Source organism: Robertkochia flava (assembly GCF_020166515.1).
Classification (GTDB): domain Bacteria; phylum Bacteroidota; class Bacteroidia; order Flavobacteriales; family Flavobacteriaceae; genus Robertkochia; species Robertkochia flava.
In genome coordinates this window covers 344933-460275 of sequence record NZ_JAINZT010000005.1, presented here as the reverse complement: position 1 = coordinate 460275, position 115343 = coordinate 344933, and the positions used below count along the sequence as shown (strand labels likewise).

Genomic DNA, 115343 nt, shown 5'->3' with positions numbered 1-115343 from the left:
CCTCTATGAACCTTCTGTTTTTTGACCGTTTATGGCTGGGGGCCTCCTACCGCTGGAATGATGCTATAGGGGCTATTGCCGATTTCCAGGTTACCAAAGCCGTTCGGATCGGGTATGCTTACGATTTTGCGGTTTCAGAACTAAGACCGTATACAGACGGAAGTCATGAGATCTTTTTACTGGTAGACCTGTCCTTGAAGAACCCTAAGTTCAAATCTCCACGTTACTTTTAAAGCTGTTTGAAGATGAGAAGAATTTTATTATTGACAATCTTAGTGTTAGGGATATCAGGGCCAACCGCATTACAGGCCCAATACGGAATGCAGAAAAAGGCTGATGCCCTTTTTAATAAATTTGCCTTCCTGGAAGCTGCCGACAGCTACAAGACCCTGGTACAAAACGACTACAATACCGATTATGCCATAAGGAAACTGGCCGATTGCTACTTTCTTTTGAGAGATCCTAAACAGGCCTCGGATTATTATGCCCGGGCGGTTCAACAAAAGGGGATAACCCCCGAGTACTACTATAATTACGCATTGGTACTTCGCGCCCTTGGACAATACGACGAGGCTATGGAATGGGCAAAAACATATAAACAAAACGGAGGAGAAGGGCGTCTCTACAGGGACCTTAAAAAAGACGAGGGGGTAGATAACCTTTTTGAGACCGGCAGCCATTTCGAGATCAGTCCGGTTACATTTAATTCATCCTATAGTGACTTTGGAACCTACGAAAGAAACGGAGAACTCTATTTCGTGTCTTCCCGTCCGCATAATTCCCATTCAGATAAGATCTATAAATGGAATGAGCAACCTTACCTGGATATTTTTAAAAGAGATGCCAGGGGTATCGCACAACCCCTTGCCGGGGATATCAATTCAAAATATCATGAAGGCCCGATCGCTATAAGCCCGGATGGGGGCACCATGTACTTCTCAAGAAATAATTACCTCGACAGGAAGGTCGGAAAGGATAAGCAAGGCGTAAACCACCTTAAGATCTACCGTGCAGAATGGGTGGATGGCGCCTGGAAAAGGATCACAGACCTCTCCATAAACGGAGAAAACTACTCCGTTTCCCATCCTGCGCTGAGCCCGGATGGTAAAACACTGTACTTTGCATCTGATATGCCCGGAGGTCAGGGCAAAAGCGACCTTTACAAGGCAGAGATTCATGCCGATGGCAGTTTTGGCAATATTACCAACCTGGGAGATCGAGTTAACACCTCTGAAGATGAGCTGTTTCCATTTATAAATAACGAAAACACCCTGTTCTTCTCTTCAGACGGACATGGCGGGTACGGACTTTTAGACGTATTTGCAACGGTAAAAGATCAGGACGGAACTGTGAGCCAGGTCGTTAATCTCGGGGAACCTATCAACAGCACCAAGGACGATTTCTCTTTCTTTATGTCAGACAATGGGTATGAAGGATATTTTTCTACCAACCGAGACGGATCGCCATTTGATGACGATATTTATTATTTCGAAAAAATTCCACCACTCATGCTGCGCGGCCTGGTGAAGGATTCTGTGAATCACAAACCTATTGCCAATGCCAGGATCAGCCTGCAGGACGAGAATGGCAATGAGATCGCTTACCTGGAAACCGATGCCAACGGGCGCTATGAGATCAATATCGACCGGGAAAAAGAGTACATAGTAGGTGCAAACCACACCAAATACCAGGAAGGTCAGGAGAAATCCTTCACCAGTAAGAACCTGCGTAAAAGAGCAACTGAGGTCATTGTAAACCTTCAGTTGGTTCCTGTGAGAGATATCTCCGTACTTGCTGATCTCAACACCATTTACTTCGATTTTGACAAATACGATATCAGACCGGATGCTGCAAAGGAACTGGATAAGATCGTAAATCTGCTGTTAAATGAATACCCTGATATGGTCATGAGAATAGAGGCGCATACCGACTCCAGGGGTAGCTTCTCCTATAACGATAAATTGTCTCTGGACCGTGCTAATGCGACTGCAGAATACCTCGTTTCCCAGGGGCTTCAAAAAGAGCGGATCATTGCAGCCAAGGGCTATGGCGAAAAGAAACTAACCAACGGCTGTGAAGACGGTGTAAACTGTGAAGAACCACAACACCAGCAAAACAGACGAACCGAATTTATAGTGCAACAAATGCAATAAGAAAAAGACCCGGATATTCCGGGTCTTATTTTTTAATGAACAGATGGGTGTAGAAATAACTCCCATCACTGCCCTTCATTGCACATATGCTGGCATGCGAAAAATCACCTTCGATAATAGACTTGTGAGAAGGACTCTCCAGCCAGGCCTTTACAACCCCTTTGGCCGTACTGAAAGCAAAGGCCACATTCTCGGCCACCTGCTCGGCATCGGCATGAGCAACCAGATAGGCCTCCCGGTCGTAAAAGAAATCATGACTCACCTTGCCACTCGCGATCATATACTCGGTATGCTCCTCTGCTTTAAGATAAGCAAGGTCCAGATTTGTCAGGGGGTTAAGCCCCAGACTGTCGCGATGGGCATTAATCAGTTCAAAAACTTCTGATTGAAGATCTGTTACAACCTCGGCATGAGGAACATATAGCTCCTCCCCGGGGTCGGGACTGCATGAGAAAAGTATGCAGCCCAGCATAGAAAGGAAACACAGACGTACCGTGTCCTTGAAAATGGGGGCATTCATAGGTTAATTTAATAAGATTTGGCCTTACTAAATTAAGAGACGCCTTACATTAGAAATGTTAAAGAAATGTTAATATATGTGTAACCACCCTTTTCTGTGGTGTATCAGGGCGCCAATCGTACCAACCTCCAATTCCAGTCTTTATCCAGGGTATACAACAGGCGGTCATGAAGGCGGTTGGGCCTTCCCTGCCAGAATTCTACAGCTACCGGCCTAACCAGATAGCCTCCCCAATGTTCAGGCCTGGGAATTTCCTTATGTTGGTAACGTTCTTCCAGGACTTTTAATTCGTCCTCCAGAACCGCCCTGGAGGCCACCTCCGAGCTTTGATCTGATACCCATGCCCCGAGCTGGCTCCCACGGGGCCGCGATTCGAAGTAACCGTCCGAGAGATTGGCGGCGAGTTTTTCCGCCACCCCCTTTACGATAACCTGCCGTTCAAGGGCGGGCCAGAAAAATGAAAGACAGACCTTCGGATCGGCTTCAATGGCCTTGCCTTTTTCACTGGTATAGTTACTGTAGAAAACGAAACCTTCTTCATTAAACTTTTTCAACAGCACTACCCGGCTTTTGGGAAATCCATCCAGCCCCTGGGTAGCAACGGTCATGGCGTTCGCTTCATCAACTGCTCCGGATTCTTCTACTTCGAAAAACCAGGTACGGAACAATTGCAACGGATTATCAGGGACCTGAGACTCCAGCAGTTCAGATTTCTCATATACCTTCCTGTAATCACTTAGATCTTTTTCTTTTGTCATAGCATGTGTAATTTAATCGGTGAACACCTTCCCGTCTTCCGCAAGTTCAGTATTTTCAAAAATATCCAATGCTTCTTCCCTGAATTTTTCCAGGTCGTCGTAGCGGGTAGAATAATGGCCAAGGATCAATTTCTTTACCTCCGCCTTCCTGGCTATGGTGGCTGCCTCTTTTGCAGTAGAGTGGCCGGTGGCCCTGGCCAGTTCCTTATGAACATCCTGAAAAGTAGCTTCATGGTATAACCAGTCGGCACCTTTAATCAAGGGGATGATACTTTCATTATACCGGGTATCGCTGCAGAAGGCATAGGAGCGTACCGGGTTGGGATCAAAGCTTAACTCTGCATTCGGAATCACAGTACCATCTTCCAGCGGCACATCCTTGCCGAGTTTTATATTTCGGAAATAGCAGGTATCCACCCCATAGGCTTCGGCAGCCGCAACGTTGAGTTTGCGTTCTCCCGGCTTTTCCCTGAAGAGAAATCCGTTGGTATATATACGATGGTCAAGCGGTACGGTAAACACTTCCACCTTTTCGTCTTCAAAAATGCACTGTGAGGTTTTGGATTCCAGTTCGTGAAAGATCAGCGGATAGTTGGTCCATGAATTCCCCAGTTTAAGCATCAGGGTCATGGCCTCTTTAAGGCCCTTGGGACCGTAGATATGTAATGGGGCTTCCCTGCCAAGGAGGCGGAACGTGGTGATCAGCCCCGGCAAGCCAAAAAAATGGTCTCCGTGCAGATGGGAAATAAAGATATGCTTGATACGCGCAAATTTGACCTTAAGTCTTCGCAATTCGACCTGGGTACCCTCTCCGCAATCGATCAGGAATAAATGATTCTTGATATTCAGAACCTGGGCTGTGGGATTGGTATAAGCTCTGGGCGTGGCACTGTAACAACCCAGTACATATAACTTCATTATAAAGGTTTAAAATGTTAACCGGGAGTTACCTCCCGGTTTTATGGTTCAGGCATCGAGGTCTCTTGCGATCTCGTCCATTTCGATCAGGTCATAGGCTTCCTTTACAGTAGGCACTACAATAAGATCCGTATTCACATCGTCATAATTCACCGAATCGTTCACGATAACGAAGGATTTACCCGTATTCATATGGTCGAGAGCCACCTCGTGCAATTCCATAAGGTCGTTCGCTGTAATACCGGTAAATGCCAGTAAATTCACGATAATATTATCATTTTTGAATTTGTCATACGCCTCCCTGAATCGTTCTCTGAAGGTGGTCAGGGAGATACTCTCCTGGGTGATCAGGGTTGTGCTATCATTTCTGTCAACTATCATAATCCTATTGTTTAATTTTACTTGCTAATAAATAAATAACCGCCATGCGTACCGCCACTCCGTTCTCCACCTGGTTTAAGATGATGGCCTGTCCGGAATCGGCGACGTCACTGGTAATCTCCACTCCTCTGTTAATCGGACCGGGGTGCATCACCACGATCTCCTTATTCAGAGAATCAAGTAAGGTCTTATTCAATTGGAATTGTTGGGCATATTCGCGTGTAGTTGGAAAATAACTGATATCCATGCGTTCATTTTGCACCCGGAGCATATTGGCTACGTCACACCATTCGAGCGCCTTTCTCAGGTTGGTCTCCACCCCTACCCCCAGGGTATGGATATATTTCGGAATCAGGGTCTTCGGTCCGCAAACCTTAACTTCTGCACCCTGGAGCTGCAGTGCAAAAATATTGGAAAGTGCTACCCGGGAGTACAGGATATCTCCTACAATAACCACCTTTTTCCCGGCCACCTCTCCGAGGCGTTCGCGAATGGAATAGGAATCAAGCAACGCCTGGGTAGGATGTTCATGAGCTCCGTCTCCTGCATTAATAATACTGGCGTTGACATGCTGCGAGAGAAAAACTCCCGCTCCAGGGTTGGGGTGTCTCATCACCACCATATCCACTTTCATGGAGAGGATATTATTTACCGTATCAATTAAGGTCTCCCCCTTTTTTACAGAAGACTGGGAGGCCGAAAAATTAATAACATCGGCCGACAAACGCTTCTCGGCAAGTTCAAAAGACAATTTCGTTCGGGTACTGTTCTCAAAAAAAAGATTCGCAATGGTAACATCCCGCAAGGAAGGTACCTTTTTGATGGGCCTGTTAATCACTTCTTTAAAGTGATCTGCAGTTTCAAAGATAAGGTCGATATCTCTTTTCTGAAGATATTTTATACCCAGCAAGTGATCTACACTTAATTCACTCATGCTAACAATCCTATTTATTTACCAAAAATACGGTGTCTTCACCATCCTGTTCCTTCCAGGTTACTTCCACTTTCTCCTCGTTGATGGCATCGACCTGTCTGCCCCTGTAATCAGGTTGGATAGGCAGATGACGGCTAAACCTCCGATCGATCAGGGTAAGAAGTTCGATCTCTGCAGGACGGCCAAAGCTCTGTATGGCCGTGAGCGCTGCCCGGATACTTCTGCCGGTGTACAGCACATCGTCTACAAAGACCACTTTTTTCCCTTCCACCAGAAAATCGATCCTGGTCTTATTGGCTTCCAGGGTCTTATCTCCCCTGCGAAAATCATCGCGAAAGAAGGTAATATCCAGGTAACCCAGCCTGATGCTTTCAATGTGGTATTCCTCTTCCAGGATCTTCTTAAGACGTTCGGCTACCCGCACGCCTCTGGGTTGGATCCCTATGAGAACGGTATCTTTAAAATCGAGATGATTTTCTATGAGTTGACAAGCCAGACGATGTAAAATGATGTTTATTTCCTTGGCCGTAAGCAGTACTTTTTGACTCATATGCTGTGGAGAAAGTGTATCGAATTGTAAAAGTAAACAATTTTACCGACAATACTTCAAGGGATCTGGCTTTAAACTTCACCTCCCGTAAGAAGAAAAAAAACCAATTCCCACATTTTCAGATCCTTCCCGGACAAACCCCCTTCGGGTATTAGTTTAATTCTTATTTTTAGGAGAAAATCAATCTAATTTTTTAAAATATGAAAAACACTAAACCGATCTTACTACTCTTGTTTCTGGGCTTTGCCGGGCATCTTCATGCACAGAAGATCAGTGCCGATAAAAAGGAGCTGATCGCTCATCTTGAAGACCAGCAGGAGGAGATGATCACCCTGTCAGACAGCATCTGGGCAGCTGCCGAGGTTGCTTTTGAAGAATCTACTTCCAGCGAACTCCTGGCCACTTATGCTGAGGCCAATGGATTTAAGGTAGAACGCGGCGTTGCCGGGATGCCCACTGCATTTGTAGCCTCCTACGGTTCAGGGAAACCGGTAATCGGTATCCTCGGGGAGTTTGATGCCCTTCCTGGGATCTCCCAAAAGGCCCAGCCTACCAAGGCTCCTCTCCACGAAGGTGCTGCAGGCCACGGGTGCGGTCACAACCTGTTCGGGACAGCAAGTCTCGGGGCTGCTGTTGCCATAAAAAAAATGATCGAAGAAGGAACGCTGAAAGGAACCATTAAATTTTACGGTACTCCCGCAGAGGAGAAATACTTTGGAAAGATCTGGATGGTCGAAGCCGGGTTATTTGACGACCTGGACGTATGCATGGACTGGCACCCTTCTGCAAGCACCAAGGCCGATGTACAAAGTTCCCTGGCCCTGGTAGACTTCATTGTGGAGTTCAACGGGCAGGCAGCGCACGCTTCCAGCGATCCCTGGAACGGGCGCAGTGCTTCTGATGCCCTGGAGCTGTATACCACCGGGATCAATTATTACAGGGAACACATCAAACCAACTGTGCGTATCCACTACCACATTCAGGATGGCGGGCAGGTGGTAAACGTCGTGCCTGACTATTCCAAATTGTGGGTTCGGGTAAGAGATACCAAACGGGAAGGATAATCCCCGGTCTACGAGCATGTGATGAAAATGGCCGAAGGTGCTGCCATCATGGCAAACGTGGACCATAAAGTATCCCTGGTATCAGGTATTTATGAAATCCTGGTAAACCGTACCGGGGGAGCAGCCATGCAAAAAAACCTGGAACTCCTGGGAGAGATCAGCTACACTGCGGAGGAGGTAGACTTTGCCAAAAAGATCCAGGAATCGGTTAATAAACCTACCGTGGGACTCGACAGTAAGATCAAGCCGCTGGAAGATACCAAGGAACATCCCGGAGGAGGAAGCACAGATGTAGGCGATGTGAGCTGGGTAGTGCCCACCATTAGAATGGGAGCCACGGTAGCTCCAAAAGACACCCCGTGGCACTCCTGGGCTGTTGTAGCCTGTGCCGGGATGTCTATCGGGCACAAAGGCATGATACACGCCTCCAAAGCACTTGGAATGACCATGATCGACCTCTATAAAAACCCGGAGCTGGTAGAAAAGGTGAAGGAAGAATTTAAGGAACGTAAAGGGGACCATACTTACAAACCCATGATCCCGGAAGGCGGACCACCGATCGGCTCCAACTAATCGCTGAATGCATATAAAAAGGCCGCTTCGAGATGAAGCGGCCTTTTTTATTATACGAAAACGGTACGAGGTTAGTCTACCCGGACAATACGCGCTCCAATAGCGCGAAGTCTTCCGTCGATATCCTGGTAACCGCGGTCTATCTGTTCGATATTATGTATGGTCGAAGTTCCTTTGGCAGACAGGGCTGCAATAAGCAGGGATACCCCTGCCCTGATATCGGGTGAGGTCATGGTAGTGGCCTTAAGCTGCGACTCGAAATCATGGCCAATCACTGTAGCCCGGTGTGGATCACAAAGAATGATCTTCGCCCCCATATCGATTAACTTATCGACAAAGAACAAGCGGCTCTCGAACATTTTCTGATGCACCAGCACACTCCCTCTTGCCTGGGTAGCCACTGTGAGCACAATACTCAAAAGGTCCGGGGTAAATCCGGGCCATGGCGCATCTGAAATGGTAAGCACCGAACCATCAATAAAATTCTGGATCTCATAGCCGTCTTTATGTTCCGGGATAAAGATATCATCTCCCCTGCGTTCGATCTTAATTCCCAGCTTTTCAAAAACCATTGGAATCTGACCCAGGTAATCCCACCCAACATTTTTGATGGTGATCTCACTTTTGGTCATGGCTGCCAGTCCGATCCAGGACCCGATTTCGATCATATCCGGAAGCATGGTATGCTCGGTACCACCCAGTTTACTTACCCCCTCTATTTTCAGCATATTGGAACCGATGCCGCTAATTTTAGCTCCCATCCGGTTAAGCATGTTGCACAACTGCTGCAGGTAAGGTTCACAGGCCGCATTATAAATGGTGGTCTCCCCTTCTGCCAGTACCGCCGCCATTACAATGTTAGCGGTTCCCGTTACAGAGGCCTCATCCAGCAACATATATGTCCCGGTAAGCTTTTCGGCTTCCACGCCATAAAAGTACTCTTCCCGGTTGTAGCGGAACTTTGCCCCGAGTTTAATGAACCCATCAAAATGGGTATCCAGTCGCCTGCGTCCGATCTTATCTCCTCCGGGTTTGGGAATATACCCTTTACCGAACCTGGCCAGCAACGGCCCGACCAACATGATCGATCCGCGAAGTCCGCGTCCGTCCTTTTTGAATTCCTCAGACTGAAGGTACTCCAGGTGGAGATCGTCTGCCTTAAAGGTGTAGGAAGCAGGTCCTATTTTCTGGATCTTGACCCCCAGGTTTTCCAGAAGGTCAATAAGCTTATTAACATCAATAATGTTAGGAATGTTATGAATGGTAACCTTTTCGTCGGTCAACAATACTGCACACAGTATCTGGAGCGCTTCATTTTTAGCTCCCTGCGGGGTGATCTCACCTTTCAATCGGTGGCCTCCCTCGATCTTAAATGTTCCCATAGCTGAAATTTGGTGTGATTAGTAACGCTTTTTACGTCCTTTCCCATGGTGCTTTCGCGTACTGCCCCGGGTAGGTTTCGGAGTACTGCGCACCAGATTTTTGCTTTCCGCAAGATCTTCATCCCATTTGGCAAGGTTGATCTTTCCATTACTGAGCTCATAGAGATGCTCAAAGATCACCTCATCTTCTACCGTATCCTTATTCCAGTTCAGGTAGCTTTTCTTCATGTGGTTGGCGATCGTAAATTTCAGGGCATCCTTAAGGTCCCCGTCTTCCCAGGAAACACACTCATCGATCATCCTTTTAATATTATTTCCATAGAAACGATATTTCGGATAATTCTGAGGATAATCCAGGGGTTCCGGACGTTCCGCCAGCATTTCCCTGGTGGGTTTCGGATAGGGTGAATCCACGTCGAGATTAAAATCAGAGATAATAAATAACTGATCCCAAAGTTTATGCTGGAAATCGGGAACATCTCTTAAATGAGGACTCAGATTCCCCATGACGCCAATGATGGCGTTCGCTTCCTTGTTTCGCTCTTCGCGGTCCGCTAAAGAAATAGCATGATCGACCATTTTCTGAATATGGCGTCCATATTCGGGAATGATCAATTTAGGACGTTCGCTGTTGTATTCTAAATTGTCAATCAAAATATAATGTGATTATAAATCTGTAGTATGCTAGCAGAAGTGTATTCTGCTTTCGAAAATAATAAAAATATATGACCCGTGTGGTCTCAGAGCGAAATTACTCCCTTGATCTTACTAACTTCCTTGTATTTTACGATCACCGCCTCGGGACTTTCCATTTGCACCTCTACAGAGACACTTGTATATTTCCCCCCCGAGGAAACCTTTTTACTGATCACTGCACCGGTATTATCAAAGATTTGCTCTATGGCCTGAACCTTGGACTCATCAGACTTTACAATAAACTTATAAAGGTATTTCGAAGGCCAGTCGGTACTATTTTCCAATTCATCCCGCAGCCTTTCGTAAAAGGCCTCTACTTCTTTTGGATCTTTCATCTGTCCTTTTTTGCTTTTTGCAAAGATAGTCCTTACAAATGTATTTTTTATTACCATTTCATTTAGTTATTTTGCCATGTGGGAACAATGAATGGAAGAACGAAGAAAATTGTGGTGACCGGGGGGCCCGGCACCGGAAAGACGACCCTGATCGAATCCTTAAAACAAAAGGAGTATCATTGCCTGCCCGAGATTTCACGGCAAGTAACTCTTGAAGCCCGGGAACAGGGCGTGGAGCAGTTGTTTTTAACAGACCCTATGCTGTTTAGCCGGAAACTGATGGAAGGCAGGGTAAATCAGTATTTACAATCCTTACAGGCATCCAAGGAACTGGTCTTTTTTGACCGCGGCATTCCCGATGTTCTGGCCTATATGGATTATATAGGCGATCCCTATCCAAAGGAGTTTATCAAGGAATGCGAAAAACACCCCTATGACCAGGTCTTTCTGCTCCCTCCCTGGGAAGACATCTATATTTCCGACAATGAACGCTACGAGAATTTTGATCAGGCCAGGCGTATTCACGACCATTTGCAAAGAACCTACGAGAATTTCGGTTATAAATTGCTGGAGGTACCCACAGGCACCCCGGAAATACGCAGAGACTATATCATAAATAACTTACTCCTCTGACATGAATTATAAAGCCCCGGAAGAGGTATTGGAATCCTATTGGGGGTACAAAGCCTTTCGCGAACCCCAGAAGCAGATCATAGACCATCTTCTGCAGGGAAAAGACGCCATGGTCCTGCTGCCTACCGGAGGAGGAAAATCGGTTTGCTATCAGGTACCGGCGATAAGCAAAGACGGTATCTGCCTGGTGATATCCCCTTTGGTCGCTTTAATTGAAGACCAGGTCACCCAGCTTAAACAACGCGGGATAAAAGCGCTGGCCATCACCGGAGGTATCAACCCGACAGAACTGAGTGACCGGCTGGATAATGCCATTTACGGAAATTACAAATTCCTCTACCTCTCCCCCGAGCGACTGCAACAGGAAATGGTCATGGAAAGGATCAGGCAAATGCCGGTGAACCTGATAGCGGTAGACGAGGCCCACTGTATTTCTCAATGGGGTAATGATTTCAGACCCGCTTACCGGAACTGCGGAATTCTCAAAACGCTCCTTCCAGACATCCCTATGGTGGCGCTTACCGCAACAGCCACTCCCGAGGTCACCAAAGATATCAGGGAAAACCTCCAATTAACTACGGCTCCCGTTTTCAGCAGTTCCTTTAAAAGAGACAACCTCAGATACTGGATCCGGGAATGCCATGACAAATACCAGGAATCCGCTAAAATTCTGGGAAAAGTAGAGGGCAGCGCCATCATTTATATAAGGAGCAGGAGAAAAAGTGTTGAATTTTCAAGGGAACTCAATGCCCGGGGGATTCAGGCCACCTATTTTCACGGAGGCCTTACCCGGACAGAGAAAAAAGAAAAACTGGCATCCTGGATGAACGGATCGGTTAGGGTTATGATCGCCACCAATGCCTTTGGAATGGGGATAGATAAACCGGACGTAAGATGTGTGATCCATGCAGACCTTCCGGATTCCCTGGAGAATTATTTTCAGGAGGCAGGTCGGGCCGGCAGAGACGGCAAACAATCCTGGGCCATCCTCCTGCATAATGAAAGTGACCTGGACACCCTGGAGAACCAGTTTATTAAAAACATACCCGACAGAAAATTCATTTCACACCTCTACAGCAAGATCTGCAATTATCTGCAGATCGCATTCGGCGCAGGAAGTGGCGAGACATTTGAGATCAATTTCAATGAATTCTGCAACACCTATCAGCTCAACCATATGCTTACCTATAACGGGCTGCAGCTGCTGGACCGGAATTCGGTGATCAGGCTCAGCGAACAATTCAACAAGAGACAAGAGGTACAGTTCGTGATCAGCAATCACAAACTATTTCAATACATGGATCGCAATCCGTCTGCAGAAACCATCATCCAGCTCATCCTGAGAACCTACGGTGGAATTTTTGACATCGTGACTCCCGTGAACACCCACCTGCTGGCTGCGAGATCCGGCATCGATGAAGAACGCATATCGCTTTACCTGAAAAAATTTGAACAGGATGGGATTATTGAATTGCAGACCTTCAAGGCGGACACATCAATTACCTTTCTTTGCCCCCGGGAAGACCACCACACCATTAACAGTATCGCACGGGATATTGAAGTACAGAGAAAGAACAAGCTCGAACGCATTTCAAAGGTGAAGGAATACCTGCTTACGGGGAGTTGCCTGAGTGTTTTTCTCAGCAATTATTTCGGACAGGAAGACACCCCCTGCGGCAAATGTTCGAATTGCCATAGCAAATCAGACCCAAAGAGAGCACCCGGCTTACCTACTCTGAACCGGGCTATTCTGGATTGTCTGTCTGATGGCCCTTTATCTTCGGGAAGCATCGTTTCAAAAACAGGGTTTGAAGAGGCACCTATTCTGGAGGCCCTGGAGCTGCTGCTCAAAGAAGAAGAAATAAAACTCAATTCCAGAAACGAATTTTACAGAGAAAAGTGATGAACAGGACATTAAGAATTGTATTTATGGGGACCCCGGATTTTGCCGTGGAAACCCTGAAAAGCATACATGAGAAAGGTTATGAAATTGCAGGGGTGATCACCGCTCCCGACCGCCCGGCAGGTCGTGGCCAGAAGCTGCGGATGTCGGCCGTAAAACAATATGCGCTGGATCACGGCCTAAAGGTACTGCAACCCACCAACCTAAAGGACGAAACCTTCCTGGAAGAACTTCGCGCCCTGGAAGCCAACCTGCAGGTCGTGGTAGCCTTCAGAATGCTTCCTGAAGCCGTTTGGAGCATGCCTGCATTCGGCACCTTTAACCTTCACGCCTCCCTGCTTCCCGATTACAGGGGTGCAGCGCCTATTAACTGGGCTGTCATTAACGGGGAAACGGTTACCGGAGCCACCACCTTTTTTATAGATGACAAGATCGATACCGGAGCCATCATATTAAACGAAGAAATACCTATCGGACCGGAGGAAGATGCCGGCAGTCTCCACGACCGGTTAATGGTTATGGGGGCCAACCTGGTGATCAGAACCCTGGAACGCATTGAAAAAGGCGAGGTATCCACTACCCCACAACCCAAGGTGGAGCAGGAAAAGAAAGCCTATAAGCTCAATAAAGAGAACTGCAAGATCCAATGGGACCAACCTGTAGCACTCACCCACAACCTGATCCGCGGCCTGAGTCCATATCCCGGAGCCTGGGCGAACTTCCACCACAACAACAAAAAGGAGCAAGTAAAGATCTTCAGCTCTAAAATTGCCGACAGGTCACAGCCTGCCACCCCCGGAATGCCGGTAAGTGAAGGGGGCTCACTTTATATTGCGTGTAAAGACGGCTGGCTGGAAATCCTGGAGATGCAATTGCCGGGCAAGCGGCGTATGCAGGTCAAAGACATTCTCAACGGACTTCACCTGGAACGGGAAGATAAATTTAGCTAAGCCCCTTTAAACAGTGCTTCACGCGCATATTTCGTAGAAAAATGCTTACTTTATTAACAATATTCCCGAGTTATCAACAAAATTCAAGGATTTCCTTGCTATTACTTGCATGGCAAGGATTTCCGTATAAATTTGTGAGACGATTAGAATAAATGTTTAACCAATCTTTTTGTAAAATCTTTAAATTATGAACAAAACAGAATTAATCGATGCAATGGCTGCAGACGCAGGGATCACCAAAGCAGCTGCTAAAAAAGCTCTGGAATCATTCCTAGGAAACGTGGAAGGAACTCTTAAAAAAGGAGGAAGAGTATCTTTAGTAGGCTTCGGATCTTGGTCTGTTTCTAAGAGATCTGCCAGAGAAGGTAGAAACCCTCAAACAGGTGCTACCATCAAAATCGCTGCTAAAAACGTAGTGAAGTTCAAGGCAGGTGCTGAACTTTCAAATGCAGTAAACTAATCCTGTAGACGATAAAAAAATGAAGCGCCCAATGGGCGCTTTTTTTATACAATATATCTGAAATCGATAATTTTTTTTTACTCCTTATTTCAGATTAATAGAAAGTTATTATATTTAAGTAGTAACTATTCAAAAATCAAGGGCTTATGGTTTCTTTAACTCCGAAGAAAGGCCATTTGCTCATTGCCGAACCTTCAATCATAGGCGATGTAGCTTTTAACAGGTCTGTCGTGCTCTTAGCTGAGCACAATCAGGAAGGGTCCATCGGATTCATTTTAAACAAGCCCCTTGAATTCAGACTCAACGAACTCGTTCCTGACATTAAAAAATCCTTTAAAGTATACAACGGTGGTCCCGTGGAGCAGGACAACCTGTACTTTATTCACAAGGTCCCCCAACTCATCGAAAACAGTATTGAAATTTCCCATGGTATCTACTGGGGTGGAGATTTTGAAACCATCATTGACCTGATCAATAATGGATCCATCAAAGAAGAAGACATCAAGTTCTTCCTGGGCTATTCCGGGTGGGAAAACATGCAACTGGAAAAAGAATTAGGAAGTAATTCCTGGGTGGTAGCCGAAAACCACTACAAAAGCAGTATTATAAAAAAGTCGACCATTCATTTCTGGAAAGAAAAGATGATGGAACTCGGAGGAGATTACATCATCTGGTCAAATGCCCCCGAGAATCCTTCCCTGAACTAACCATACTTTGGCTATTGTTCCGTTAGACGCACGACAGCGTTTAACCTCCCAAGCAACCTTCTGCAAACCTCACTTTCAAAATTTTTCTTTCGGTACTTACTTACAGGTATGATACCCGAAATTACATTGGTAATAAACAACTCATCTGCTTTCTGGAGTTCGAAAGGAGATATACTCTCTTCCCGGAACTCGAGATCTTCGGTTTTCCCGATGATCTCAATGAGCTTTTTTCTCAGAATTCCATTTATACACCCATCCGCAACCGGGGGTGTTTTTATAACGTTCCCCTTAACGAGGAAGAGATTTCCGTTAATGGCTTCAACGACCTTCTTATCGGTATTCAACAAAAGGCAATTATGATAATCGTTCTCACTGGCAAATATTCCTGCAAGAACGTTCAGAGCCCTGTTATTGGTCTTTACGGAACTCAGTAAGCCTGGAGCCATATAATGATCTTTAAACAATTCCACCTCGCAAAGGGCTTCCCTGATCTGGTAAAATGCCTCGGCTACCGGTGCAGCTTCAATAACATATTCTACCCCTCGGTTTTCCGGAGTGTAGCGCCCTCCGCTCTTTCTGAATACCGTAAGTCGCACCCGCGCGGTGGTGCCGGTTAACCCGGTAACCTCCAGGATTTTCCTGATCTGGTCTTCAAGAAATTCCATGGTGAATTCCATGGGTATATCCATACGCATAATACGCATCCCGGCCATAAGCCTGAGGTAGTGTTCTTCCCAGAACAATACCTTCCCTGCATTTACCCGGATGGTCTCGAACACTGCATCTCCATAGCGCAGCCCCCGATTCTCTTGATTGAGAAATTTCTCCTCATGTTCCAGGATAGTACCGTTAAAATTTACCATAAAAAAATGCCTTGAAAAATTCAAGGCACAAATATAAAGGTAATGCTTAAGCTTTCCTAAACCGAACCCAAGACGTGCTTCAGATCAGAGATCTGGTTTTCCCAGAGCATCTTAGCTTCATCTATCTCATCTTCCTCCGTGAAATCGGTAACCATTAGTGAAACATCCTTGGTGATCTCATCCACCACGATCTTCATCTCAAAGAAGCTGTCATCTTCAGATGCAACCCATCGGAATTTGATAAGCTCCCCACTCTTCTTGCGAATCACCTTGGCCTGTTCCTCCGAGTCGTCCCAGATAAAGGTATAAAGCTCACCCCGGGAGTTCACATTATCTGCGAACCATTCTGATAATCCGGAGGGTGTAGATATATATTGATACAGTAATTGTGGGGAGGAATGGATAGGGAACTCCAATTCATATTTAATCTTTTCTTCCATAGGTTGATTAGTTGATTCTTGTGGGTCAATATAATTATTTCTTTATAACCTCAAGATAATTTTAGATGAAAATATTTTTTTGACTTTAGTTTGTACAAGGTGATTTTGTTTATATATTTGCACCCGCTAAGAAAAACAAAGGGTTCAGACCCTGCGGGAATGGCGAGGTAGCTCAGTTGGTTAGAGCGTCGGATTCATAACCCGGAGGCCACGGGTTCAAATCCCGTCCTCGCTACAAGAATGAAAAGGCTTTCGAGAGATCGGAAGCCTTTTTTATTTGGCGGGTACAACATAGGTAAAACATTTTCGACAATAATTACCTAAATGGCAGTTCATCATTTTAATTGAACAGATATGCCTTAATTCTTCTTTTTAACATTCAACAAATCTCTTTATTGTTTGGCTTGTTTATATGGTTTCCTGAAAGGAAGGCATATAAATAGCTCGTTTACCAGGCCTTAAAAAGGGCCAGAAAACGAGCTTGAATTGTATTTAAAAGATTGAATTTGAGAAAGAATATTAATTAAGAATTTAATCCGGTATGTTATCTTCCAAAACTCCAAATTTGCCTTCCTTAAAATCATTGAAGGCTTGCATTAATTCTTCCCGAGTATTCATAACAAAAGGGCCTTGGGCTGCGATTGGCTCATTAATCGGTTCGCCGCTCATCACTAAAACTACCGCATCTTCTTTTGCTTCCAACCTGAAAATCTCACCGTCATTAGCCATTAGGGCCAGATGATCTGTTGGTACTTCCTCCTTACCATTGATCACGATACTTCCCTCCAATACCAGTAATGCCGTATTATAGTTTTGAGGGAAGTTCAATTCAGCTATATTTCCCTCATTCAACTTTATATTAAACATATGTATCGGGGTAAATGTGTTAGCTACACCTTTTATACCCTTATATTCTCCCGCAATGACTTCAACGGACCCTGCATTATGTTCAAACTCATATCGGTTAAGATTGTCACTTTTAATGGCCTGGTATCTTGGGGAACTCATTTTAAATTTCGCGGGCAGGTTAACCCAAAGCTGAACCATTTGAAAATCGCCCCCCTTCTTACTCCATTCTTTTTCATGATACTCTTTATGCAAAACCCCACTTGCAGCGGTCATCCATTGGATATCTCCTTCACCTATAACTCCTCCTCCCCCGCTGCTGTCATGGTGTTGAACCCTTCCCTTATATGCTATAGTTACCGTTTCAAATCCTCTATGAGGATGAACATCCACTCCTTTTGGGGTATCACTCGGCGGAAAATAATACGTTGAATTGTAATCCAAAAGTATAAAAGGACTCATGCGTTGCATATCCATACGAAACCCACTTGGGATAAAATTATGTACCCGGAATCCATCACCCACAAAATGGGGTTCCTTTGGGCTTGCCACTAATTCTAAAGATCTTGTTTTCATATGCTTTTGTTTATGTCTCGAAATTACGCTTCAGTATGATCCTGCACATTGATGTATGGTAAGAAACAATCCTTAAATACTCTTTGTGGATATTGACCTTCTGACACGACTAAGACTTTCAGGGGTTATACCCAGATAGGAGGCAACCATCGCCTGAGGAACTCTTCTCAAGATATCCGGATACATCGCTACAAATTGAAGGTACCTCTCTTCTGCACTGGCACTTAACAGGAGCCTGATCCTGTTTTGTAAATGCCGAATATGATTATGCAGTAACCTGTTGTTAAAATCAGAGAATCCTATCAGCTCCCTTGATAGTACTTGAATTAACTCTTCATTTATCAATGCTACTTCACTATCTTCCAATGCTTGAATGAAGTATGTAGATGGATTGTCAAAGTAGGTGCTTTCCCTGTCAGTAACGAACCAGCTCTCCGGAGCAAAACTTATAATGTGCTCCTTGCCGGAATTATCTAAGTGAAACTGTCTTAATAGCCCAGTTTCCACAAAAAAAGTAGTTTTGCAATATTCCCCAGCCTTTAGAAGAAATTGATTCTTTTTCACCTTCCGAATACTACAAGATTTTAAGATAGAACTCACCTCGTGCTCATCAATACCTGAATTGGAGATCAAAAATCTTTTAAAATTATTATTGTTCAATGATATATTATTTTTCTTTATTCAACAATTTTCCCAAGCTGTAATAAAACAACCTAAGGACATACATTAAAGGTGTCAGGTGTCATACAACAGTAACATTTGGATAATTCTAGATCACGAAATTGTTATGTATTCATCAAGATTGTCCTTTTTAAAAATAATCAATTGACACATTATCCTAAAAACCTTATATTCAACACTTTAAGGATTATCGGTCGTAAAATCCAGTATTGCTTACTTCTGGAAATTAAAAAAATCTAAGACATGAAAATGAATAATTTAATTCTCCCCCTTATACTTCTTATTTTTCATTCAAAAGCAATTGCCCAGGACACTCCTAAACCTATTAAAGAACAAATCCAATATTCTCCCTACCCTGAAGAAAATTTCCCTAATCAGGTGTTTTATGGCGACACGCATTTGCACACCAGCTACTCTACCGATGCAGGAATGATCGGTGCTATTCTGACTCCGGAAGATGCATACAAATTTGCGATGGGTCAGCAAATTACATCCAATACTGGGTTGTCCGTACAGCTTAACAGACCTCTTGATTTTCTTGTAGTTGCTGATCATTCTGAGAATTTAGGCCTCGCTCCCGCCATAGCTTCTTCAGACCCAGTACTGCTTACCAACTCATGGGGTAAAAAGGTTCACGATCTGGTTAAATCCGGATTGGATGGAGCTGCAGCTGCCTATGATGAGTGGATAGCCAAACTTGCAAAACGTGAAAATCCACTGGAAGATCAACCTGAGTTTCAAAAAACCTACTGGAACAAAATCATTGATGCAGCAGAAAAATACAACCAGCCAGGGAGCTTTACCGCCTTTATCGGGTATGAATGGACCTCCAATCCAGATGGGAACAATTTACATCGAAACGTAATTTTTCGTGACGGAGAAGATAAGGCCAGGGAGGTAATTCCCTTTTCCCAATACGACAGTTACGATCCCGAGGATCTTTGGAACTGGATGCAGTCTTATGAAGAAAAAACCGGAGGTCAATTATTAGCCATTCCTCATAATGGAAATCTGTCTAATGGATTAATGTTCGATGTCGAAACATTCAGTGGAGCGCCACTCACTAAAGAATATGCAGAAAAACGTATGAAACGTGAACCTGTTTATGAAATAACACAAATGAAAGGTGATGCAGAGGCCCACCCATCATTGTCGCCGAATGATGAATTTGCAGATTATGAAACCTGGGATTTAGGAAGTTTTGGTCCTGAGCCAAAATCAAAAGATATGCTCCCGCGGGAATATGTACGTGAGGCATGGAAACGAGGGTTAGCCTATAAAAAAGAGTTTGGAGCCAACCCATTTAAATTTGGCGTTATTGGCTCTACGGATTCGCATACCGGACTGGCCTCTACAGAAGAGGATAACTATTTCGGTAAGGTGGTGAGCCTGGAACCCTCTGCCGATCCTATACGTTTTGACGAGGTCATTGCAGGACGCCCGGCCCCAGAAGGTCATCAGATCTATGCCCGTCAAGTTGGTTCTGGTGGGTTGGCAGCAGTATGGGCCCGTGAGAACACGAGAGAAGCGATCTGGGATGCCTTCGCCAGAAAAGAAGTGTTTGCTACTACCGGGACCCGACTGCGAGTAAGAGTATTCGGAGGATTCAATTTTAGCGCTGAGGATTTGCACCTGTCTGATTTTGCCAAATACGGTTATGAAAACGGGGTACCCATGGGAGGTGATCTTGAAAGAGCACCTTCAGGGAAATCCCCGGCTTTTCTAATTCGGGCAGTTAGAGACCCGGATGGCGCAAACCTTGACAGGGTTCAGGTGATTAAAGGATGGATGGATGATGAAGGTATAACGCATGAGCAGATATATGATGTAGCCGTGTCGGGAGATCGTACCATCGATGAAACCGGAAGGGCCAAACAAAAAGTAGGTAATACAGTAAATATTGAGGAGGCTACTTATGACAACTCGATTGGTGCTCCATTCCTGGAAGGATTTTGGATTGACCCTAATTTCGATCCTTTAGAGAGTGCTTTTTATTATGTTCGCGTATTAGAAATCCCCACTCCAAGATGGACTACTATTGACGCCAAGATATTTGGAGTTACATTACCCAAAGATGTCCCTGCAAGTATACAGGAACGTGCTTATACCAGTCCAATTTGGTATAATCCCGGAGAGTAAAGTTATCCGGTATCTTTTTGCTAGCTTATAAATACCTGATGATAATAAACAGACACTATAGGGTAATGCTAAAATCCAATCCTTGAGTCACTGGAAATAAAACTAATAGGCCAGTACCTTTGCCTTTGGTTTTACAATGAGAGTCATCTGAAATTATCAACAATGTTTCATTATAATAAAAGGGAATAGCAAGAGGGCAACGCGCTGAAGCTCGTTGCTTTTATCCATGATTCCCCTTAACCCCTGTTATTACTGATGAACTAGCATGTTGCATGTTAAACATGCGAATTGGCGTTTTTACCACAACTTTATCCCCAAACATTGCATAGATTAGTTATGGAAGATAAGGGGTTGATTTAGTACTGAAAATTGAAATATCCGTGGAATACTCATCCCGCAACATGAAAAGAGAGAAAATGACATAGTCGATTTCAAATATTCAATTCGGATTACTTCTCTTACCAAATCAAAAATTAACCACTTTATCAAGGGCGTCATCAGCCTCCTTTTGCATAAAGCTGGCCTGGTAGGCGATGGTGGTGGTAATAGAAGAATGCCGATACAGTTTCTGTAGCATTTGAATAGGGATTTTATCCCCCGAAATATTCCCGAAACTATGACGCGCAATATGCATGGTTAGTTTTTTATCAATTTCCAGTTTATCAGCAATGGTCTTAAGTCTTCTGTTTATGGTTCTGGTAGAAGTACGAATCCTGGTAAGCCTTGTTCTTGAATGATGAAGGTCTGCCTCCTGAAGATAATCGAATAACAAGGCATTTCGAGAAGACTTTCCTGATCTGTATTTGCCCAGAATCTTTTCGGCCTTTACCGGTATTTTCAAAGACACCAGCTTTTTATTCTTATCCATTCGGTAATACAACCTGCCATCCTTGAAATCAGACCAACGCAATTGCAGGACATCACTGACACGTATCCCTGCAAAATAAAAACTGGTAAGCCAGACATCCAAAGCCCGGACTTGAGCAGGAGTTAATCCTTCTGCAGATTCAAGAATCCGGATCTCATCCATCGTTAATCCGATCTTTTGAGATTCCGGTATTTTTATACTGATCTTACCTTTCCCAAATGGATATAACGCCCTGGAGGCCATACCCATGGTAATGCCCTGATTATAAATTTTTCGTATCAGGATCAAATAGTTAATTGCCGTTCTGGGTTTTCTTCCCTCTGTTACCACCAGGTGACTTTGAAACTTGCGCAACAAGGCTACATCAATATCATCAAAAGAAAGCTTATTTCTGCCGATAAAAGTTAAAAACTTCTCCACCCTACCCTTTTGATTCTCATACTGCCTGAATTTTTCGTCACGCTTCAATTGATCCAGGTGCATCTTAGCTACCTCAAAAAAGCCTAACTTATCTTCGCCCCGAACACTTTTACGAACAGCTCCTGCAGAAACTTTGGCCTTGGCTATTTCGGCCTCCAAGAGTTTATCGTTGATCTCTGCGATCCTTTTAACGATCAGGTGATTTAGTCTCCTGGAATTAGGATGACTTTTTTTAACAACTCCCAGTTCTTCGTCCCAATGCTTTTGTTCAATATATTGTCCGGTATAGATATAAGAAGATTTGCGATCTTTAGTAATCCGGATCGCAACGGGAAATAAGCCCCTGGCGTTTCTCTTTTTTCGCAGTATGGGTTTTATGGAAGACATTCATATAACTTGCTGATACTAAATTTACGAATAAGTCAGGAGATACAGGTACAACATAGGTACAACATTTTATGCATTCACTTGGTTTTAAATCGTGTCAATAAAAATTAAAACCTCTCAAAACCATAGTATTTAAAGGGTTTTATAGAAAATTGAAGAATATCCGATTAATCTTCATAACCCGGAGGCCACGGGTTCAAATCCCGTCCTCGCTACAAAAATGAAAAGGCTTTCGAGAAATCGGAAGCCTTTTTTTATCCCCCACTCCCGGCGGTTCGCTCCCCTATTTTATAGACTAAAATCCCTGGCAAGAAGTAAAAGATACACAGCAGTCTACTAATTCTCCATAAAAATACGGGTATCCGTAAACTTCTATACGGAAAGTGGATTAAATTTGAGTACCCCGATAACGAGCTTCGTTTCATTTCATTCGACACGTATGATAAAGAAGGTACTGATTGCAGAAGATATTGACAGCATCAATGAAGGGCTGGTAAATTTCCTTAGTGATACTTTCAACTTTGAGATCGTACAGGCCAAATATTGTGATGAGGCCTACCTGAAGATCAAGCGAGCGATTTTAGACGAAGAGCCGTTTGACCTCCTCATCACCGACCTGTCTTTCAAACAGGATCACAGGGATGCCAATCTCAAGGATGGCGAAATGCTGATGAATCGTTTACGGGATGAAGCTATAGACATTAAAGCCATCATGTATTCTATCGAAGACCGTCCATTTAGAGTCAGGCAGCTAATTGACAAACTCCGGTTAAGTGCATTTGTCACCAAGGGCCGTAACAGTATCAACGACCTGAAGCAGGTTATCCAGGCCATTTCAAAGGGCGAAGCGATTCCCGTTGCTCCCCAGAGAGACCAGCTCCCGGGAGAGGAGTCGATGAACCTGGATGATTACGACATTGCTTTGCTCTCGAAACTTTCTGAAGGGCTTTCCCAGGAAGAGATCGGACAGCTGTTCAAAGACAACAATATTAAACCTGCCAGTTTGAGCAGTATAGAAAAGCGCATCAATAAACTCAAGATCTACCTCAAGGCCAAAAACACCATCCATCTTATTGCCATCGCCAAGGATATGGGAATAATTTAGAAAAATAGCGCGCTATACGGTTTTCCGTAAGGAAAAAACAATTCGTTAATTGATATTTGTCACTGTGCGTAAAGCACAATTAATAATCTGTTTGACTTAGTAATCAAACAAGGTTTGGGGGAAAGAACCCCTCCGTTTATTCGGAGGGGTTTTTGTTTTACAAAGCTCTTGTATTTTACAACCCCGAATAGCGCTCTCTATGAATTCCGAATAAATCACTCATAATCAATCGATTATCAACCATGTCTTAAAATCTCGCTTTCAACCTGTCATTTACAAGGATTAAACCCTTCTTTTTATAGAAAATAAGTACTATATTCCTCCTCCATTTACGACCCTTTACACCACTATTTTGAAAAAAAACTACATCCGGATCTCCCCCCTTTTCTTACTATTACTTTTTCTCATCCTCCCTGTTCGTTCCCAGGATGTTAACTGGGCCATAACCGGTGGCGGACACCTCGGCGCATCGTCCAGAGCGATAAAAAAAGTACCGGGCGGACTGATTTATTTTACCACCTACGCTCTCGAAAAAAGAAGTTACCAAGGGGAACTGATCTGGAGGTTTGATGCCTTTGACCTGGACATGTTCCAATATTCCACAAGCAAACCCGGACTCGGGGGAATCACCGTTGACGAGAAGGGAAACATATATGCTCAACTCACCTTTCCTGTAAACGGGGATGGCCCCACCACAGTGCAGGGCATCAAGATCCCTCATGGGGATTCTATCATAAAGATCAGTGCTGATGGTCGTCTGCTCTGGGCCCAGCCCCTTGAGAATGCTGTAAGAGTATACCTGGAGTACCACCAGGGTACCGTTTATGTCGTTGGCGAATTTACAGGGACACTAACCGCAGGTAATACCGAAACCCTGACCAGCCAGGTATCTTCCTGTTATTCCGGTTCAGTAAATGCGAAAGACCTTTTCATCCTTCAATACAATACCATAGGCCAGCTTCAGAAAGCTCAAAGGTATGGTGGCGAAGCTGATGACACCTTAAAATCATTTACCCTGGACGACCAGGGCAATGTGTATTTTGCAATCAACTACGGGATAGACACCTGTGCCCCTAATGAAACTCAACTCCATAAATTGAGTAAGGACCTATTACCGGTTTGGCAATCCACAATAGCAAAAGAATTTGAACAAGGTAACGGGTCCTCTGTATTTGACTCGGCCTATATCAAGATTGGCGCTAACCAAAAGGTTTATGTATGGACATACGCGTTTAATACGGTGATCTCCAATAATTTTCGGGTGATCAGCACCTCTTTCGGATATTCTGCCGCCTTACTGGAATACGACTCGCACCGGGGAGACTTTATGAACTACAATACCTTTGACACCTTTGTAAATTACGGTCGGGCTGGCTTTATGGCCGATTACAAGGATCACCTGCTACTGGCCACCTCTTTCTGGGAAGAGCAGGAATTCACGAATGGCTCCTTAAGCACAAATAACCCCGGAACAGAACCGGTTCTTATAAAGGTAAATCTGCATGACCTGAGCATGGAGTATCTGATTCACCTTTCAGGAACGCCTCAACCCTATTTTAACAATGTAGAAGATATTTCAGGCCCTATCGCTGTGGAAGATGATCAGCTCTTTTATTCAGGTGCATATTCTTCAGATACGCTTAACATCAACGAACAAATCTATTTAAAGAACAACGCAGGGAATAACGCAAAGAATGCATTTCTGATCAGCTATGATCTCTCTGCCATCGACTTTTCAACAACCGACACAGACTCCGATCAGGACTCGGTGCCAGACCGCCTTGATCTTTGTCCGGACACCCCTTCCGGCGAAGCTGTTGACACCAGCGGGTGTAGTCTTTCCCAGAAAGACTCTGACCATGATGGGATTTCTGATGAAAACGACCATTGCCCTGATACTGCTTTAGGTGCAGAGGTCAATGCCCAGGGTTGTGCAAGCAATCAGACCGACAATGATGCAGACGGCATACCCGACATAAACGACAAATGCCCCAACACCTCACCCGGAGCTGAGGTCAATGATGAAGGATGTGAGCTGATCTCTCTGCGATCCGATCTTTTTGAGGTAAATGGCACCGGAGAGTCTTGTCCGGACGCGAACAATGGGATCATTACCATTAAGGCAGGAGATAATCGCATGTACAAGGCTATTCTGGACGGGACTGATGCAGAGGTTTTTTCGAATGAACTCATTCTGAAAAACATGGCCCCGGGGTCTTACCAGGTATGTATTACTGCAGCAGAATTGGTCTCGGACACCCTTTGTTATAATGTAGAGATCGCTCCAACAGCCCAGGTTTCTTTCAAAACGCAGATGGACGAAACCTCAGAAAAGCTTCAGGTCGAGCTTCAGGGAGGTGAAATGTATATCATCAACTTTAACGACCGGATCTTTACCACTTCAGAAACGTACCTGGAACTATCGCTGAAAAAAGGAATCAATACCCTGGAAGTCATAACAGATAAAGAATGTCAGGGTAAATTGATGGAAAAAGTTTACCTGGAAGAAGATCTTTATACCTTTCCAAATCCTTTTAATTCAACCTTTGAGATCGCTCATTCAGACCTGTCGGCTTCTGCCGTGGTAACTATTTTTAATCCTCTGGGGCAGCAGGTATACCAGGAAATCCATTCACTTTCGGGGAACACCATCTCTATAGCGCTTCCGGAACTACCCCGGGGGATATATGTATTAGAATACCGTTCGGAGCAACATACCCACTATCAAAAAATCATCAAACAATGAAAAAAGTTCAAATCCTGGCAGTTTTAGGACTATTATTGCTCTCCTGCAGTAAAAAAGATGATACGGAAACAGCCCGAAAAACAACCCCTGTTGCGGTAAATCTGGAGTTCCCCCTGAATAATGCAGTTTGTATTGAAGGACAGGAAACAAGTAACGGTAATCTTCTTGTTTCGTTTGGATGGCGGGACGCAGAACATGATTATTACGAAGTGGAGATCACTAACCTGGAAACAGAACAAACCTTCAAAAGCAGTGTCACTACAAATTCTTTCAAGACAGAATTAAGCAGGAATACCCCCTTTTCCTGGAAGGTCATTTCCCGTGTCAATGACAGGGAAGACAAGGCAGAAAGTGACCTCTGGAAATTTTATACCTCAGGAGAAGGAATTTCAAACTATGCGCCTTTTCCGGCGGAATTAACTGCTCCGGAAGACAGGACTGTTCTGGAGAAAACCCAGTTAACTGTCGATTTCTCCTGGGAGGCCAGTGATATCGATGACAATACCCTTGAATACGATCTCTACCTGGGGAAGAATAATCCTCCCCTTGAAGTTGTAGCTTCCGGCCTGGAATCCCCGGTTTATAGTTTAACACTTTCTGAAGGGAATAATCTATACTGGAGAGTCTTAACCAGGGATGGTGCTGGCAACGAATCCTTTTCCAAAACACGTATGCTGGACCTTCCAAATGGAACTGTTATTTCTTCCTTTACCGTAGCGGTGAACGACTCTGTTTACACAGCCAGTATAGATGATGAGGCAGCAACCATTAACCTGACTCTTGGCAATTTCAGCTACAGTGAGATCGCCCCCACCATCGAAATTCAGGAAGGTGCAAGTATCAATCCTCAAAGCGGCGTTCCTTTAAACTTTCTGGACGACCTGTTCTATGAAGTCACCCTACCGGACGGAACCCTCAAGCGCTATGACCTGGTCCTTACCAGCGGGCAACATGAGGTGGAGTCATTCAGGGTATTTAACGGAACTGACGAATATATAGGGATGATAGATCATGAAGAAGGAACTATCGAGATCGAGCTCGGGAATTTGGACTACTCTTCCATCACCCCGGAGATCGTACTTTCTCCTTCAGCTACGAGCGATCCTGCGCAAACAGAGATCATGGACGTTTCCTCTCCTTATACTTTTACAGTAACCTCAGAGCGGGGAACTACTAAAGCATACGTGGTTAAGGCTCCCATTAAACTTTCCAGAATTTATGGGTATTTCAGGAACCCTGGATTTCAATTTTACGAATCTTCAGTCGGCATCGATCATCGGGTATTCGCAGGAGCCACCCAGTACATTCATGCGTCAAACATACAGGATGTATCCCAGGTTGCACTATACCTGGTTTCCGATGATGGAACACCCTATCAAATGGAGGTATTCCGCAGTTCGTATTCTCATGCCCACAGTTTTGAAAGTTCTAACTCCACCAACCTCCTCACCGTTATTGTTCCGGATGGTATACCTTCAGGGAAATACAGTTTCCTTATAGAAGAAAACAACAGAAGTACTGCATACCCTCATATGATGGAAGTCATTAATGACGATAGTATCATCAGGATCACAGAAATCAACAAAACTGACCTGTCTTTAAGGGATACCCTGGTTATTAAGGGGTTTAACCTTAAAAAACGTCTGGCCATTAAATCTTTCGGAAGCACCTACCTATACAGTGATTACTCCAGTGAACTTTCGGTAAATGCAGAGGGTACAGAAATGCAATTCATCATTTCAGGGGGGGTGTATAACAACCTGAGATGGGGCGGATCGAGTCGTGAAAAACCCCTTGCTATTCAAACTAGCAGATCAGACTATTCGAACACCTTAAATTCTAACATCATCTATTTCAACATTAATTAAAATGGCTCATTGCGCTATGCTCACCCGCAAAAAAATTCTGCTTTTCCTGATCGTATTCATCCATTGCTCGCTTCAGGGCCAAACCTATCTCGCGAATTTCCAGGAAATGGGATCCTTCAGAGAAATGAATGACCTGACCTATTTCTTTGGGAAAACCATTGAAAACTGGGGACTATACAGCTCCGACGGCACCGCAAAAGGAACGTATTTAATAAAAGCTTTTGAGGGTTCCATCCAGCCTTCAAATCTGTTTGTCCACCAGAATATGCTGTATTTCGCAGGAGCAGACTCAGAAAACGGACAGGAATTGTGGAAGTCTGACGGAACAACAGTTGGAACGGTCATGATCAAGGATATTTTCGAGGGCAGACATAGTTCCAGCCCCACTAATTTCACGGTTTACAACGGAGAGGTATACTTTAATGCCCGTGATATATATATAAATATAGATTCGAGATACCTTTATAAAACAGACGGCACGGCAGAAGGCACTGTACTACTGGATTCCATCATGCCGGAAGGTAGAGGCTACATAAGAGGAGTTGCCAACGGCTACCTGTATATTGATGACCTGGTACAGGTTCATCAAACCGACGGGACACCTGAAGGAACAACTTCCGTGGTTATAGACGGATTAAACTATATGAAAGGATTTACCCCTACCAGTAAGGGGCTTTATTTTTACACGCATGATTACAATTACAAACACATCAGGCTATACCTATTAACCAGTACAGCCACAGACGGATTTACCATGTTAAAAGAGTTCGCTTCGTCTACCACTCAGGAATTATATGCCATCAAGGAGGCTGGAGACTATGTGTATTTCGCCGTGGGATCGGGGAGCTCCTACAGTAGTATCAAAGATGCCTTATGGCGCACCGATGGGACAAGTGATGGAACCATTGAATTGATGAGTGCAGGAAACTCCCAATTGTATGAATCCGGAAATTTCAGAGGTTTTACAGAATATAATGGTAAACTTTATTTCAATGCTGGTTCAGGTGGTAATAATGCCATGTGGGTAACTAACGGCACCAAGGAGGGTACCTCCTTGCAAATGGATAATGTAAGTCTTAACAAGCTATCAGAGGTAGTTGAACTGAATGGTAAAATCTACTTTGTTGGAAGTAACTCCTACTTGTATTCATATGATCTCGCTGAAGGTACTGCAACAAGATTTTCCAAACAGCAAAATTACGCCAGAACGACCGGCGATACCTACCGCGTGCATTCCGATGGGGAAAAAGTATATTATCAGGTCTCGAACGATAACGGTATCTACCGTATACATCTCTACAATACCAACTCAAATCCTTTGATGGAGGTTGGAGTGAATTACAGTCAGATAAAACAGCACCTGGATGAAGTGTCCTTTTCATCAAAAAAAGACAGCCTGGTCAAGACCCGTGGCTGGATAAGGAATGTAGGGAATGATCCCCTGATCATTTCCAGGGCTTACGTAAGTGGAGAGGGTTTTTATATAAACGGTAAACACGACAGCAATCAGAACGATTACCTTTCTCAGGTAATTGATCCGGGGGCTACCGGTTATTTTGAAATTGGGTTCACCGCCTCAGAAGCAGGGCCATATAATGGCCATCTTATTCTAAAGACCAATACCACGATTCAGTCAGAATTTCGATTAAAACTCAAAGGAAATATTTCAGATGATATTCCCGCAGGGCAAAGCCCGTACTTCCCAAAGGAAAAAGAGATTTATTTTGACCGGCAGCCAGGTTCCATTATTATTGACAATTCCACTATTTCAGAGTCTGCCCCGGCAAATACAACAGTAGCCAGTCTTGAAGTAGCAACACCCGGAGAAGAGTCTTTTCAATTTGAGTTAACATCCGGTGAGGGGGATAAAAACAACGACCTGTTTACAATATCAGGCAATCAATTGGTTCTTCTTGGCGACCCCGCTTTTAACAATCAAAAAGGTCTTACGATCAGAGTCAGGGCTACCGGCGATGGAGGAACGACAGAGGAAGCGGTCTTCGTATTCGAGGTTGTTGCATCGAATAAAATACCGGACCTCTTAGCATGCACTGTAGAGGGAATTTCACTGAGCAGTTCGCTTCTGGATGTGGAATTTCTGAATGAGACCGATGCCATTGCTGTTGGCCAAAGCGGGGTGATCCTGAAAACCACAGATAAAGGAATTACCTGGCAACACCTTTACAGCATCGATAATTTCGCATTATTAAGCGGAATTTATCCATATAACAGCCGGCTCACCGATGTGCAGTTTGTAAACGAACAGACCGGTTTCGTGACAGGTGAGTCGGTATTACTCAGGACTGATGATGGCGGACTTACCTGGCAACCCCTGAATTTTGAGTTATCCTATTCGACCAGGATAAGTTTAACGGCTCTTAGTGCAGACCACCTTATCCTTCGCAATATAAGCCCCTATTATAACGATCCGAATAAAGGCAAGCTCTATCAAAGTACTGATGGCGGCGTAACCTGGCAGGCTTTCGGTGATCTCACCCACAATTACGACCCCGGACCGGTATATTTCTTCAACAATAATTTTGGGCTGGCACTGAACCGAAGTAAGGCATACCACATCACTAACGATGGAGGTGAGCATTGGATACAATACACTATAGAAGACATACCGGGACTAGATTATGACGAATACTTCTCCACTTTTCATTTTCTTGATGAACAAACCGGATATGCCACAACCACAAAAGGTAAATTCCTGAAATCGACGGATGGCGGCATCACCTGGGAGGTGATCAATGCCGACTACCGGGCATCAATGAATAAGATGTTTTTCTCTGATGAAAACACGGGATATCTCTATAATAACGGATTGTACAAAACCTCAGACGGGGGACTTACCTGGGAACGTATAATCCTGGGTAGCTGTACAGGTATATCTTCCATATCCCTGAATAACAGTGGCGATATTATTGCTGTTGGAGGTGGCTGTTATGAAGAGGGCAGAAATATTCATTATTATTCCGAGAGCGAAAGTAAATGGTATGCTTCGAGCTATTTGAAAGGGCGAAACAATATCTCTTACATTTCTTATTCTTCCGATCAAATCTTTATTTTTTCAGAAAATTCTGCAATCTCCAACGATGGAGGAAATAGCTGGAAACCAATGAACCATCCAACAGACGACAGAATAAGATTCGCAGAAAAGCAGGGACAATCGTTATTTATGAAGGACAGTTGGGGGAAACTATACAAGTCTGCCAACAACGGGGAAACATGGACGGAGATCTTCCAGGGAGATTCGAATGGTGGTTTTGATGCCCTGAGCGAAGACACCTTATTTGTTCAAACGGTCGACGGGAATATTGCAAAGACCACTGATGGGGGAACCACCTGGTCGAACCTATCAGCGGATCCTTATTCCATATTCCGAAACATCGAATTTACCGATGATCTAACAGGCTATATGTCGGGGACCAGCTCACCTTTTTTAAGAACTGTTGATGGGGGCGCTACCTGGGACACTTTAACCATGGGTAGTCCGGAGGCTTTCCTCCTTCATCAGTTTCATTTTGTAAACAGCACTACCGGAATGATCTCCAGCGATACCGGATTTTATAAAACAAACGACGGAGGAGATACCTGGATTAAAATGGACCTGCCTGCAAAGAACAGTACAACTTCGCTTCGGATCGAAGCTAAGAACGCTTCCGAATGGTATATCGCAATAGGAAATCAACTGTATTACTCTCCTGATACCGGAGACACCTGGACTCTCTATCACCAGACGTCTGAAAACATATCGGCCCTCGCATTTCAGGGCGACCTCATTTATCTGAGTCAAGGCAATGGAGCAATACTGAAATTAAAGGACGATGAAAGTACCCTTACCGCATCTGCAATCTCGGGGGACATAACGGTTACCCTGGGATCTGAAGAGGTGTATACGGTTATAAAATACAGCGATGCGCAATACAGCTGGGAAGTAGAAGGTGAAAATGAAGTCGTTTATGAAGGCAATCTTGCAAAAATAAAGTGGTTGCAGGAAGGAACATTTAGCATCGCGGCCACTCCATATAACAGTTGTACTTCCGGAAATTCATCAGCATTGACGGTGCGGGTATTTGCCAGGCCCGACCCACCTGTTATCCAGGGGCCTGAACATGTTACCGAGGAAGATAGCGGTATCATCTATACGACGGCAATAAGAGAAAATGTTAAATATATATGGCATGTCTCCGGTCATATTTCGTACCAGGCGAATGGAAATGAATTATTTGTGGATTGGGGTGAAAGTGGTATCGGACAGGTTGGATTAACCCTCCGTTACCCGGATTCGGGAATCCTGACGTCCAGCGCACTAGATGTAACGGTTCTTCCTAAGGATCCTTTCATTATCACGACCAGGGATGTTTCTTGCCAAGGGAAGACCAATGGGCAGCTTACCGTTTCTTCCAAAATACCATCCACACTTATGTATAATCTGGAGCTGCAGTCTGCCAGCGGAACAGAATCTCAAAGCTTTTATTCCGGAACAACCATTAATGACCTAGCGCCGGGAATTTACAATTTGTGTATTACAGCGAACTTGTATAACACCAGCTTCTGCTACCAATTCGAAATTAAAGAACCCGAACCCCTTCAAGTAAGTTCCAAAACAGAAAGCTCCTCGAAAAAGGTAAGTCTGGATATACAAGGAGGCACCCTCCCCTACACGATCTCCATGAATGGTGTGGTAGTTACAGAAACCTACCGTGGTAAAGTAGATATAAGCGCCTCAAACGGCGACCTGATCGAGGTTTCCTCTGCTGCAGAATGCGAGTTTTCATATAGTATGAAAGTGAGCTTCTACCGGGATGCCGGTATCATTCCCAACCCGGCACAGAATCAATTCAGGATCTACCTGGACCCGGATAGTGATACAGGAATTCAATCTATGCCCGTTACAATATACAATACGGCAGGGATTGCGGTTTACCGAAAGGATATCCCTGTGATTAATTATACCGTAGAAGCTAATATCACTTCCTTTCCTGCAGGAGTATACCTGGTAATTATCGGCACTGAAAAGAAAAGAACCTATAAATTAATTAAGCAATGAGAACGTTTTGGACCATCTTGATCTCGGCAGCGCTTTGCGCTTGTTCCGGAGAAGAAATTGAAGAACAGGAAAAAGGGCCCGACATCATCATCAATAAAGCTCCCGGCACCCCAATCCTCATCTTTCCGGAGAAAGATCAGCTTTGCCTTGATCCGGTAATAGCATTTACATGGCACAGGACAACCGATCCCGATGGCGATCAGGTCTCTTATAATTTACAATTGAGTTCAGATCCTTCCTTTGGGGTACTGATCAGGGACCTCAACACGAGAGACACCACCACAACCATGAACCTGGATCCTGCAGCCGATTATTATTGGCGGGTGGCGGCTTACGATGATTCCGGGGAGAAAGGATCTTTCGCACAATATCAGGCATTTACAGTTGAAGGCAACCCTGAAAGCAATCATGTTCCCAACTCCCCTACCCTGGTAAGCCCTTACCTGAATGCAAGTGTAGCACCGGGAAGCCAAACACTTTCATGGGACGCCGTGGATGCCGATAACGAGGTTTTAACCTTTGACATCTATTTCGGTACTACCAACCCTCCGCAGCTGTACGTCGCTGATCACGGTGCCAACACCCTGGGCGTTACCACCGAGGCCGGGAAAACGTATTTCTGGAAGGTACATGCCAAGGATCAATCATCTTTAAGTATCGGTAATACCTGGACATTCAGTACATCAGAATAAATTTCGGAAAAGAACCGAAAAGCGGAAATACGCGTTCTGTTTATAAAGGAATTATTCTGCAAAAAAACCTTGTGCTCACTTTCTTGGTTAAATCAAAAATTGTCTTATTTTTGCACTCTCCTTTAAGGAAAACCACGGGGTGTAGCGTAGCCCGGTTATCGCGCCTGCTTTGGGAGCAGGAGGCCGCAGGTTCGAATCCTGCCACCCCGACCAGAAAAGCCGAACAACAGATGTTGTCCGGCTTTTTTTATGCCCTGAAGCGTTGCAAGCCCGCTTGCATAAGCGCAAGGGCATAAAAAAACCGGCACAGGGCAACGCCCTGGGCGGCTTTTGTGAGTCACCTCCCCCTAAGGATCACGAGGTTAGCTTTGCTAACCGAGTAATCCTGCTCTCTATTTCCCGGTTTCATCAAACAAGGCATAAAAAAACCGGCACAGGGCATCGCCCTGGGCGGCTTTTGTAAGTCACCTCCCACTAAAGATCACGAACAAGAAAACGGAGTGCGAATAACCCAGCTCCCTTCCGTCAGCGCTTTAGACATAATCCTCCAGGCACCGGCTGGCCGCATCGCTAAAATAGTCTACCCACCTTTTTATCACGCCCGGTTCTTGGCCCACAATACCATCCTTTAGCAGAAATGCAAACCCGGAGTTCAGAATCTTCATAAACATGATAATTTTGAAGGTTTTTTCGCCGATGAAAATCAGATAAAATTGGCATTATTTTAGTCCGGGAACCGCTCGTCTAAAACGCATCGATTTCGGACCATTTAAATTTTGTAATTACCTGATTATGTGTAATTTAGAACACCATATACTTACTCCCCCTAGACTGAATTACTTGTGCTGAATAACGCGCTTATTCCAACCTAAGACTATGAAGAAGATTCAAACGAAGAGAGGTTTCTTTCCATTTCCATTAATTTCCGGCACCGCAATATCTCATGAACACTTTGCCTTTTTAGTTCTCTTGGTGTTTCTAAAATGTGGACTACTATCGGCACAAACCACCTATTATATTGCCAGTGAGGGAGACGATACCGCAGATGGCCTGACCCCTGCCACAGCCTGGGCAACCATCAACAAACTTAACAATGTCAACTTCAAACCGGGAGACAGCATTCTTTTTAAATCCGGGGATATTTTTAACGGGCAGCTAAAACTGGATGAAAACGACGGTGGAGACCCTACAAGAATCATAAGCGTTTCTTCCTTTGGCACAGGGTCCGCTACCATAGCTGCCGGTAACGGCATCGGAATCTGGATCGAAAACGGAGAAGGGATCGCTATCACCCGGCTTCATATCCAGGGAAGCGGGATGGAAACCAATTCCAGGAGCGGAATCCTTTTGCGAAACACCCTGGAGGGAAATTATAAACTATCCAACATCATTTTAAGTAAACTGGAAATAAGCGGATTTGGAGTAGATGGCATAACCATTTCCGGGCTTTCCGGGAATTCCGGATTTGACAAAGTGCTAATTGACCAGGTAAAAGTTTATCAATGCCTTGATGCAGGAATTAAGGCAACCGGAACCTTTTCCCAGGTTAAACAAGGGTATTCTCATTCCAACATTACGGTGAGGAATACGGAAGTTTTTGATATTCCCGGATATGACAGTGAAGTGCATTCCGGAAGCGGAATCGTGATCTCGGATGTACAAAACTCCGTTATTGAGCACAGTACGACCTACAATTGCGGATACAACAATACCCAATGCGGGGGCCCTGTAGGCATCTGGTATTACGATTCGGATCAGGTTACTATTCAATACTGTGAATCCTACAACATTAGTTCCGGAACGGGTTGTGACGGCGGAGGTTTCGATCTTGACGGAGGGGTTACCAACGGGATAATGCAGTACAACTATTCACATGACAACGACGGTTCGGGATTTCTCATCGGCCAGTTCATCGATTCGCGCAGGATGAATAATATTACCGTACGGTATAATATTAGTGAAAATGATGGCCGTACCAATGGCGGGGGGATCTACCTTTTTAACCTCAACCCGGATTTTCCACCCGAAAATATCAGCATCTATCACAACACGGTATATACGGGAAATATGCCCGATAATCCGGAGCATGCCGCAGCAGGAGTTTTAGATCATCTTAGCACCGGAAGCGGAGTATATTTTGCCAACAACATTTTTTACACCATGGGGAACACGCCCTTTATCAGCGTACCCAAAAACTTTCCGGTAAACCTGGTCAATAACCTGTATTATTCCCAAGGGCAATCGCTCTGGAAGTATCACGGTACCACCTACAATACCCTGGAAGCTTTCAGAACCACAGGTAATGAACTTATAGACGGCCTTCCGGCAGGATTGTATACCGACCCTGAATTAAACAATCCCGGGAAGGGAGGTACCGTTGGGTTCGGGAATGATCTTCAATCCCTTGATGCCTATCAACTCTCCCACCGTTCTCCGGCTTTAAATACTGCCATCCCCATTCCTGACAATAACAGTGAAACCGATTTTTTCGGAAATCCAGTCCTGTTGGGACCACTTTCAGATATCGGGGCATTTGAACTGGACGATAAGACCCCTCCGGTAATATACCTGAATGGCGACAATCCATTTGTTTTGGAGGCCGGAGAGAACTTTGAAGATCCCGGGGCCTATACTGACGATGGTTCTGAGGTGATCCTGGATACCAGTCCCCTCCTGGAGGAGGTTGGCACCTACGAGGTGATCTACAGCGCTACGGATCTGTATGGCAATACTGCGGAAGAAATCCGGACCATCGATGTGATCGACACCAGGGCTCCTGAGATCGCCTGTGATGAGATGTTTCTTGAACTGGGGCCCGATGGACAGGCAGTGGCGGATGATGCATTTCTCAGGGCACACATAACCGATCCCAGTGCGTTTGACCTGGAGTTTGAAACTGCAGTTTTCACCTGCGAATCCAAAGGTTCTCAAACCATCATGGTGAAAGCCACCGATATTCACGGGAACAGCAGCAGTTGTATGGCTAATATCCAGGTGGTGGATCTTAAAGCACCTCGTCTGATCACAGAATCCAAGTCTTTACCCCTGCTGCTCTATGTAGCGGAAAAGGAAAAAACCGAAGTTCCAGACCTCAGGCCATTGATCGTTGCAGAGGATAATTGCGCGTTATCTGAGGACCTGATCATCACCCAGTCTCCCCCTGCAGGGAGTATGCTTCGGGAAGGGGAATACGACCTGGAAATAACCATTTCAGACAGTTCAGGAAATACGATCACAGCATTCTTTCCCCTGACCATCCTGGAGGGAATCCCTGATGACGGCCCCTTGTTTATCTACCCTAACCCTGCAAAAAACCGTATTAAATTCAATAAGGAGGTGGTACGCACCACCATTTTTGATCTTAAGGGAACCCGGATTCTGGAGTCCTACGACCCCTCTATAGACCTTTCCTTCCTGCAGGAGGGAATCTACCTCCTGGAGGTCATTACCCCGGAAGGCACCTTTTTCAGAAAGGTTGCCAAACAATAGGTGATGCCCTGGGCAACCTCTGTTACCACCGGAAGGTCAAAGAAATTGCTTCTATGATAAAAGTCATGCCCTTAAAGGTTACTTCCCACTAATTTAGTAGGCAGATCCACCCCAATAATGTTTTTTGAACACAGTATAAATCAAAAACAGATTCGCGATGAAAAAACTATTATTCACCATGTTTTCGCTCCTGGCCTCTTTCGGCTTATATGCCCAGGCAGGACATATCATGCAAGGCGTCGGAGCCAAAAACATGTCAATGGGTGGAGCCGCCACCGGACAAGCCCTGGATATTTCAGGTGCCTTACACTGGAATCCGGCAGCGATAACCACATTTGAAGGTTCACAATTTAAACTGGATATAGGGATCTTTTTTTCTGATCCCGAACTGCGCTCTACCGTACCGGAGATCAATCCGCAAACGGGACAACCTACGGGAAACTTTTTAAGCGGCGTTACCAATGATGATCGGGGCGCCTCCCCCATGCCCGCCCTGGCATTCGTTTGGGGAAAGGAAGGTAGCCGTTCCAAATTCGGGGTTTCTGCATTCGGGATTAGCGGCTTCGGGGTTACGTTCCCGGAAAGCATGACCAACCCCGTTAATGCGCCCCAGGAATTTGGAGGGTTCGGAAGAATAGAATCCGACTACCTGCTCTTTCAACTGGGCTTTACCTGGGCCTACCAGTTAACGGACCGCATCTCCTTTGGGATACAGCCCAATTTCAACTTTGCGGCCCTGGAACTCATTCCCAATCCAACAGCGAACCCGAATGCGTCCGGATATCCCTCCGCAGACCGTGCTTCTGCCTTCGGCTATGGGGCTCAATTTGCAGTGTATTATGAAAGTCCTGTTGGCTTTAAGGCGGGAGTATCCTATAAAACTCCTCAATATTTCAGCGATTTCAATCTCGACAATACGTATCTGGACAACAGCCAGGAAGAGAACTCTTTCAGAATGGATTATCCTTCTATCTTCTCTGTGGGACTTGGGTATTCTTTAGGCAATATCGATCTGGCCCTTGACTACCGACTGGTAAACTATGAAAATACCGAAGGATTTGAGAAAGCCGGATGGACCCAAACGGCTTCGGTACGCGGATTTGGCTGGAAGAACATCAACATCATCTCTGCGGGAATACAGTATAAGGGCATAAATAAATTACCCTTACGGGTGGGATACACCTACTCCTCCAACCCTATAACCTCAGAACTGGCCTTCTTCAATATCCCGGCAACGGCGATTATAAAGAACGCCTATCAACTTGGTTTAAGTTATGAATTTGGAACCCGCTTCATAGTCGATGCTGTGTTTCATTACGGAGACAGCAGCGGCTCAACTTCCGGCCCTGCTTTGAATCCTATGTTTATATCCAATGATAATCCTTACGGAGCTGTTCCCGGTACAGAGGTATCTTATGATATGACCACCTCTATGATCCAGGTTGGGGTCAGCTATCGTTTTAACTAAATTTTCTTAATTAATTGGTTGTTATCCCCCGGATGCTTTCAAAATCTACCGGGGGATATTTTTTTGGTAAAACGGGCTTAAAAAAAGGTCTTGTGAATTTCATGATGACCCTCAGACACTTACAAAAAGTGTCCTTGCAGAGGGGAAGAAAATCTTGAAAAAAGCTATTGTAATTTTGAATAAACGTTTATTTTTGCAATCCACTTTTCACCCATGATGAAGTGGATTTTCGGTTACTGATATGAAGTTAAGTTCACACCGGAAAGTTTAGGTTTAATGATTTTACATAAAACAGCTCCGGCTGTTTTTCGGGATGTGGCGCAGTCTGGTAGCGTACACGCATGGGGTGCGTGGGGTCGCAGGTTCAAATCCTGTCATCCCGACCAAAAAAGCCCGACAGGAAACTGTCGGGTTTTTTTATTCCCTGAAGCGTCAAAAGCCTGACTGTCGTCAGACAGGCTCGCTTTTGTAAGCGTATGGGGATAAAAAAACAGGCCACACGCCAGTGTGGTCAGGGCTTTTTTGAGCAACATCTCTCCGCATGGATCATGAGTAACACGAAGCGTTACGAGTAATCCCCCCCTTCCGTCAGCGCTATTAACGCTGCCACCTTCCCCCGGCTGGGGGAAGGTGCCAATTCTTTTATAAAGCGTATAGAAAAAACCAGGCCACACACCAGTGTGGTCAGGGCTTTTTTGAGCAACATCCCCCTATCTGGATCATGAGTAACGCGAAGCGTTACGAGTAATCCCCCCTTCCGTCAGCGCAATTAACGCTGCCACCTTCCCCCGGCTGGGGGAAGGAGCCAATTCTTTTATAAGGCTTATAGATAAAAATTAGTCCACACGCCAGTGTGGTCAGGGCTTTTTTGAGCAACATTCCCCCTACCTGGATCATGAGTAACGCGAAGCGTTACGAGTAATCCCCCCCTTCCGTCAGCGCAATTAACGCTGCCACCTTCCCCCGGCTGGGGGAAGGAGCCAATTCTTTTATAAGGCGTATAGAAAAACCAGCCCACACGCCAGTGTGGTCAGGGCGTTTTTGAGCAACATCCCCCTACCTGGATCATGAGCCGAAGGCGAATAATCCGGAGGGGGATGTAAGGATGTAGAGATATCACAAGAAAGTTTAAAAAGGGCTTTTCCAGTGTAATAACCACCCCGGCCCTCGACTACCCCTCCTTCAAAAAGAGGGGGTATATTTATTTCCAAAATCAACGGTATTGTATGCCCACACCTGTATCACGGCCCTGACGCAAGAAGGGAAGTAACCCTTGGGTAACAGGTGACAAGTAACAGGTGACAGGTAACACGATAGGCCTGGTAATCCTTAGCCACCTCACCATTAAACATCCTCACTATCGAGTGTAAACGGAAGTTTATAAAATCTTTGGCCGGTTGCCTGATAAAGTGAATTGGCAACAGCAGGAAACACCGGCGGGAAGGTAGGCTCCCCAAGACCCGTAGGATCAATTCCATTATCCATAAAATGTACCTCGATCTCCTTAGGCGCCTCGCTCATGCGGATCATCCGGTAGGTGTCAAAATTGCTTTTAGATGGCACACCATCATCGAAGGTCATCTCCCCAAAAAACGCATTGCCTACTCCATCAACAATACCTCCTTCGGCCATATTCCTTGCCGAGTCCGGATTTATCACGATTCCACAGTCCAGGACACAGGTAACCTTTTCGACAACCGGAATATTATCTTTAACCTTCATATAAAGCACCATAGCGGCATAAGAGTTATGACAAAAGTAAGCTGCCATACCACGGGACAGATCTGAACTCTTTTCAGCCCAATTTGACTTCTCCTTTAGCGTTTTCAGCACCTCAGCATACCGTACCGGATCATAATCATTCTCCTCTCCCACAGGATCGGAAATTGCGCGGCCCAGAAGTTCCAGGCGAAAATCCATAGGATCCTTCCCGGCAAGTTCCGCTACCTCATCCAGGAATGACTGTTCTGCACAGGCCATAAAATTGGAACTGGGAGCACGGAAAGACCCAACAGTGATATTGCTGTCAATGGTCCATTCTTCAGCCAAATAATTCTCTACAGTTCCGGCAGGGAACCGATTCTCCCACAACGGACTTTCAGGAATTCCCCCGGCATTTACGTGGTATGCGATCAGCTTATTATTGGCATCCAACGCCGCTTTGAGCTTTACCAAATAGGAAGGACGATAGATCCCATCGGTCATATCATCTTCCCGGGTATATATCAACTTCACCGGAGCCTTCATTCTTTGTGAGATCAAAGCTGCTTCTACCATCCAGTGTGCATAGGAGCGCCGACCATAACCGCCTCCCAGACGGGTCATTTTAATATCGATATTCTCAAGCGGCATACCAAGTCGCGCAGCTAATGTCTGTTCTGTAAACTCCGGCTTCTGCAGCGGACCTATTAACTCAGCCTTATCCTCTTTCACGTCAGCAAAGAAATTCATCGGTTCCATGCAATTATGAGCCAGGAAGGGTGCCGTGTAGGTTCTTTCTATGGTCTTCTCGGCATTCAGGAAGGCTTTTTCCGGATCACCATCCTTACGCATAACTGCGCCGCCTTTATTCGCCATTTGTTCCATCCGGGCATAATGGTCTGATGTATTTTCTAACCCCGAAGGTGTATGCTGTTCCCATGCCGTTCCGAACCGATCTCTTTTTTCAGTCTTACCCTGAATAGGCTCACAATTGATCTTAAGTGCCTTTTTAGCCTGCATGACCTCCCAGGTGGAACCTCCCACTATGACAACAACTTCGTTAAAGGTACGGGTATCGAAAAACGTTTTCACATAATCCTCATTGTACACTTTAATCTTGAAAATATCCCTTATTCCTGGCATATTTTTCGCAGCAGAATCATCTATGGATCGAATCTTTAATCCAAATGCCGGGGGATGAACGATCATTGCGATCAGCATTCCTTCACGGTAGGTGTCCATACCGAACAAGGGTTCGCCGGTAACTATTTTTAACCCATCTACATTTTTTCTTGAAGTACCAATGATGGTAAACTCTTCTTTTTCCTTTAGTGCCACTTCTTCCGGTACTGATAATCCAGCAGCCATAGATGCTACTTCACCATAGCCTAAAGACCTGTTGCTCGGCTCATGATAAAGCACCCCTTGCTTCGTCGTTATTTCATTTGATGGAACCTACCAAACAGAAGCCGCCCCGTTTATAAGCATTTGCCTCGCAGAAGCACCTGCCAGACGCAAGCCCGGCCACCCCCTTCTGATGGCCTGACTTCCACCTATAAATTGAAAACTAAAAGCATCTGTGTTTAATGGTGCTTGTTCCACAACAACTTTCTGCCAATCAACGTCCAGTTCATCTGCAATGATCATCGGCATGGAGGTTTTTACATTTTGTCCGCCTTCAGGATTGGGCGACACTATGGTGACCACACCATTCTCCCCTATTTTCAAATAGGCATTCATCTCAAACCATTCATCCGGCATATCGTTTACCGCCATGGTTTTGGACTTTTCAGGAGTGCAGGAATTCAGGATACTAAAACCAAGAACAAGACCGCCACCAGCAAGGCTGCTGTTTTTAATAAATGCCCTTCGTCCTATTTTAGTCCTAACATCCTTCATATATCAGTCCTTTATAATTGCTATATCCATTTTAGTTACCCAAGATTTCGCTATAAGGCGCTTATCCCAACAGTTCAGAATGATCTGCATTAAATGGCTGGTGATAATACCTGCGTCCGGTAGCCTTATAGAGTGCATTGGCAAGCGCTCCAAAAACCGGTGGAAATGGGGGCTCTCCCAGTCCTGTGGGGTCGACCTCATTCTGCACGAAATGTACCTCTACCTGCTTCGGCGCCTCCGTATGACGGATCATTCTGTATGTATCAAAATTGGTTTGCTCGGGTTTACCGTCCTTAAAAGAGAGCACACCATACATGGCGTTCCCAACACCGTCTATAATCGCACCCTCTGCCATATTAGCAGCAGCATCAGGATTGATCACAATACCGCAATCAATGGCACAAACCACATTCTGCACTACAGGCCTGTCCCCTTCCATTACTATATCCAATACGTGAGCCGCATAACTGTTATGGCAGAAATAGGCTGAAACCCCACGAGACACTCCCGGTTTGGGCGTATCCCAGTCTGATTTCTCCCGTACTAATTTAAGCACCCCCGCCAGGCGATCAGGATCGTATTCGTTTTCCTCCCCTACAGGGTTGTTCTTTGCTTTCTCGAGTAATTCCAGGCGAAAATCAATGGGATCTTTACCTGCAGCTTCTGCGACCTCATCCAAAAAGGCTTGTTCTGCTCCGGCCATAAAATTGGAGCGGGGTGCCCGGAAGGCTCCAATGGTGATATTCGATTTGATGGCCCATTGTTCCGCAAGGTAATGCTCTACTGTTCCTGCTGGGAATCGATTAGGAAACAACGGACTTTCCGGAACCCCTCCTGCATTCACATGAAAAGCAATTAATTCATTATTTTCATCGAGGGCTGCCCGATAGGTAGCATAATAAGATGGGCGATATATCCCGAAGGTCATATCATCCTCGCGAGTATAAATAAGCTTTACCGGTGCCTTTACTTGTTGAGAGATCAAAGCAGCCTCAACGGCATAGTGGCCATATGCCCGCCTTCCGAATCCTCCACCCATTCGGGTAAGTTCAATTTCTACTTTTTCAACAGGAATTCCCAAACGGGCAGCCACCGTGGTTTCGGTTAATCCCGGTGCTTGAAGTGGTCCGGCAAGGTGTGCTCCTTCGTCCGTAACATTAGCAAAGAAATTCATCGGTTCCATACAATTGTGAGCCAGAAAGGGACAACTGTAAGAACGCTCTATAACATTGTCGGCATTCCTGAAAACCTTTTCGGGATCACCATCCTGTCTCATTACTGTCGATGCTCTGGATGCCATTTCCTTCATCTTAGCATAATGGTCAGTGGTACTTTCTAACCCTCCTGGCACTTCCACCTCTACTTCGGTTCCGAACTGATCCATTAAATACTTAGAATCGGCTATCGGCTCCCACTCTGCTTTCATCGCCTTTTTAGCATTCATTACCTCCCAGGTGTTTTTACCTACGATAACCAGTAGATCAGTGAAGGCATTGGTATCAAAGTATCCGCGCTTAAAGCCGTCTTCCAGGGTCTTAATCTTAAAAACATCAACAATGCCCGACATAGCGCGAACACTTTCATCATTGTAAGATTTTAACTGTAAACCAAAAGCTGGTGGGTGCTCCACCATAGCCACCAATGCCCCTTCGTATTGATAATCCAAACCGAACAATGGCTTTCCGGTTACGATCTTTTTATTTTCAACACTTTTCTTAGAAGTACCGATTATCGTAAAGTCCTTTACATTCTTTAATGGCACTTCTTCAGGAACCTCCATGGTGGCTGCTATGGAGGCCAACTCTCCAAATCCTGCCTTTTTCCCGGTCTGCTCATGAGTCAAAATTCCTTCGGCAACCGAAATTTCAGAGGCGGGAACATTCCAGGTTTTGGCAGCGGCCGCCACTAACATGGCTTTGGCTGTAGCACCTGCCAAGCGAAGGCCTTCCCAACGTCTGCGAATTCCCTGGCTGCCCCCGGTGAATTGCCATCCATAATCTTCCGCATTAAAATTGGCCTGCTCCACGATCACATCCTGCCAATTTACATCCAGCTCATCAGCAACGATCATCGGCATGGCGGTAATAACACCTTGTCCGAACTCAGGATTGGGAGCCATAATGGTTACCAACCCATTATCACCTATTTTTAAATAGGCGTTCATCTCAAACCATTCCTCAGGCATTTCTTTAACAGCCATGGACTTCTCCTTCTCTGTGCTACAGGAATTCAGAATACTGAACCCAAGAATAAGCCCACCACCTGCCAAGCTGGTATTCTTTATAAATGCTCGTCTTCCTATTTTGGTTTTTCTTATTGACATGGTCTTCTGTTTTATGAATTGGTTCAGGAGGTTTTTCCGGCAGCGATCTGCACTGCCTTTTTTATTCTGAGATACGTACCACACCTGCATATATTCCCGTTCATCGCAGACTCGATCTCCTCTTCGGTCGGATTCGGATTTTGCTTGAGTAATGCTGCGGCAGTCATGATCTGACCTGCCTGACAGTATCCACATTGTGGAACATCAACCTCCATCCAGGCCTGTTGTACCGGGTGATCACCATCTGCCGACAATCCTTCTATATTTGTAATTTTACTTTCCGCTACGGAAGAAACCGGTAAAACACAGGAACGAACCGCGGTATCATCAATATGAACAGTACAGGCACCACATTGTGCCATACCACATCCAAACTTGGTACCTACGAGCTTTAAATGATCCCGCAATACCCAGAGTAAAGGTGTCGAAGGATCTACCTCTACTTCAAGCCTCTTACCGTTTATGTTTAAAATATAATTTGCCATGATCTGTTATTTTTCTTCGTTATGGTAATTAAGGTATCTTTAGAAAGTTACGAACTTTAGGGGAATCAGCTCTAACCGTAAGCACCTCCCTTCTCATTTTAGTTTGAGTTGACCTAGCCAGATTTTTATTTCCCTTCTCACTTCCTCCTTCCGTTCACCTTCTATCGCTAAATAAACGCCCTCCTTTTCCAATCCACCTTTTACTGAATAACCCTCCAAAACAGTGCTTCGGGGGCAAAGTGAACGAACGGTATTAAAACCACTACCTACACCGTAACCCCCATGGGTATTAAATGGCACCAGCGTTTTCCCTTCAAAGGCATTATGCTGCAGGAAACTCTTCATAGGGGGTGGCATCTGCATATCCCAGGTAGGAAAGCCTATAAAAATGAGGTTATAGTCGTCAATATCCGGATGATCTTTAAGTGGCGGCAAAAAACCTGTTGTATTTTCTTCTGATACCTGCCTAACCATATCGAGATAATTGTCAGGATAAGGGGTAACCAACTCCAGTTCCATCAGATTGCCCCCAACCTCATTTTGGATCATTTCTGCCAACACTTTCGTATTGTTTGTTCTGGAAACATAGACGATCAACATTTTCCCGGATGAAACCACCTCCTCTTGCGGAAGTCCGGATGCCATTAGCAGTAATATGCAGGTCAAGAACATCTTCATCAGGTGCCGAATAACAATTATTCTGTTGTCAGCAATTTACTGAAGGTCAAATCTCCCAATTTCCATTGCCCCTCCTGTTTCACATATACCTCTGTAACCATAAAAGGGTTGGTTACTTCATTGGTTCCAACGACAGCAACCAAGGTAATTCGATTCCACAGGATGACTGTATCATCCATAACCTCTACCATCACTTCGTGCACATCTGCCTGTTTATAATGAATAAAACCGCTTCGGATGATCTCCAGCTCCCTGTCTTTTCCCCACGTACCACCCATATGCACGAATTTTGATTTATCATGGAAGAGTACTTCCAGACTGTCTGCATTCTTCTCTGCCATCCATTGCCATTTTTTGGAAGACAGTTCGGTAATTGTTTTTTCTAACTCCGAAGTCTGAGATAAAATCGCTTGACTACTGAATAAGGCGAAAAGAAGCGAAAAAAAGATCCTTTTTCTATTCATAAATATCATTCTTAAATTTTAAATCTTATTAATGTTCGATCTCGTGAGTATCCCTAACACTGCTAAAGGTAAGATCGAGTAACTTCCAATCGCCTTCCTGCTTTTGGTAGAACTCGGTTACAGTAAATTCATTGGTAACATCGTTTCCCCTGACGTGGGCAGTTAGCGTTATGCGGTTCCAGAGCACAGCTGTATGGTCTTCAAAGGTTTCCACCGCCACATCATGCACTTCGGCATTTTTGTACCAGATACTACCGGATGAAATAATCTCCAGCTCCCTCTCCTTCTTCCAGGAACCACTCATATGTACAAATTTTGATTTGTCGTGAAATAGATCAGCAAGTTTCTCAACATTCTTATCTGCCATCCATTCCCATTTTGCCGCTGAAAGCGCTTTGATTTCATCTTCAATGGTCGATTCCTGAGCAAAGGATACACTACTAATAGCCACTAAAAGTATCCCAAATAGTAATTTTTTCATTTTAATTGTGTTTTATCGTTTTTGGTTAATAAATGAGTTCGATAACACTATCCACTTCTATAGAAACAGACACTAAGTATCAAACATACCGATATTTACAGGTAAAGTATTGACCATATTTACGGAATCACTAACCATTTTTACAGGTATGGCATAAACAAAACAGATATTGACAAAAACATTACTTATTTTCGGAAAAACAAGACTTCAAATGCCGAACATTAAGAACCTCATAAAGATCGATGACTATTGTACCGGACTTCAATTAGAGACCTTGCATCCACTGGTTAGTATAGTGGATCTCTCTAAAGGGAAATGGCCGGGAACCTCGGATGTAACCTCCGTTCGCTATCACTTCTATGGGGTCTTCCTGAAGCAAGGGGAAAGCTGTGTTTTAAAATATGGCCGACAGAACTACGATTACCAGGATGGTACGCTGGTCTTTATAGGACCGGGACAGGTTGTTAATATCTCAAGAATCGATACCGATTACCAACCTTCCGGGTACGCCTTATTATTTCATCCGGACTTCTTAAGAGGAACCCATCTTGGAAGCATCATGGAAACGTATTCATTCTTTAGCTATGACAACCATGAAGCGCTGCACATTTCCCAAAGGGAGCGTCTGATCGTTCTCGATTGCTTCAATAAGATTCGCATTGAACTTTCACAAGGTATCGACAAGCATAGTAAGGCACTTATCCTATCTAACATAGAGCTATTCCTGAACTACTGTACAAGATTTTACGATCGTCAATTCATCACACGCGATAATGAGAACCTGAGCATTATTCAAAATTTTGAAAATTCCTTAAAGGCCTACCTTAAAACCGGCAAAGCAAAAGAATATGGAATACCCTCGGTTAAATACTTTGCGGATCAGCTTCACCTGTCTGCCAACTACTTCGGAGATCTGGTAAAAAGAGAAACAGGGGTTACTGCCCAGGATTACATCCAGATGAAGATTATTGATGCTGCTAAAGATATGATCTTTGATCCGGATCTATCCATCAGTGAAATTGCATATACGTTAGGGTTTAAATACCCTCAACATTTTTCCCGGCTCTTTAAGAAGAGGGTTGGGCACACACCTCAGGAATACCGGTCGATGAATTAAATATAGAATTGATATACCCCTTTAATTTAGAATAGCTAAGCCGTTTTACGACTTTAACTTAAGGAATATGGCACTCATGGATTCGGGGTCAATGGCTTCCACGTCTATCAGCTCTAATGATTTAACCATTTTTAGAGTAGTTCCCTTGTAATGCTTAAAGTGAGGCGTTTGCAGATGAGATTGGTAAGCTTCCTCACTTTCATAAATTTCCAGTAGCCTGATCAGATTTGGATTATCCTGTTGAAACATGGGATAGATACAAATAACACCGGGCTCTAATCGCACGGAGGCCTCTGATTCTTCTCTGAGAATAGACAAATATTCTTCTCTAAATTCAGGGGCTATTTCAATTTCAGCGATTCGCACTTTTAGTTTTTCAGTATCTAAGGACACATTCACTTGATCCTGATTTTTACAAGATTGTAAAAACGAAGAAATCAGAAGCGATAATGCGATAAATTTATGGAGATAGTTCATTGGTGTATTTTTAGTCCCATAGACCCCTTTAAATATAACACAAATCAAAATGCAGCGAAGCATGGTGAATGGGAGTAGGAATTCCGAAGTTTAACTTTCCTTAGAAATACGTTTAAATTCTTTAAAATGGACAATCGGAAGATTCTAAAGGTAAAAAATAACAGGTAAAAGGTGACGTGTTGCGTGTTACAACTAATATTCTGAACCAACCTGCACCAAAGACCCTTTTAACTTACCTAAAACTTATAGGTAAATCCAAGAAGGTAGTTTCCATCTTCGCTGTTGAAGGTAAGCTGCATATGTTCCTGCTGGTATTCTGTAGTGAACAACAGGTTACTGCACAACCCAATGGCCGCTCCGGCGGTTACATCCAGAAGATCGTGTTTATCAGCCTCCATTCGACTGGCTGCGGTGAATCCGGCAAGCAGGTAGGCCGGAATACTGTATTTAAATCCGTAACGCCTGTGCAGATACCCTGCACTGTGAAATACCACAGAGGTATGACCTGAGGGAAAGGCATGGTTATCACTCATGTCCGGACGTTCTTTATCTATGGCGAGTTTTAAGCCGTATGTAACCGCTCCTGTAAGCACAATACCTTTTGCAAACTGCCAGGCGCCCTTTTTATCCCCAATGATAAAACTACTTCCCAGGGTGGTAACCGGCAGGGCAAATCTTATCACATCACCGACCACCTCTACTGTGCCTGCTTCAGAGGTGTCAGCCCCGGATTCCTGCCCATGTATTACACTTAAATTCACCATAAAGAGCAGAAGCAAAACCCTGAATAGAATAGTACTGACGGTCGTGTGGTGATTTCGCATCTTTATGGTATCTCTTGTGTATAAAATGTCTTTAATATCTATGATGAACTTCGGCACATCACACTCTCGCCCATGGATATTTCGTATAAATTACAAGAAAAATCATTTTATCATTTAAACCTTTTACAGATATCTTCTTAAAAGACAGATGAACTCTGCAAAATGAATCTTTATCTATCAAAATGGAAACTGGTTTGAGCAGAAAGGACTATTAATTTTAAACCAGAAACAGAGCAACCCTATTCAGAAATTCTCAAACTGCCAACTCTATACTGCTAACAAAAAAAGGCCATCCTTTTCAGAACAGCCCTTTCATTAGCAACAATCAAAAATAGTAGGTTAGTTTCCGGGAGAAATGGAAAAAGACCCATCTCCCTTAAAATTATTTAGTACAATCTTTACGGTCCATTCTCCTGGCACCCCGGCCTGGGAAACCCCCGAACGGGAATCTTCCCCCTGTCCGGCTACAATAGTTCTGTCCAGTACAACAGCTCCGTCAGCATCCTGAAGGATCAACTGAAAAGATCCGTTTGATGCAGCCGTAATATCCATATTGTAGTCAACAGTAGCCAACGGATTGTTCCATGTATAGCTTTTATTTAAACTGCCTCCCTGTCCGGTGACATCCCCATCAAAATCGGTATTTTGGGCGGTAATATTCACCTTTGCCATGGGCTCATCATCTTTACTACACCCAATGGTGGCTAAACTGATAAAGGCGATCATTAAAGTTTTAAAAACAAATTTCATAGTATAGGTAAGTAAGTTAATTAGTTAAGATTCCGGGTTAGTCCTCTAACAGTTCGATGTGATTTTTAATGGCTTCCTTAATGGCATCTGCCAGGTCATTGTTCCCATCTTCATCCATAGGGCTGATCTCTACTGTGCCATCTCCGTTGCCATCGGTGGCCGCAGAAAGGTCTATTCCGAAATCCTGGGTAAAGATCCCGAGAAGATCAAAATTGATGGTAACACTTTCGGCACCTTCAGTGATAACGATGTTTTGCTCCACATCTTCAAAATCAACCTCTACCTCATCATTGAAATCGTGCCAGAAAACAAAAGGAGTACCTTCGAAGGTTCCCTCTATTAAAATTGATTTTCCAAATAGAGCACTTTCCGGGTCATCACTTTTTTCAAACTCGAATTCCAGTTCTTCAAAAGGTCCGACAGGTACACTGATATTCATCAATTCCACCTTTCCGGCCAATAGGTCCACTACAAACGGGCCTTCCAGCTCAAATTCATCTTCAGAATCGTAATAGCCATCATCATCCCAGAGATCGTCATCCCCAGAATAATTATCATCATCATAATTTTCATCCTCATAATCGATCTCCAGCTCGAACTCTTCGATATTGATCAGGAAGGTGGAAAGGTCAAGTCCGGGAGCAACTTCCTTGTGAGAAGAACTCTTAGCTCCTGTTTCAACCAAACTGTTAGCCACATTAATACTGAGCTGACCTCTTGTCGCAGGATCATCATTGTCACTGCAGGAGATCATAAGCAAGCCTGAAAAAAACAAGCCGGATACCTTTGATAAAAGTTTAAAATTCATGGTTTTAATTTTAAAGGTTAATTTTTTCCCGATCGGGACTTAAGCTGTTTTGATGCCCGAATCAATTATAAAACAACACAACAGTGAAAAATTACCCTTCGGGAATTAATTTTTTTTTAAAACATCAGAATGCACATACCTGCAATTCATTATTTCCCCTCCTGAAACACTTGCTTACCCTTTTATAGCTTCTATTAAGACACCTCATTCTATTTGAAGCGACCAGGGTTCGAATGGATATCCAGGCATCAGAATATCCATCGCACCTGCATTTTCATAAAATCTGTTATCTTAACCACAACTTTTATTTATCTATGCAAATAGAAATCAAGCCCGGATCTTATGGACATTTGTAAGGAAAAAGTATTTTCCGAGATCTATAATAAATACATACAACAGGTTTCCAACTTCTTATATTATAAGTATGGTGCAGGCAGGGATAACTTCGATATTGCCCAGGAAGCCTTTGTAAAGCTGTGGCAGAATTGTAAGAAGGTACCCCCGGAAAAAGCCAAAGGATACTTATTCACGGTGGCTAACAATACCATGCTTAACGAATTAAAGCATCAAAAAGTGGTGTTGAAGCATCAAAAAGAGGCTGTCAAAGACTATGATCAGGAAGATCCGCAATTCATTCTCGAAGAACAACAATTTCTTAAAAAGTACGAACAGGCCCTTGCCGGACTCAGTGAGAATCAAAGAGTGGTGTTCCTGCTGAACCGTGTGGAAGGGAGGAGCCACCAGGAAATTGCAGAAATATTAGATCTATCAATCAGGGCCGTTCGAAAACGATTGTATATGGCCGTTGAAAACCTGAGAAAACACATTGACGGCATCTGAATTTCAAAGTTTAAACCCTTAAGGGGTAAACATTAATGATAAAGTTGTTTAGCATATAAAAGGAAACCCGATGAAAAAAGAAGACCTCATCTTGAAGTGGCTTGATAACGATCTGACTCCCGAAGAATTCAGGGAGCTGGAAGCCATGGAGGGTTTTGAAACCTACCGGAAGATCATTGAAAAGGGCGGGGACTTTCCCAACCCTAAAACGGTTGATCCCGTCAAGGGATTAGAAGATCTTCAAGCTCGCATGAAGTCTGCCCCCAAGGTCATCTCCTTTAAAGAACGTATCAGATATGTTGCCGGCATCGCAGCCGCCATTGCTGTACTTTTCACCGCGTATCTATTTTACCAACAGCAATCGCAGGTCAATTTCTCAGCAGACCTGGCCGAACATTCGTCCATATCCCTTCCTGATCAATCTCAGGTAACCCTGAATGCTCAGTCTGAGATCAGCTTTAACGAAAAAGAATGGTCAAAAAGACGCAGTTTGAAATTAAAAGGAGAAGCCTGGTTTAAGGTGGAAAAGGGATCTGCCTTTAAAGTGAATACTAAAAGCGGGTGGGTTCAGGTACTTGGCACCCAGTTCAATGTATACAACCGGGAAGGCATTTTTAAGGTTAGTTGTTATGAAGGAGCCGTAAAGGTAGGAGTCGGTGAAGAGGAGTATACGCTGCGTCCCGGACAAGAGCTCCTGTTAGCGGAAGGAAAATTAACCATGCGCTCTATTGGCGATGCGCATCCGTCCTGGATCGATGGCAGCTCTTCTTTTGAGAGTATACCCCTGGCGCATATCTTTAAGGAGATCGAAAGGCAATACGATGTTACAGTAGATTACCGAAAACAGCTTTCCTCTCAACGCTTTACCGGAGTATTCCCTCATGACAACCTGGATCAGGCCCTTAGATCGGTCTGCCAGCCATTCGGGCTCGAATTTAAGATCAGTGATGATGGTAAAAATGTAAAGATCTCTGCCATTGAGAAATAGCATTTTCTTAAAATTTATATTTTCATTCCTCCTTTTTCCCGGAGTTATTTTTCAGGCATCCGCACAGGAAACAGCCCCTCTGAAATCGGTGCTTATCACTCTGGAATCCCGTTATGAATGCAGGTTCTCTTATGCCGATGAGCTGATCGCTGTTTTTGAGGTAATTCCCCCCTCCCCTGTTTCCACCTTACAAGAAGCGATGAACGACCTGGAGCAGCAAACAGGCCTGGTATTTAAGACCCTCGATAATCGTATTATCACTATAGCTCCTTCCATTCCGTATCCTGAAACCTTATGCGGAACGGTTACCGACATGGAAAACGCCCCCCTGGAAGGGGCCGAGATACGAACCCTCAACCAAAGAACATTTACCAATAGTGATGGCTATTTCAGACTTTCACGGGTGGATCAAAGCGACACCCTTCGCATTACCTACCTGGGATATAAGGCATTGGAGCTTCCTGTTTCATCAATAACCAAATCAGACTGTGGCAGCTACCGTATGCAAGGCGAGATCAACCCATTACAGGAGATCACCTTATACAACTTTCTGGCCAGGGGTATTTCCTTAAAAGCAGATGGGAGCCTGGAGGTTGATGCCTCCCAATTCGGGATCCTCCCAGGGTTAACCGAGGCCGACCCTTTACAGACAGTACAGACCCTCCCGGGCATCAACAGCAATGATGAAACCGTTACCAACATCAACATCCGGGGTGGCAGTCACGACCAGAATTATATCACCTGGAACGGCATTCCCATGTATCAATCCGGACACTTTTTCAGTTATATCTCTGCTTTTAACCCTGATCTTGTGAATGAAACCACCCTGGTAAAGAACGGGACTTCGGCAGCTTATACAGGGGGTGTTTCCGGAAGTATCTTGATGAATTCAGGACAACAAACAGACAGTATCTTCTCCGTTAGCGCCGGCCTGAATCTCATTAATGCCCATGCGGCTTTGAATATTCCTATGGGGAAAAAAGCCTCCCTGAAGGTTGCAGGAAGAAGGTCATTTAACGATCTGTTCCGCTCCCGGGCCTACCAGAATTATTTCAACCAGGCCTTCCAGAATACAGAGGTACTTACCAACCGTGAAAACGTTATTGAAGCCAGTGATTCCTTCCGTTTCTTTGACCTGGGTGGCGTACTTAATTACACCCCGGGAAGCAGGGATCATCTTAAAGCCGGATTTTTGATGATGGATAACAGTTTTTCATTTTTAGAAAACGCCTTCGTGAACAACGTGGAGCAATCCAGAGAAAGCAGCAGTACCCAACGAAATAGCGGAGGTTTTTTCAACTATCAACGATCCTGGAACCGCCGTATAAGCAGTACACTAAACACCTACCATGTTCAATATACCCTGGAAGGGCGAAATGCCGATATCTTGCAGGATCAGCTGTTCCTACAAAATAACAAGGTCTCAGAAACCGGGATAAAACTGGAAGGGAAACTGGAAATTTATGCAGATCTTCTGCTAAAGACCGGTTACGAACTCAACCATACCCGGGTTCAAAACACCGACACCCTGCAGGGCGGTACCATCGCTACCGAGATCGATCAGGATATCACAAGACACGCCTTCTATACGGAAGCATTCTGGGTGCCCTGGGTGGGCAGCTCGTTAAGGCCGGGAATACGTCTTAATTATCTGAAACAACCCGATTTGTTCCTTGCTGAACCGCGTTTGAATCTGGTTCAGGCTCTGGGCAATTCCGGTTATTTAGACCTTTCAGCAGAGATAAAAAGCCAGGTGATCACCCAGGAAGTTGACTTACAGACCGATTTCCTTGGAGTGGAAAACAGGCGATGGTTTCTTTCACAAGAACCTGAAAGACCTGTACTAAAAAGCAGGCAGCTCTCTGTGGGATACCGGTACAATACCGGTCCCTGGAAATTCCATTCAGAAGCCTATTTTAAAGCTGTGGAAGGACTGAATGCCCGAAGTCAGGGGTTCACCAACGCCTTTGAAGGAATTAATGCCCTGGGTAATTACACCTCTAAAGGATTAGACCTGGTCATCAACCATCAATCCGATGCCTTTAATGGCTGGATAAGTTATTCGCTGGCTGAAACCACCTATGATTTTGAAGACCTTTACCCTGAGCAATTTCCCAGCAACTTTAATATTAATCATGCGGTTTCTTCCGGGTTGAGTTATTCATGGCGCCGTTTAATATCTTCCATAGGTTTGAATTGGCGTTCGGGATTACCCACCACCCTGCCTGTACAGGGTAATGAGGTAGTAAACGGAGCAATCAATTACGAGGCACCTAACAGCAGAGTCCTGCCTTATTACCAGAGAATAGACGCTTCCATAAATTATACTTTGAGACTCAATGGCAACGGGTATGCGAAGTTAGGGGTAGCGGTTTGGAATCTGTTTGATCAGGAAAATGAGATCAGCCGTTTTTACCGGTTTACAGACATCAATTTTCCACAACGGATATCCCGGTTTGGATTGGAACGCACCATCAATCTATTTGTTAAATTTGAATTTTAAAGCCATTTATAAAATTCCGGTTTACCGTAGAGGCGGTCCGCTGATCGTGTAGGAAATAAAAAAATAACTTTGGAGGGGGTAAAATTCTCCTTCCGGATTGTTTTAGAAACATATGGGTATTCCCATATCAGAAACCCCTGAAAATTTAAAGATAAAAACTGAATATAAAAATTATGAATAGATTACTACCCCTGAAATGGTCTTGCTTATGTGCTATGGTATTTGTTACGATGATACTGGTGGGTTGTTCCCAGGACAACCTCGACGAGATCGGCTCCGGAACCTCCACCCTCGAGATCTCTGCCGGCCTGTTTTCTCCGGTACAGGCGAAATCGGTTAATGCGCAAAACAAATTTTCCGGAAACCTGAATTTCACCTCCGGGTATATTTGGGTTAGTGAGGTGGAGTTTGACGGTACCCTGGAGAGGGGAACCTCTATAAACAGGAGAATTGAACGATCTTCCCGAATTGACCTTATGAGTGGCGAAGGCGTACCACCCATTGATGATGTGATCATACCTTCCGGCACCTACACCTATGTAAACATTGAAGCCGAATTACGGGATGAAGACGCTCAGCCCGCAATTGTAATGGAAGGTACCTATACCCGATCTGACGGCAGCTCGGTTCCCGTGCGATTTGAATTCAATTCCGGGGAGACCTTCGAAGCAGAAACCGAACAGACGGTTACCCTGACGGAGGATGCTACCGTGATCGGTAAGATCATTATTGACCATTACACCTGGTTCAACAACGTTTCTGTAGCCCTTATGGATAATGCAAACATCAATGCCAACGGGGTACTTCTCATCTCTGAAGAGTTTAACGAAGATATCTATGACCTTGTTACAGACGGACTCGATGAAAGCACGGAATCGGAATTCATCCCTTAAGGAGATTGGCCACAGCCCTTTAATAAAACAAAACACCCGGTTGATGATCAACCGGGTGTTTTTATTTTACAACTGTTTCCTTTTTTAGTTATTCGGATCCAGGATCTCGTCTATACGCTCGCGAAGGTCGCGCAGGTGGTACTTGCTCATCGAATCTCCGGTGCGGTTGATCGCATTGTTTACCTGAGTCCTCAGGGCGGTGAGCTCTGCTCTGGAGATGGCTCTGATATCAGACTGGCTGGCATCGATCTCAGTGGCTGTTCTGCGGCTTTGCTCCTGCTCCTCATGCATGAGATATCCAAGTCTTTCCACATAGGCCCTTTGCAGGTTTCTGCGATAGGTATCTATGGCTGCTCCACGTCTCAATTCGCTGAAGAGACCTGCTCTCAATTCACCCATCATATCTTCCAGGGTATAGGCCTCATTTCCGTACAGGGCTTCATTTTCAATGATCCTCCCCATTCTGCCAAAATCCAGCAGGTTGTTCAGGGTGCGGGTCTGAAGGCTTCGGATGCGTTCCACACTACCATCGTGCTCGATCTTACTCACGATCTCCTTATCCAGCATCCACTCAGGTGTTGCAAAAAGCTGACGCTGTAAAAAGTCCATGGCCTTTTCCTGATGTGCTTTCGGAACATGGGTATATACAGGACCTTCCTGGTCATAGGTTTTGTAGTGTTCATACACACCTCCTATATTATTGCTTACATGCCCCATATACCTGTTGAACTGTGAAAGCACCTGACCGTACATCTGATCAAGCTTTTCATAATTCGCTCCCTTCTCATAAGTCCATTCGATCAGGTTAGGCACAATTCGCTTGAGGTTTTCAATACCGTAATCACTTGCTTTTACCGCATCATCTCCAAGGTCTTCCGTCTGTGAACTTGGGTCAACCACAGTCCACTGCTGTCTTCCGAAACGATACAATGGATCTCCGGCATGCTCCATGATCCAGCTGTCAAGAGTCTCTTTCTCCTCCTTCGCAGTTTTTCCTGGAATGGGTCTGTACCCCCATGATATGGCATACTTGTCATACACCCCGATCTCCGGCATAAGGGCCACTCCCTCGTCTCCGGGTTGGGCTACGTAATTGAATCGCGCATAGTCCATAATAGATGGCGCCGTTCCGTATTTCCAGGTAAAACTGGCAGACCTCAGCGAATCTACCGGATACGCCACACTACTTCCCATATTATGGGGTAACCCCAGGGTATGCCCTACTTCATGGGAAGACACAAAACGAATAAGCCGGCCCATTACCTCATCGTCAAACTCCACTTTTTGCGCATCAGGATTGATGGCAGCGGTTTGAACAAAGAACCAGTTTTTTAACAAGGTCATCACATTGTGATACCAGTTGATATCAGATTCCAGGATCTCGCCACTTCGCGGATCACTTACGTGAGGTCCGTTGGCATTAGGAATGGGAGAAGCCAGGTAACGCACTACGGAATAACGCACATCCTCCGGAGACCATTCCGGGTCTTCTTCTTTTGATGGCGGATCTTTGGCGATGATGGCATTTTTAAATCCGGCGGCCTCAAAGGCAGTTTGCCAGTCTTCAATACCCTGTTTGATATACTTTCTCCATTTTACCGGAGTAGCCCGGTCTATGTAATATACGATGGGCTTTTTGGGTTCTACCAACTCTCCCCTCTCAAATTTTTCAAGGTCTTCATCCTTTACCTCAAGTCTCCAGCGATCGAGGTAGCGAATGGTCTTACTCTCCTGCACATCCAGGCCGTAATCTGTTTGTCCCCTGGCAAACCAACCAACACGCTGGTCAAAATACCGCCTTTTCATAGGTTCTTTAGGAAGCAGCACCATGGAATTATTCATTTCTACGGTAATAGATCCCAGGCTTTCGTTAGAAGGAGGATTCTTGGAATTATAGGTCTTTACATGCCTAGCCTCGATATTCAACGGAAAACTTCTCAGGTTTTCAATGTAGGTGCGGTCTCTGTCGATACTGGTTACTTTATACCGCTCCCTGTAATTATCAGGCAGTCCCAGGGCTTTAACATCGTCTTCAAAAAGACTGTTTACCTGGATGACCACCGAGGTAGAATCCTTACCGATGGCTTTGATATCAAAACTGTGTAAAATGGGCTCGAGGTTGGAATTCACCACCGCCTCATGAATAGGCAGGGAATCAGAAGCAAAGATCTCATGAGACACCACCCTTAGAAGCACTTTTTTGGGTTTCCTTTCCCAGCGAAGCACCTGGGTATTGGCTTTCCCTCCGCCGAAACCTATATTGGTAGCGGTTTTAGCAATACGGGTAACCATGAGCATTTCCCTGCCAAAGAGACTGTCGGGGATCTCATAGTACATTTTGTCATCATCGGTATAGACCGTAAATAATCCGGTGTCTTTTTCAGCACCTGAAGGGATCACCTTGTCAAAAGGTTTGATACCGTTTTTGCTCTCTTTCTTCGCTTCAGACGGAGCTTCTTTTCCGGTCTTCTTCTTAAACAGCTGAGACTCAGCTGAACAGGAGGAAAGAAGCATCCCGGCAGACATAAGCAGCGTAATGCCCAATCTTAATTTCATAGGATGTAGTTTAATTTTTTCTCAAAGAACCTGATTATCACTTAAAATTCTTGTTAAACTTTTATTAAGATTCCTGATTTTGAGACTAAAGTGGTGATGTCGGGTCTGATGTATGAGATCGTGAACCGGAAATACCGGAAAGACACGACCAAAACAGCGTACCATCGCCCTAATGCTCCACCATTTTACCTTCATCCTGCCCGGTTACCAACCAATCCATTTTAAAGCTGGTAACATATGGAGTACTCCATTAACGACTGTTATTTCTATGCATGGGGGAGCAATTTATTTCGGACGGCAGGCACATGAGTGGCTGGGGTGAATAATGTTCGCTTTTAAAACTTCAAAACTGACCCTCATCATTCTGTAAGCCAACTTTTTAAATTTCCTTTAGTTAAACGCTAAAAATCATGAAGACCATTTTGTGCGCCATAGATTATTCAGACAACTCCATCGCAGCCCTGCGTTATGCCCTGGCTTTAGGCAAGGCACTTACTTCCAGGGTAGAGGTTTTTCATGTATATGACCAGCCTACTGTTTTTAGCAGCAATCTCAGAGCAGAAGAAAAAAAACTCGGAAACCTGGTAGCTCAGATCCTGCAAAAAAGCGATGGAGAAAGCCGGGTACACTCCAGTCTTATGGAGCACCGCTCTGTAGTTGAAGGCATTGTTGAAAAGATACGTCACGTCGAGGCCGACCTGCTCATCTCGGGGCGTAAGGGAACGAACAAGCTAAAAGAGTTATTCATGGGCCATGTGGCGAGGGAATTGATACAGCAAGCCCCATGTCCATTCCTCATGATACCCGAAGGCACGGAGTTCAAAGGATTGAAAACCCTCGTTTTTGCTACCGATCTGGAACCGCAGGACCTTCCGGCCATTGATCATTTCACCTCTTTTCTGAGATCCTTTCAGGCTAAAACTCATGTGATCCACGTACTGGCAAAACAGGCGCTGGAGGAGGAAAAAAAGCTACTTGCCTTTAAGGAATGTTTCGTGAAAACCTACACCAGTGAAACTACCCGTTTCACCTTATTGCGCGCAGACAGGGTTTTTGACACCCTAACCCATTACCTTGACGAACACAAAGCAGATATCGTGGCTATGACGGCTCGGGAAAGAAGAGGATTATCCCGTTTCTTACTCAACAGGGATACGGTACAGCAAATGCGCCATTACAGTACGATCCCCCTGTGGGTTTATAATTCATGGAGTACGCCCATTCCCGGAATATCATAATATAAGCAGCATCTTAAAAATAAACACCATGTCACTCAATTTCAACAATTACGCTACCGAAGGCAATACCTTTTTAAAGGCTTATGCCCGAGACCTCGATATGCCGGAGAACCGGGATAAAGCAGGCAGGATACTTACCAGTGTTTTACATGCCCTTCGCGAAGTGATATCCGTGCAGGAATCATTTCAGTTCATGGCGCAACTACCCATGTTCTTAAAGGCGGTCTATGTGAACGGGTGGTCTCCCGGAAAGACAAGGCAAAAGGTAAAAAACATAACGGATTTCACCGATCTGGTCAGGCGTATGGATGGTAAGACCTCCATAAACGATTTCGGATCAGATGAAATGGCCGAAAACTATATCCTGAGTACATTTATTGCCCTTCGGAGATATACCTCCCTTGGCGAAATGGAAGATATCCGATCAGAATTACCTAAGGATTTAAAACACATGGTCTACCATCAGCTGCTGTTCTAACAGGATGAAGCAGAAATCCCGCATCTCCTGTTGAGTACCTGTACCGGTTTACTCTGGTCTCTGTAAATGGTTATACCCTTCAGTCCGTATTTCCAGGCAGTCATTAAAATCATATCGATTACATCGGTAGTGGTATGTTTGGGCAGGTTAATGGTTTTGGAAACCGCATTATCGGTAAATCTCTGAAATGCATGTTGGTGCTTCAGATGGTATTCCCATCCGATCTCCATGCTGGTTTGAAATAACAGGCGGACCTCCTCAGGCAGCCAATGGGCTGCGGCAATTCTTCCGGATTCCCAGATCATAGCCTTCAGCCGTTCATCCCAATACCCCATGGCCTCGAGTTTTTTCCTGACAATCGGCATGGTCGCTTCCTGCCTCTTACCATCTAAGATACCACTGCGGATAAACGAAAGCGCATATAAGGGCTCTACAGCATAGGTGGTATTGGCAATAACTGCCAAAGAGCCTGTGGGTGCGATACTGTTACAGGTGGCATTTCTCATTCTCCTGTCCGGATAAAAATGACTCTCCCCCCAGGAGGGAAACACCCCCTTTTCCTGTGCCAGTGCTTCTGAGGTACTATAGCTTACTTTCTGCACAAACTGCATAAGATCTTCAGCCAGGGTTACAGCCTCCGTTGAAGCATACGGGATATCCAACTCCAATAGCAGTTCTGCCCATCCCATCAGACCCAGACCTATTTTCCTGTTGGCCAGGGTAACCCTTCGCACTTCAGGTAGGAGATAATGATTTACGGTGATCACATTATCCAGAAATCGAATTCCGTGTTGAACCGTTATTTTCAACCGTTCCCAATCCACCTCCTTCCCCCCTTTTCCGGGGCGTAGCATCCGCGATAGATTTACCGATCCCAGGTTGCAACTTTCAAAATCCTGAAGCGGAACTTCTCCACAGGGATTGGTACTGTTGATTACCGAGGTTTTGGCCAAAGGATTCTCCCGGTTAATAGCATCCAGAAAGATCAGGCCCGGATCTCCGGTTTGCCAGGCCATCTGTACAATGGTGTCCCACAGTTCCCTTGCCGGGAGTACACGGGTAATCTCCCGGGTCATGGGATTTCTCAGACTCCATTCCAGGTCTTGGATCACCCGGTTCATGAATTCATCTGTGATCCCCACAGAGAGGTTGAAGTTCTGCAAACTTACCCCATCTGCTTTCACCCTGACAAAGGCTTCAATATCCGGATGATCAATATTAAGAATTCCCATATTTGCCCCCCTGCGCTTCCCCCCTTGTTTCACCTGTCGGGTAGCCTCATCGAACACCTTCATGAACCCAACAGGACCAGAGGCCGTTCCTCCGGAGGAATCGATACGACTCCCGCCGGGTCTTAATTTTGAAAAATTATATCCCGTGCCACCCCCGCTCTTATGGATCAGGGATGCCCTGGCCAGGGTTAAAAATATCTGGTCCAGACTATCTTCTACCGGCAGGACAAAACAAGCACTTAACTGCCCTTGAGGAAGCCCTGCATTCATAAGGGTCGGGGAATTGGGTAAAAATAAGCCTTCACTCATCAGGTTAAAGAATACCTCTTCCCAGAACCCGGCATCCTTGCCTTCTGCAGCGGCAACACCCCTGGCAACCCGGTGAAAAAGCGCTTCAGGCTGTTCCGTGATACTGCCTGCCTCGTTTTTTAGAAGATATCGCTCCTCCAGGATCTGTAAAGCGTTTGCCGTTAATGCTTCCATAATACTAAAGACCTATTAATCAGGATCACCGCAGCGGGAGGACCTGACAAAAGTTCCCGGGAGTGCCGGGTTTTCCGCGATAAACCCCGTCGGTATTCCCAAAGATGAAAAGTACTCCAAATCCCGGGTTAACAAACTGATCTTCATCATTCTAAAACAATTATCCCTGCCTTACCTTCCCTCTGTATTAAATCCGTTTTATCATGAAGAAAATTATTAACAATGCCGATCTTCATTTTGAACATGAAACCTGGCAAAAAGAGTTGTTGTTTTGGAAAGATGAGATAAAAAGTTTCCAGAAACGACTTTCTGAAATAGCAAGCAGATGGACCGATGAGCAAGTACTGGCGAGGCTGGAGCAATTTCAGAATCAGTTTTTTATTCACCGGGAAAAGATCAATGATCTCCTCGATGAAACTGAAGGTCATGAACATATTATTGCCATGAACGTAAACGCTGATCATGACGCCATAGATATGAAAGGGTACAGACACCATGAAGAGATCAGGGAACAGATGGAGTCGGAACGTTTAATATACAACGACCTCAAAAAGAGGTTTTTTGGATTTCTTTCCCGGTACATGTAAACGTTTCCGAAAACGGTGCAATTAATTGCTGGCCTGTTGCCGGATATTGCACAAAAAACAGGAAGTTCAAAAGCTAAAATATCGGGTACAAACAGGACACAGCGGGTCGTAAAAAACAGGATTATGTTTCTCAACAGAACACATGCAGGAAGCCTGTTGGCAGAAAGGTTAAAACCCTATAAAGGGACAAATGCCCTGGTACTGGCTGTTCCCAGGGGTGGTTTACCTCTGGGGTCGGTTATTGCAAAAGAACTTGATCTCCCGCTGGGGGTCGTCCTTTCCAAAAAGATCGGGCATCCCGATAATAAAGAATACGCAATTGGGGCAGTAAGTCTTCAGGGAGTGGTACTGGACAAACAGGCTTCGGGCATTTCCAGGGAGTATATCGACCGTGAAATTAAAAACATCAGAACACTTCTAAGGCAAAGACAGCAAATCTATTACAGCGAACAAGCCCGGGAGCCACTGCACGGAAAGATCATTATCCTTACGGATGATGGGGTGGCCACAGGGAATACCCTGCTTTCCACGGTAGCACTGATCCATGGGGAGTCGCCTGAAAAGATCGTACTTGCTATTCCCGTAGCCCCCGAATCGGCATTAAAGAAATTTAGGCGATCTCCCTACATAGATGAAATTATTTGCCTGGAAACCCCTCAATTCTTTAATTCCGTAGGTGCATATTACAGGGATTTCGACCAGGTTTCAGACCAGGAAGCTGCCGCCTTGATAAGGGAAGCAGCAAAGAGAAACAAATCCCGGGATCTATAATATTCTTCCCTAAATCCCCGACACGAACAGGAAACGGAGCACTTTTGATGTCCGATGCATTCAGATCACAAACCGGTAATGCAAGTGTTTATCAACCGATACCGGCAAAAAACATAAAAAAAAAGTAATCATGGGAGAAATAGCCACCTCAGACAGACAGATCACCTTATTCTGTAACCCGGATACGCTAAAAGCAAAGAAAACGAGGGCTTATGCCCTTGCCGAAGGCCTGCCCATCCTGGAAGTCGACATTGTTAAAACACCTCCAACAGGCACTCAGATCGCAGAATTGGCCGCAATGCTGAACATGGAGATCCATGAACTTATTATTGCTGAACACCCTAGCTTGCATTCCTCAGGAGCCCTCCCCTATGACCTGTCGGAAGAAGACTGGATCACCATGATCCGAAGCAACCCGGAAATCCTGAAACAACCCATAGCCATAAGGGGAAAAACCGCTATTCTGGTGGATACACCATCAGATATCATCAGGATTTAAAAAACACCTCCTCCATTCCTGAAAACTGGAATCGATGGATAATGGCTTGACCGGTTACCGGTCAAAACCCACACACCCGTGAGATTAAGCTTGCAATATCACATACCAACAGGTTGAACCCACATGTCTTGTACGAAAAAACGCTTTTTATTTTAGCTTTTTACGAGCATATTTGGAGAGTTTACTATATTTGACCATAGAAATATCCTGGAATTTTAATAGGATTACAGGAATTGCTAATAGTACCTTTCCCCCAGAAATTAACATTTTTCGCCAACCATAAATCTTATTATGATGAGAAGACATCTACATGTTATGGCTTCTGCTCTGTTTATTATCCTGTTTACAGTGCAGGCCCATGCCCAGTATGAAAAACAAGGCTGGTTATTTGGAGGGGGCTTTAATTTTATTGATGATTCGGGCACAAACGGATCTGAACCCTTTAATTTTACAGAGAACTGGAGCAGTGTCGTATTTCCCTCCAGGTTCTCCATGGGCTACGCCCTCACCAATGGAATGTTTTTCCAGGGGTTTGCCAGTTACAACAGGTATCAGAAAGACGTGATCGTTGATGGAAACCCGCAATCAACCGAATGGAACTATTACGCTCTTGACGGAATGATTGGGTATGGATTCAAAAATATGATCGACCCCAGAGGCTGGTTTGATCCGTTTATCAATACAGGAATGGGAGTAAATCGCCTGGCTGGAAATAACAGCCTGACCTACAACCTCGGGGCAGGATTTAACTTCTGGTTTAACGACCGTTTTGCAGTAAACCTGAGCACCCTGGGCAAGTGGCAGTTGGGCGATGGTTCAGGAGATAATCATATTCAACACGGGATAGGAGTGGTATTCAAACCGGACCTTGGAAAACTTTTTGCCGGAAAACAGGAGACAGAAGAAAACAACACCCTGGTGGTGAACGATTCCATAAATAAACAGCCGGAGATCGACAGATCCCTGGTGGCCTCAACCGAGAACACCCCTTTAGAGAAAGAAGAAGAAACAGTTCCTCCAGCCGCTGAAACGCAGCCTGTAAAATCCGTATCTGAAGAGGAAAAACGAGTGGCGATCATCAACCGACTCAAATCGGATCTCGCTTCCGTAGAAAGGATTTCTTTTGAGGTCAACTCCTCTTTTATTACCCTGGAAGACCTGGAAAAGATCGACCAGCTTGCTGCCTTTCTAAATTACTATCCCACCACTGTTATCGAGATTCGTGGGAATGTAGACCCCAGGGGTTCCGAAGAATATAATGCCTGGCTCTCGGTAAGACGCGCCAACAGGATTAAAGCCTACCTGTCTACCCAGGGGGTTGCCCCGGAAAGGATCAAGGCTGTGGGTTCTATCCAGAACGAGATCGAAGGACCCTGCCGTGAAGGGCAACCCTGTACAGAGGAACAGCTGCGTGAAAGCAGGCGGGTGGAATATATTCTATTGGATTTTTAAGAAGTAACCCCGTTTTACATCCGGAAGAAAAAAGAGACTTCGGACTTTGATTCCCCGAAGAACATCCGTCCTTATTCCAATAGGGCCGTATCCTCATTTTGGGCAGGCTGTTTCGGGCTATATGCCAAAGCTGTATTCGCATCCAGTTCCTCCTCCAGGTAATACAAGCCATTCATGGTAAACCTGTATCGGGTCAGGGCTACCCCCATAGTGTTATTGGCCAGGACCCCGCTGGTATCATACCTCCGGATCTCGCGGGTGAGTCCGGAAGGGAATAGCTCGTATTCATAAGTAGCAATTCCGCTTTGGTCTGCCATCAAACGCAGGCCGGTGTCATACATGGCGTACATTTTCAACTCACCCACTTCATCCCATTCCTGTACTATTTTGTGATATCCATTGGGGCCAGGAACCGGCTGGTGCTCCTTATCCAAATATTGCAGGCTTTGCGTATACCCCATCGCATTGAGCGTGTAGACTTCATAAGCTATACCTCCGTTGTTATTTACCGGCTTATCCAGTTCGTCAAAATATGCTTCACCGGAAGACAACATTCTTTTATCGTAACGGTATGCTATAGCACTTACACCCTCAGCATTTCTGGTTCTTTGGCCATTCCGGTTATAAAAAGCCTTTCTTGTTAACCGGTCATAAGCATTATAGGTATACTTTTCGATGCAGGCTCCCTCGATTAAGTTTCCGGTCAGGCCATATTTTTTTACCACAGCATCCAGTCCTTTGGAATTGCGCTCATACTCCCACTTATGAACTCCGTCGCGCGCTGCGGGAAGGCCCTTTTCATCGAAGTACCATTCTGAGGAAATTTGGGAATCACTACCGTATTGATATCGGGTGACGCTTACGCCGGATTCATCGGCTACGGGCTGGTCATCCTTATCAAAACAAGCGAGTCGGGAAGGATTTCCGAGACTGTCGTACTCCCTGACGATCTTGACGATATCGACCTCGAAGGGAGTCGCCTGACCCAGACTGTCGTATGTCGTGGTTTGAAGTAGTTGTCCCTTATCATTATAAACATAGCTGAATTTATGGACTCCGTTGGCCATGATCGCTTTACGACCGATCATATCCAGGTATTGCTCTTCCAGTACTTCTCCCCGGTCGTTCAGGATTTTCTTTACCATAGCGATCCCTGTTTCGTTTACATCAACCTCCCCGTAGCCGTTGAGGTTATATTCAAAAACCACGCTGTCACCCACATATTCGTTACGGGTCGCACCCCATTTGTTGTCGTTAAATTTTAAGACATCTCCCGGGAGGTACAGGGCCGTAAAGACAATTCTCCCTAAAGAATCATAATCAGTTACCCGCTTATGATACCCGTCCCTGGACACTACCGGGTCGTATTTATGGTTAAACCTTTTCTCCAACATGACGCGATCGTTCCTGTCGTAATAATATTCATAGACCGCTGTTCCGTTAGCATCATAGATCAGATTCCCTTTTTCATCCAGCGATTTTATTATCCGGAGATTCCCACGTTCATCATATTCATAATTCAAATGATAATCCTGAAGGTGATATGCAAAAGCTCCATTGGCGTCATACAACTTCATAGTGGTTTCCTGGTTATTGTCATTATAGCGGTACGTATACCGGGCTACCAGGTTACGATCATTAAGCATACGAAGATCCCGGTCTAAGTTTATTTTCTGGATGGTCCTGTCATGTTTATCGAGTATTTTCTGAACATGACTTATGCCTTCATCGTTGGGGATCTCCATACCTTGTGCGTTCAAAAAGGTCGAGGTATAGGAATTGTTTTTTGCATTGAAGTCATACCTTATTTCAAAATTGGCATCAAAGTCTACCCGTTCCTGTTTGGCGTTAAAATAACGGAAGACAAGGCTGCCGTCCTTCCCGGTTCTCGCTTCCCGAATGGCGTACTCCCGTTTTTCATTATACGCCCCATCAGCATCCAGGTAATGCGTTTCCACAACACCTTCTGCTTTACGTACGATCTTTAAGGTTGCTGTTTCAAAAATGCCTCCCGAGGTATGAACTCCGTCCTTGTAAAATTTAACCAGTCGATCTCCATCCTGATATATGACCTGGTACACCTCTCCGTATTGCATCTCCTGCATTCCGGTAGGAATGGACGGAAGCAGCTTCCCGGTCAGGGTATAGCTCATTTCCTTGTAATACCCGGAATTATTTCCATAAAAATTAAAATAGTTGTAGATGTCCGGTTCCTTGTACAAAGCAGTTTCCCGAAGCCAGTCATCGATCTTTAACACCCACTGTCTCTGCTCATCGGTATTCAGGTTATGATCTGTTTTATTGTCGTATTCCTGTTGAAGTTCTTCCAGCTTGTCCGTGTATTTGAATCTTAAATGCTCGAGGGTTTCATAAGACATTCCTTCCAGGCCCTTGCGAACAATTGCTCTTCGCAATAACCGGGAGCAGTACTCGGCAAGGTTGAAATGGTATTGTTCATGTATCAGGACGCTGGAACCTTCCTGGGAAGCCTCGGCTATTCTTGCTGACTGATTGGGATCCATATAAGCATATACCCTGGAATCGGATTCCGTGATCAGGTCGGGAGCAACGATCCCCGAATAAATGATGGCTGCATAATTATTTTCAAGTTCATCCACAAGTCTGAACTGATCCCAATTCAGAGGCAGTTCAGACCAGGCCACAGGATCCTGGTAATGGTACGTTCGATCATGGGTAATTCCAAAAATGAGGAGGACTGCAAACAATAGTCCCGAAATAAAAAGATGCGATAAGTTCCTCATGCGTGTACCTGTGTTTTGTTAAACATGGAGAGGTATATCTTGTAGGAACCCCAGGAAATTCCTGCCAAAAGAAGGATAAATAATAGCTCCAGGGGAACTGAGTAGGGTTCAAAGGCCGTTTCCCTGAAAAAGAGGACATAGAGTCGCAATCCAATATAGAAACAGGTACCAAAAAGAAACCGTTGTTTAAGAATAAGGTAAGAGCTCAGATTTAAGGGTCTTCGCCGGTAAACCGCCAGTAGTGCCAATAAAAAAAAGGGAACAACAAGCAACCAGATCACTGCAAATTTCAACAGTTCATCAAAGGGAAGGTATTCCAGCAGTACTACTGAAATTAAAACATAGCTCATAATAGAACTGCTCATAAGGATGAGCAACCTGGTGCGGGAATGTTTAAAAGACCTCCTTTCTTTTAAACGCTTTAAAGTGGGCAGTGTACTTGCCGGAGGGGTGTCCTTTGGGTTTTTCCCATAGGCATTCCGGGCACTTTGCCCGTCCTGAAAGATCAGGATCAGGAAGTAAAAAGGAATGAACTGATAAAAGGCAGAATACCCTATATCATGACAGCGTTTCGATCCCTGAGCCAGAAGAAACCACAACAGCACCACAGAAATCAGGTAAAAAATAAAAGCTCCCCGGTTAAAAGCCTCCCATACCACCACAAGACAGGCATACAATACCACGTAAAGAATAAGGCTCAGGCCGTATTCCAGGCGCCTGATCCTCCCGTTAAATGAAAAGACATTATTAAACATCACGGTAGTCGAAATAAAAATTTTCGGACAATATAGAGAATCATTTTTGTAAAAAAAATTCTACACTACCTGATATTAAATTTTAAAAATACCCGGGCTTACAGCCGCTGTTTCAGAAAAAACCGGAAGCAGGAGCTTACACGGTTCCGGTTCTAAGGACCCGGAAGATACCTCGATGCAATAAAAATTTTCACCTGGGTGTATCTCCTCCTCCCCGATGATTATACCTTGATCTGATCCTTGGCTTCCACCCTTGAAATGACCTTCAGGGTCTTCAGCACAGAATCCGGGGTCACCGAAATACTGTCGATCCCTTCCCGTACCAGAAATTCCGAGAAATCCGGAAAATCGGAAGGTCCCTGGCCACAGATACCTACCTTGGTTCCGTGGCGCCTGGCTGTCTTAATCAGGGTTCTAATCATGGTTTTTACCGCCTCATTACGTTCATCGTAGAGGTGAGCCACCAGGCTGGAATCGCGGTCAAGGCCCAGGGTAAGCTGAGTCAGGTCGTTTGAACCAATCGAAAATCCATCGATCATGGGGATAAAATCTTCTGCAAGAATAATATTGGAAGGGATCTCTGCCATCAGGTAGATCTCCAGGTTGCGGTCTCCTCTTTTCAAACCATTTACCTCCATGATATCGAGCACCTTTTTTAGTTCCTGTGGAGTCCTGCAAAAGGGGATCATTACGGTAAGATTATCAAGTCCGAATTCATCTCTTACCATTTTTAAAGCACTGCACTCAAGGTCAAAAGCCTCCCTGAAATCTTCGGCATAATAGCGCGATGCCCCTCTCCACCCGATCATAGGGTTTTCTTCTTCCGGTTCGAAGTATTGCCCGCCCAACAAATGGAAATATTCATTCGATTTAAAATCAGACAATCGGGTAATCACCCGTTTGGGGTAAAAGGCAGCTGCGATCCTGGCCACTCCCTGAGCCAGTTTATTGATAAAAAATGCTTTTTCGGATTCATATCCTGCGGTGATCTTTTGAATGGCCGCAGAAAGTTCTTCATCGCCGATCTCCCGGTGTCTCAGCAGGGCAAGCGGATGCACCTTTATATGATTGTTAATAATAAACTCTTCCCGGGCCAGCCCGACACCACTATTGGGAATTCTTGAATATTGAAAGGCGAGTTCCGGAGAACCCACATTCATCATAATTGGTGTCCTGGTTTGAGGGAAGTCGGCATAGGCTGTTTCCTTCAGGCTGTAATTGATCTTACCATCGTACACCTTCCCCGTGCTTCCCTCGGCACAGGAAACGGTAATCTCCTGTCCATCTTCCACCAGACGGGTAGCCCCTGAAGCGCCTACTATAGCCGGCACTCCGATTTCCCGCGCTACAATGGCTGCGTGACAAGTTCTCCCTCCTTTTTCAGTAATAATGGCTGCGGCCTTTTTCATTAAAGGCTCCCAATCAGGATCGGTCATTTCGGTGACCAGGATTTCCCCTTCCTTAAAGGCTGTTTCATCTACACTTCCATCTCTCCCGTCGAGGCTTACGATACGGCGAACCTTTCCGGTTCCTACTTTCTCTCCTACAGCCACTCCCTCAAAGAGCAACCTTTCAGCCAGATCACCATCCTCCACCTTGAATTCCTTGATACCTTCCTGGGTCTCCTGGGAATGTATGGTTTCAGGTCTGGCCTGAACGATATAGAGCTCATCGGTTAACCCATCTATGGCCCATTCCACATCCATAGGGCACCAGCTTCCGCGTATACCCGTGTAATAATCTTCTATTTTCTGAACCCATCGGGCCAACTGAAGGATCTGATCATTATCCAGACAAAAGGCAGATTGCTGGGATTTCTCCACCGGTACTTTTTTCACCGTTTCAAAGGGTTTATGGCCGTAGATCAGTTTATGGCTCTTCTCACCCATTTTCTTTTCTATGATAGACCTGTATCCTTTTTTAAGGGCAGGTTTAAAAACGAGAAACTCATCGGGTAGAATTTCACCCCCAACGAGCAATTCCCCCAGTCCGAAGGCGGCATTGATCAGAATAACATCCCTGAAACCGGTTTCGGTATCCAGGGAAAATGCTACCCCGGAAACCCCGAGATCCGATCGCACCATTTTCTGTACCCCTACAGACAGTTTCACTGCAAAGTGGTCAAAACCCCTGGAAGACCGGTAGGAAATAGCCCTGTCGGTATATAAAGACGCAAAACAACTGCGAATGGCCGTGAGTAACATTTCCCCGCCCCTAATGTTGAGAAAAGTGGATTGCTGCCCGGCAAATGAGGCATCGGGAAGATCTTCGGCTGTGGCCGAAGAGCGCACGGCTATATCCGTAGCTTCCTGCCCGTACATCTCCGATAACCTGTAATAGGAGCTGAGGATGGCCTTTTCCACAGAAACAGGGAACTTCCCGTTTGAAATCAATTTCCGGATCTCTGAACCGGTTTTCCTTAAATTAATGATGTCATTTACATCCAGGCCCTTAAGGATATCTTCTATTTTATCCTTTAACTGGTTTTCCAGGATAAAAGCGTCGAATGCCTTTACCGTTACGGCAAAACCGTTTGGAACTTTTATACCCTGATGGCCAAGGTTTCTGATCATTTCTCCCAGGGATGCATTCTTACCACCTACCATTGGAAGGTACTCCATACCGAGCTCATCCAGGAATATCACATAGTCGTTAGAGGGAATTTTACCGGTCATATTGTTGTTTTTCGGAAATCTACGCAAACGTTTTCGTAAATCTGTTTTCCCATCGGTAAAGGCACTATAAAATACGTGAAATGCACCCCCTGACTGCCTGTCCTGCTCTTCATGAGCCCCTGTCTCACAACACATTGATTATAAGTAAGATGTCAGCCTTTATTTACAAAAAATTAAGTAACTTTAAATCCCTCTTCTTCTTCCGGCTCCCTTTTTATGCGTCCGCATTTCTTATCCCTGATGCCTAAATACCAGCAACTGATCAGGCCGGTTATGAACCGCCACCTGAAACACAACATAAATACCACATATGTATGAAAATGAACCATCAACTTTTTTGCGGCATCTTTTTTATGATCGGGTGCATCACAGGACTGTGGTCACAGGAAGAAGGGAAGTTTAAAAGTATCTCCATAAAAGCACTCTCCGGAGCTCATCTATATTCAGGACAGGACCTGAATGATAAAGTTAATTACGGATACGGGGCGCTCGATATCAGGTTTGCATGGCAACCTTCCAATGCGGATCAATGGTCCCGGGAAACCGGTTTTGCCGCATATGGGGTCGGATACTACACTGCTAATATCGGAGACCCACAGGTATTCGGAAATCCGCATGCCCTCTATGGTTTTGTAAACTTCTTTTTGAGTAAACCTCACCGCAGAAATGTTCTGGAGATCAGTCCTGCCTTAGGACTTACCTACAATCTTGAACCATTTAATGAAGAAAGCAACCCGCTTAACGATGCCATTGGAGCAAGAATGGCGGTTTACTTTAATGTGAATTTCGGAGGGGCCTGGAAATTAAACCGGGAGATCGATCTTTTATATGGAATAGATTTCACACATTACAGCAACGGAAGGACCTATACCCCGAATTACGGCTTGAATCTTTTTGGTTTAAACCTGGGTATGCGCTATCACTTCAATCAATTGCAAAAAGAATTGGATAGGGACCCCTATACCACCACGGTGGTAAGTTCCCGGTTCCTGCGACCGGAGCGGCCGAAATCGGAGAAGAACCCCTACAACAATTCGGTGGATATCTACCTGGCCGTAGGCACGGTACAGAATTATATTGATCAGGGTACTGACCTGCGCTATGGCACCTTCTCCGGCGTGGTGGATTACAGAAGATATTTCAACCGTATGCATGGACTTACCACGGGGATGGACCTGTTTTATGACAATTCCCTCGCCGAATCCTACCCCGACAGTAAAGACAGGTACCTTATCGGAGTACATGCGGGTTATGACTTCATGTTCTGGAGGCTTAATATCAGGGTACAACTGGGTACCTATCTCACCGACGACCGCATGAAGGACAACCTTTTTATTCGGCCTGCCATACAATATGAAATTTCAAAGCGGTTTTTCGCCCAGCTGGGACTAAAAACCCGAAACGGGGCCGGGGCCGACTGGATAGAATTCGGGGTTGGCTGGAAACCATTTGAGTGGTAGTTCCATGACTCCCGGTCTTTACAATTTAAAGTCTTATTATTGTAAGATTTTAAGTTGTAATTATGAGACTTTTAAAATACATTCTGGCACCTGTTCTGCTCCTTTTGGTTCCTGACGATATCAGCGCCCAGGAGAAGTTATATAAAGAACTTATGGCCCGGGACTGGCCTGACCTAAAGCGCTATGCTGCCGCCAACCGGGAAATCGCTGAACAGCAAAACTACCCAAAAGTGGTCTTTATGGGGAATTCCATCACCGAGGTCTGGGCCGATCATCACCCGGAATTCTTCCGGGAGCATCAAATTGCCGGAAGGGGCATCAGTGGACAAACCACCCCGCAAATGCTGATCCGGTTCACCCCCGATGTAATCGATCTCCGGCCAAAGATCGCAGTCATTCTGGCTGGAACCAATGATATTGCCGGAAATACAGGATACGCCAGCGTTAAGATGATCACCGATAACATCAAAGCCATGGCACAACTGGCTCAGGCCAACGGGATCAGGGTCGTGCTTTGCTCGATCCTTCCCGTTTACGATTATGCCTGGAGACCCGGTCTGGAACCGGTCGAAAAAATAAGCCAGGTGAATGCCTGGATAAAGGATTTTGCCGGAGAAAATAACCATATCTATGTCGACTACTTTTCAGCCTTGTCTGATGAGAAGAAAGGAATGAAAAAAATCTATTCTGAAGACGGGGTACACCCCAATGCGGCAGGTTACAGGGTAATGGAACCCATTGTACTTAAAGGAATTGAACGCGCACTTAAGAATTAAAAGCCGGTACCGCTTCCAGAGCGGGTGAATATTTTTAATTTTGTAGCAAAGAGAAAACCCGAATTATGAAATACCGTTTTAAAACGATCAAACTTACAACCATCCTATGTGGGTTATTAATTACTGCTTCCTGTGGTCAGAAAAAGGATACCGCAATGGAAGAAGCCCCCATCGAAATTGAAACTCCTGAACAGGTAAATTATACGACTGAATTAATAGTGGATGACCTTACCATTCCGTGGGGTATGGAGTTTCTTCCTGACGGAAGAATGCTCATTACGGAACAGAATGGGAACCTGATCCTGTTCGACAACGGGAAAAAGACCAAGGTGTCTAACGTACCGGAAGTCTACTATCACGGACAAGGCGGATTACTGGATATCAAATTACATCCGGATTACCAGCAAAATGGCTGGATCTACCTTACCTATGCTTCCAGTGAAGGGGAAGGGGAAGGAGGTCATACGGCACTTATGCGGGCCCGGCTGAAAGACAGTACTCTTACCGATAATGAATTGCTGTACAAGGCAACGCCCAACACCACCAAATCTGTTCACTTCGGCTCGCGCATGGCCTTTGATAAGGAAGGAATGCTCTACTTCAGCATCGGCGAACGGGGAGCCCGCGAGGTGAACCCACAGGACCTGACCCGCGACGGAGGAAAGGTATACCGCCTGCATGACGATGGGCGGGTTCCCACAGACAATCCTTTTGTTGGCCAGCCCAATGCTGTCGAGGCAGCTTATTCATACGGTCACCGCAATCCCCAGGGAATGGCGATCCATCCCGAAACCGGGGAAGTATGGACCCACGAACACGGTCCCCAGGGTGGTGATGAGATCAATATCATTAAAAAAGGGGCTAATTACGGTTGGCCGGTAATCAGTTACGGCATCAACTACGATGGCACATCTTTTACCGAGCTTACCGAAAAAGAAGGCATGGAACAGCCGCTGTATTACTGGGTTCCCTCTATTGCTCCCAGCGGAATGGCCTTTGTTACTTCCGACCGCTACCCCGAATGGAAAGGCAGTCTGCTGGCAGGCTCATTAAAGTTCCTGTACCTGGAACGCCTTGAACTTAACGGCAACAGTGTTACCAAACGGGAAAAACTTTTTGAAGGTGTAGGAAGACTCCGAAATGTAAAACAAGGTCCGGACGGGTATCTCTATTTAGCCGTGGAAGGCAAAGGTATTCTCAGGATCGTGCCTAAGTCCTGAAAAGCTTTTAAACGTAGCGGCTAAAACCGTCTTTTTTACATTCCCGGTTAAGACGCTCCGGATTTTTGTGGGGGCGGAATGGTACTGGCATTCCCATCGCGTTCTGCCCGGTAATGGGGGGAAAGAATCTCTACCCCGGCATTATTGAAGGCATCCTGTATGTTGGCGTGAAGCTCCGAATAGATGCGGCCCTGGGAACTCACATGGTCTGTATACCCGTTGAGCTGGTAGCTGATAAAGAAATCATCAAGGCTGGTTTGCAACACGAAGGGCTTCGGATCCTTTTTAATGAGTTCGGTATGGGCGGCAGCCTCCAGGAGCAGTTCATGTACCTGCTTCCAGGGAACGTCATAACCTATGGTAACGGTAGTATGCACGATGAGCCCCTGGTTGAGTGATCCGCTGGTGTAATTAATGGTACTCCCATTCAGGATGGTGGAGTTGGGCAGGGTAACCTCTTCATTCTTAACCGTTCGCAACCTGGTGATCAGCATGGTTTTTTCGATGACATCTCCGGTAGTATCCCCGATCTTTACCCGGTCGCCGATCTTGAACGAGCGCATATAAATAATTACCAGTCCGGCGATGATATTGCTGATGGCCGAAGTTGATCCCAGAGACAGCAGCAAGCCCAAAAATACGCTTACCCCCTGGAAAGCCGGGGAGTCACTACCGGGAAGGTAGGGAAAGATCACTACAAAAGCGAAGAGGGTTATGATCACACTGATCAGCCTGTAGGTAGGTTGGGCCCAATCGGGATAAAACCCCGGGATCTCCAGTTTTCCCCTCTCGACCTCTGAGGTTAAAAATCTAAGGCCCTTTTTCAGGTATCGCACCAGGAAAATGATCACCGCGATGGTAATCAGGTTGGGAACAAACCCGATAATGGCCAGACCAAATTCTTCCAAAGGACTTACCACATAATTGAACAATTTCATGGCGATGGGCTCTGTCTTCGGAAAAATGGTAAAGAGCAGGAGGGAATAGAAATAGATCAGCACCAGTAAGCCAATATTCTTCAGGATATTAAGCAACCATAATACCAACATCTCCGACCGCTCCCTGGACAGGAACTCATACTCGTTAAACTTAACAGCCCCAAGTCGTTCCCGGAATCTCCTGAGCACCTTCAGCATCAGCCATTTCAAAAAACGATTGAGGTATTTGAATCCCACCACGAAAAAAACCAGGGCTACAAGAAAGATCAGCTGTCTTTTCAGGATCATTGTCCAGCTGCGGTCTTTCTGACTTTCCATAAATGTGTACAGGCGGTCAAAACGGCCTTGGGCCATTTCCTCCAGGTCAGATCCCATCAGGTCGGCTTGCCTTAGGGTCATGGTGGTGATCAGGATATCCTTATAGACAATCCTGCACATCAACGGATCGCAACTCAATTTCAGCTCTTTCAGATCTACAGGCCCCGATTCGAGGATCTCCTCGATTCTTGCACTCACTGCCCTGGCGCGTTCTCCAGGACCAAAAGGCCCAAGGTTGTCATAGATCCGGAATAGTGTATCACCTTCAAATACCACATAGGCGGGAGGATATTTCTCCTGGTAGGCCTTTCTTCCCTCTTCCGTACTAAACTCGTCTCTCCAAAGCTTACGTATTAATTCGGCTCCTCCCGCAAGGGAATCACCCGCCTCTACAGCATCCTGCCCAGGCCTTACAGTATCCTGCTTCAACGCAAGAGAATCCTGTACACCTGCAATGCTGTCCTGCGCCACAGGATAGGTCGGAAAAGGATCCGTTTCGGGTAGACCTGCGAATAAAATAAAAGGAAGTGCCCCTAACAGGGTCAGGCATAAGGGAACAAAAAATCTTCTAATGCAATTCATCATACAGGTACCGGAATAAGGATAAAGGCCCTGGCATGACCAGGCCTCTGATTACCATTAGCAGAAAGTAAGTGAGGCTATTGTATTCAGGCAGAAAAGAAAGCATCACCCGGGATCTTTTTGCAGGAGTAACCCCTGCCCTCCCGGACCATCTTTTCCTTAGAAAAGTTAAGTATTATTTAGCTTTGTGCGTTATTTTTCCCCGTCAACCGCCTGATAAAACCGCCGAATATTAAACGATACGGGGCAGGGTCCTTATGCAGCGCCCTTCTTGATTGTTTTTAAACCCCATTAATGCTATAGCCGACTCTGCCGGTTAGGCACCGGATTTTACAAATTCCGGAGCGCCCGGGCGAGGCTGTTTAAAAGGTCTTGACTTTTCACTTTATCTCTTCGCTGCAAATCTCTATTTTTGTAAATAAATCAGGGTTTATGCTAATCATTGGAATTGCCGGAGGAACAGGTTGCGGAAAGACAACGGTTGTTAACCAGATCATTAACGAATTACCTCCGGATGAGGTCGGGATCATATCCCAGGACTCGTATTACAACGATCTGTCTCATATGCCAATGGAAGAAAGGGTAAGGGTGAATTTCGACCATCCCGGGGCTATAGATTTCGAATTACTTTGTGCACACCTGATGGAATTAAAAGCCGGGAATGCCGTGGAGCAGCCTGTGTATTCGTTCAGGGAACACAACAGAACAGGAGATACAGAGACCACCATTCCGCGAAAGGTAATGATCGTAGAAGGCATACTGATACTTACCCATCCGGAGGTAAGAGATCTTTTTGACATTAAGATCTATGTGCATGCCGATTCTGATGAAAGGCTTATCCGCCGTATTAAAAGAGACGTGGACGAGCGCGGACGAGATATGGAAGAGGTGTTAACCCGCTATCAGACCACCCTGAAACCGATGCATCAGCAGTTTATTGAACCTACAAAAGAATATGCCGATATTATCATTCCCAATAACAAGTACAATACCGTTGCGATCAATATCGTACGAACCATAATAAACGAACGCCTCATTTAAATGAACTGGAAATCCATACGCGAGAAAAGATGGTTTCGAATCGGAAGCAATATTTATGTATTGGTTTCCCTGGTATTCGTGATCTGGATGTTATTTTTTGACACCAATTCCTGGTGGTTCACCCATCGTGAACTCAATGCAGAGATCGAAAAACTCCAGATGCAGAAAAAGCACCTGACACGGGAAATTGCCAAGGACAAGAAGGCGCTGAGAGCCCTGCAAAAAAAGCGGGAACTGGAGCGGTTTGCCCGGGAGGAATACTATTATAAAAAGGATAATGAGGAGATCTTTATCATAGAATACGAAGACAGCCTAAAAACTGATACTAATGACTAAACCCTTATTTGATGCATTTAAAGGAGTGAGCGCTAAACAGTGGAAGCAGCAGATCCAGTTTGACCTTAAAGGCCTGGATTACAATAACACCCTGCTGACCACTACTCCTGAAAACATCACCATAAAACCCTTTTATCATTCCGAAGACCTGGAAAACAGGCCGGTTTTGCAACCAACCACTCCCGGACGGACCTGGAGCATATGCGAACGCATTTACACCGCCAATGAAGAAAAGGCAGCGAAAAAAGCCCGGCATGCTCTTGAAAAAGGAGCAGAATCCATCCTGTTCGTATTGCACGATAAAAAAGTAAAGCCGGAGGTTTTGCTCAGTGCTCTGGGAGAAACCTCCGTTCCGGTTTACCTGGAGATGCATTTTTTATCTCCCGATTTCATCAGGGAACTTACCGGTTTCCTGGAAGGAACCACCTTCAGGGTGTACCTCCTTCTGGACCCGGTCAACGACCTCAATGCTTCCGGTAACTGGCATTATAACCAGAAAAAGGATATGCAGCTTCTGGCAGACATTCTTGCATATCTTCAAGATAAAGAACACCCCGGAGTAGCGAACATCCATTCGCAGGTAAGTATCAACCTGGGCAGGTACCTTAACTCAGGTGCATCTGCCATACAACAACTGGCGTATGCCCTGGCCCACGCCAATGAGTATCTTCATCTGCTCGAGGCCCATGAAATCAAGGCTTCGGCACTTCAACCCCTTTTCTTTTGCGGGGTGGGTAGCAACTACTTTTTTGAGATCGCCAAAATCAGAGCCCTCCGGGTGCTCTGGGAATCCCTGGCCGGAGCTTACGGAAATACCCATACCCCACATATCCTGGCTATTCCCGGAAAACGAAACAAAACGCTATATGACTACAACGTTAATATGCTTCGAACCACGACCGAGTATATGAGTGCTATCCTCGGAGGAGCCGACACGGTTTGCAGTATGCCATACGACAGCATATACCATAAAGACAATGAATTCGGGTCAAGAATAGCGCGCAATCAATTGCTGGTCCTCAAAAAGGAAAGCTATTTTGATGTGGTGGACAATCCGGCTGACGGAAGTTATTACATCGAGACACTAACCACAGAAATGGCCGAGAAAGCCCTGGAGATCTTTAAGCAGATCGAAGCAGGAGGAGGATACCTCAGGCAGCTTATGGACCATACCATTCAGAAAAAGATCAAGGAAACCGCAAGGGAAGAGCAGGAAGCCTTTGACCGGAAAGAGCGGATTCTTGTGGGAACCAACAAATACATCAATCCGGAAGACCGGATGAAACAGGACCTGGAACTGGATCCCTTTTTAAAAAAAGAGGAGAAAAAGACACTTATCGAGCCCATTATTGAGAAACGCCTGGCAGAGTCTCTGGAAAAGAAACGCCTAAAAGAAGAGTAAGCGATGAGCAGAAAACCATTACAGGACTTAAGATTAAAAACACCGGAAACCGGAACTGATGCCCCTTCTGAGGGAAAACGCACCGCAGAAGATATCGAAATAAAATCCCATTACTCGGTTGAAGACCTCAAAGGCCTCGGACACCTGAACTTTGGAGCAGGAATCGCCCCTTACCTTCGCGGTCCATACAGCACCATGTATGTACGCCGACCCTGGACCATAAGGCAGTACGCCGGGTTTTCCACGGCAGAAGAAAGCAACGCCTTTTACCGCCGTAACCTGGCTGCAGGTCAGAAGGGATTGTCGGTCGCATTCGATCTTCCCACGCATCGCGGATATGACTCCGATCACGAAAGGGTGATCGGCGATGTGGGAAAGGCCGGAGTGGCTATTGACAGCGTGGAGGATATGAAGATCCTCTTCGATCAGATCCCCCTGGATAAAATGTCGGTATCCATGACCATGAACGGGGCAGTATTGCCTATCATGGCATTTTATATCGTTACTGCCGAGGAGCAGGGCGTAGCTCCGGAACTGTTATCCGGAACCATTCAAAATGATATTCTCAAGGAGTTTATGGTGCGAAACACCTACATCTACCCTCCCACCCCTTCCATGAAGATCATTGCAGACATCTTTGAATTTACTTCCAGGCATATGCCCAGGTTCAACAGCATCAGTATTTCCGGATACCATATGCAGGAAGCCGGTGCTTCTGCAGACATAGAACTGGCCTATACCCTTGCCGACGGACTGGAATACATACGCACCGGTCTTAAGGCCGGAATGGACATCGACAGTTTTGCCCCTCGGCTTTCTTTCTTCTGGGCCATTGGTATGAATCATTTCATGGAGATCGCAAAAATGCGGGCGGGGCGCATGCTTTGGGCAAAACTGGTCTCGCAGTTCCACCCTCAGAACCCCAAATCTCTGGCCCTGAGAACCCATTCACAAACCAGTGGCTGGAGTCTGACCGAACAAGACCCTTTTAACAATGTGGCCCGCACCTGTATAGAGGCTGCGGCAGCGGCCTTCGGGGGCACCCAATCCCTGCACACCAATGCCCTGGATGAAGCGATTGCCCTGCCTACCGATTTTTCGGCACATATCGCCCGGAATACACAGTTGTACCTCCAGGAGGAAACCATGATTACCAAGACAACAGACCCCTGGGCAGGGAGTTACTATGTGGAATCGCTTACCGGGGAAATCGCTGCAAAAGCATGGAAGCTTATCGAAGAGGTAGAGGAGCTCGGAGGAATGACAAAGGCCATAGAGGCTGGTATTCCAAAGATGAGGATCGAAGAGGCGGCGGCCCGAAAACAGGCCCGTATCGATAGCGGGAAAGATATTATTGTCGGGGTCAATCAATACAGGCTCGATAATGAGGACCACCTGGAGACCCTCGAGGTCGATAACGAGCAGGTGCGAAGACAACAGCTGGAGCGCCTGGAGAAGATCAAAAGCACCAGAGACCAGGAGCAAGTAACCGCTGCCCTGCTCGCCCTTACCCGGGCCGCAGAAACAGGGGAAGGGAACCTGCTGAGCCTGGCGGTGGAAGCTGCAAGGCTCAGGGCAACCCTGGGCGAGATCTCGGAAGCCCTGGAAAAGGTTTACGGCCGTTACAAAGCAAAAATCCAATCCTTTAGCGGAGTATATTCTAAAGAAGTGAAAGACGACAGCAGTTTTAGTAAAGCCAGGGAAATGGCCCGGTCCTTTGAAGAAAAAGAAGGAAGACGCCCCAGGATCATGATCGCCAAAATGGGCCAGGATGGCCATGACCGCGGCGCCAAAGTAGTAGCCACAGGATATGCCGATGTAGGGTTCGATGTGGATTTCGGACCACTTTTCCAAACCCCGGAAGAGGCTGCCAGACAGGCGGTGGAAAACGACGTCCACGTGCTGGGGGTCTCCTCCCTTGCGGGCGGGCATAAGACCCTTGTGCCGCGGGTGGTTAAAGCCCTTAAGGATTACGGAAGGGAAGACATCATGGTCATCGTCGGGGGGGTGATCCCCCGAAAAGACTACGAGGCCCTGTTCAAAGACGGGGCGGTTGCCGTATTCGGTCCGGGAACCCGAATAAGTGACACGGCTATCAAGATCCTGGAGATCCTTACAGACGAGGAATAACAACGTAATTAATCATTCAAAACAACCAAGATGAACTTTAAAGAAAAAATGTTACGCGACGGAGCGTTAAAAGATAAGACCATAGTGGTTACCGGTGGCGGTAGCGGACTCGGAAAAGCAATGACACGGTATTTCCTCGAGTTGGGTGCCCGGGTAGCCATCACCTCCAGGAACATGGAAAAGCTGGAGAACACGGCAAAGGAACTGGAAGCTGAAACCGGAGGCACCTGCCTCCCACTGCAATGTGATGTACGCCATTACGACCAGGTCGAAGCCATGAGAGACCAGGTTATCACGAAATTCGGAAAAGTGGATGTATTGCTCAACAATGCTGCGGGAAACTTTATCTCCCCTACCGAGCGACTTTCTGCAAATGCCTTCGACACCATCATCGATATTGTCCTGAAGGGAACTAAAAATTGCACCCTGGCCTTCGGGAAACACTGGATCGACACCAAACAGGAAAATACCAGCGTGTTGAATATCGTAACCACCTATGCCTGGACAGGATCGGCCTATGTAGTGCCATCGGCTACGGCAAAGGCCGGAGTACTGGCCATGACGCGCAGTCTTGCGGTGGAGTGGGCTAAATACGGCATGCGTTTTAACGCCATTGCACCCGGTCCTTTCCCCACCAAAGGCGCCTGGGACCGACTACTACCGGGAGAACTGAAAGAAAAATTCGATCTGGCCAAAAAAGTCCCCCTGAAGCGTGTGGGCGAGCACCAGGAACTGGCTAACCTTGCGGCATACCTGGTTTCCGACTTCAGCGCCTATGTCAATGGGGAGGTGATCACCATAGACGGAGGCGAATGGCTGAAGGGCGCCGGGCAGTTCAACCTATTGGAGGCCATCCCCGAAGAAATGTGGGATATGCTCGAAGCCATGATCCGGGCTAAAAAACAAAAGTAAATACCCCAGGCTGTTAGCAACTCCGGGCACGAAGTTATCAACAACGAAAAGCCAGCATTCCCGGCCCTATCCTAAAACAGGATAGGGCTCAGTTGCTTATGTATTTCTGCCGTGAACCAATGGGGGAAAAGGAAGGCCGTTGTTAAAAAAATTCATTTTTAATACTCACAAATAATCGTATTTTTACGAGGTAATTCTATTTATTGTTATGGGTAAAATAATTGCTGTTGCGAATCAGAAGGGAGGCGTGGGCAAAACCACCACCTCTGTAAACCTCGCAGCCTCACTCGGCGTGTTGGAGAAAAAGGTATTGCTTATCGATGCAGATCCACAGGCCAACGCCACCTCCGGGTTAGGCATTGATGTAGAGGCTGTAGAGCACGGTTCCTACCAGTTACTGGAACACTCCCTGCCGGTCAGGGACACCATCATAAAAACCGATTCCCCCAATGTAGATCTTATTCCTGCACATATTGACCTGGTGGCTATCGAGATCGAGCTCGTGGATCAGGACGAGCGGGAATATATGCTTCGTAAAGCCATTGCCGAGGTAAAGGACGAATACGACTATATCATGATCGATTGTGCTCCGTCCCTTGGCCTGCTCACCTTGAATGCCCTTACGGCCTCCGATTCGGTGATCATCCCGATACAGTGTGAGTATTTTGCCCTCGAAGGACTGGGAAAACTCCTGAACACTATTAAAAGTGTTCAGAAAATCCACAACCCGAATCTGGATATCGAAGGAATGCTGCTTACCATGTACGATTCCCGTTTACGACTTTCCAATCAGGTTGTTGAAGAGGTGCAGAAGCATTTCAGCGATATGGTTTTCGATACGATCATCCAGCGTAATGTGCGGTTGAGCGAGGCGCCCAGCTACGGAGAAACCATAATAAATTACGACGCGACCAGTAAAGGTGCTACAAATTATCTAAATTTGGCCCACGAAATTATTGAAAAGAACAAGCAAGCGGTATAATGGCAAAGGCAACCAAGAAACAAGCTTTAGGAAGAGGACTTTCGGCCCTGTTAAAGGACCCGGAAAATGACATACAATCGGCAGAAGACAAAAATGCCGATCAGGTAGTTGGTAATATCGTAGAACTGGATCTGGAGACCATCGAGGTAAACCCTTTCCAGCCCCGTACCAACTTCAATGAGGAAACCCTTCAGGAACTGGCTGTTTCGATTAAGGAGCTTGGAGTAATCCAGCCTATTACGGTTCGCAAGGTAGATTTTAACAAATACCAGCTGGTTTCAGGAGAACGCCGGCTCCGGGCCTCTAAACTGGCAGGGTTAAAATCTGTTCCCGCCTACATTCGTATCGCCAATGACCAGGAGTCTCTTGAAATGGCCCTGGTGGAAAACATTCAGCGTCAGGATCTCGACCCTATTGAAGTAGCACTGTCTTACCAGCGCCTTTTGGATGAGATTGAAATCACTCAGGAACAACTCAGTGACCGTGTAGGTAAAAAACGTTCAACCATTACCAATTACCTGCGACTGCTCAAACTGGACCCAATTATTCAAACCGGAATGCGGGATGGGTTTGTGAGCATGGGACACGGAAGGGCCCTGATCAATATCGAGAGTAAACAAGACCAGATACAGATCTATGAAAAGATCATATCGCATTCCCTCTCGGTAAGAGAGACAGAAAAACTGGTACGCGATTACCAGCTCAAAAAGGAAACCGGGGAAACCAAAAAACCTGCTGCTGCAGAAATGCCTGAATATGTTTCCGACAACCTGGACAGCCTTACGGAATATCTATCGTCTAAAGTAGATGTAAAAGTTGCCAAAAACGGAAAAGGAAGGCTTATTATTCCTTTTCATTCCAAGGAAGACTTTTTGCGTCTCGCCAAACTTCTGAAGTAGTGCAGATAAAATATTTAGCGATCTTTCTTTTGTGCCTCTCCCATTTGGCGATCAGCGCACAGGAAACCCAATCGCCTGCTTCTGAAAATACAAAGACAGCGCTCACCACTCCCGGGATACAAGGTGACTCCTTAAGTAAAAAGGAAATTCGCCGGCTTCAAAGGCAGCAGCGTAAAGACAGCCTGCGCTCCAACCAGCAGATCAATCCGCTTTCCCCTGCACGGGCCGCCTTTTATTCGGCCATATTACCCGGCTTGGGGCAGATCTATAACAAAAGCTACTGGAAGGTCCCTTTAGTCTACGGCGCTATTGGTACCGGGCTTTATTTCTACATTAACAACACCAACGAATACAACAGGTACCGGGATGCCTATAAAAGCAGGCTCGCCGGATTTCAGAATGACGAGTTCTACGATATCAACAACAGCGGAATTATACCAGGCAGTCCGGACGTAAGTGATGAGGCCCTGAGAAATGCCCAGGAATTCTACCAGAGAAACCGGGATCTATCCCTGCTTATCACCGTTGGACTCTATGCGCTTAACATTATCGACGCCAATGTAGACGCCCACCTGAAACAATACAACGTAAACGACAACCTGAGCTTCAAACCCTTTATAGAACAGGATCAGACCAGTTTTAACACCAATTTCGGACTGACCCTCAACCTGAAGTTCTGACCACAGTAAAACAAGACCATGAAGATTGCACTTATCGGATACGGAAGAATGGGGAAAATGATCGAGGAGATCGCCCGCCAAAGGGGGCACCATATCGTATCCCGCATAAAAAAACAAGATGCCCTGGATCTTAAAGATGCCGACGTCGCTATTGATTTCAGCGTTCCGGAATCTGCCTTTGAAAATATCACCCATTGTTTTCATCACAATGTCCCCGTGATCTCAGGTACCACCGGCTGGCTGGACAGGTATGACGAGGCTCTCGAGGTATGCCGGGCGCAGAACGGCGCCTTTATCTACGCCTCCAATTTTAGCCTTGGGGTTAATATCTTTTTTGAATTGAACCGGTTCCTGGCAAAAATGATGGGGAACCTGGAAACCTATAAGGTCGCAATGGAAGAGATCCACCATACCCAAAAACTGGATGCTCCCAGCGGTACGGCCATTACCCTGGCAGAGGGCATTATAGCACATACCCCATACAAGGACTGGAGCCTTGAAAACCCGGATGAAAAATCCATTCCCGTTAAAGCCATAAGAACCGGACAGGTTCCCGGCACCCATACCATTAGCTGGGAAAGTGCTGTAGACCGCATCGATATCACCCATACCGCCCATAACAGAGAAGGCTTTGCACTTGGAGCCGTTATCGCCGCGGAATGGCTGAAAGACAAAAAGGGGGTATACAGCATGAAAGATGTGCTCAGCCTCTGAAGCATTTTAAAGAAAACAGCTATTTTTACTGAAACGATAACATTCTCTGGCCTGACGGCCTGAATCATAAAACCCAAATATCCAAGATGACAGCAACGCAATGGATCATATTCTTCTTCCTTATTCAGGTTATCCACTTTCTTGGAACCTGGAAACTGTACACCAAAGCAGGAAGAAAAGCCTGGGAAGCTCTTGTTCCTGTTTATAATGCCGTAATCCTGATGAAGATCATTCGCCGCCCCTGGTGGTGGGTCATTCTTTTATTCTTGCCCATTATCAACCTGATCATGATCCCGGTGGTCTGGGTAGAAACCATCAGAAGCTTTGGACGCAACAGCACCACAGACACCCTCTTAGTGCTGATCACCCTCGGGCTTTATATCTATTACGTAAACTATGCCCTGGAGGTAGACTATATTGAAGACCGGTCTCTGCAGCCCAGAACAGCACTGGGCGAATGGGTAAGTTCTATTCTTTTTGCGGTGGTTGCAGCTACCCTGGTGCACACGTATTTTATTCAGCCTTATGTAATACCCACTTCCTCCCTGGAACAAACCCTTTTAGTAGGCGATTTCCTTTTTGTGAGTAAATTCCATTACGGGGCAAGGGCACCGATGACTACAGTAGCCTTCCCGATGGTTCACGATACTCTTCCGGTGGTAAAAACCAAATCCTACCTGAAAAAGCCTCAGTTACCGTATTTCCGTTTGCCCGGGTTCCAGGAAGTAAAGCGCAACGACATAGTGGTTTTTAGCTGGCCTGCAGATACGGTGGAACAGTTTTTTAAGATCACAGACAAACGCATACGAAAACCTATCGATAAGAAGTCAAACTACGTTAAACGCTGTGTGGCCATTGCCGGAGATACCCTGGAGATCAGAGATGGGTTCGTTTACATAAACGGAGAAAAAACCGTGCTACCGGACAGGGCAAAAACCCAGTATTCGTACCGTGTTACTTCATCTAAGGGCGTAACCTCTGCAGCACTTATCGACGCAGGAGCTAGAGAGCTTAACCGGGTTTATATTGCCAGCAATATGACCCAGCAGCAACTTAACGGGGTAGCCCCCTACTTAACGGCCCCGCCACAGAACGCACAACAGGGCGGAATCGTCCTGCAAACCGGAAAGAACGGTATTCCCCTGGAAGTGGTCAGAAACTACAGGCTCAATCTAAAGGAGATCGCCAATTTCGAAAGAGAAGCCACCCTGACTTTGGAAGGAGCTGAAAAACTGCGTGCCAACCCGGCTATAGACAGTGTGATACGCTATGTGATGCCAAAAGAGCTCACCAGCCAGTCTTTCTTCCCCAATGCCCCGGAATACACCTGGAACCTCGACAATATGGGGCCCATCTATATGCCGGAAAAAGGGAAAACAGTGACCCTGACCACAGAAAATCTGCCCCTGTATAAAAAGATCATCCGCGAATACGAGGGGAATACCCTTGATGTGGAAGGCAATCAGATCATTATTAATGGGAATCCCACAACCACCTATACATTCCGGCAGGACTATTACTGGATGATGGGAGACAACCGACACCGCTCAGAAGACAGCCGCTACTGGGGCTTTGTTCCCGCAGACCATATTGTAGGTAAGCCAGTATTCATCTGGATGAGTGTAGAGAACTTTACCCAGGGCATGAAAAACTGGAAGGTTCGCTGGGACCGGGTTTTCACCACCGTGGGCGGTGAAGGTCAACCGAAATCCTACCTGTTGTGGTTTGTAGGCGCCCTGGCGATCTATCTCGCATGGGCACAATTTCGGAAACGCAAAAAGCAAACCTCTTAGTTCACTCGCATGAAACCGCTTTTACATCCTACATATTTTCCCAACATTGCCCATTTTACGGTCATGGTAAAGGGCGGATTTGTGTTTGAAAAAGAAGACAATTATCAGAAACAGACCTATCGCAACAGGACGTATATCTATAGTGCAAACGGCCCGCAATTGCTATCGGTCCCTGTCAAGCACAGCAATAATGCTGAAGGCCACCAGAAATACAGGGAAGTGGTTATAGAAGACAATTTCGACTGGAAAAAGCAGCACTGGAAATCCATACAGACCGCCTACCGCACCTCTCCCTTCTTTGAATTCTACGAGGACGAGATTGCCCCCTTTTTTGAAAAAAAACACACCCGGCTTTACGATATGAACCTGGAATCGGCGCTTTTGCTGGCGGAGATCATGCAAACCGACCTGGATTACAGTTTTACTGGAAGCTATGAAAAATCTCCTCAGGAAACTACAGACCACAGAAACCTGGCAAACGCCAAAAGCAAATCAACTTTCGATTTTCAGCCCTACACCCAGGTATTTGAAGAAAAGCAAGGATTTATCCCCAACCTATGCATACTCGATTTGTTATTTAATGAAGGGCCAAATGCATTGAATTACCTGGAAAGTCAGTCGGTTCAATGAGTGCAGAATACCTGAGACCTTTAATACATTACGGAATTCATTTCGGGATCCCAATAGCTGTAGCATGGTTTTTCTATGGCTCCAGATTTCGCCACACCTTACTATTGCTTTGGGCCGGTATCCTGCTGGACACCGACCACCTTTTAGCCTCGCCTGTATTTGATGCGGACCGTTGCAGCATTGGATTCCATGTTCTGCATTCCTGGCCATTGATCGTATTGTACATGCTTCTGCTGCTTCCCAGGAGAACCAGGATTATAGGTATCGCCTGCTCGATCCATATCCTCGCAGATATGGCCGATTGCTTTTTAATGAATTCGAACCTGTGAAATGACCGGATAGTGATCTGAATAAAAGTCATACCGGTTCTTATGAGAGATCACAGGAATACTTTCATGGGTAAATATAAAATCGATCCTTAAAGGGTAATACTTAAAATAATACGTCTTTCCGGTTCCCTTCCCCTGCTCTTCAAAGGTATCCGCAGCATCACCCCTCACCTGCCGGTAGATGGCAGAAAACTGGGTATTGTTAAGGTCGCCACAGGTAATGGCCGGATAAGGGGAAGTATCGCGGTGCGCTTCAAAAATATCTGCCTGTATCTTCTGGCGCGAAAAAGCAATTCCCATACGGTTGGCTATTCGATTGGAATTCTCCTGGCTGATTTCTTCCTTCTCAGGATTGATCATGAACGACTGAAGATGGAGGTTGTAGACCCGAACCGTGTCCCGGCCAATACTGAGATCCGCATAGATGGCATTATTCCCGGAATCCGGAAAATCCAGGGATCCCTCCCCGACAATCGGAAATTTCGAAAAGATCACCTGCCCGGTCTGCCCGGTTTTATACTTCACATAACGGAAGGGGTACTGGGAGAAACTCCCCTCCTCCTCCTTGTGAAATTCCTGCATACAGAGGATATCAGGATCTTCCTGCTTCACCATCTCCTGTATGCGCTGAGCCACATCCTCCTGTTCGATCCATTCATATTTATTGAAGAGCCGGACATTATAGGTCATTACTTTCACAGCCGAGGTGGTGATCACACTGGGAGTCCCTCCGAATTTATAAAGAGACAATACACTGGAATAGCCTGCCAGCAGTACCAGGAAGGATAACAACCATTGCCTCTTAAGTGAAAAAAGCCAAAAAAGCATGAATAACAGGTTTACCACCACCAGGGGAGGTACCGCCAGGCTGAAAATTGAAAGTTTAGGAGAAAGCTCTATGGGGATATATGGGATAAGCAACCCAAAGATCAGGGCCAGGGCGGTAATGATATTGAGCAGGTACAACCCCTTTTGAATCCAGTTGAGATTTTTCATGGAACCCGGTTAATCTTCTTTACCTGCTTTAAACAGAAAATCCTTTTCTTCCTTGGATAGGCTTTCATACCCGCTTTTGCTGATCTTATCAAGTATGGCATCGATATGCTTCTGATACTCCTGTTGGTCAGGCCTTTCATCCCTGCTCATTTTCTTACTTCGGTGAACGGTTTTTAAAGGACTCTTGCGCTTCCGGGAAAACGCATCCCCCATTTTATCGACCAGGCTTCCAAAGCCTTCTCCAATATCCTTACCCTCCATTAATTTACGGGCGTAGAGAAAACCGAGCAACTCTCCTCCCAAATGCGCAAGGTGGCCTCCGGAATTCCCCATGGGAAGCTGAATGAGATCGAGCAGCACCACAAACACCCCTATGTACCACAGTTTCACATTAAAGAAAATTACCCGCACCTCCTGGTTGGGTAAATACGTACACACAAAGAGCAGCACAGCCATGACCGCGGCAGAAGCCCCGATAAGCGAGGTTTTGATCCCGGAAAAGGCCGGGAAGATGTTATAACTCAAAAGGAAAACCATTCCCCCCACGATGGCACCCAAAAAGTACACATTTACAAAGGTCTTATTGCTGAACAGGTTTAAAAATATCCTTCCCGAAAAATAGAGCAGCAGCATGTTCCAGAAAATATGCATGAAGCCTCCGTGAAAAAACGCATAGGTAACCAAAGACCACGGCTGAATAATGAAATCCCCGAACCCTTTGGGCAGCTCGAACCAATTCATCAGAAAACCGGGATCCAGCTGAAACAAAAAGGTCACCAGCCCGTTAATGATGAAAACGGCCACATTTATTGCGATTAGCTTTTCGGCAATGTTAAGCCGTGAGAATTTATATTGCAGGTCCTTTGTAACGCTCATTAATCCCAACGATTGTTTTTAAACTGACTCCGTTTCCAGTACCACATCATAATAAAACCGAACAACGCCCCTCCGATGTGCGCAAAATGGGCAATCCCTGAACCAAATATAGACATTCCGGTAACGCCGGAAAACAGGTCCAGAGCTATTAAGATAGGAATAAAATATTTTGCTTTAACAGGAATGGGGAGGAAGATCAACATAAGTTCGGCATTTGGAAACATCATCCCGAAAGCCACCAGAATCCCGTACACCGCACCCGATGCTCCCACGGCCGGAATATTGTAGGCCATGGCAAAATTTTGCATCACGTCGTTAGAGATCCCTTCCACCTGAAGAAACTGTCCCGGGGGAATGCTTGGCAGGAGATTGGCGATACGTTCAGGAGTATACCCCACCCCCAGCAAGGCCTCGTATCCTTCCCTGAAATGGTAATAATTTACCAGGGTATGAATTAAGGCTGCCCCGAGTCCGGCAGAAAAGTAAAAGAACAGGAACTTATTCTTGCCCCAGATCTGTTCCAGCGGAGACCCAAAAGCCCACAAGGCATACATATTGAACAGGATATGAAATATCGTTCGCTTGTCATGCATGAACATATGGGTCACAAATTGCCAGACTCCGAAGTTGGAATTTTCCGGGAACCACAGTGCCATGGAAAAATAAAACTGGTCACTCAGCAATTGAGCCGCAATAAAGAAAAGGATATTAATGATCAGCAAATGCTTGATCGCTTCGGTGATTCGTCCCATTTATAAAAAACGTTTATCGATCTCGTCTACCGTTAATGTACTGTAGGTAGGTTTATTAAAAGGTGAAATATCAGGTTGTTTCGTAGCAAACAGATTGTTTACCAGGGCTTGCTGGGAAGCCTGGTTGAGGTGTTCCCCCGGCCGCACTGCCAGGTTCTTACTCAGGGTGCGTGCCAGCAGGTCGGCCTGTGAAAAATTACTTTCCGGAAGGTCGTTCTGAAAGTCAGAAAGCAGCTGGTCGAGCACCATGGCCGTCTCGCTCTCGGAAACGATCACGGGTATTCCGGAGATCTCGGCCTCTTCCCCATCCAGGGAGGCAAAAACAAATCCGGTATTTTCAAGACTTTGTCTTAACTCCTGCAGCAAACTCATCTCAGTCGGATTCAGGCTTACCTTAATCGGGAAGAGCAATTGCTGACTGATGCCACTTTGCACGGTCATATTTTTCAGGAACTCCTCATACAACACCCGCTGATGAGCCCGGTGCTGATCGATGATAACCAGACCCGATTTAATGGTAGTGATAATATACTTTTTATGCAGCTGGTAGGTTGTACTTCCGGTATGCTCTTTATCGTCTTCAAATAGCGACCCTGTGACTTCTTCAGATTCCAGCTCTATAGAACTGAAATCTTCCTTCTGGTTCAGCCCCACATAAAGGTTTTCCCAGGAAGCCCCTGCAGGTTTCGAATAATAAGCCCCATGGCCTTTACCCGTAGCGGTTGCCACCTGCGCATTACCCCTCACCTTCGGTTCATCCTCGAACGGATTAAAACTGCTGTCGACCTCAATGGTAGGTACCTGGGCGCCCTGCATCTTATTGTATTCATAAGGAGTATCGAGATTGGCATCCCTGTCAAAATCGAGTACCGGAGCTACATTGAATTGTCCAAGACTGTGTTTTACGGCCGAACGGATGATGGCGTAAATCGTATGTTCATCATCAAATTTAACCTCGGTCTTGGTGGGATGAATATTGATATCAATGCTCCCCGGATCTACCTCCAGGAAAAGAAAATACCCCGGATGTGTATGGTCTTTGATCAGGCCTTCAAAAGCCGAGCCCACAGCGTGATGAAGGTAAGAACTCCTGATAAAGCGGTCATTTACAAAGAAAAACTGTTCTCCACGGGTTTTTTTGGCAAATTCAGGTTTAAATACGAACCCGTTGATCCTGACTACTCCGGTCTCTTCCTCTACAGGTACCAGGCGTTCATTGGTCTTGTTCCCGAAAACATGCACGATACGTTGCCGGATATTGGCAGAAGGCAGTTTAAAGAGTTCACTTCCGTTGTTGTAGAAATCAAAGGCTGTATTGGGGTGAGCCAGCACTACACGATGAAATTCATCAATAATATGACGGAGCTCTACCGTATCCGATTTTAAGAAGTTTCGCCTTGCCGGGATATTGAAAAACAGATTTTTCACCTGCATGGACGTACCCCTGGCGGCAGCTACCGCTTCCTGTGATTCCAGCTTACCGCCTTCTATGCGGATCCGGGTACCGATCATCTCCTCATTATCGCTGGTACTCATTTCCACATGGGCGATAGCCGCAATGGAAGCCAGCGCCTCTCCCCGGAAACCCTTGGTGTGCAACTGAAAAAGGTCTTCCGCCGTACGTATCTTGGAGGTGGCATGGCGGGAAAAAGATAACCTCGCATCGGTCTCACTCATTCCCTTCCCGTTATCTACTACCTGGATCAGGGTCTTCCCCGCATCTTTTATAATAAGCTGGATGTGGGTGGAACCGGCATCAATGGCATTCTCCAGAAGTTCCTTAACTACCGAAGCCGGCCGCTGTACTACCTCCCCCGCTGCAATTTGATTGGCAACATGGTCCGGTAAAAGCTGAATGATATCTGCCATTAAAATATAGTGTCTAGGTTAATAGATCTGAGCGCCACATAGGCAAACATGAAAAGAAAGATCACAATGACCACAAGACGAATCCTGGTATTCATGGAAGTAGAACTCCTCCGCTGGGCTTTCCAGTCTTCCCGAAAACTTTTCCTTCGGTACCCCTTAAAATAATCCTCATCAGAATGTGCCTCCTTCTTTCGTTTCAGTTCTTCCAAACGCTCTTTACGTTCATCATAATATCGGGGCGTATAGCTATACGTCTTGTTACCTCGCTGTTTAAAAAGTGATGGGAGCTTCATATCTCAAATTTACTTAAAATGGCATAGAATGCCAGCCTCTTCCTCCTAAAAAATGTTAAGCTATGCGCCGGGCCCGATGCCCCGACATTCCATAGGATCCTGTGAAAAGCTATAAACGAAAAAAGACAGGCAGGCCTGTCTTTAATAATATCCGAACGCGCCACGCCCTTTTATTGGGCCAGTAACGCCATCTTGATCGCTGCGATCGCCGCTTCTGTACCTTTATTCCCGTGTTTCCCGCCACTTCTGTCAATAGCCTGCTGCAGGGTATTGTCGGTTAGCACACAAAAGATCACCGGCACATGGGTCTGCACGTTAAGATCCATAATGCCCTGGGCGGTAGCCTGGCACACGAAATCAAAGTGCTTGGTTTCTCCCTGGATCACACTCCCGATCGCGATCACTGCATCAGGCTTCGTCTTCTCGATAAGTTGTTTTGCGCCAAAGGTAAGCTCGAAGCTCCCGGGCACATTCCAACGGGTAATGTTTTCGATCAGCGCCCCGCAATCTAAAAGGGCTTGTTCTGCACCCTTGTACAGCGCCTCGGTGATCTCGTGGTTCCATTCAGAAACAACAATCCCAAACCGAAAAGGTTTCGCGTTTGGGATCTTGTCTTTATCGTAATGCGATAGATTCTTATTCTCAGTGGCCATTATTGAAGGGTTTTGGCTTTCCCTATAAAGATATCAATTGTTCTCGCTTCTTCAGAATCAGGATACTCATTTTTGATTCTTTCAAAATAAGAAACAGCCTCCTGGTTATTTCCTGTTTGCATGGCCAGGGTTCCCGCCTTATACAGGAACTTAGGGGTAGTAAAGCTGTTATCGCTGTGCGCAATAGCCTTCTCGTAAAACTCCATGGCATCTTCAGGCTGGTTAAGCTGTACAAAGGCATCTCCGATATTTCCTTTGGCAAGGGCACCCAGGATAGGGTCTTCAGACTCGAATTGCTCGAGGTAGTTGATGGCTTCCTGGTATTTCTGAATGTTCAGATAGGCCATACCTGCACTGTAATGAGCGAGGTTTGCCGCCTTGGTTCCACCGTAGTTGTCAATGATATCCAGCAGTCCGTATTTACCGGCAGCACCATTAAGCGCCAGGTTGTACAGAGAATCCTTGGCAGTACTGTTTACGGCCGCATCAAAGTATTGCTGGGCAAAGAACATCTCATTAGAAGCCTCTGCTTCTTTTGGCTTTAGTATAAACTGCTGATATCCCAGAAAAGCAAGAACTGCAAAAACCACTACTCCGATACCACCCAGAATATACTTTTGGTTTTTGATCACCCACTCCTCCGTTTTACCGGCACCCTCATCCAGGGTATTAAACACCTCTGCTGTTGCACTGTGTTCATCCTGTACCTGAGTTTCCTCTTTTTTTCTAGCTGGCTTGTAGCCTCTTTTCTTATACGTTGCCATTAGATCAATTTTAATTATATGCCCCGCAAAAATAAAATTTATATTGAAATAGGAAAGCCTTTATATTTGTTTATTTTAGATAATTTGCGACGCTTCTCAAAAGCGTCAAAACACCGAAAACAACTGCTTTTACCCATGGTCCTGAAACAGTTATCACTTATTAACTTCAAGAACTTCGACTCCAAAAAATTCGAACTGGACCGAAAGATCAATTGTTTTGTCGGAAATAACGGAATCGGAAAGACCAATGCCCTGGATGCGGTGTATCACCTCGCCTTCGGAAAAAGCTATTTTAACCCGATCGCTTCCCAGAACATTCGACACGGTGAAGATTTCATGGTGGTAGACGGGGTATTCGAAAAGCACGAGAAAGAAGAGAAGGTTGTTGTAAGCATTAAAAAGGGACAAAAAAAGGTCATTAAAAGAAATGGCAAGATCTACGACAAGCTCTCCGAACACATCGGATTCATCCCCCTGGTGATCATTTCCCCTGCCGATCGCGACCTCATTATCGAAGGCAGTGAAACCCGCAGAAAATTTATCGACGGGGTTATTTCCCAGAGCAAGGCCACCTACCTGCACCAGCTTATCTCGTATAATAAGCTGCTCTCCCAACGAAATTCCCTTTAAAAATACTTTGCCCTTAACAACACCTTCGACAAGGATACCCTGGAGGTCTACAATCATCAGATGAACGACCTGGCAACCCGTATTTTCGAGGAACGCAGGAATTTCCTGGAAACCTTTATTCCCATTTTCCGTCAAAGGTACAAGGCCATTGCCGGTAAGGAAGAAGAGATCTCCGTAAGCTATGAAAGTCATCTTTTTGAGAGCCCCCTTACTGACCTGTTCCGGGAATCCCTTTCCAAAGACCGGGCCTTACAGTACACCTCTAAAGGGGTGCATAAAGACGACCTTAAATTCGAGATCGCCGGTCACCCGATCAAGAAATTCGGCAGCCAGGGGCAGCAAAAATCGTTTCTTATCGCGCTTAAGCTCGCCCAGTTCGATTTTCTGAAGGCCCAGGCCGGGGTGCCTCCGCTTTTACTGCTGGATGACATCTTTGACAAGCTTGACGAACATCGTGTCGGACAAATAGTAGCTCTGGTGAATAAAGATGAATTCGGGCAGATCTTTATCAGCGACACCCATCCGGAAAGAACAGAGGAAGTGGTTAAATCCACCCACCAAACCTATAAAATGATCAACCTTTCAGACTCCTGAAATATGATGAAATCCATTTTCATACCCATACTCTCACTTCTTGCCTTAAGCCTGGTCACAACAGCATGCTCGGAGCAACCCGATATCAAAAACCTGGAAGGTTACTGGGAAATTGAACGGGCAGACCTGCCGGAAGGAAACACCATGGAATATTCCATCAGTACGACCATCGATCATTTTACCCTGGAAAGTGACAGCACCGGGTATAAAACCAAAGTAATGCCCCAACTCGACGGCAGCTTTATAACCTCAGGAGACAGCGAATCCTTTTCTATTGTTGAAAAAGATGGTAAATTAAAGCTGATATTTACCACTCCCCTCAGCTCTCATACGGAAACCGTATTACAACTAAAGGAGGAGCAGCTTATCCTGCTCAATGAGCGGGAGATGAAATACACCTACAAACGATTTAAAAAACTGGAACTGGAATAATGGCGAAACGCAGCGGAGAATACCATTCACTGGCAGATGTACTTAAAGATTTCATCAATGACAACAAGCTGGAGAAGGGGCTTGAAAAGATCAACGCCAGGGATGCCTGGGTTAAATTAATGGGAAACGGGGTCAACAACTACACCACCGATGTGCAGCTCAAGGAAGACACCCTTTATGTTTCCCTGAGTTCTTCTGTTTTAAGAGAAGAACTGAGCTACGGAAAAGAAAAGATCGTCAAGATGCTCAACGAGGAACTGGGCGAAGAGGTGATCAGAAAGATCATCTTACGATAAAAAAATCCCCGGCAGGAAATTTCCACCGGGGATTATTACTTTATATGACAGGTTGCCCTGATTAGAAGATCTCTCTTCCTGAAAAATGGAAGGCACCTTCAATAGCTGCGTTCTCATCGCTATCAGATCCGTGCACTGCATTTTCTCCGATAGAAGTCGCGAATAATTTTCTGATGGTTCCCTCTGCGGCTTCTGCAGGATTGGTAGCTCCTATCAGCGTACGGAAATCCTCAACAGCATTATCCTTTTCAAGAATAGCCGCAACGATAGGTCCTCTGGTCATAAACTCCACCAGCTCCCCGAAGAACGGACGCTCATTGTGAATCGCATAGAACTCTTCTGCATCGCGCTTGCTGAGTTGAGTAAATTTCATTGCAACGATCTTAAAACCTGCTGCAGTAATCTTTTCAAGTATCGCTCCGATATGTCCGTTCTCTACGGCATCGGGCTTGATCATTGTGAATGTTCTGTTTGTCGCCATTGGTCTTTATTAAATTCGGAGCAAAAGTAAGGCTTTTAATTTGAACTGCAAGGGAATTAATAGCCCTGCTGCAACTCCTCCAGGACCTCCCCCCCTTCTCCTACAATCTGCATCAGGGCCGTATGTTCAGAGAAATTCAGCCTGAGTACACCAAAACTTTTCCTGGTGATCACCTCTCCCACCCGATACGGATTTTCCTCTCCCTTAAAATTCTCATAGGTATGGGTAAGTCCGCTGGAGGTGAAATCCACAAGTGGGTACGACAAACCCTCGAGGTTTAACCGTGAGAATTCTGAGATATGACGGTCTCCGGAGAGAATGATCACGCCCCGCGCTTTACTGTCGCGGATCAGATTCAGAAGCTTTTCGGATTCCAATGGAAAATTACCCCAGGTTTCAAAACCATGTTTGTTGGAAAGTACCTGAATACTGCTTAGCACAATATTAAAATCGGCATCCGATTTGCGCAACTGGGTCTCAAGCCATTTCCATTGCGCTTCTCCCAAAAGTGTACTTCCCGGGGTTTTATTGGGCAGGTACTTCTTATCTCCGGCCCCGAAGTTTTTGGTTAACGGACTTCGAAAATACCGGGTATCCAGCATGATAAGCCTGACCTTACCCCCGGGAGTAAAAAATTCCTCCACGTGATAAACCCCTTCCCTGGCTCTTCTGGGATGGTTTCTTGGCACATCCATAAAGTCGAGAAAAAGCTCCTGGGCATCCTCCTTAAAGGCATAGTCTCCACCCCCGTCATTCAACCCGTAGTCGTGGTCGTCCCAGGTTCCGGTAACGTGCACACGCTTTTTGAGTTCCCGGTATCCCTCCTGATAGCGCTGTTCTTCATAGGCCCTCCGTTTTTCCCTCTTATCATTCGTATCGGCATAGATGTTATCACCGCCCCATACCCAGATCGAGGGCTGTATACTAAGCACATCATCCCAAAGTTCATTCTCCTCATCCTGTTTATTACAGGAGCCGAAAGCCATTATAAATTCCCCGTCCTGTAAAGGATAGGTTACTGAGGAAGATGTCGATTTACAACCGGCTAACAGCCCCAGTGCACTGATCAATATAAGTGTTCTACGCATTAGTTTAGTATGGTCCTGCAAAAGTAGTAGTAGTTTTTAAACTGTTATTTTATTGATGTATATTGCACGCAATGAAAAAGGACGATATAAAGGTAGTAAAGAAGCTGCTTAATACCCCAAAAAAAATACTTATCATTCCGCATAAAAATCCTGACGGCGATGCTATCGGAGCCAGTTTAGGCCTATACGACTACCTCCGCTCACAGGGGCATCATCCCGTGGTGATTGCTCCCAATGAATACCCTGAATTCTTGAAGTGGATGCCCGGAAATGAGCAGGTTTTGATCTATGAGTCCGGGAAGGATGCCTGCGAAAAAGTGATCGGCGAAGCCGAGCTGTGTTTTACCCTGGATTTTAACGCCCTGAACCGTATTGGCGACCTGGAAAGCGGATTGAAATCCTTTAGCGGAGACTACCTCATGATCGACCATCATCAGCAACCGGACACCTATGCCACCGTAACCTATTCTGATGTTTCCATGAGCAGCACCTGCGAAATGGTCTACCATTTTATTGATGCTCTTGGGCACAGTGACCTCATCAGTGAGGCCACAGCGAATTGCCTGTATACGGGAATCATGACCGATACCGGATCGTTTCGTTTTCCTGCTACCACCAGTACCACCCACAGGGTGATCGCCAGCCTCATTGATAAGGGAGCGAAAAATTCGGAAATACACAATAATATTTACGACTCCAATTCGCCGGAGCGTCTTCAACTTCTGGGCTGCGCCCTGAGCAACCTCACTGCCCTGGAAGAATACAACACAGCCTACATCACCCTTACAGCAAAGGAACTTGATCAGCATCAGTTTAAGAAAGGAGATACCGAAGGATTTGTAAATTACGGTTTGAGCCTGAAAGGGATCCGCTTTGCGGTTATATTTATAGAAAACATCCAGGAAGGTATCGTCAAGATCTCCCTGAGATCCAAGGGCGATTTTTCTGTAAATGAATTTTCCAGAAAACATTTCCAAGGAGGCGGTCATATCAATGCTGCCGGAGGAAAAAGCGACCTTCCCCTGGAAGAAACCGTAGCATTCTTTAAAAGTCTTTTACCTCAATACAAAGAAGCCCTAACCCAATGAAAAACTCTCTTTTCCTAGCCGCCTTTACCGCATTGGTTTTGATTTCCTGTAGTACACCGGAAGCCAGAAGGCCTGTGAGCGTTAAGACCGGCAGTTTTATGAAACAATCTATCGAGCGAAACAAGAAATTACTGGAAGCCGAAGAAGAACGGATTCTCGGGTTGATCGAAGAAGATTCCCTGCACGACTACACCCGGTCTGCCAACGGATACTGGTATTACCTGGAAACCACAGACAGCACAAAGACCTACCAGCCTGCAGAAGGCGATATCGTTCGTATCACCTACGAGCTTAGCGATCTGAACAACAACATTATCTACAGCGAAGAGGAAATAGGCCCTGTCGAGTTTAAGGTAGACAAGGAAGCCCTGTTTCCAGGTATCCGGACAGCAGTTAAATTGCTGCACGAAGGAGAATCTGCAACTTTTCTCTTCCCCTCTGCCCTGAGCTACGGATACCATGGTGACGACGACAAAATAGGGACCAACATTCCTTTAAAAGCATCGGTAACGCTGCTGGAGGTCATCGAAAGACAATCAGACAGTTTACCCGACAATCAAGAACCGCAAATCAAATAGCATAATCCAATGAAAAAAATCAGCTTACTATTTATTTTAGGCCTTATCGTTACGGCCTGTTCCAGCAGCAAAGTCTCTGACCTGGACGACGGTCTCTATGCAGACATACAAACCTCCAAGGGAGCTATGTTGGTGGAACTTTACTACCAGCAAACCCCGCTCACGGTAGCCAATTTCGTGAGCCTGGCAGAAGGTACCAACACCTATGTTAACGAAGAGTTCAAAGGAAAACCATTCTATGAAGGCACCATTTTTCACCGCGTGATCAAAGATTTTATGATCCAGGGCGGAGACCCCACCGGAACCGGTTCGGGCGGCCCGGGCTACAAATTCAATGACGAGATCGTAGACAGCCTCACCCATGACGGCAAAGGAGTACTGTCTATGGCAAATGCAGGCCCCGGAACCAACGGAAGCCAGTTTTTCATTACCCATGACACCACGGCCTGGCTCAACGGTAAGCACACCGTTTTTGGTAAGGTAGTCAAAGGACTTGAGGTTATCGATTCTATAGCCACTACTGAAGTTTCCACGGACCCTTCAAAAGCCAACAGGCCTGCAGAGGATATCGTAATCGAAAAAGTGGAGATCTACAGAAAAGGCAAAGAAGCCAAAAACTTTGATGCTCCCCAGGTGATGACCACCTACTTCAAACAAGCTGAAGAGCGGGCAGCCGCGGCCAGGAAGATGATCGAAGATGCGGCCGCAGAATTTGCCAGCCAAAAGCAGCAAGCCGATTCCACAGCTTCAGGCTTAAAATACATCTACCTTAAAGAAACCGACGGGGAAAAACCAGCCATGGGATCTACGGTAATGGTGAATTATGCCGGTTATTTTGAAGACGGAAACCTCTTTGATTCCAATATCCAGGAAGTTGCGGCAAAGTACGGTAAAATTGACGTTCAACGAAGAGATATGGGCGGGTATCGTCCCTTCCCCATGGAAATCGATCCGGAAGCACGTCTTATCCCCGGATTTAAAGAGGGCCTTACCCTGCTGAAGTACGGAGAAAAGATCCGAATTTTCATCCCTTCCCATCTCGGGTACGGGCAGGCAGGTTTTCCACCGGTCATCCCACCGAACACCAACCTGGTTTTTGATCTGGAGATCGTAGAGGAATAATACACTAAAAAAGCCTTCTGTTTTTCAGAAGGCTTTTTTTATCAGATGTATCGGCAGGTATAAAACAGACTATCCTGCACTTACCAATCAAAGCATTACTAAAAAAAGCGGCTGAAGCCGCTTTTTTTTCTTTAGTCCTTTTCGGGTATGTTGGCCAGGATCTCCCTGGTGAATTTCCAGAATTTTTCCACCGAGGTAATATTCGCGCGTTCATCCGGGGAATGGGCACCTTTAATGGTGGGACCGTAACTTATCATATCCATTTCAGGATAGTTCTGCCCGAGAATACCACATTCCAGGCCGGCATGACATGCCACCACTTCGGGAGCGTCTCCGAAAAGCTCCTCGTATTTATTACGCAGCAATTCCAGGGCCGGACTTCCGGGGTTCGGGGTCCATCCCGGGTAGCTCCCGCTTAGCTCCACCTCACATCCACTGAGTTCGAAGGCCGCCCTGATCCCATTGGCCAGATCGGTTTTTGAACTTTCCACAGAAGAGCGCGTCAGGCACAACACCTCGATCTTTCCATCCCCGACCTGCACCCGGGCAATATTGTTAGAGGTTTGCACCAGGCCTTCCATATCCGGACTCATACAGAACACTCCGTTATGAGCTGCGTATAAAGAGCGGGTAATGCCTTCCTGAACCCCTAATTCCATCACCTTATGAGGAACCGGAGTTACCTCTGCAGTGATCACCATTTTAGGTTCTGCCTTCCTGTATTCTTTTTTAATGGTAGCCGCCAACTGATTAAACTCAAAGGCAAAGGCATTGTCGTGGATCTCATCTACTACCACTATCGCCTGGCTCTCCCGGGGAATAGCATTACGGAGCCCTCCCCCTTCTATAGACGAAATTCGCAGTCCAAAGTCCTCAAACCCGTCCATCAGCAACCGGTTCATCACCTTGTTGGCATTGGCCAGACCGCGGTGGATATCCATTCCGCTGTGACCACCTTGTAAGCCTTTTACAGTGATCTTGTAAGCTCTTACCTTTTCCGGGGTTGGCTCTTCCCTGTAAGAGCGTGTTGCAGAAATATCAACACCTCCTGCACACCCTATATCGATCTCATCATCTTCTTCGGTATCGAGATTCAAAAGGATCTCTCCTTTAAGAACACCCCCTTCAAGGCCCTTTGCTCCGGTCATTCCGGTTTCCTCATCTATAGTAAACAGCGCTTCAATAGCCGGATGTGGCAGATCATCACTCTCAAGAACGGCCATGATGGCCGCCACTCCCAATCCGTTGTCAGCCCCCAGGGTGGTCCCTTTGGCTCTAACCCAACCGTCCTGTACAAACATCTCTATACCCTGGGTTTCAAAGTCAAAATGGGTATCGTTGTTTTTCTGGTGTACCATATCCAGGTGAGACTGCATAACCACCGGTTTTCGGTTTTCCATCCCGGGGGTGGCAGGTTTGCGAATGATCACGTTTCCAACAGCATCAGTAAAGGTTTCCAAACCGAGTTTCTTCCCGAAAGAAAGCATAAACTCAATTACCTTCTCCTCCTTTTTTGAAGGCCTGGGAACCGCGTTCAGATCAGCAAAATTTCTCCAGACCGCTTTGGGCTCGAGGGCTCGTATTTCTTTATTCATGAATCTTGATTTTTTGATCTTAAACAAAAGTAATACATGCAATTTAGAATCGCTTTATTATTTTTGACCGTATGTCCAAAACCCTCAAAACCCTGTTTGCCCTGTCCATCTTCCCCCAGATCTTTCTGATAAGATGGTGCTCCAAAAGGCCGGAACTCATCGAAAAATGGTATAGCCAGGGGTTTTACCTCTGGATCTCCAAAATGTTTCGGGGGGTATTTGGCTGGGTTCCCTTTTCTATAGGAGATCTGCTTTACACCGTACTGGGCATCCTCATCATCAAGTTCTTCATCACCAAAGGCCCCCTGTTCTTCAAAAGCACACGGGAATTTTTCAGTCAGTTATTCATGGGGATTTCCATGATCTACTTCGTGTTCCATCTCTTTTGGGGACTCAATTACTACCGGCTTCCCCTGCACAAAAAATTAAATCTCGATAACCAGTACACCTCCGAAGAGCTCTTTGATTTTACCGATCGCCTTATCCAGAAGGCCAATACAGCTCATTCAAAGGTGGCCTCCCACGACAGTATCATGGTAAAGATCCCGTACAGTAACCGTAAGATTTATGATATGAGCGCATCGGGATTCAAAAACCTGCAAAGGGAATTCCCTTACCTCTCTTATGCTCCCGAGAGCATAAAAACGAGTCTTTACAGCATCCCTCTGACCTATATGGGGTATAGCGGCTACCTGAACCCGTTCACCAATGAAGCCCAGGTCAACGGGATGCAGATCGATTTCAAATATCCCGTGGTAAGCTGTCATGAAGCCGCCCACCAGCTGGGGTATTCTGCAGAGAATGAAGCCAATTTCATAGGGTACCTCGCGGCAGTGAACAACGACGATCCTTATTTCCAATACTCAGGTTATATCTACGTCCTGCGGTATTGCCTGGGAGAGATCAAAAGCCGTGATCCCGATGCCTTTCAGCGCTATAATGAAAAGATTCATCCGGGTATTCTGAAAAACTTTATGGAAGTAAGCATGTTCTGGAGACGGTATCAAAATCCTGCCGAACCCGTATTTAAAAGTACTTTCAATTCTTACCTGAAAGCCAATAATCAAAAAGAGGGCATCAAGAGTTACAGCTATGTAGTGGCCCTGCTGGTGAATTACTATAAGAACACCCCGTTGTAAAAGTTAAAAAAAACTAAAACGCCTATAATTTCTTACAGCTTCCTTTATTTTTAGGTGCTTTTAAAAACCACTAACTAATTATCTTAACTATGAAGTTAAAATTTTTCCTGCTGGCATGGCTATGCTTCGGGTTGTCACTTCATTCCCAGGAATACTTTCCGAAGAACGACGGGGTGAGCAACCAGAAGAACAACCATACCGCATTTACCGGAGCAACCATTCATGTTTCCCCCAATGAAATTATTGAGAACGGGACCCTGCTGATCAGAAACGGAAAGGTGATCGCCGTGGGAACGGGGGTCAACATTCCTGAAAACACCATCAGCATTGCGTTGGATGGAAAACACATTTACCCTTCCTTTATCGATCTGTACAGCGATTTCGGGATTGAAAAACCCAAAAGAGCGCAACGCGGCAATAATCCACAGTACGATGCCAGTCGTGAAGGGTATTACTGGAACGATCATATTTTACCCGACCAAAAGGCTGTAGAGAGCTTTGCCTACGATAAAAAGCAGGCAGAAGACTACCTAAAGGCCGGATTCGGGGTACTCAATACCCACAAATCTGACGGGATCATGCGGGGTACCAGCATGCTGGTTGCCCTTAACAACCAGGGTGACAACAACGACCGCATCCTTCATCAGAATGTCGCCCAGCACATGTCGCTTTCGCGAAGTGTGGCTTCCAGTCAAAGTTACCCCTCATCCCTTATGGGAACCATGGCCCTGATCAGACAGGTGTACCACGATGCCCAATGGTATGAAAAGGGAGGTGCAGACCAGACCGACCTGGCCCTGGAGGCTTTCAATGCCAACAGGTCGCTGCCGGTGATCTTCGAGGCCGATGACAAACTCAACGCCCTGAGAGCCGATAAGATCGCAGATGAATTCGGAGTTAACTTCATCCTTAAAGGGGGTGGAAACGAATTTGAGCGTGCCGATGCCATAGCAGCCACCAAGGCAGCGTATATCATACCTCTTGATTTTCCAGAAGCCTTTGATGTGGCGGATCCGTACCAGACCAACCGGATAAGCCTTGCCGATATGAAAATGTGGAATCAGGCCCCTCAAAACCCTGCCGTCCTTGCCTCAAAGGGCGTGGAATTCAGCCTTACCGCAGCCGACCTCCAGAAAAAGAGCAACTTCCTGCCTAACCTGAGAAAGGCCGTAGACTACGGACTCGCCAAGGAGCAAGCCCTTGCTGCCCTTACTTCCGTGCCGGCCAACCTTATCGGAATGGACCATATGCTGGGAATGCTTAAAGCAGGTTACCAGGCTAACTTCCTGATCACCTCAGGAGATATTTTCGATAAGAATTCTACCATCTATGAGAACTGGGTTCAGGGATCGAAGTACACCATCACAAATATGGATGCCAAAGATATCCGCGGAGACTACAAGCTAAGTGTTGCAGGTAACACCTATGACCTTAAGATCAGCGGAACTCCTGAAAAACTTAAATCGGAGATTACCAAAGACAGTGTAAAAATAGCCTCAAAACTCAATTACGAGAATGGTTGGGTAAACCTGTTCTTCACTCCTGTGGGTGAGGGTGCAACCCAATTCGTTAGATTGAATGCCAAAACAGGGGCAGACACCAATCTCTCCGGTACCGGAGTACTTACAGACGGAAATGCTGTGAACTGGACTGCCACCCTGGAGAAACCGTTTGAATCTGAAGCAAAAAAAGAAGAAAACGAGGAGGCGCCCAAAGTGCTCCCACTCTCCTTTCCGAATATGGCTTACGGTTTTAGTGAAAAACCACAGCAGCAGGACGTGCTTTTCAGAAATGCCACCGTCTGGACCAGCGAGGATGCAGGAATCCTTGAAAATACAGATGTTTTGGTAAAGAACGGAAAGATCGCTGCTATCGGGCAAAACCTCAACGCAGGAAATGCCACTGTAATCGACGCCACAGGCAAGCACCTCACAGCCGGGATCATCGACGAACATTCGCATATTGCAGCTGCCTCCATAAACGAAGGCGGACATAACAGTTCAGCAGAAGTAACGATCGAAGATGTTGTAGATCCTGAAGACATCGATATTTACCGCAACCTCTCCGGTGGGGTTACCACCATACAGATCCTGCACGGATCGGCAAACCCGATCGGGGGACGTTCGGCCCTGATCAAACTCAAATGGGGAGAAGATGCAGAATCGATGATCCTGGACAACAGTCCGAAATTCATCAAATTCGCCCTGGGAGAAAATGTAAAACAATCGAATTGGGGCAGCACCGTACGCTTCCCGCAATCGCGAATGGGGGTAGAACAGGTCTTTACCGATTATTTCCAGCGCGCAAAGGAATACGACCAGAAATGGAAAGCCTACAATGCCCTTTCCAAAAGACAAAAAGAACGCACCACGGCGCCCCGGTACGATGAGGAAATGGAAACCCTCGCCGAGATCCTCAACGGGGAACGCTTTATCTCCTGTCACTCTTATGTGCAAAGCGAGATCAACATGCTTATGAAGGTCGCCGAGCGCTTTGGTTTCCGCGTAAATACCTTTACCCATATTCTGGAAGGCTATAAGGTAGCTGATAAAATGGCCGAACACGGCGTTGGAGGGTCTACCTTCTCCGACTGGTGGGCTTACAAGTACGAGGTGAACGATGCGATCCCTTACAATGCAGCCATCATGCATAACCAGGGAGTTACCGTAGCGATCAACTCTGACGATGCTGAGATGTCAAGACGACTCAACCAGGAAGCCGCCAAAACCGTAAAATACGGTGGAATGAGCGAGGAAGAAGCCTGGAAATTCGTGACCATCAACCCTGCAAAACTTCTGCATCTGGATGATCGCACCGGAAGTATCAGGAAAGGTAAGGATGCTGACCTTGTGCTGTGGAGTGATCACCCTATGTCTATCTATGCCATTGCAGAGAAGACCATGATCGAAGGGGTGGTTTACTACGATTACGAACAAATGCAGGCCACGCATAAAAAGAACCAGGAAGAACGCAACGCGCTGATCAATATGATGCTGGATGCCAAAAACAAAGGTATGAAGACCAGAGCACCAGAGATGAAAGAGAAGATGCACCTTCACTGCGATTCAGAAATCTACCAAAAATAAGATATCATGCTAAGAATAAAACATATCATCGCTGCCCTCCTGTTTGCCGGAACATGGATGGCTCAGGCGCAACAAACTCCGGCCCCTGCCCAGGAAGGATCGGTACTGATTACCGGGGCAACCGCCCATGTGGGTAACGGACAGGTGATCGAGAACAGTGCCGTGGGATTTGAAAATGGAAAGATCACCTATATCGGGCCAGCCTCCGGAGCTGAAGCGGCCGCTTTTGACGAGGTGATCAACGCCGGGGGTAAACACGTTTACCCGGGATTCATCGCTCTGAATTCTACCCTTGGACTGGTGGAGATCGATGCGGTACGCGCCTCCAACGACATCGAGGAGATCGGAAATATCATTCCCCATATCCGGGCCCTGATCGCTTATAATGCAGAATCGAAGGTGGTTGAGAGTATGCGTCCCAACGGGGTCCTTACCGCACAGATCACCCCCAGGGAAGGAAGAATTTCAGGAACCTCCTCTGTGGTACAGCTGGATGCCTGGAACTGGGAGGATGCAGCCATCAAAACCGATGATGCCATCCATATGAACTGGCCGGAAAGTTTCGTCAGAAAACGCTGGTGGATGGGGGAAGGACGCGGTTTTAAACCCAACGACCAATACACTGAGCAACTGGATGAGGTGGCTTCATTTTTCCGGGAAGCCAAAGCTTACGCCAAAGGACAACAGGAACCAAGAAACCTGGCCCTTGAAGCCATTCAGGGCATCTTTGACGGCAGTAAAAAGCTTTTCGTCAATGTAAACGGTCAGAAAGAGATCGCCGATATGGTCAGTTTTATGGAAGAGCACGGGGTTGAGTCGCCTGTGATCGTAGGAGGTCACCAGGCTGACGCCATGGCAGAGCTGCTGGCAGAAAAGAACATTCCTGTGATCGTTTCCCGACCTCACAGACTTCCTTCCACCGATGACACCCAGATCAAAAAACCTTTTATGCTGGCTTCAGCATTGATCAGTAAAGGGGTACTTACCGGTATCGACGTAAGTGGACAAATGGAACGTATGAACACCCGGAACCTGCCTTTTTACGCAGGATCGGTTGCCGCCTACGGCGTGGATAAGGAAAAGGCCGTTCAAATGATCACGGGAGACGCTGCCAAAATCCTGGGAATTGAGGACTTTACCGGCACCCTGGAAACCGGAAAAGATGCCACCCTGTTCATTGCCGAAGGCGATGCACTGGATATGCGTACCAACCAACTCAGCAAGGCTTACATACAGGGAAGGGATATTAGTCTTGAAACCCACCAGACCGAACTTTGGAAGCGTTATTCCGGAAAATATGCCGAGGAGTAACCCGCTTAACACATAGATTTTTTAAGAAAGCATTCCTTTTTCAGGAATGCTTTCTTTTTAACGGGCCTATTTGGTATTTTTGAATAAAACTCAAGGTCTTGAAATATATCTCCAGCCCGCAGAACAAACTTATAAAAGAGCTCCTGCTCATCCGGGAGAAATCACGGCACCGAAAAAAGACCGGTTTGTTTGTCAGTGAAGGACAACGCGAACTGGAACTGCTGATTAAGGGTGGCTACCAGATAAGAACCCTTTTTACCGCAACCGGCATCGCCGATACCGCCGCCCTGCAAAAACTGCTGGAAACCTGCGACACGGCTCCCGAAATCATTGAAGTGAGTGAGGAGGTCTACCGGAAAATAGCCTACCGCGATAGCACCGAAGGCGTTATCGCCCTGGTTGAAAGCAAGCAACATTCCCTGGATTCCCTCAGGTTCACCAGTAAACATCCGTTGTTACTTATAGCCGAGGCTCCTGAAAAACCAGGGAATATCGGAGCTTTATTGCGTACGGCTGATGCGGCCAACCTCGATGCAGTTATTATCGCCAATCCCAGAACCGACCTTTACAATCCGAACATCATCCGTTCCGGAGTAGGTTGCCTGTTTACCACGCAGGTGGCCACAGCGACCACCCCGGAGATCATTTCCTGGCTCAGGGAAAACAACATCGCCATGTATTGTGCCGCACTCACCGCCTCGGAGGCCTATCACAAGGTAGATTACACAGGGCCATCGGCAATTGTGGTGGGCACCGAAGCCACCGGACTTACCGAGCAGTGGCTGGAAGCCTCCAGCCGGAATGTTATAATCCCCATGCAGGGGGAGATCGACTCGATGAACGTTTCCGTATCAGCAGCCATCATTATTTTCGAGGCCAAACGCCAACGAAATTTTCAATAAATACATCCTATGGATCCCCAAACCGTATTCCACATCATCATTGTCATTTTGCTGGCCGACTTTTTTACCGACCAGTTTCTGGATTATCTCAATTATACCCGCTATGACGATCCCATTCCTGAGGAACTCGGTGATGTCTATCCCAGGGATGAATACCTTAGATCGCAGCAATACAAAAAAAAAATCCAATTACCGCTTCTCGGTATTGCAGGCCATCGTATCGATCACTGCCACCCTGCTCTTCTTCTTTTTAGGAGGATTCGAATGGGCAGACCAATGGGCACTGGGCATTTCCGATCATCCGGTATGGAGGGCCCTTTTATTCTTCGCGCTACTGGGAGGCCTGAGCAGTATCATGAACCTGCCCTTTTCCTGGTACCATACCTTTGTTATCGAGGAAAGATTCGGGTTTAACAAGACCACCCGGACCACCTTCATCACCGATAAGATCAAAGGAGCTGTACTGGGCGCCGTGCTGGGTGGTGGAGTACTCGCCCTGTTCATCCTTTTCTACCAGAAAGCCGGAACTTCATTCTGGATCTATGCCTGGATCCTGGTAACCCTCCTTTCCATTTTTACCAATATGTTCTACAGCAGGCTTATCGTCCCCCTGTTTAACAAACAAACCCCACTGGAGCAGGGCAGCCTGAGAGACAAAATTGAAGCATACGCCTCCGGGGAAGGCTTTTCCCTGAATAAGATCTTTATGATAGACGGTTCGAAAAGATCTACCAAGGCCAATGCTTATTTTTCGGGTTTTGGCAAGGAAAAACGCGTAACCCTCTACGACACCCTGATCAACGATCTTGAAGAAGAAGAGATCGTTGCGGTGCTCGCTCATGAGGTGGGGCACTACAAAAAGAATCATATCCTGTTCAATCTCCTGGCCTCCGTTCTTATCACCGGAGCTACCCTTTACCTGCTCTCGTTATTTCTCAGCATCCCGGCGTTATCCATGGGCATAGGGGTAAGTGAGCCCAGTTTTCACGCCGGTTTACTGGCCTTCGGATTACTGTACAGCCCAATTTCAGAGATCACCGGAATGGGAATGAACTGGTTTTCCAGAAAATTCGAATACCAGGCAGATGCCTTTGCTAAATCCACCTTTAAGGCAGCCCCTCTGGTAAGTGCCCTGAAAAAATTATCCAAAAACAGCCTGAGCAACCTTACCCCACACCCGGCCTATGTTTTTGTGCATTATTCCCATCCCAGAATTTACGACAGGATCAAAGCACTTCAGGCATAGAATTTGTTGATTGTTCGGGTAGATTATCTTATTTTTAAAGTATGGCGGTAATAGACGTAGAAAAAGAGAATAAACTGATTGCACAGCAGTATAAGGAACTGCTCCGCATTAGTTACCAGGCCCTTTCCGAGGAGGATAAAAAACTCATCCGAAAGGCCTTTGATGTAGCGGTTGACGCCCATAAGGAACAGCGAAGAAAAAGCGGAGAGGCTTATATCTTTCATCCTATTGCGGTGGCGAAGATCGTGGCCCAGCAGATCGGTCTGGACGCCACGGCTATTGCCGCAGCCCTGCTGCACGATGTTGTGGAAGACACCACCTATACCCTCGAAGACATCGAGCGCCTGTTCGGGGAGACCGTCGCCCGCATTGTAGACGGATTAACCAAGATCTCGCAGCTGAGCTCAGAACAGGATATCTCTCTACAGGCAGAAAACTTCAGAAAAATGCTGCTTACCCTGAATGACGATGTCAGGGTGATCCTGATCAAAATCGCCGATCGTCTGCACAATATGCAAACCATGGATTCCATGGTCGATCACAAACAGGTGAAGATCGCTTCTGAAACCCTTTATATCTACGCCCCTCTGGCACACCGGATCGGGCTCTATAATATTAAAACGGAACTGGAGGACCTCGGACTGAAATACACAGAACCGGATGTGTACCACGACATTAAAGAAAAGATCCGCGAAAGCGAAGAAGACCAAAAAGCATATATTGAAGCCTTCTCCAATGTGATCGAGGAAAGCCTGGACAAGGAAGGCCTCCATTACTCCATTAAAGGTCGTCCTAAAAGTATTTTTTCCATCCGTCGGAAAATGAAAGCCCAGAACGTGAGCTTTGACGAGGTCTACGATAAATTTGCCATTCGTATCGTCTACAAGAGCGATGCGGCTAATGAAAAATTCCTCGCCTGGAAGATCTATTCGATCGTTACCGACCACTTCCGTCCCAATCCGGTACGGCTGCGGGATTGGATTTCCTCCCCAAAGACCACCGGTTATGAGGCGCTTCACATTACGGTGATGGGCCCTAAGGGAAGGTGGGTCGAAGTTCAGATCCGCTCGGAACGAATGCACGAGATCGCCGAGAAAGGGTATGCGGCTCACTTTAAATACAAGCACGGCAACCAGCAGGAAAAAGGTATTGATGTATGGCTGAACCGATTGCAGGAAGCCCTCGAGAATGCCGACGGCAATGCCGTGGATTTTGTGGAAGAATTCAAGCTTAACCTTTACTCCCAGGAGATCTTTGTCTTTACTCCCAAAGGAGAACTGAAATCGTTGCCAAAAGGGGCTACCCCCCTTGATTTCGCTTTCAGTATCCACACCGAAATAGGTCTTAAGACCCGGGGAGCAAAAGTTAACGGAAAGCTCGTACCCCTGAACCGGGAATTAAAAAGCGGTGACCAGGTGGAGGTGATCACCTCAGAAAGTACCAAACCCAATGCCAACTGGCTGGATTACGCCACCACCGGAAGGGCACGTGCCAAGATCAAATCGTCTTTAAAAGAAGAGCGAAAGAAGATCGGGGAAGAAGGAAAAGAGATCCTCAGGAGAAAGCTGCGGCAGCTTAAGATCACCCTGAATGAAAAGGTAGTGAACGACCTGGTGGTTTTCTTCAAGCTAAAAACCAGCCTGGACCTCTTCTACAGGGTAGGAATAGGTACCATAGACAACCAGAAGCTAAAGAACTTCGCGGCAGCCCGCGGCAATACCCTGCTTAATTTCTTTAAGACCAAGATCAGAAAACCCGGCAAGGCTGAAGATCTTAATAAGGAAGAGATCACTAACAAGTACGACCTGCTGGTATTCGGAAAGGAAGAGGAAAAGCTGGACTATAAGTTTTCCCCCTGCTGCAGCCCGATACCCGGGGATGACGTTTTTGGCTTTATAACAGTGAATGAGGGGATCAAGGTCCACAAAAAAGATTGCCCCAATGCCATTTCCCTGCAATCCAATTATGCCTACCGGATCATACCTGCCAAATGGATCGATTCTTCCCAGCAGGAATTCACTGCACTGATCCGGCTTGAGGGTATTGACAACCTCGGACTGGTGAGTGATGTTACCAAGGTGATCTCCACCAATATGCATGTAAATATGAAGAATATCAGCTTCGATACCGAGGGTGGGGTATTCTCCGGAAAGATCACGGTGGAGGTCAAAAACAACACCATTTTGAAGAAACTCCTGGAAAATCTCCTGAAGATAGACGGAATGAATAAAGTCACCCGAATTTAATTTTTAATACTACATTTGTACCCTAAATCGTTATCCGAATGACGGACAAGAGTAACCAGGAGATCGTAAAGAACGTTTTCACGAAGTTTTTAGAAGAACACGGGCACCGGAAAACCCCGGAACGCTATGCTATCCTCCAGGAAATTTACGACAACGATGACCATTTTGATATAGAGTCCCTCTACATCAAAATGAAGAACAAGAATTACAGGGTTAGCCGTGCCACCCTTTACAATACCATAGAATTGCTTCTCGAATGCAGCCTTGTCCGTAAACACCAGTTCGGACAAAATCAGGCGCATTACGAAAAATCCTATTTCGACAAGCAACACGACCATGTGATCCTCACCGACACCGGAGAGGTCATGGAGTTCTGTGACCCGAGGATTGAAAGTATTAAAAAGACCATCGAAGAAGTCTTTGATATTAAGATCCAGAACCACTCCCTTTATTTTTACGGCACCAAAAACAAGGAAAATAATTAATTACAATACAATGGCAGTAGATTTACTACTAGGACTCCAATGGGGAGACGAAGGAAAAGGAAAGATCGTTGATGTTCTTACCCGCGATTACGATATTATCGCACGTTTCCAGGGCGGTCCCAATGCAGGTCATACCCTGGAGTTCGACGGGATCAAGCACGTTTTACACACCATCCCATCCGGTATTTTTCATGAAAATGCAATCAATATAGTAGGTAACGGTGTGGTTATAGACCCGGTTATCTTTAAAAAGGAACTGGACAACCTCGACCAATTCAACCTCGATATCAAATCGCGTCTTCTGATTTCCCGAAAGGCGCACCTGATCCTGCCCACCCATCGCCTGCTGGACGCTGCCTCAGAAGCAGCCAAAGGCAAGGCTAAGATCGGATCTACCCTGAAAGGGATCGGGCCGACTTATATGGATAAGACCGGCAGAAACGGGATCCGGGTGGGAGACCTGGAGATGGAAGACTGGAAAGAAAAATACAGGTCACTTGCCGATAAGCACGAAGCCATTATAAAATTCTACAATGTAGATGTAGAATACAACCTTAAGGAACTGGAAGTCGAATTCTTTGCGGCTATCGAAAAATTGAAGGAACTCACCTTTATCGACAGTGAAGAGTACATGCACCAGGCCATCAAGGCCAACCGCTCCATCCTGGCGGAAGGTGCCCAGGGATCTTTACTGGATATCGATTTCGGAACCTATCCCTTTGTAACCTCATCCAATACCACAGCAGCAGGCGCCTGCACCGGGCTGGGAGTTGCTCCCGGAAAGATCGGAGAGGTTCTCGGGATCTTTAAGGCCTATACCACCAGAGTAGGTAGTGGCCCCTTCCCTACCGAACTCTTTGACGAAACAGGAGAAACCATGGGGCGCGTAGGTAATGAATTCGGAGCCACCACCGGCCGAAAACGCCGATGCGGCTGGCTGGACCTGGTAGCCCTTAAGTACGCCGTTCAGGTGAACGGGGTAACCCAGCTAATGATGATGAAGGCCGACGTATTGAGCGGATTCGACCATCTTAAGGTATGTACCGCTTATAAGTACAGAGGGGAAGAGATCAGCCACCTGCCCTACAATATAGAGCCCGAAAATATAGAGCCGATTTATACCGAGCTGAAAGGATGGCAACAAGATCTGACATCCATCAAGTCTGAAAAGGAATTCCCGGAAGAGTTAAGTGCCTATATCAGCTTTCTCGAACAAGAACTGGAAGTACCTGTTAAGATCGTTTCCGTGGGGCCTGACCGAACTCAGACCATTCACAGGTAAGCGTATCGCTATAACGCTAAAGGTTAAAAAAGAACGCATTGCCTCCGGGGAATGCGTTTTTTATTGACCGTTAAAAATTCCCCACCTGTACTCCCTTGGCTAAAAAGCCTTATTTTTGAACACCAAATGTGAACAACCTTGAAACGAGCAATTCAAATAGCAGCGCTGCTACTCTTCATGGCCTCTTCTGCCCTGCACGCACAGGAAAAGAAGAGAATCATTATCAATCACCCCGGAGATTTCACCAAGGATGAAGTGAAATATCCCGGAGCCGATATTATGAGTAAGGACGACCAGCAGGTTCAATTTGAGCATGACGGTATCGACCTGTGGTGTGATGTGGCGGTTTTCTATCGCCAGGAGAACAGGATCCAGGCCTTTGGCAACGTCTTTTTTCAACAAGGCGATTCGATCAGGATGAGCAGTGAAGAGGCCGAATATGATGCCAACACCAAACTGGCTGTAGCCAGGGGAGGTGTTAACCTGCGCAACAACAGCATGAACCTCACCACCGAAGAAGTTAAGTTTGACCGGAATACCCAGCAAGCGTATTACGAAACTCCCGGTACGGTAAGAGACAGCGCTAATACCCTGACCTCGAATCGCGGAAAATATTACCTGGAATTCAGTAAATATGAATTTAGCAGCGATGTACAAATAACCAATCCGGATTACGAAATTGAAAGTGCACGGCTCGACTACTACACCAAATCCAGGAATGCCTATATGTACGGGCCTTCCACCATTACCGGAAGAGATTACCGTATCTATTGTGAACGAGGGTATTACAACACCCCGGGAGAAACCGGGTATGGCGTAAAAAACACAAGGATAGACTATAACGACCGTATCATTTATGGCGACAGCCTGTACTTTGACAAGGCCAGGGAATTTGCTTCGGCCACGAACAACATCAGGGTTATCGATAGCGTAAATAACGGGGTCATTAAAGGGCATTATGCCGAGGTCTACAAAGCCGAAGATTCTGTTTTCGTAACCAAAAAGGCCCTGGCCATTTCCGTTTTCGAAAAGGATTCCCTTTACATTCACGGAGACACCCTGATGGTAACAGGTCCTGAAGACGGTCGCATTATCCGGGCCTTTCGGGATGCCCGTT

Annotated in this window: 94 protein-coding genes, 3 tRNA genes and 4 pseudogenes (2 of these 101 running past the window's edge); 60 read left to right on the top strand and 41 right to left on the bottom strand. The window is 45.9% G+C overall.

Annotated features, from left to right (window positions below; all coding sequences use genetic code 11):
- Positions 1-233, top strand: partial view of a PorP/SprF family type IX secretion system membrane protein gene (locus K7R11_RS08530; RefSeq protein WP_224490111.1) — the end only. 691 nt of this gene lie to the left of the window's left edge; 233 of the gene's 924 nt are visible here — the last part of the coding sequence; the start codon falls outside the window, past its left edge; the stop codon is at positions 231-233.
- 12 nt (positions 234-245) lie between these two features.
- Positions 246-2153, top strand: a complete 1908-nt coding sequence (locus K7R11_RS08525) for an OmpA family protein (RefSeq protein ID WP_224490110.1) — start codon at positions 246-248, stop codon at positions 2151-2153.
- 25 nt (positions 2154-2178) lie between these two features.
- On the opposite strand, the gene K7R11_RS08520 is transcribed toward K7R11_RS08525, so the two are convergent.
- The 6 genes from K7R11_RS08520 to pyrR form a co-directional block, all read right to left on the bottom strand.
- Positions 2179-2673: a CAP domain-containing protein gene (locus K7R11_RS08520; protein WP_224490109.1), complete on the bottom strand. Its 495-nt coding sequence runs from the start codon at positions 2671-2673 to the stop codon at positions 2179-2181.
- Between the two features lie 104 nt (positions 2674-2777).
- A complete protein-coding gene (gene pdxH / locus K7R11_RS08515) occupies positions 2778-3431 on the bottom strand; it encodes a pyridoxamine 5'-phosphate oxidase (RefSeq protein WP_224490108.1) in 654 nt (217 codons plus the stop codon).
- Between the two features lie 12 nt (positions 3432-3443).
- Positions 3444-4349: a ribonuclease Z gene (locus K7R11_RS08510; protein ID WP_224490107.1), complete on the bottom strand. Its 906-nt coding sequence runs from the start codon at positions 4347-4349 to the stop codon at positions 3444-3446.
- A gap of 48 nt (positions 4350-4397) precedes the next feature.
- Positions 4398-4730, bottom strand: coding sequence for a ribonuclease Z (locus K7R11_RS08505; RefSeq protein ID WP_224490106.1), 333 nt, complete (start codon positions 4728-4730; stop codon positions 4398-4400).
- Positions 4731-4734: 4 nt separating this feature from the next.
- Positions 4735-5664, bottom strand: a complete 930-nt coding sequence (locus tag K7R11_RS08500) for an aspartate carbamoyltransferase catalytic subunit (protein ID WP_224490105.1) — start codon at positions 5662-5664, stop codon at positions 4735-4737.
- A gap of 10 nt (positions 5665-5674) precedes the next feature.
- The gene (gene pyrR / locus K7R11_RS08495) at positions 5675-6214 is read right to left on the bottom strand and encodes a bifunctional pyr operon transcriptional regulator/uracil phosphoribosyltransferase PyrR (RefSeq protein WP_224490104.1); all 540 of its coding nucleotides are present in this window, start codon (positions 6212-6214) and stop codon (positions 5675-5677) included.
- Positions 6215-6414: 200 nt separating this feature from the next.
- Between pyrR and K7R11_RS08490 the strand changes: the two are divergent.
- Positions 6415-7851 (top strand): annotated as a pseudogene (locus tag K7R11_RS08490) (amidohydrolase).
- Positions 7852-7922: 71 nt separating this feature from the next.
- Here K7R11_RS08490 and murA read toward each other — a convergent pair.
- The 3 genes from murA to K7R11_RS08475 all read right to left on the bottom strand — a co-directional run bounded on the left by murA (position 7923) and on the right by K7R11_RS08475 (position 10264).
- Positions 7923-9233, bottom strand: a complete 1311-nt coding sequence (murA, locus tag K7R11_RS08485; RefSeq protein WP_224490103.1) for a UDP-N-acetylglucosamine 1-carboxyvinyltransferase — start codon at positions 9231-9233, stop codon at positions 7923-7925.
- A gap of 18 nt (positions 9234-9251) precedes the next feature.
- A complete protein-coding gene (locus K7R11_RS08480; RefSeq protein ID WP_224490102.1) occupies positions 9252-9887 on the bottom strand; it encodes a DUF4290 domain-containing protein in 636 nt (211 codons plus the stop codon).
- An 86-nt stretch (positions 9888-9973) separates the two neighbouring features.
- Positions 9974-10264 (bottom strand): DUF493 family protein, encoded by a 291-nt coding sequence (locus tag K7R11_RS08475; protein WP_224490101.1) that lies wholly within the window; start codon positions 10262-10264, stop codon positions 9974-9976.
- A gap of 87 nt (positions 10265-10351) precedes the next feature.
- Between K7R11_RS08475 and K7R11_RS08470 the strand changes: the two genes are divergently transcribed.
- From K7R11_RS08470 to K7R11_RS08450, 5 genes are all read left to right on the top strand, one after another.
- Entirely contained in the window at positions 10352-10897 is a 546-nt protein-coding gene (locus K7R11_RS08470) for an AAA family ATPase (RefSeq protein WP_224490100.1), read from the top strand.
- A 1-nt stretch (position 10898) separates the two neighbouring features.
- Positions 10899-12800 carry a RecQ family ATP-dependent DNA helicase gene (locus K7R11_RS08465; RefSeq protein WP_224490099.1) on the top strand — a complete coding sequence of 634 codons (1902 nt, stop codon included), beginning with the start codon at positions 10899-10901 and terminating at the stop codon, positions 12798-12800.
- Complete coding sequence (gene fmt, locus K7R11_RS08460) at positions 12800-13750, top strand: methionyl-tRNA formyltransferase (RefSeq protein WP_224490098.1); 951 nt, start codon at positions 12800-12802, stop codon at positions 13748-13750. Before K7R11_RS08465 ends, fmt begins: the two co-directional genes overlap by 1 nt.
- A 187-nt stretch (positions 13751-13937) precedes the next feature.
- Positions 13938-14210, top strand: a complete 273-nt coding sequence (locus K7R11_RS08455; RefSeq protein ID WP_224490097.1) for an HU family DNA-binding protein — start codon at positions 13938-13940, stop codon at positions 14208-14210.
- 146 nt (positions 14211-14356) lie between these two features.
- Complete coding sequence (locus tag K7R11_RS08450; protein WP_224490096.1) at positions 14357-14917, top strand: YqgE/AlgH family protein; 561 nt, start codon at positions 14357-14359, stop codon at positions 14915-14917.
- A gap of 11 nt (positions 14918-14928) precedes the next feature.
- Here K7R11_RS08450 and K7R11_RS08445 read toward each other — a convergent pair whose 3' ends face one another.
- Both K7R11_RS08445 and K7R11_RS08440 read right to left on the bottom strand, forming a co-directional pair.
- On the bottom strand, positions 14929-15780 hold the full coding sequence (locus tag K7R11_RS08445) for an aminotransferase class IV (protein ID WP_224490095.1): 852 nt from the start codon (positions 15778-15780) through the stop codon (positions 14929-14931).
- A 56-nt stretch (positions 15781-15836) separates the two neighbouring features.
- Positions 15837-16220, bottom strand: a complete 384-nt coding sequence (locus tag K7R11_RS08440) for an START-like domain-containing protein (protein WP_224490094.1) — start codon at positions 16218-16220, stop codon at positions 15837-15839.
- Positions 16221-16381: 161 nt separating this feature from the next.
- Between K7R11_RS08440 and K7R11_RS08435 the strand changes: the two genes are divergently transcribed.
- Positions 16382-16455, top strand: a tRNA-Met gene (locus K7R11_RS08435).
- Between the two features lie 296 nt (positions 16456-16751).
- On the opposite strand, the gene K7R11_RS08430 is transcribed toward K7R11_RS08435, so the two are convergent.
- Positions 16752-17642: a pirin family protein gene (locus K7R11_RS08430; protein WP_224490093.1), complete on the bottom strand. Its 891-nt coding sequence runs from the start codon at positions 17640-17642 to the stop codon at positions 16752-16754.
- 72 nt (positions 17643-17714) lie between these two features.
- On the bottom strand, positions 17715-18302 hold the full coding sequence (locus tag K7R11_RS08425; protein ID WP_224490092.1) for a Crp/Fnr family transcriptional regulator: 588 nt from the start codon (positions 18300-18302) through the stop codon (positions 17715-17717).
- A 270-nt stretch (positions 18303-18572) separates the two neighbouring features.
- On the opposite strand from K7R11_RS08425, the gene K7R11_RS08420 reads away from it, so the two are divergent.
- Positions 18573-20462: a DUF3604 domain-containing protein gene (locus K7R11_RS08420; protein ID WP_224490091.1), complete on the top strand. Its 1890-nt coding sequence runs from the start codon at positions 18573-18575 to the stop codon at positions 20460-20462.
- A 466-nt stretch (positions 20463-20928) separates the two neighbouring features.
- Here K7R11_RS08420 and K7R11_RS08415 read toward each other — a convergent pair whose 3' ends face one another.
- Positions 20929-22137: a site-specific integrase gene (locus K7R11_RS08415; RefSeq protein ID WP_224490090.1), complete on the bottom strand. Its 1209-nt coding sequence runs from the start codon at positions 22135-22137 to the stop codon at positions 20929-20931.
- 439 nt (positions 22138-22576) lie between these two features.
- Between K7R11_RS08415 and K7R11_RS08410 the strand changes: the two genes are divergently transcribed.
- The 6 genes from K7R11_RS08410 (at position 22577) to K7R11_RS08385 (ending at position 33817) form a co-directional block, all read left to right on the top strand.
- A complete protein-coding gene (locus K7R11_RS08410; RefSeq protein ID WP_224490089.1) occupies positions 22577-23242 on the top strand; it encodes a response regulator in 666 nt (221 codons plus the stop codon).
- A 352-nt stretch (positions 23243-23594) separates the two neighbouring features.
- Positions 23595-25988 carry a T9SS type A sorting domain-containing protein gene (locus K7R11_RS08405; protein ID WP_224490088.1) on the top strand — a complete coding sequence of 798 codons (2394 nt, stop codon included), beginning with the start codon at positions 23595-23597 and terminating at the stop codon, positions 25986-25988.
- Entirely contained in the window at positions 25985-27856 is a 1872-nt protein-coding gene (locus K7R11_RS08400) for a DUF5018 domain-containing protein (RefSeq protein WP_224490087.1), read from the top strand. Before K7R11_RS08405 ends, K7R11_RS08400 begins: the two co-directional genes overlap by 4 nt.
- A gap of 16 nt (positions 27857-27872) precedes the next feature.
- Complete coding sequence (locus K7R11_RS08395) at positions 27873-32912, top strand: ELWxxDGT repeat protein (RefSeq protein WP_224490086.1); 5040 nt, start codon at positions 27873-27875, stop codon at positions 32910-32912.
- A complete protein-coding gene (locus K7R11_RS08390; protein ID WP_224490085.1) occupies positions 32909-33604 on the top strand; it encodes a fibronectin type III domain-containing protein in 696 nt (231 codons plus the stop codon). The genes K7R11_RS08395 and K7R11_RS08390 overlap by 4 nt, the downstream gene beginning before the upstream one ends.
- Before the next feature lie 135 nt (positions 33605-33739).
- Positions 33740-33817: transfer RNA gene (locus tag K7R11_RS08385), tRNA-Pro, on the top strand.
- 320 nt (positions 33818-34137) lie between these two features.
- Here K7R11_RS08385 and K7R11_RS15030 read toward each other — a convergent pair.
- A complete protein-coding gene (locus tag K7R11_RS15030) occupies positions 34138-34269 on the bottom strand; it encodes a hypothetical protein (RefSeq protein WP_262899794.1) in 132 nt (43 codons plus the stop codon).
- 211 nt (positions 34270-34480) lie between these two features.
- Between K7R11_RS15030 and K7R11_RS08380 the strand changes: the two genes are divergently transcribed.
- The 3 genes from K7R11_RS08380 (at position 34481) to K7R11_RS08370 (ending at position 38947) form a co-directional block, all read left to right on the top strand.
- On the top strand, positions 34481-37093 hold the full coding sequence (locus tag K7R11_RS08380; protein ID WP_224490084.1) for an immunoglobulin-like domain-containing protein: 2613 nt from the start codon (positions 34481-34483) through the stop codon (positions 37091-37093).
- A 157-nt stretch (positions 37094-37250) separates the two neighbouring features.
- On the top strand, positions 37251-38561 hold the full coding sequence (locus tag K7R11_RS08375; protein WP_224490083.1) for an OmpP1/FadL family transporter: 1311 nt from the start codon (positions 37251-37253) through the stop codon (positions 38559-38561).
- Positions 38562-38870: 309 nt separating this feature from the next.
- A tRNA-Pro gene (locus K7R11_RS08370) sits at positions 38871-38947 on the top strand.
- Positions 38948-39905: 958 nt separating this feature from the next.
- Here K7R11_RS08370 and K7R11_RS08365 read toward each other — a convergent pair.
- The 6 genes and pseudogenes from K7R11_RS08365 to K7R11_RS08340 form a co-directional block, all read right to left on the bottom strand.
- A pseudogene (locus tag K7R11_RS08365) lies at positions 39906-42161 on the bottom strand (xanthine dehydrogenase family protein molybdopterin-binding subunit).
- A 61-nt stretch (positions 42162-42222) separates the two neighbouring features.
- Positions 42223-44484 carry a xanthine dehydrogenase family protein molybdopterin-binding subunit gene (locus K7R11_RS08360; protein WP_224490082.1) on the bottom strand — a complete coding sequence of 754 codons (2262 nt, stop codon included), beginning with the start codon at positions 44482-44484 and terminating at the stop codon, positions 42223-42225.
- Positions 44485-44507: 23 nt separating this feature from the next.
- A complete protein-coding gene (locus K7R11_RS08355; RefSeq protein ID WP_224490081.1) occupies positions 44508-44969 on the bottom strand; it encodes a (2Fe-2S)-binding protein in 462 nt (153 codons plus the stop codon).
- A gap of 93 nt (positions 44970-45062) precedes the next feature.
- On the bottom strand, positions 45063-45647 hold the full coding sequence (locus K7R11_RS08350) for a flavodoxin family protein (RefSeq protein WP_224490080.1): 585 nt from the start codon (positions 45645-45647) through the stop codon (positions 45063-45065).
- A gap of 17 nt (positions 45648-45664) precedes the next feature.
- The gene (locus K7R11_RS08345) at positions 45665-46111 is read right to left on the bottom strand and encodes a nuclear transport factor 2 family protein (RefSeq protein ID WP_224490079.1); all 447 of its coding nucleotides are present in this window, start codon (positions 46109-46111) and stop codon (positions 45665-45667) included.
- Between the two features lie 28 nt (positions 46112-46139).
- A complete protein-coding gene (locus tag K7R11_RS08340) occupies positions 46140-46592 on the bottom strand; it encodes a nuclear transport factor 2 family protein (protein WP_224490078.1) in 453 nt (150 codons plus the stop codon).
- A 211-nt stretch (positions 46593-46803) separates the two neighbouring features.
- On the opposite strand from K7R11_RS08340, the gene K7R11_RS08335 reads away from it, so the two are divergent.
- Positions 46804-47709, top strand: a complete 906-nt coding sequence (locus K7R11_RS08335) for a helix-turn-helix domain-containing protein (RefSeq protein ID WP_224490077.1) — start codon at positions 46804-46806, stop codon at positions 47707-47709.
- Between the two features lie 45 nt (positions 47710-47754).
- Here the strand turns inward: K7R11_RS08335 and K7R11_RS08330 are convergent, their stop codons facing one another.
- The 4 genes from K7R11_RS08330 to K7R11_RS08315 form a co-directional block, all read right to left on the bottom strand.
- Complete coding sequence (locus K7R11_RS08330) at positions 47755-48186, bottom strand: putative quinol monooxygenase (RefSeq protein WP_224490076.1); 432 nt, start codon at positions 48184-48186, stop codon at positions 47755-47757.
- 236 nt (positions 48187-48422) lie between these two features.
- A complete protein-coding gene (locus K7R11_RS08325; RefSeq protein ID WP_224490075.1) occupies positions 48423-49010 on the bottom strand; it encodes a phosphatase PAP2 family protein in 588 nt (195 codons plus the stop codon).
- A 339-nt stretch (positions 49011-49349) separates the two neighbouring features.
- Positions 49350-49760: a hypothetical protein gene (locus K7R11_RS08320; RefSeq protein ID WP_224490074.1), complete on the bottom strand. Its 411-nt coding sequence runs from the start codon at positions 49758-49760 to the stop codon at positions 49350-49352.
- Between the two features lie 37 nt (positions 49761-49797).
- Entirely contained in the window at positions 49798-50568 is a 771-nt protein-coding gene (locus K7R11_RS08315) for a hypothetical protein (RefSeq protein WP_224490073.1), read from the bottom strand.
- Between the two features lie 342 nt (positions 50569-50910).
- On the opposite strand from K7R11_RS08315, the gene K7R11_RS08310 reads away from it, so the two are divergent.
- From K7R11_RS08310 to K7R11_RS08295, 4 genes are all read left to right on the top strand, one after another.
- Positions 50911-51408 carry an RNA polymerase sigma factor gene (locus tag K7R11_RS08310; RefSeq protein ID WP_224490072.1) on the top strand — a complete coding sequence of 166 codons (498 nt, stop codon included), beginning with the start codon at positions 50911-50913 and terminating at the stop codon, positions 51406-51408.
- 70 nt (positions 51409-51478) lie between these two features.
- Positions 51479-52396, top strand: a complete 918-nt coding sequence (locus K7R11_RS08305) for a FecR family protein (protein ID WP_224490071.1) — start codon at positions 51479-51481, stop codon at positions 52394-52396.
- Complete coding sequence (locus K7R11_RS08300; protein ID WP_224490070.1) at positions 52386-54899, top strand: TonB-dependent receptor; 2514 nt, start codon at positions 52386-52388, stop codon at positions 54897-54899. The genes K7R11_RS08305 and K7R11_RS08300 overlap by 11 nt, the downstream gene beginning before the upstream one ends.
- A gap of 173 nt (positions 54900-55072) precedes the next feature.
- Positions 55073-55792 (top strand): hypothetical protein, encoded by a 720-nt coding sequence (locus tag K7R11_RS08295; RefSeq protein WP_224490069.1) that lies wholly within the window; start codon positions 55073-55075, stop codon positions 55790-55792.
- Between the two features lie 84 nt (positions 55793-55876).
- Here K7R11_RS08295 and K7R11_RS08290 read toward each other — a convergent pair whose 3' ends face one another.
- Complete coding sequence (locus tag K7R11_RS08290) at positions 55877-58348, bottom strand: zinc-dependent metalloprotease (protein WP_224490068.1); 2472 nt, start codon at positions 58346-58348, stop codon at positions 55877-55879.
- 410 nt (positions 58349-58758) lie between these two features.
- Between K7R11_RS08290 and K7R11_RS08285 the strand changes: the two genes are divergently transcribed.
- Both K7R11_RS08285 and K7R11_RS08280 read left to right on the top strand, forming a co-directional pair.
- Complete coding sequence (locus tag K7R11_RS08285; protein WP_224490067.1) at positions 58759-59586, top strand: universal stress protein; 828 nt, start codon at positions 58759-58761, stop codon at positions 59584-59586.
- Between the two features lie 28 nt (positions 59587-59614).
- Positions 59615-60064: a DUF2267 domain-containing protein gene (locus K7R11_RS08280; protein ID WP_224490066.1), complete on the top strand. Its 450-nt coding sequence runs from the start codon at positions 59615-59617 to the stop codon at positions 60062-60064.
- Here the strand turns inward: K7R11_RS08280 and K7R11_RS08275 are convergent.
- The gene (locus K7R11_RS08275) at positions 60061-61779 is read right to left on the bottom strand and encodes an adenosylcobalamin-dependent ribonucleoside-diphosphate reductase (RefSeq protein WP_224490065.1); all 1719 of its coding nucleotides are present in this window, start codon (positions 61777-61779) and stop codon (positions 60061-60063) included. The two genes, K7R11_RS08280 and K7R11_RS08275, sit on opposite strands and share 4 nt — an antisense overlap.
- A 203-nt stretch (positions 61780-61982) precedes the next feature.
- Here K7R11_RS08275 and K7R11_RS08270 point away from each other — a divergent pair, with 203 nt between their 5' ends.
- From K7R11_RS08270 to K7R11_RS08255, 4 genes are all read left to right on the top strand, one after another.
- Positions 61983-62366 (top strand): hypothetical protein, encoded by a 384-nt coding sequence (locus K7R11_RS08270; RefSeq protein WP_224490064.1) that lies wholly within the window; start codon positions 61983-61985, stop codon positions 62364-62366.
- Between the two features lie 123 nt (positions 62367-62489).
- Positions 62490-63137, top strand: coding sequence for a phosphoribosyltransferase (locus tag K7R11_RS08265; protein WP_224490063.1), 648 nt, complete (start codon positions 62490-62492; stop codon positions 63135-63137).
- A gap of 130 nt (positions 63138-63267) precedes the next feature.
- Positions 63268-63636 (top strand): arsenate reductase family protein, encoded by a 369-nt coding sequence (locus tag K7R11_RS08260; protein ID WP_224490062.1) that lies wholly within the window; start codon positions 63268-63270, stop codon positions 63634-63636.
- A 294-nt stretch (positions 63637-63930) separates the two neighbouring features.
- Positions 63931-65088 (top strand): OmpA family protein, encoded by a 1158-nt coding sequence (locus tag K7R11_RS08255; RefSeq protein WP_224490061.1) that lies wholly within the window; start codon positions 63931-63933, stop codon positions 65086-65088.
- A 71-nt stretch (positions 65089-65159) separates the two neighbouring features.
- On the opposite strand, the gene K7R11_RS08250 is transcribed toward K7R11_RS08255, so the two are convergent.
- The 3 genes from K7R11_RS08250 to ppsA all read right to left on the bottom strand — a co-directional run bounded on the left by K7R11_RS08250 (position 65160) and on the right by ppsA (position 71280).
- Positions 65160-67850, bottom strand: a complete 2691-nt coding sequence (locus K7R11_RS08250) for a hypothetical protein (RefSeq protein ID WP_224490060.1) — start codon at positions 67848-67850, stop codon at positions 65160-65162.
- The gene (locus K7R11_RS08245) at positions 67847-68605 is read right to left on the bottom strand and encodes a DUF805 domain-containing protein (protein WP_224490059.1); all 759 of its coding nucleotides are present in this window, start codon (positions 68603-68605) and stop codon (positions 67847-67849) included. The genes K7R11_RS08250 and K7R11_RS08245 overlap by 4 nt, the downstream gene beginning before the upstream one ends.
- Before the next feature lie 221 nt (positions 68606-68826).
- Positions 68827-71280 (bottom strand): phosphoenolpyruvate synthase, encoded by a 2454-nt coding sequence (gene ppsA, locus K7R11_RS08240; protein ID WP_224490058.1) that lies wholly within the window; start codon positions 71278-71280, stop codon positions 68827-68829.
- Between the two features lie 314 nt (positions 71281-71594).
- Here ppsA and K7R11_RS08235 point away from each other — a divergent pair, with 314 nt between their 5' ends.
- The 3 genes from K7R11_RS08235 to K7R11_RS08225 all read left to right on the top strand — a co-directional run bounded on the left by K7R11_RS08235 (position 71595) and on the right by K7R11_RS08225 (position 74736).
- Entirely contained in the window at positions 71595-72740 is a 1146-nt protein-coding gene (locus K7R11_RS08235) for an acyloxyacyl hydrolase (protein ID WP_224490057.1), read from the top strand.
- 62 nt (positions 72741-72802) lie between these two features.
- Positions 72803-73516: an SGNH/GDSL hydrolase family protein gene (locus K7R11_RS08230; protein WP_224490056.1), complete on the top strand. Its 714-nt coding sequence runs from the start codon at positions 72803-72805 to the stop codon at positions 73514-73516.
- 65 nt (positions 73517-73581) lie between these two features.
- Complete coding sequence (locus K7R11_RS08225) at positions 73582-74736, top strand: PQQ-dependent sugar dehydrogenase (RefSeq protein WP_410528194.1); 1155 nt, start codon at positions 73582-73584, stop codon at positions 74734-74736.
- A gap of 47 nt (positions 74737-74783) precedes the next feature.
- On the opposite strand, the gene K7R11_RS08220 is transcribed toward K7R11_RS08225, so the two are convergent.
- Positions 74784-76577, bottom strand: a complete 1794-nt coding sequence (locus K7R11_RS08220; RefSeq protein WP_224490055.1) for a mechanosensitive ion channel family protein — start codon at positions 76575-76577, stop codon at positions 74784-74786.
- A 429-nt stretch (positions 76578-77006) separates the two neighbouring features.
- Here K7R11_RS08220 and udk point away from each other — a divergent pair, with 429 nt between their 5' ends.
- The 12 genes from udk to K7R11_RS08160 all read left to right on the top strand — a co-directional run bounded on the left by udk (position 77007) and on the right by K7R11_RS08160 (position 88422).
- The gene (udk, locus tag K7R11_RS08215) at positions 77007-77615 is read left to right on the top strand and encodes a uridine kinase (RefSeq protein WP_224490054.1); all 609 of its coding nucleotides are present in this window, start codon (positions 77007-77009) and stop codon (positions 77613-77615) included.
- A complete protein-coding gene (locus K7R11_RS08210; RefSeq protein WP_224490053.1) occupies positions 77616-77951 on the top strand; it encodes an FtsB family cell division protein in 336 nt (111 codons plus the stop codon).
- Positions 77944-79353: a methylmalonyl-CoA mutase subunit beta gene (locus K7R11_RS08205; protein ID WP_224490052.1), complete on the top strand. Its 1410-nt coding sequence runs from the start codon at positions 77944-77946 to the stop codon at positions 79351-79353. Before K7R11_RS08210 ends, K7R11_RS08205 begins: the two co-directional genes overlap by 8 nt.
- A gap of 3 nt (positions 79354-79356) precedes the next feature.
- Positions 79357-81483 carry a methylmalonyl-CoA mutase gene (gene scpA / locus K7R11_RS08200; protein WP_224490051.1) on the top strand — a complete coding sequence of 709 codons (2127 nt, stop codon included), beginning with the start codon at positions 79357-79359 and terminating at the stop codon, positions 81481-81483.
- Positions 81484-81513: 30 nt separating this feature from the next.
- On the top strand, positions 81514-82395 hold the full coding sequence (locus tag K7R11_RS08195; RefSeq protein WP_224490050.1) for an SDR family oxidoreductase: 882 nt from the start codon (positions 81514-81516) through the stop codon (positions 82393-82395).
- A gap of 208 nt (positions 82396-82603) precedes the next feature.
- Entirely contained in the window at positions 82604-83377 is a 774-nt protein-coding gene (locus tag K7R11_RS08190; protein ID WP_224490049.1) for a ParA family protein, read from the top strand.
- Entirely contained in the window at positions 83377-84276 is a 900-nt protein-coding gene (locus K7R11_RS08185) for a ParB/RepB/Spo0J family partition protein (protein WP_224490048.1), read from the top strand. The genes K7R11_RS08190 and K7R11_RS08185 overlap by 1 nt, the downstream gene beginning before the upstream one ends.
- Positions 84276-84956: a DUF5683 domain-containing protein gene (locus K7R11_RS08180; protein ID WP_224490047.1), complete on the top strand. Its 681-nt coding sequence runs from the start codon at positions 84276-84278 to the stop codon at positions 84954-84956. The genes K7R11_RS08185 and K7R11_RS08180 overlap by 1 nt, the downstream gene beginning before the upstream one ends.
- 18 nt (positions 84957-84974) lie before the next feature.
- A complete protein-coding gene (gene dapB / locus K7R11_RS08175) occupies positions 84975-85670 on the top strand; it encodes a 4-hydroxy-tetrahydrodipicolinate reductase (RefSeq protein ID WP_224490046.1) in 696 nt (231 codons plus the stop codon).
- 86 nt (positions 85671-85756) lie between these two features.
- Positions 85757-87463, top strand: a complete 1707-nt coding sequence (gene lepB, locus K7R11_RS08170) for a signal peptidase I (RefSeq protein ID WP_224490045.1) — start codon at positions 85757-85759, stop codon at positions 87461-87463.
- 9 nt (positions 87464-87472) lie between these two features.
- Complete coding sequence (locus K7R11_RS08165) at positions 87473-88093, top strand: WbqC family protein (RefSeq protein ID WP_224490044.1); 621 nt, start codon at positions 87473-87475, stop codon at positions 88091-88093.
- Positions 88090-88422 (top strand): DUF6122 family protein, encoded by a 333-nt coding sequence (locus K7R11_RS08160; RefSeq protein ID WP_224490043.1) that lies wholly within the window; start codon positions 88090-88092, stop codon positions 88420-88422. The genes K7R11_RS08165 and K7R11_RS08160 overlap by 4 nt, the downstream gene beginning before the upstream one ends.
- On the opposite strand, the gene K7R11_RS08155 is transcribed toward K7R11_RS08160, so the two are convergent.
- The 7 genes from K7R11_RS08155 to K7R11_RS08125 all read right to left on the bottom strand — a co-directional run bounded on the left by K7R11_RS08155 (position 88402) and on the right by K7R11_RS08125 (position 94625).
- Positions 88402-89418: an endonuclease/exonuclease/phosphatase family protein gene (locus K7R11_RS08155; protein ID WP_224490042.1), complete on the bottom strand. Its 1017-nt coding sequence runs from the start codon at positions 89416-89418 to the stop codon at positions 88402-88404. The genes K7R11_RS08160 and K7R11_RS08155 overlap by 21 nt on opposite strands.
- Before the next feature lie 9 nt (positions 89419-89427).
- Positions 89428-90294: a rhomboid family protein gene (locus K7R11_RS08150; protein ID WP_224490041.1), complete on the bottom strand. Its 867-nt coding sequence runs from the start codon at positions 90292-90294 to the stop codon at positions 89428-89430.
- Complete coding sequence (locus K7R11_RS08145; RefSeq protein WP_224490040.1) at positions 90294-91046, bottom strand: rhomboid family intramembrane serine protease; 753 nt, start codon at positions 91044-91046, stop codon at positions 90294-90296. Before K7R11_RS08145 ends, K7R11_RS08150 begins: the two co-directional genes overlap by 1 nt.
- Complete coding sequence (mutL, locus tag K7R11_RS08140) at positions 91047-92915, bottom strand: DNA mismatch repair endonuclease MutL (protein ID WP_224490039.1); 1869 nt, start codon at positions 92913-92915, stop codon at positions 91047-91049.
- Positions 92915-93208 (bottom strand): hypothetical protein, encoded by a 294-nt coding sequence (locus K7R11_RS08135; protein ID WP_224490038.1) that lies wholly within the window; start codon positions 93206-93208, stop codon positions 92915-92917. The genes mutL and K7R11_RS08135 overlap by 1 nt, the downstream gene beginning before the upstream one ends.
- A gap of 170 nt (positions 93209-93378) precedes the next feature.
- Positions 93379-93861 (bottom strand): 6,7-dimethyl-8-ribityllumazine synthase, encoded by a 483-nt coding sequence (gene ribH / locus K7R11_RS08130; RefSeq protein ID WP_224490037.1) that lies wholly within the window; start codon positions 93859-93861, stop codon positions 93379-93381.
- Positions 93861-94625: a tetratricopeptide repeat protein gene (locus tag K7R11_RS08125; RefSeq protein WP_224490036.1), complete on the bottom strand. Its 765-nt coding sequence runs from the start codon at positions 94623-94625 to the stop codon at positions 93861-93863. The genes ribH and K7R11_RS08125 overlap by 1 nt, the downstream gene beginning before the upstream one ends.
- Before the next feature lie 135 nt (positions 94626-94760).
- Here K7R11_RS08125 and recF point away from each other — a divergent pair.
- The 3 genes and pseudogenes from recF to K7R11_RS08110 all read left to right on the top strand — a co-directional run bounded on the left by recF (position 94761) and on the right by K7R11_RS08110 (position 96577).
- A pseudogene (gene recF / locus K7R11_RS08120) lies at positions 94761-95849 on the top strand (DNA replication/repair protein RecF).
- Between the two features lie 3 nt (positions 95850-95852).
- Entirely contained in the window at positions 95853-96281 is a 429-nt protein-coding gene (locus K7R11_RS08115) for a lipocalin family protein (protein WP_224490035.1), read from the top strand.
- Positions 96281-96577, top strand: a complete 297-nt coding sequence (locus K7R11_RS08110) for a DUF721 domain-containing protein (RefSeq protein ID WP_224490034.1) — start codon at positions 96281-96283, stop codon at positions 96575-96577. The genes K7R11_RS08115 and K7R11_RS08110 overlap by 1 nt, the downstream gene beginning before the upstream one ends.
- Before the next feature lie 61 nt (positions 96578-96638).
- Here the strand turns inward: K7R11_RS08110 and K7R11_RS08105 are convergent, their stop codons facing one another.
- Positions 96639-97058 carry a nucleoside-diphosphate kinase gene (locus K7R11_RS08105; protein WP_224490033.1) on the bottom strand — a complete coding sequence of 140 codons (420 nt, stop codon included), beginning with the start codon at positions 97056-97058 and terminating at the stop codon, positions 96639-96641.
- Between the two features lie 56 nt (positions 97059-97114).
- Positions 97115-98146 (bottom strand): alkaline phosphatase D family protein, encoded by a 1032-nt coding sequence (locus tag K7R11_RS08100; RefSeq protein WP_224490032.1) that lies wholly within the window; start codon positions 98144-98146, stop codon positions 97115-97117.
- Between the two features lie 71 nt (positions 98147-98217).
- Between K7R11_RS08100 and K7R11_RS08095 the strand changes: the two genes are divergently transcribed.
- The 3 genes from K7R11_RS08095 to K7R11_RS08085 are packed head-to-tail and all read left to right on the top strand — an operon-like array spanning position 98218 to position 100934.
- A complete protein-coding gene (locus K7R11_RS08095; protein ID WP_224490031.1) occupies positions 98218-99234 on the top strand; it encodes a DHH family phosphoesterase in 1017 nt (338 codons plus the stop codon).
- Entirely contained in the window at positions 99231-99812 is a 582-nt protein-coding gene (gene gldI, locus K7R11_RS08090) for a gliding motility-associated peptidyl-prolyl isomerase GldI (RefSeq protein ID WP_224490030.1), read from the top strand. The genes K7R11_RS08095 and gldI overlap by 4 nt, the downstream gene beginning before the upstream one ends.
- A 9-nt stretch (positions 99813-99821) precedes the next feature.
- Complete coding sequence (locus tag K7R11_RS08085; protein WP_224490029.1) at positions 99822-100934, top strand: peptidylprolyl isomerase; 1113 nt, start codon at positions 99822-99824, stop codon at positions 100932-100934.
- 131 nt (positions 100935-101065) lie between these two features.
- Here K7R11_RS08085 and K7R11_RS08080 read toward each other — a convergent pair whose 3' ends face one another.
- Positions 101066-102529 (bottom strand): aminoacyl-histidine dipeptidase, encoded by a 1464-nt coding sequence (locus K7R11_RS08080; protein WP_224490028.1) that lies wholly within the window; start codon positions 102527-102529, stop codon positions 101066-101068.
- Positions 102530-102600: 71 nt separating this feature from the next.
- On the opposite strand from K7R11_RS08080, the gene K7R11_RS08075 reads away from it, so the two are divergent.
- From K7R11_RS08075 to K7R11_RS08035, 9 genes and pseudogenes are all read left to right on the top strand, one after another.
- Entirely contained in the window at positions 102601-103668 is a 1068-nt protein-coding gene (locus K7R11_RS08075; protein ID WP_224490027.1) for a DUF3810 domain-containing protein, read from the top strand.
- A gap of 89 nt (positions 103669-103757) precedes the next feature.
- Positions 103758-106754, top strand: a complete 2997-nt coding sequence (locus K7R11_RS08070) for an amidohydrolase family protein (RefSeq protein ID WP_224490026.1) — start codon at positions 103758-103760, stop codon at positions 106752-106754.
- 6 nt (positions 106755-106760) lie between these two features.
- Positions 106761-108065: an amidohydrolase family protein gene (locus K7R11_RS08065; protein WP_224490025.1), complete on the top strand. Its 1305-nt coding sequence runs from the start codon at positions 106761-106763 to the stop codon at positions 108063-108065.
- A 98-nt stretch (positions 108066-108163) separates the two neighbouring features.
- Positions 108164-108967: a TrmH family RNA methyltransferase gene (locus tag K7R11_RS08060; protein WP_224490024.1), complete on the top strand. Its 804-nt coding sequence runs from the start codon at positions 108164-108166 to the stop codon at positions 108965-108967.
- Between the two features lie 9 nt (positions 108968-108976).
- A pseudogene (locus tag K7R11_RS08055) lies at positions 108977-110213 on the top strand (M48 family metallopeptidase).
- A gap of 41 nt (positions 110214-110254) precedes the next feature.
- Positions 110255-112459 (top strand): RelA/SpoT family protein, encoded by a 2205-nt coding sequence (locus K7R11_RS08050; RefSeq protein ID WP_224490023.1) that lies wholly within the window; start codon positions 110255-110257, stop codon positions 112457-112459.
- 38 nt (positions 112460-112497) lie between these two features.
- The gene (locus K7R11_RS08045; protein WP_224490022.1) at positions 112498-112944 is read left to right on the top strand and encodes a Fur family transcriptional regulator; all 447 of its coding nucleotides are present in this window, start codon (positions 112498-112500) and stop codon (positions 112942-112944) included.
- A gap of 10 nt (positions 112945-112954) precedes the next feature.
- Positions 112955-114226, top strand: coding sequence for an adenylosuccinate synthase (locus K7R11_RS08040; protein WP_224490021.1), 1272 nt, complete (start codon positions 112955-112957; stop codon positions 114224-114226).
- 138 nt (positions 114227-114364) lie between these two features.
- A protein-coding gene (locus K7R11_RS08035) for an OstA-like protein (RefSeq protein ID WP_224490020.1) crosses the window boundary here: on the top strand, positions 114365-115343 show its 5' portion. Its footprint extends 782 nt past the window's final position; 979 of the gene's 1761 nt are visible here — the first part of the coding sequence; the start codon lies at positions 114365-114367; its stop codon lies off the right edge, out of view.

What these genes read in the sequence shown, in the direction of transcription:
- K7R11_RS08265 (WP_224490063.1), top strand. Translation starts at nt 62,490, where the DNA reads ATGTTTCTCAACAGAACACATGCAGGAAGCCTGTTGGCAGAAAGGTTA.
- K7R11_RS08525 (WP_224490110.1), top strand. Translation starts at nt 246, where the DNA reads ATGAGAAGAATTTTATTATTGACAATCTTAGTGTTAGGGATATCAGGG.
- murA (WP_224490103.1), bottom strand. Translation starts at nt 9,233, where the DNA reads ATGGGAACATTTAAGATCGAGGGAGGCCACCGATTGAAAGGTGAGATC.
- K7R11_RS08335 (WP_224490077.1), top strand. Translation starts at nt 46,804, where the DNA reads ATGCCGAACATTAAGAACCTCATAAAGATCGATGACTATTGTACCGGA.
- K7R11_RS08270 (WP_224490064.1), top strand. Translation starts at nt 61,983, where the DNA reads ATGAAGAAAATTATTAACAATGCCGATCTTCATTTTGAACATGAAACC.
- K7R11_RS08505 (WP_224490106.1), bottom strand. Translation starts at nt 4,730, where the DNA reads ATGATAGTTGACAGAAATGATAGCACAACCCTGATCACCCAGGAGAGT.
- K7R11_RS08395 (WP_224490086.1), top strand. Translation starts at nt 27,873, where the DNA reads ATGCTCACCCGCAAAAAAATTCTGCTTTTCCTGATCGTATTCATCCAT.
- K7R11_RS08245 (WP_224490059.1), bottom strand. Translation starts at nt 68,605, where the DNA reads ATGTTTAATAATGTCTTTTCATTTAACGGGAGGATCAGGCGCCTGGAA.
- dapB (WP_224490046.1), top strand. Translation starts at nt 84,975, where the DNA reads ATGAAGATTGCACTTATCGGATACGGAAGAATGGGGAAAATGATCGAG.
- pdxH (WP_224490108.1), bottom strand. Translation starts at nt 3,431, where the DNA reads ATGACAAAAGAAAAAGATCTAAGTGATTACAGGAAGGTATATGAGAAA.
- K7R11_RS08305 (WP_224490071.1), top strand. Translation starts at nt 51,479, where the DNA reads ATGAAAAAAGAAGACCTCATCTTGAAGTGGCTTGATAACGATCTGACT.
- K7R11_RS08500 (WP_224490105.1), bottom strand. Translation starts at nt 5,664, where the DNA reads ATGAGTGAATTAAGTGTAGATCACTTGCTGGGTATAAAATATCTTCAG.
- K7R11_RS08275 (WP_224490065.1), bottom strand. Translation starts at nt 61,779, where the DNA reads ATGGAAGCATTAACGGCAAACGCTTTACAGATCCTGGAGGAGCGATAT.
- K7R11_RS08065 (WP_224490025.1), top strand. Translation starts at nt 106,761, where the DNA reads ATGCTAAGAATAAAACATATCATCGCTGCCCTCCTGTTTGCCGGAACA.
- K7R11_RS08255 (WP_224490061.1), top strand. Translation starts at nt 63,931, where the DNA reads ATGAGAAGACATCTACATGTTATGGCTTCTGCTCTGTTTATTATCCTG.
- K7R11_RS08135 (WP_224490038.1), bottom strand. Translation starts at nt 93,208, where the DNA reads ATGAAGCTCCCATCACTTTTTAAACAGCGAGGTAACAAGACGTATAGC.
- K7R11_RS08100 (WP_224490032.1), bottom strand. Translation starts at nt 98,146, where the DNA reads ATGCGTAGAACACTTATATTGATCAGTGCACTGGGGCTGTTAGCCGGT.
- K7R11_RS08415 (WP_224490090.1), bottom strand. Translation starts at nt 22,137, where the DNA reads ATGTCTTCCATAAAACCCATACTGCGAAAAAAGAGAAACGCCAGGGGC.
- K7R11_RS08310 (WP_224490072.1), top strand. Translation starts at nt 50,911, where the DNA reads ATGGACATTTGTAAGGAAAAAGTATTTTCCGAGATCTATAATAAATAC.
- K7R11_RS08115 (WP_224490035.1), top strand. Translation starts at nt 95,853, where the DNA reads ATGATGAAATCCATTTTCATACCCATACTCTCACTTCTTGCCTTAAGC.
- K7R11_RS08280 (WP_224490066.1), top strand. Translation starts at nt 59,615, where the DNA reads ATGTCACTCAATTTCAACAATTACGCTACCGAAGGCAATACCTTTTTA.
- K7R11_RS08290 (WP_224490068.1), bottom strand. Translation starts at nt 58,348, where the DNA reads ATGAAATTAAGATTGGGCATTACGCTGCTTATGTCTGCCGGGATGCTT.
- K7R11_RS08325 (WP_224490075.1), bottom strand. Translation starts at nt 49,010, where the DNA reads ATGCGAAATCACCACACGACCGTCAGTACTATTCTATTCAGGGTTTTG.
- pyrR (WP_224490104.1), bottom strand. Translation starts at nt 6,214, where the DNA reads ATGAGTCAAAAAGTACTGCTTACGGCCAAGGAAATAAACATCATTTTA.
- K7R11_RS08155 (WP_224490042.1), bottom strand. Translation starts at nt 89,418, where the DNA reads ATGAAAAATCTCAACTGGATTCAAAAGGGGTTGTACCTGCTCAATATC.
- scpA (WP_224490051.1), top strand. Translation starts at nt 79,357, where the DNA reads ATGAGCAGAAAACCATTACAGGACTTAAGATTAAAAACACCGGAAACC.
- K7R11_RS08185 (WP_224490048.1), top strand. Translation starts at nt 83,377, where the DNA reads ATGGCAAAGGCAACCAAGAAACAAGCTTTAGGAAGAGGACTTTCGGCC.
- K7R11_RS15030 (WP_262899794.1), bottom strand. Translation starts at nt 34,269, where the DNA reads ATGAAGATTCTGAACTCCGGGTTTGCATTTCTGCTAAAGGATGGTATT.
- udk (WP_224490054.1), top strand. Translation starts at nt 77,007, where the DNA reads ATGCTAATCATTGGAATTGCCGGAGGAACAGGTTGCGGAAAGACAACG.
- K7R11_RS08040 (WP_224490021.1), top strand. Translation starts at nt 112,955, where the DNA reads ATGGCAGTAGATTTACTACTAGGACTCCAATGGGGAGACGAAGGAAAA.
- K7R11_RS08190 (WP_224490049.1), top strand. Translation starts at nt 82,604, where the DNA reads ATGGGTAAAATAATTGCTGTTGCGAATCAGAAGGGAGGCGTGGGCAAA.
- K7R11_RS08235 (WP_224490057.1), top strand. Translation starts at nt 71,595, where the DNA reads ATGAAAATGAACCATCAACTTTTTTGCGGCATCTTTTTTATGATCGGG.
- ribH (WP_224490037.1), bottom strand. Translation starts at nt 93,861, where the DNA reads ATGGCCACTGAGAATAAGAATCTATCGCATTACGATAAAGACAAGATC.
- K7R11_RS08340 (WP_224490078.1), bottom strand. Translation starts at nt 46,592, where the DNA reads ATGAAAAAATTACTATTTGGGATACTTTTAGTGGCTATTAGTAGTGTA.
- K7R11_RS08260 (WP_224490062.1), top strand. Translation starts at nt 63,268, where the DNA reads ATGGGAGAAATAGCCACCTCAGACAGACAGATCACCTTATTCTGTAAC.
- K7R11_RS08380 (WP_224490084.1), top strand. Translation starts at nt 34,481, where the DNA reads ATGAAGAAGATTCAAACGAAGAGAGGTTTCTTTCCATTTCCATTAATT.
- K7R11_RS08145 (WP_224490040.1), bottom strand. Translation starts at nt 91,046, where the DNA reads ATGGGACGAATCACCGAAGCGATCAAGCATTTGCTGATCATTAATATC.
- K7R11_RS08400 (WP_224490087.1), top strand. Translation starts at nt 25,985, where the DNA reads ATGAAAAAAGTTCAAATCCTGGCAGTTTTAGGACTATTATTGCTCTCC.
- K7R11_RS08205 (WP_224490052.1), top strand. Translation starts at nt 77,944, where the DNA reads ATGACTAAACCCTTATTTGATGCATTTAAAGGAGTGAGCGCTAAACAG.
- K7R11_RS08455 (WP_224490097.1), top strand. Translation starts at nt 13,938, where the DNA reads ATGAACAAAACAGAATTAATCGATGCAATGGCTGCAGACGCAGGGATC.
- K7R11_RS08410 (WP_224490089.1), top strand. Translation starts at nt 22,577, where the DNA reads ATGATAAAGAAGGTACTGATTGCAGAAGATATTGACAGCATCAATGAA.
- K7R11_RS08475 (WP_224490101.1), bottom strand. Translation starts at nt 10,264, where the DNA reads ATGAAAGATCCAAAAGAAGTAGAGGCCTTTTACGAAAGGCTGCGGGAT.
- K7R11_RS08105 (WP_224490033.1), bottom strand. Translation starts at nt 97,058, where the DNA reads ATGGCGACAAACAGAACATTCACAATGATCAAGCCCGATGCCGTAGAG.
- K7R11_RS08110 (WP_224490034.1), top strand. Translation starts at nt 96,281, where the DNA reads ATGGCGAAACGCAGCGGAGAATACCATTCACTGGCAGATGTACTTAAA.
- K7R11_RS08080 (WP_224490028.1), bottom strand. Translation starts at nt 102,529, where the DNA reads ATGAATAAAGAAATACGAGCCCTCGAGCCCAAAGCGGTCTGGAGAAAT.
- fmt (WP_224490098.1), top strand. Translation starts at nt 12,800, where the DNA reads ATGAACAGGACATTAAGAATTGTATTTATGGGGACCCCGGATTTTGCC.
- K7R11_RS08220 (WP_224490055.1), bottom strand. Translation starts at nt 76,577, where the DNA reads ATGATGAATTGCATTAGAAGATTTTTTGTTCCCTTATGCCTGACCCTG.
- K7R11_RS08075 (WP_224490027.1), top strand. Translation starts at nt 102,601, where the DNA reads ATGTCCAAAACCCTCAAAACCCTGTTTGCCCTGTCCATCTTCCCCCAG.
- K7R11_RS08445 (WP_224490095.1), bottom strand. Translation starts at nt 15,780, where the DNA reads ATGGTAAATTTTAACGGTACTATCCTGGAACATGAGGAGAAATTTCTC.
- K7R11_RS08230 (WP_224490056.1), top strand. Translation starts at nt 72,803, where the DNA reads ATGAGACTTTTAAAATACATTCTGGCACCTGTTCTGCTCCTTTTGGTT.
- K7R11_RS08195 (WP_224490050.1), top strand. Translation starts at nt 81,514, where the DNA reads ATGAACTTTAAAGAAAAAATGTTACGCGACGGAGCGTTAAAAGATAAG.
- K7R11_RS08050 (WP_224490023.1), top strand. Translation starts at nt 110,255, where the DNA reads ATGGCGGTAATAGACGTAGAAAAAGAGAATAAACTGATTGCACAGCAG.
- K7R11_RS08330 (WP_224490076.1), bottom strand. Translation starts at nt 48,186, where the DNA reads ATGAACTATCTCCATAAATTTATCGCATTATCGCTTCTGATTTCTTCG.
- K7R11_RS08250 (WP_224490060.1), bottom strand. Translation starts at nt 67,850, where the DNA reads ATGAGGAACTTATCGCATCTTTTTATTTCGGGACTATTGTTTGCAGTC.
- K7R11_RS08510 (WP_224490107.1), bottom strand. Translation starts at nt 4,349, where the DNA reads ATGAAGTTATATGTACTGGGTTGTTACAGTGCCACGCCCAGAGCTTAT.
- K7R11_RS08285 (WP_224490067.1), top strand. Translation starts at nt 58,759, where the DNA reads ATGAAGACCATTTTGTGCGCCATAGATTATTCAGACAACTCCATCGCA.
- K7R11_RS08125 (WP_224490036.1), bottom strand. Translation starts at nt 94,625, where the DNA reads ATGGCAACGTATAAGAAAAGAGGCTACAAGCCAGCTAGAAAAAAAGAG.
- K7R11_RS08520 (WP_224490109.1), bottom strand. Translation starts at nt 2,673, where the DNA reads ATGAATGCCCCCATTTTCAAGGACACGGTACGTCTGTGTTTCCTTTCT.
- ppsA (WP_224490058.1), bottom strand. Translation starts at nt 71,280, where the DNA reads ATGACCGGTAAAATTCCCTCTAACGACTATGTGATATTCCTGGATGAG.
- K7R11_RS08440 (WP_224490094.1), bottom strand. Translation starts at nt 16,220, where the DNA reads ATGGAAGAAAAGATTAAATATGAATTGGAGTTCCCTATCCATTCCTCC.
- K7R11_RS08355 (WP_224490081.1), bottom strand. Translation starts at nt 44,969, where the DNA reads ATGGCAAATTATATTTTAAACATAAACGGTAAGAGGCTTGAAGTAGAG.
- K7R11_RS08450 (WP_224490096.1), top strand. Translation starts at nt 14,357, where the DNA reads ATGGTTTCTTTAACTCCGAAGAAAGGCCATTTGCTCATTGCCGAACCT.
- K7R11_RS08465 (WP_224490099.1), top strand. Translation starts at nt 10,899, where the DNA reads ATGAATTATAAAGCCCCGGAAGAGGTATTGGAATCCTATTGGGGGTAC.
- K7R11_RS08375 (WP_224490083.1), top strand. Translation starts at nt 37,251, where the DNA reads ATGAAAAAACTATTATTCACCATGTTTTCGCTCCTGGCCTCTTTCGGC.
- K7R11_RS08095 (WP_224490031.1), top strand. Translation starts at nt 98,218, where the DNA reads ATGAAAAAGGACGATATAAAGGTAGTAAAGAAGCTGCTTAATACCCCA.
- K7R11_RS08045 (WP_224490022.1), top strand. Translation starts at nt 112,498, where the DNA reads ATGACGGACAAGAGTAACCAGGAGATCGTAAAGAACGTTTTCACGAAG.
- K7R11_RS08085 (WP_224490029.1), top strand. Translation starts at nt 99,822, where the DNA reads ATGAAAAAAATCAGCTTACTATTTATTTTAGGCCTTATCGTTACGGCC.
- K7R11_RS08210 (WP_224490053.1), top strand. Translation starts at nt 77,616, where the DNA reads ATGAACTGGAAATCCATACGCGAGAAAAGATGGTTTCGAATCGGAAGC.
- K7R11_RS08350 (WP_224490080.1), bottom strand. Translation starts at nt 45,647, where the DNA reads ATGAAGATGTTCTTGACCTGCATATTACTGCTAATGGCATCCGGACTT.
- K7R11_RS08345 (WP_224490079.1), bottom strand. Translation starts at nt 46,111, where the DNA reads ATGAATAGAAAAAGGATCTTTTTTTCGCTTCTTTTCGCCTTATTCAGT.
- K7R11_RS08360 (WP_224490082.1), bottom strand. Translation starts at nt 44,484, where the DNA reads ATGTCAATAAGAAAAACCAAAATAGGAAGACGAGCATTTATAAAGAAT.
- K7R11_RS08150 (WP_224490041.1), bottom strand. Translation starts at nt 90,294, where the DNA reads ATGAGCGTTACAAAGGACCTGCAATATAAATTCTCACGGCTTAACATT.
- K7R11_RS08390 (WP_224490085.1), top strand. Translation starts at nt 32,909, where the DNA reads ATGAGAACGTTTTGGACCATCTTGATCTCGGCAGCGCTTTGCGCTTGT.
- K7R11_RS08070 (WP_224490026.1), top strand. Translation starts at nt 103,758, where the DNA reads ATGAAGTTAAAATTTTTCCTGCTGGCATGGCTATGCTTCGGGTTGTCA.
- K7R11_RS08165 (WP_224490044.1), top strand. Translation starts at nt 87,473, where the DNA reads ATGAAACCGCTTTTACATCCTACATATTTTCCCAACATTGCCCATTTT.
- mutL (WP_224490039.1), bottom strand. Translation starts at nt 92,915, where the DNA reads ATGGCAGATATCATTCAGCTTTTACCGGACCATGTTGCCAATCAAATT.
- K7R11_RS08420 (WP_224490091.1), top strand. Translation starts at nt 18,573, where the DNA reads ATGAATAATTTAATTCTCCCCCTTATACTTCTTATTTTTCATTCAAAA.
- K7R11_RS08295 (WP_224490069.1), top strand. Translation starts at nt 55,073, where the DNA reads ATGAATAGATTACTACCCCTGAAATGGTCTTGCTTATGTGCTATGGTA.
- K7R11_RS08315 (WP_224490073.1), bottom strand. Translation starts at nt 50,568, where the DNA reads ATGAATTTTAAACTTTTATCAAAGGTATCCGGCTTGTTTTTTTCAGGC.
- K7R11_RS08430 (WP_224490093.1), bottom strand. Translation starts at nt 17,642, where the DNA reads ATGAAAACAAGATCTTTAGAATTAGTGGCAAGCCCAAAGGAACCCCAT.
- K7R11_RS08470 (WP_224490100.1), top strand. Translation starts at nt 10,352, where the DNA reads ATGAATGGAAGAACGAAGAAAATTGTGGTGACCGGGGGGCCCGGCACC.
- K7R11_RS08320 (WP_224490074.1), bottom strand. Translation starts at nt 49,760, where the DNA reads ATGAAATTTGTTTTTAAAACTTTAATGATCGCCTTTATCAGTTTAGCC.
- K7R11_RS08225 (WP_410528194.1), top strand. Translation starts at nt 73,582, where the DNA reads ATGAAATACCGTTTTAAAACGATCAAACTTACAACCATCCTATGTGGG.
- lepB (WP_224490045.1), top strand. Translation starts at nt 85,757, where the DNA reads ATGACAGCAACGCAATGGATCATATTCTTCTTCCTTATTCAGGTTATC.
- K7R11_RS08160 (WP_224490043.1), top strand. Translation starts at nt 88,090, where the DNA reads ATGAGTGCAGAATACCTGAGACCTTTAATACATTACGGAATTCATTTC.
- gldI (WP_224490030.1), top strand. Translation starts at nt 99,231, where the DNA reads ATGAAAAACTCTCTTTTCCTAGCCGCCTTTACCGCATTGGTTTTGATT.